This window comes from Roseovarius sp. MMSF_3350, from assembly GCF_030733425.1.
GTDB lineage: Bacteria > Pseudomonadota > Alphaproteobacteria > Rhodobacterales > Rhodobacteraceae > Roseovarius.
In genome coordinates, this window is the sequence record NZ_JASHIZ010000007.1 from 55325 (window position 1) to 169381 (window position 114057).

100 protein-coding genes (2 of these 100 only partly in view) are annotated in these 114057 nt (G+C 65.1%); 49 read left to right on the forward strand and 51 right to left on the reverse strand.

Features of this window, described 5'->3' with window-relative positions:
- The 5 genes from alr to RBB31_RS08545 all read right to left on the reverse strand — a co-directional run.
- Positions 1 to 62, reverse strand: partial view of an alanine racemase gene (gene alr, locus RBB31_RS08525; protein ID WP_306128857.1) — the beginning only. The gene continues 979 nt to the left of window position 1, outside the view; the window shows 62 of its 1041 coding nt (coding positions 1–62); the start codon lies at positions 60 to 62; its stop codon lies beyond the left edge, outside the window.
- Between the two features lie 62 nt (positions 63 to 124).
- On the reverse strand, positions 125 to 1627 hold the full coding sequence (locus RBB31_RS08530) for a replicative DNA helicase (RefSeq protein WP_306128858.1): 1503 nt from the start codon (positions 1625 to 1627) through the stop codon (positions 125 to 127).
- Positions 1628 to 1920: 293 nt separating this feature from the next.
- Complete coding sequence (locus RBB31_RS08535) at positions 1921 to 2595, reverse strand: orotate phosphoribosyltransferase (RefSeq protein ID WP_306128859.1); 675 nt, start codon at positions 2593 to 2595, stop codon at positions 1921 to 1923.
- A 64-nt stretch (positions 2596 to 2659) separates the two neighbouring features.
- Positions 2660 to 3697: a dihydroorotase gene (gene pyrC, locus RBB31_RS08540; protein WP_306128860.1), complete on the reverse strand. Its 1038-nt coding sequence runs from the start codon at positions 3695 to 3697 to the stop codon at positions 2660 to 2662.
- A 42-nt stretch (positions 3698 to 3739) separates the two neighbouring features.
- Entirely contained in the window at positions 3740 to 4705 is a 966-nt protein-coding gene (locus tag RBB31_RS08545) for a phosphoadenosine phosphosulfate reductase (protein WP_306128861.1), read from the reverse strand.
- A 191-nt stretch (positions 4706 to 4896) separates the two neighbouring features.
- Here RBB31_RS08545 and RBB31_RS08550 point away from each other — a divergent pair, with 191 nt between their 5' ends.
- The 5 genes from RBB31_RS08550 (at position 4897) to RBB31_RS08570 (ending at position 11651) form a co-directional block, all read left to right on the forward strand.
- Positions 4897 to 5805 carry a MoxR family ATPase gene (locus tag RBB31_RS08550; RefSeq protein WP_306128862.1) on the forward strand — a complete coding sequence of 303 codons (909 nt, stop codon included), beginning with the start codon at positions 4897 to 4899 and terminating at the stop codon, positions 5803 to 5805.
- A 61-nt stretch (positions 5806 to 5866) separates the two neighbouring features.
- Positions 5867 to 7120, forward strand: coding sequence for a VWA domain-containing protein (locus RBB31_RS08555; RefSeq protein ID WP_371931313.1), 1254 nt, complete (start codon positions 5867 to 5869; stop codon positions 7118 to 7120).
- Between the two features lie 125 nt (positions 7121 to 7245).
- Positions 7246 to 9534: an OmpA family protein gene (locus tag RBB31_RS08560; RefSeq protein WP_306128863.1), complete on the forward strand. Its 2289-nt coding sequence runs from the start codon at positions 7246 to 7248 to the stop codon at positions 9532 to 9534.
- Positions 9535 to 9690: 156 nt separating this feature from the next.
- Positions 9691 to 10659: an XdhC family protein gene (locus RBB31_RS08565; protein WP_306128864.1), complete on the forward strand. Its 969-nt coding sequence runs from the start codon at positions 9691 to 9693 to the stop codon at positions 10657 to 10659.
- Entirely contained in the window at positions 10656 to 11651 is a 996-nt protein-coding gene (locus tag RBB31_RS08570) for a molybdopterin-binding protein (protein ID WP_306128865.1), read from the forward strand. The genes RBB31_RS08565 and RBB31_RS08570 overlap by 4 nt, the downstream gene beginning before the upstream one ends.
- A gap of 41 nt (positions 11652 to 11692) precedes the next feature.
- Here the strand turns inward: RBB31_RS08570 and RBB31_RS08575 are convergent, their stop codons facing one another.
- Together RBB31_RS08575 and RBB31_RS08580 are read right to left on the reverse strand one after the other, a co-directional pair.
- Positions 11693 to 12124, reverse strand: a complete 432-nt coding sequence (locus RBB31_RS08575; RefSeq protein ID WP_306128866.1) for an SRPBCC domain-containing protein — start codon at positions 12122 to 12124, stop codon at positions 11693 to 11695.
- The gene (locus RBB31_RS08580) at positions 12121 to 12462 is read right to left on the reverse strand and encodes a helix-turn-helix transcriptional regulator (RefSeq protein ID WP_306128867.1); all 342 of its coding nucleotides are present in this window, start codon (positions 12460 to 12462) and stop codon (positions 12121 to 12123) included. The genes RBB31_RS08575 and RBB31_RS08580 overlap by 4 nt, the downstream gene beginning before the upstream one ends.
- A gap of 225 nt (positions 12463 to 12687) precedes the next feature.
- Here RBB31_RS08580 and RBB31_RS08585 point away from each other — a divergent pair, with 225 nt between their 5' ends.
- The 6 genes from RBB31_RS08585 (at position 12688) to RBB31_RS08610 (ending at position 18623) form a co-directional block, all read left to right on the forward strand.
- Complete coding sequence (locus RBB31_RS08585) at positions 12688 to 13173, forward strand: (2Fe-2S)-binding protein (RefSeq protein ID WP_306128868.1); 486 nt, start codon at positions 12688 to 12690, stop codon at positions 13171 to 13173.
- 6 nt (positions 13174 to 13179) lie between these two features.
- Positions 13180 to 13629, forward strand: a complete 450-nt coding sequence (locus RBB31_RS08590) for a VOC family protein (protein ID WP_306128869.1) — start codon at positions 13180 to 13182, stop codon at positions 13627 to 13629.
- Between the two features lie 47 nt (positions 13630 to 13676).
- Positions 13677 to 16040, forward strand: coding sequence for a xanthine dehydrogenase family protein molybdopterin-binding subunit (locus RBB31_RS08595; protein WP_306128870.1), 2364 nt, complete (start codon positions 13677 to 13679; stop codon positions 16038 to 16040).
- An 11-nt stretch (positions 16041 to 16051) separates the two neighbouring features.
- Positions 16052 to 16840 (forward strand): xanthine dehydrogenase family protein subunit M, encoded by a 789-nt coding sequence (locus RBB31_RS08600; RefSeq protein WP_306128871.1) that lies wholly within the window; start codon positions 16052 to 16054, stop codon positions 16838 to 16840.
- Positions 16841 to 17205: 365 nt separating this feature from the next.
- Entirely contained in the window at positions 17206 to 17790 is a 585-nt protein-coding gene (locus RBB31_RS08605) for an HNH endonuclease (RefSeq protein ID WP_306128872.1), read from the forward strand.
- Positions 17791 to 17864: 74 nt separating this feature from the next.
- Positions 17865 to 18623 (forward strand): nitrilase-related carbon-nitrogen hydrolase, encoded by a 759-nt coding sequence (locus RBB31_RS08610; protein WP_306128873.1) that lies wholly within the window; start codon positions 17865 to 17867, stop codon positions 18621 to 18623.
- Positions 18624 to 18711: 88 nt separating this feature from the next.
- Here the strand turns inward: RBB31_RS08610 and RBB31_RS08615 are convergent, their stop codons facing one another.
- Complete coding sequence (locus RBB31_RS08615; protein ID WP_306128874.1) at positions 18712 to 20007, reverse strand: DEAD/DEAH box helicase; 1296 nt, start codon at positions 20005 to 20007, stop codon at positions 18712 to 18714.
- A 432-nt stretch (positions 20008 to 20439) separates the two neighbouring features.
- Between RBB31_RS08615 and RBB31_RS08620 the strand changes: the two genes are divergently transcribed.
- Positions 20440 to 20838, forward strand: coding sequence for a nuclear transport factor 2 family protein (locus RBB31_RS08620; RefSeq protein ID WP_306128875.1), 399 nt, complete (start codon positions 20440 to 20442; stop codon positions 20836 to 20838).
- A 98-nt stretch (positions 20839 to 20936) separates the two neighbouring features.
- Positions 20937 to 21290, forward strand: a complete 354-nt coding sequence (locus tag RBB31_RS08625; protein ID WP_306128876.1) for a MerR family transcriptional regulator — start codon at positions 20937 to 20939, stop codon at positions 21288 to 21290.
- 119 nt (positions 21291 to 21409) lie between these two features.
- Here the strand turns inward: RBB31_RS08625 and RBB31_RS08630 are convergent, their stop codons facing one another.
- The 4 genes from RBB31_RS08630 to bcp all read right to left on the reverse strand — a co-directional run bounded on the left by RBB31_RS08630 (position 21410) and on the right by bcp (position 24784).
- A complete protein-coding gene (locus tag RBB31_RS08630; protein WP_306128877.1) occupies positions 21410 to 21949 on the reverse strand; it encodes a polymer-forming cytoskeletal protein in 540 nt (179 codons plus the stop codon).
- Positions 21939 to 23261, reverse strand: coding sequence for a M23 family metallopeptidase (locus tag RBB31_RS08635; protein WP_306128878.1), 1323 nt, complete (start codon positions 23259 to 23261; stop codon positions 21939 to 21941). The genes RBB31_RS08630 and RBB31_RS08635 overlap by 11 nt, the downstream gene beginning before the upstream one ends.
- A 240-nt stretch (positions 23262 to 23501) precedes the next feature.
- On the reverse strand, positions 23502 to 24302 hold the full coding sequence (locus RBB31_RS08640; protein WP_306128971.1) for a ferritin-like domain-containing protein: 801 nt from the start codon (positions 24300 to 24302) through the stop codon (positions 23502 to 23504).
- Positions 24303 to 24322: 20 nt separating this feature from the next.
- Positions 24323 to 24784: a thioredoxin-dependent thiol peroxidase gene (gene bcp, locus RBB31_RS08645; RefSeq protein ID WP_306128879.1), complete on the reverse strand. Its 462-nt coding sequence runs from the start codon at positions 24782 to 24784 to the stop codon at positions 24323 to 24325.
- A 107-nt stretch (positions 24785 to 24891) separates the two neighbouring features.
- Here bcp and RBB31_RS08650 point away from each other — a divergent pair, with 107 nt between their 5' ends.
- The 9 genes from RBB31_RS08650 (at position 24892) to RBB31_RS08690 (ending at position 37458) form a co-directional block, all read left to right on the forward strand.
- Positions 24892 to 28299 (forward strand): AsmA-like C-terminal region-containing protein, encoded by a 3408-nt coding sequence (locus RBB31_RS08650; RefSeq protein WP_306128880.1) that lies wholly within the window; start codon positions 24892 to 24894, stop codon positions 28297 to 28299.
- Positions 28296 to 29363 (forward strand): tRNA preQ1(34) S-adenosylmethionine ribosyltransferase-isomerase QueA, encoded by a 1068-nt coding sequence (gene queA / locus RBB31_RS08655; protein WP_306128881.1) that lies wholly within the window; start codon positions 28296 to 28298, stop codon positions 29361 to 29363. The genes RBB31_RS08650 and queA overlap by 4 nt, the downstream gene beginning before the upstream one ends.
- On the forward strand, positions 29360 to 29647 hold the full coding sequence (locus tag RBB31_RS08660) for a hypothetical protein (RefSeq protein ID WP_306128882.1): 288 nt from the start codon (positions 29360 to 29362) through the stop codon (positions 29645 to 29647). Before queA ends, RBB31_RS08660 begins: the two co-directional genes overlap by 4 nt.
- Before the next feature lie 180 nt (positions 29648 to 29827).
- On the forward strand, positions 29828 to 31093 hold the full coding sequence (locus RBB31_RS08665; protein WP_306128883.1) for an MFS transporter: 1266 nt from the start codon (positions 29828 to 29830) through the stop codon (positions 31091 to 31093).
- Positions 31094 to 31226: 133 nt separating this feature from the next.
- The gene (locus tag RBB31_RS08670; protein ID WP_306128884.1) at positions 31227 to 31814 is read left to right on the forward strand and encodes a DUF924 family protein; all 588 of its coding nucleotides are present in this window, start codon (positions 31227 to 31229) and stop codon (positions 31812 to 31814) included.
- Between the two features lie 148 nt (positions 31815 to 31962).
- Positions 31963 to 33357, forward strand: coding sequence for a dihydrolipoyl dehydrogenase (lpdA, locus tag RBB31_RS08675; RefSeq protein WP_306128885.1), 1395 nt, complete (start codon positions 31963 to 31965; stop codon positions 33355 to 33357).
- Between the two features lie 174 nt (positions 33358 to 33531).
- Complete coding sequence (locus RBB31_RS08680) at positions 33532 to 34089, forward strand: bifunctional 2-polyprenyl-6-hydroxyphenol methylase/3-demethylubiquinol 3-O-methyltransferase UbiG (protein ID WP_306128886.1); 558 nt, start codon at positions 33532 to 33534, stop codon at positions 34087 to 34089.
- Between the two features lie 133 nt (positions 34090 to 34222).
- On the forward strand, positions 34223 to 37093 hold the full coding sequence (uvrA, locus tag RBB31_RS08685) for an excinuclease ABC subunit UvrA (protein WP_306128887.1): 2871 nt from the start codon (positions 34223 to 34225) through the stop codon (positions 37091 to 37093).
- Positions 37090 to 37458, forward strand: coding sequence for a hypothetical protein (locus RBB31_RS08690; RefSeq protein ID WP_306128888.1), 369 nt, complete (start codon positions 37090 to 37092; stop codon positions 37456 to 37458). Before uvrA ends, RBB31_RS08690 begins: the two co-directional genes overlap by 4 nt.
- 33 nt (positions 37459 to 37491) lie before the next feature.
- Here the strand turns inward: RBB31_RS08690 and RBB31_RS08695 are convergent, their stop codons facing one another.
- From RBB31_RS08695 to RBB31_RS08735, 9 genes are all read right to left on the reverse strand, one after another.
- On the reverse strand, positions 37492 to 37830 hold the full coding sequence (locus tag RBB31_RS08695) for an excinuclease ABC subunit A (RefSeq protein ID WP_306128889.1): 339 nt from the start codon (positions 37828 to 37830) through the stop codon (positions 37492 to 37494).
- Positions 37831 to 38022: 192 nt separating this feature from the next.
- Entirely contained in the window at positions 38023 to 38898 is an 876-nt protein-coding gene (mmsB, locus tag RBB31_RS08700; RefSeq protein WP_306128890.1) for a 3-hydroxyisobutyrate dehydrogenase, read from the reverse strand.
- Between the two features lie 14 nt (positions 38899 to 38912).
- A complete protein-coding gene (locus RBB31_RS08705; protein ID WP_306128891.1) occupies positions 38913 to 39950 on the reverse strand; it encodes an enoyl-CoA hydratase/isomerase family protein in 1038 nt (345 codons plus the stop codon).
- A complete protein-coding gene (locus RBB31_RS08710) occupies positions 39943 to 40347 on the reverse strand; it encodes a hypothetical protein (RefSeq protein WP_306128892.1) in 405 nt (134 codons plus the stop codon). The genes RBB31_RS08705 and RBB31_RS08710 overlap by 8 nt, the downstream gene beginning before the upstream one ends.
- Positions 40344 to 41486 (reverse strand): acyl-CoA dehydrogenase family protein, encoded by a 1143-nt coding sequence (locus tag RBB31_RS08715; RefSeq protein ID WP_306128893.1) that lies wholly within the window; start codon positions 41484 to 41486, stop codon positions 40344 to 40346. Before RBB31_RS08715 ends, RBB31_RS08710 begins: the two co-directional genes overlap by 4 nt.
- 201 nt (positions 41487 to 41687) lie before the next feature.
- Entirely contained in the window at positions 41688 to 42257 is a 570-nt protein-coding gene (locus tag RBB31_RS08720; RefSeq protein WP_306128894.1) for a L,D-transpeptidase, read from the reverse strand.
- A 140-nt stretch (positions 42258 to 42397) separates the two neighbouring features.
- Entirely contained in the window at positions 42398 to 43531 is a 1134-nt protein-coding gene (locus RBB31_RS08725; protein ID WP_306128895.1) for a carboxylate-amine ligase, read from the reverse strand.
- A gap of 88 nt (positions 43532 to 43619) precedes the next feature.
- Positions 43620 to 44669: a nitronate monooxygenase family protein gene (locus RBB31_RS08730; RefSeq protein WP_306128896.1), complete on the reverse strand. Its 1050-nt coding sequence runs from the start codon at positions 44667 to 44669 to the stop codon at positions 43620 to 43622.
- A 77-nt stretch (positions 44670 to 44746) separates the two neighbouring features.
- Positions 44747 to 46246, reverse strand: a complete 1500-nt coding sequence (locus RBB31_RS08735) for a CoA-acylating methylmalonate-semialdehyde dehydrogenase (protein ID WP_306128897.1) — start codon at positions 46244 to 46246, stop codon at positions 44747 to 44749.
- 119 nt (positions 46247 to 46365) lie between these two features.
- Between RBB31_RS08735 and RBB31_RS08740 the strand changes: the two genes are divergently transcribed.
- From RBB31_RS08740 to coaD, 3 genes are all read left to right on the forward strand, one after another.
- Positions 46366 to 47262, forward strand: coding sequence for a LysR family transcriptional regulator (locus tag RBB31_RS08740; RefSeq protein ID WP_306128898.1), 897 nt, complete (start codon positions 46366 to 46368; stop codon positions 47260 to 47262).
- A 60-nt stretch (positions 47263 to 47322) separates the two neighbouring features.
- A complete protein-coding gene (locus tag RBB31_RS08745) occupies positions 47323 to 47760 on the forward strand; it encodes a CBS domain-containing protein (protein ID WP_306128899.1) in 438 nt (145 codons plus the stop codon).
- A gap of 159 nt (positions 47761 to 47919) precedes the next feature.
- Positions 47920 to 48414, forward strand: coding sequence for a pantetheine-phosphate adenylyltransferase (gene coaD, locus RBB31_RS08750; RefSeq protein ID WP_306128900.1), 495 nt, complete (start codon positions 47920 to 47922; stop codon positions 48412 to 48414).
- 10 nt (positions 48415 to 48424) lie between these two features.
- Here coaD and RBB31_RS08755 read toward each other — a convergent pair whose 3' ends face one another.
- Positions 48425 to 48568 carry a glyceraldehyde-3-phosphate dehydrogenase gene (locus RBB31_RS08755; protein WP_306128901.1) on the reverse strand — a complete coding sequence of 48 codons (144 nt, stop codon included), beginning with the start codon at positions 48566 to 48568 and terminating at the stop codon, positions 48425 to 48427.
- A gap of 133 nt (positions 48569 to 48701) precedes the next feature.
- A complete protein-coding gene (gene gap / locus RBB31_RS08760; RefSeq protein WP_306128902.1) occupies positions 48702 to 49703 on the reverse strand; it encodes a type I glyceraldehyde-3-phosphate dehydrogenase in 1002 nt (333 codons plus the stop codon).
- Positions 49704 to 49872: 169 nt separating this feature from the next.
- On the opposite strand from gap, the gene RBB31_RS08765 reads away from it, so the two are divergent.
- Complete coding sequence (locus RBB31_RS08765; protein WP_306128903.1) at positions 49873 to 50844, forward strand: DUF808 domain-containing protein; 972 nt, start codon at positions 49873 to 49875, stop codon at positions 50842 to 50844.
- Between the two features lie 71 nt (positions 50845 to 50915).
- Here the strand turns inward: RBB31_RS08765 and RBB31_RS08770 are convergent, their stop codons facing one another.
- Both RBB31_RS08770 and tkt read right to left on the reverse strand, forming a co-directional pair.
- A complete protein-coding gene (locus RBB31_RS08770) occupies positions 50916 to 52118 on the reverse strand; it encodes a PQQ-dependent sugar dehydrogenase (protein ID WP_306128904.1) in 1203 nt (400 codons plus the stop codon).
- A gap of 78 nt (positions 52119 to 52196) precedes the next feature.
- A complete protein-coding gene (gene tkt, locus RBB31_RS08775; protein WP_306128905.1) occupies positions 52197 to 54212 on the reverse strand; it encodes a transketolase in 2016 nt (671 codons plus the stop codon).
- Positions 54213 to 54461: 249 nt separating this feature from the next.
- On the opposite strand from tkt, the gene RBB31_RS08780 reads away from it, so the two are divergent.
- Positions 54462 to 54962, forward strand: coding sequence for a hypothetical protein (locus tag RBB31_RS08780; RefSeq protein WP_306128906.1), 501 nt, complete (start codon positions 54462 to 54464; stop codon positions 54960 to 54962).
- On the forward strand, positions 54962 to 55345 hold the full coding sequence (locus RBB31_RS08785) for a cell division protein ZapA (RefSeq protein ID WP_306128907.1): 384 nt from the start codon (positions 54962 to 54964) through the stop codon (positions 55343 to 55345). The genes RBB31_RS08780 and RBB31_RS08785 overlap by 1 nt, the downstream gene beginning before the upstream one ends.
- A gap of 124 nt (positions 55346 to 55469) precedes the next feature.
- Here RBB31_RS08785 and sucD read toward each other — a convergent pair whose 3' ends face one another.
- From sucD to RBB31_RS08810, 5 genes are all read right to left on the reverse strand, one after another.
- A complete protein-coding gene (gene sucD, locus RBB31_RS08790) occupies positions 55470 to 56351 on the reverse strand; it encodes a succinate--CoA ligase subunit alpha (RefSeq protein ID WP_306128908.1) in 882 nt (293 codons plus the stop codon).
- Entirely contained in the window at positions 56351 to 57541 is a 1191-nt protein-coding gene (locus RBB31_RS08795) for a malate--CoA ligase subunit beta (RefSeq protein ID WP_306128909.1), read from the reverse strand. The genes sucD and RBB31_RS08795 overlap by 1 nt, the downstream gene beginning before the upstream one ends.
- Before the next feature lie 298 nt (positions 57542 to 57839).
- Complete coding sequence (locus RBB31_RS08800; protein ID WP_306128910.1) at positions 57840 to 58067, reverse strand: N-(5'-phosphoribosyl)anthranilate isomerase; 228 nt, start codon at positions 58065 to 58067, stop codon at positions 57840 to 57842.
- 41 nt (positions 58068 to 58108) lie between these two features.
- Complete coding sequence (locus tag RBB31_RS08805) at positions 58109 to 59086, reverse strand: D-glycerate dehydrogenase (RefSeq protein ID WP_306128911.1); 978 nt, start codon at positions 59084 to 59086, stop codon at positions 58109 to 58111.
- A 79-nt stretch (positions 59087 to 59165) separates the two neighbouring features.
- Complete coding sequence (locus tag RBB31_RS08810) at positions 59166 to 60380, reverse strand: aminotransferase class V-fold PLP-dependent enzyme (protein ID WP_306128912.1); 1215 nt, start codon at positions 60378 to 60380, stop codon at positions 59166 to 59168.
- 270 nt (positions 60381 to 60650) lie between these two features.
- Here RBB31_RS08810 and RBB31_RS08815 point away from each other — a divergent pair, with 270 nt between their 5' ends.
- Both RBB31_RS08815 and RBB31_RS08820 read left to right on the forward strand, forming a co-directional pair.
- Positions 60651 to 61316 carry a response regulator transcription factor gene (locus RBB31_RS08815; protein ID WP_306128913.1) on the forward strand — a complete coding sequence of 222 codons (666 nt, stop codon included), beginning with the start codon at positions 60651 to 60653 and terminating at the stop codon, positions 61314 to 61316.
- A gap of 212 nt (positions 61317 to 61528) precedes the next feature.
- Positions 61529 to 63301, forward strand: a complete 1773-nt coding sequence (locus RBB31_RS08820; protein ID WP_306128914.1) for a sugar phosphorylase — start codon at positions 61529 to 61531, stop codon at positions 63299 to 63301.
- Here RBB31_RS08820 and RBB31_RS08825 read toward each other — a convergent pair.
- On the reverse strand, positions 63294 to 64514 hold the full coding sequence (locus RBB31_RS08825) for a glycosyl transferase (RefSeq protein ID WP_306128915.1): 1221 nt from the start codon (positions 64512 to 64514) through the stop codon (positions 63294 to 63296). The genes RBB31_RS08820 and RBB31_RS08825 overlap by 8 nt on opposite strands.
- Positions 64507 to 65316 (reverse strand): mannosyl-3-phosphoglycerate phosphatase, encoded by an 810-nt coding sequence (locus RBB31_RS08830; protein ID WP_306128916.1) that lies wholly within the window; start codon positions 65314 to 65316, stop codon positions 64507 to 64509. The genes RBB31_RS08825 and RBB31_RS08830 overlap by 8 nt, the downstream gene beginning before the upstream one ends.
- Positions 65317 to 65484: 168 nt before the next feature.
- Between RBB31_RS08830 and RBB31_RS08835 the strand changes: the two genes are divergently transcribed.
- Both RBB31_RS08835 and RBB31_RS08840 read left to right on the forward strand, forming a co-directional pair.
- Positions 65485 to 67119, forward strand: coding sequence for an FAD/NAD(P)-binding protein (locus tag RBB31_RS08835; protein WP_306128917.1), 1635 nt, complete (start codon positions 65485 to 65487; stop codon positions 67117 to 67119).
- Positions 67120 to 67266: 147 nt separating this feature from the next.
- Complete coding sequence (locus tag RBB31_RS08840; protein WP_306128918.1) at positions 67267 to 67599, forward strand: hypothetical protein; 333 nt, start codon at positions 67267 to 67269, stop codon at positions 67597 to 67599.
- A gap of 130 nt (positions 67600 to 67729) precedes the next feature.
- Here the strand turns inward: RBB31_RS08840 and RBB31_RS08845 are convergent, their stop codons facing one another.
- On the reverse strand, positions 67730 to 69244 hold the full coding sequence (locus tag RBB31_RS08845) for a catalase (RefSeq protein ID WP_306128919.1): 1515 nt from the start codon (positions 69242 to 69244) through the stop codon (positions 67730 to 67732).
- A gap of 43 nt (positions 69245 to 69287) precedes the next feature.
- Positions 69288 to 70661 carry an NAD-dependent succinate-semialdehyde dehydrogenase gene (locus RBB31_RS08850; RefSeq protein ID WP_306128920.1) on the reverse strand — a complete coding sequence of 458 codons (1374 nt, stop codon included), beginning with the start codon at positions 70659 to 70661 and terminating at the stop codon, positions 69288 to 69290.
- 169 nt (positions 70662 to 70830) lie between these two features.
- Here RBB31_RS08850 and RBB31_RS08855 point away from each other — a divergent pair, with 169 nt between their 5' ends.
- Both RBB31_RS08855 and RBB31_RS08860 read left to right on the forward strand, forming a co-directional pair.
- Positions 70831 to 72060 (forward strand): putative DNA modification/repair radical SAM protein, encoded by a 1230-nt coding sequence (locus RBB31_RS08855; protein WP_306128921.1) that lies wholly within the window; start codon positions 70831 to 70833, stop codon positions 72058 to 72060.
- Complete coding sequence (locus RBB31_RS08860; RefSeq protein WP_306128922.1) at positions 72060 to 73538, forward strand: UdgX family uracil-DNA binding protein; 1479 nt, start codon at positions 72060 to 72062, stop codon at positions 73536 to 73538. The genes RBB31_RS08855 and RBB31_RS08860 overlap by 1 nt, the downstream gene beginning before the upstream one ends.
- Positions 73539 to 73697: 159 nt before the next feature.
- Here the strand turns inward: RBB31_RS08860 and cysG are convergent, their stop codons facing one another.
- The 12 genes from cysG to RBB31_RS08920 all read right to left on the reverse strand — a co-directional run bounded on the left by cysG (position 73698) and on the right by RBB31_RS08920 (position 89883).
- The gene (cysG, locus tag RBB31_RS08865) at positions 73698 to 75125 is read right to left on the reverse strand and encodes a siroheme synthase CysG (protein WP_306128923.1); all 1428 of its coding nucleotides are present in this window, start codon (positions 75123 to 75125) and stop codon (positions 73698 to 73700) included.
- A 13-nt stretch (positions 75126 to 75138) separates the two neighbouring features.
- The gene (locus RBB31_RS08870) at positions 75139 to 76089 is read right to left on the reverse strand and encodes a glycosyl transferase family protein (RefSeq protein ID WP_306128924.1); all 951 of its coding nucleotides are present in this window, start codon (positions 76087 to 76089) and stop codon (positions 75139 to 75141) included.
- Positions 76086 to 78716, reverse strand: coding sequence for a nitrate reductase (locus RBB31_RS08875; RefSeq protein ID WP_306128972.1), 2631 nt, complete (start codon positions 78714 to 78716; stop codon positions 76086 to 76088). The genes RBB31_RS08870 and RBB31_RS08875 overlap by 4 nt, the downstream gene beginning before the upstream one ends.
- Positions 78716 to 79045 (reverse strand): nitrite reductase small subunit NirD, encoded by a 330-nt coding sequence (gene nirD, locus RBB31_RS08880; protein WP_306128925.1) that lies wholly within the window; start codon positions 79043 to 79045, stop codon positions 78716 to 78718. Before nirD ends, RBB31_RS08875 begins: the two co-directional genes overlap by 1 nt.
- 130 nt (positions 79046 to 79175) lie before the next feature.
- Complete coding sequence (gene nirB / locus RBB31_RS08885; protein WP_306128926.1) at positions 79176 to 81617, reverse strand: nitrite reductase large subunit NirB; 2442 nt, start codon at positions 81615 to 81617, stop codon at positions 79176 to 79178.
- Between the two features lie 13 nt (positions 81618 to 81630).
- A complete protein-coding gene (locus RBB31_RS08890) occupies positions 81631 to 82605 on the reverse strand; it encodes a GAF domain-containing protein (protein ID WP_306128927.1) in 975 nt (324 codons plus the stop codon).
- The gene (locus RBB31_RS08895; RefSeq protein ID WP_306128928.1) at positions 82602 to 84278 is read right to left on the reverse strand and encodes an ABC transporter ATP-binding protein; all 1677 of its coding nucleotides are present in this window, start codon (positions 84276 to 84278) and stop codon (positions 82602 to 82604) included. The genes RBB31_RS08890 and RBB31_RS08895 overlap by 4 nt, the downstream gene beginning before the upstream one ends.
- A gap of 43 nt (positions 84279 to 84321) precedes the next feature.
- Positions 84322 to 85398 (reverse strand): ABC transporter permease, encoded by a 1077-nt coding sequence (locus RBB31_RS08900; protein ID WP_306128929.1) that lies wholly within the window; start codon positions 85396 to 85398, stop codon positions 84322 to 84324.
- A gap of 89 nt (positions 85399 to 85487) precedes the next feature.
- A complete protein-coding gene (locus tag RBB31_RS08905) occupies positions 85488 to 86855 on the reverse strand; it encodes a CmpA/NrtA family ABC transporter substrate-binding protein (protein ID WP_306128930.1) in 1368 nt (455 codons plus the stop codon).
- A gap of 267 nt (positions 86856 to 87122) precedes the next feature.
- Entirely contained in the window at positions 87123 to 88292 is a 1170-nt protein-coding gene (locus RBB31_RS08910) for an ABC transporter substrate-binding protein (protein ID WP_306128931.1), read from the reverse strand.
- Entirely contained in the window at positions 88289 to 88873 is a 585-nt protein-coding gene (locus tag RBB31_RS08915; protein ID WP_306128932.1) for an ANTAR domain-containing response regulator, read from the reverse strand. Before RBB31_RS08915 ends, RBB31_RS08910 begins: the two co-directional genes overlap by 4 nt.
- Before the next feature lie 146 nt (positions 88874 to 89019).
- Positions 89020 to 89883: a MurR/RpiR family transcriptional regulator gene (locus RBB31_RS08920; RefSeq protein ID WP_306128933.1), complete on the reverse strand. Its 864-nt coding sequence runs from the start codon at positions 89881 to 89883 to the stop codon at positions 89020 to 89022.
- Between the two features lie 87 nt (positions 89884 to 89970).
- Between RBB31_RS08920 and RBB31_RS08925 the strand changes: the two genes are divergently transcribed.
- The 11 genes from RBB31_RS08925 (at position 89971) to RBB31_RS08975 (ending at position 101809) form a co-directional block, all read left to right on the forward strand.
- Complete coding sequence (locus RBB31_RS08925; RefSeq protein ID WP_306128934.1) at positions 89971 to 90780, forward strand: N-formylglutamate amidohydrolase; 810 nt, start codon at positions 89971 to 89973, stop codon at positions 90778 to 90780.
- Positions 90777 to 91355 carry a TRAP transporter small permease subunit gene (locus RBB31_RS08930; protein WP_306128935.1) on the forward strand — a complete coding sequence of 193 codons (579 nt, stop codon included), beginning with the start codon at positions 90777 to 90779 and terminating at the stop codon, positions 91353 to 91355. The genes RBB31_RS08925 and RBB31_RS08930 overlap by 4 nt, the downstream gene beginning before the upstream one ends.
- The gene (locus tag RBB31_RS08935) at positions 91355 to 92680 is read left to right on the forward strand and encodes a TRAP transporter large permease subunit (protein ID WP_306128936.1); all 1326 of its coding nucleotides are present in this window, start codon (positions 91355 to 91357) and stop codon (positions 92678 to 92680) included. Before RBB31_RS08930 ends, RBB31_RS08935 begins: the two co-directional genes overlap by 1 nt.
- A gap of 59 nt (positions 92681 to 92739) precedes the next feature.
- Positions 92740 to 93777 carry a TRAP transporter substrate-binding protein gene (locus RBB31_RS08940; RefSeq protein ID WP_306128937.1) on the forward strand — a complete coding sequence of 346 codons (1038 nt, stop codon included), beginning with the start codon at positions 92740 to 92742 and terminating at the stop codon, positions 93775 to 93777.
- A 63-nt stretch (positions 93778 to 93840) separates the two neighbouring features.
- Positions 93841 to 95205 carry a glutamine synthetase family protein gene (locus tag RBB31_RS08945; protein ID WP_306128938.1) on the forward strand — a complete coding sequence of 455 codons (1365 nt, stop codon included), beginning with the start codon at positions 93841 to 93843 and terminating at the stop codon, positions 95203 to 95205.
- 2 nt (positions 95206 to 95207) lie between these two features.
- On the forward strand, positions 95208 to 96587 hold the full coding sequence (locus RBB31_RS08950; RefSeq protein WP_306128939.1) for an aldehyde dehydrogenase family protein: 1380 nt from the start codon (positions 95208 to 95210) through the stop codon (positions 96585 to 96587).
- Between the two features lies 1 nt (position 96588).
- On the forward strand, positions 96589 to 97734 hold the full coding sequence (locus RBB31_RS08955; RefSeq protein ID WP_306128940.1) for an iron-containing alcohol dehydrogenase: 1146 nt from the start codon (positions 96589 to 96591) through the stop codon (positions 97732 to 97734).
- A gap of 149 nt (positions 97735 to 97883) precedes the next feature.
- Positions 97884 to 98948, forward strand: a complete 1065-nt coding sequence (locus RBB31_RS08960; protein ID WP_306128941.1) for an extracellular solute-binding protein — start codon at positions 97884 to 97886, stop codon at positions 98946 to 98948.
- A gap of 60 nt (positions 98949 to 99008) precedes the next feature.
- Complete coding sequence (locus RBB31_RS08965; RefSeq protein WP_306128942.1) at positions 99009 to 100100, forward strand: ABC transporter ATP-binding protein; 1092 nt, start codon at positions 99009 to 99011, stop codon at positions 100098 to 100100.
- Positions 100100 to 100957, forward strand: coding sequence for an ABC transporter permease (locus RBB31_RS08970; RefSeq protein ID WP_306128943.1), 858 nt, complete (start codon positions 100100 to 100102; stop codon positions 100955 to 100957). Before RBB31_RS08965 ends, RBB31_RS08970 begins: the two co-directional genes overlap by 1 nt.
- Positions 100958 to 100960: 3 nt before the next feature.
- Positions 100961 to 101809 (forward strand): ABC transporter permease, encoded by an 849-nt coding sequence (locus tag RBB31_RS08975; protein ID WP_306128944.1) that lies wholly within the window; start codon positions 100961 to 100963, stop codon positions 101807 to 101809.
- Between the two features lie 85 nt (positions 101810 to 101894).
- Here RBB31_RS08975 and RBB31_RS08980 read toward each other — a convergent pair whose 3' ends face one another.
- Together RBB31_RS08980 and RBB31_RS08985 are read right to left on the reverse strand one after the other, a co-directional pair.
- Positions 101895 to 104369 (reverse strand): vitamin K epoxide reductase family protein, encoded by a 2475-nt coding sequence (locus RBB31_RS08980; protein ID WP_306128945.1) that lies wholly within the window; start codon positions 104367 to 104369, stop codon positions 101895 to 101897.
- Between the two features lie 110 nt (positions 104370 to 104479).
- Positions 104480 to 104845, reverse strand: coding sequence for a hypothetical protein (locus RBB31_RS08985; RefSeq protein ID WP_306128946.1), 366 nt, complete (start codon positions 104843 to 104845; stop codon positions 104480 to 104482).
- A gap of 248 nt (positions 104846 to 105093) precedes the next feature.
- Between RBB31_RS08985 and RBB31_RS08990 the strand changes: the two genes are divergently transcribed.
- A complete protein-coding gene (locus RBB31_RS08990; protein ID WP_306128947.1) occupies positions 105094 to 105363 on the forward strand; it encodes a hypothetical protein in 270 nt (89 codons plus the stop codon).
- Positions 105360 to 106721 (forward strand): APC family permease, encoded by a 1362-nt coding sequence (locus tag RBB31_RS08995; protein ID WP_306128948.1) that lies wholly within the window; start codon positions 105360 to 105362, stop codon positions 106719 to 106721. The genes RBB31_RS08990 and RBB31_RS08995 overlap by 4 nt, the downstream gene beginning before the upstream one ends.
- 104 nt (positions 106722 to 106825) lie before the next feature.
- Here RBB31_RS08995 and RBB31_RS09000 read toward each other — a convergent pair whose 3' ends face one another.
- From RBB31_RS09000 to RBB31_RS09010, 3 genes are read right to left on the reverse strand one after another with little or no spacing between them, the layout of a single operon-like run.
- Complete coding sequence (locus RBB31_RS09000; protein ID WP_306128949.1) at positions 106826 to 109015, reverse strand: xanthine dehydrogenase family protein molybdopterin-binding subunit; 2190 nt, start codon at positions 109013 to 109015, stop codon at positions 106826 to 106828.
- Positions 109012 to 109983 (reverse strand): xanthine dehydrogenase family protein subunit M, encoded by a 972-nt coding sequence (locus tag RBB31_RS09005; protein WP_306128950.1) that lies wholly within the window; start codon positions 109981 to 109983, stop codon positions 109012 to 109014. The genes RBB31_RS09000 and RBB31_RS09005 overlap by 4 nt, the downstream gene beginning before the upstream one ends.
- A complete protein-coding gene (locus tag RBB31_RS09010) occupies positions 109980 to 110480 on the reverse strand; it encodes a 2Fe-2S iron-sulfur cluster-binding protein (RefSeq protein ID WP_306128951.1) in 501 nt (166 codons plus the stop codon). The genes RBB31_RS09005 and RBB31_RS09010 overlap by 4 nt, the downstream gene beginning before the upstream one ends.
- Before the next feature lie 319 nt (positions 110481 to 110799).
- Here RBB31_RS09010 and RBB31_RS09015 point away from each other — a divergent pair, with 319 nt between their 5' ends.
- Both RBB31_RS09015 and ligD read left to right on the forward strand, forming a co-directional pair.
- On the forward strand, positions 110800 to 111627 hold the full coding sequence (locus tag RBB31_RS09015) for a Ku protein (RefSeq protein ID WP_306128952.1): 828 nt from the start codon (positions 110800 to 110802) through the stop codon (positions 111625 to 111627).
- A protein-coding gene (gene ligD / locus RBB31_RS09020) for a DNA ligase D (RefSeq protein ID WP_306128953.1) crosses the window boundary here: on the forward strand, positions 111624 to 114057 show its 5' portion. Its footprint extends 17 nt past the window's final position; the window shows 2434 of its 2451 coding nt (coding positions 1–2434); the start codon lies at positions 111624 to 111626; its stop codon lies beyond the right edge, outside the window. Before RBB31_RS09015 ends, ligD begins: the two co-directional genes overlap by 4 nt.

Genomic DNA, 114057 nt, shown 5'->3' on the forward strand with positions numbered 1-114057 from the left:
AGCGCGCGCCAGTTGCCTGTCAGTGCGTCGAGGTCGATTGTTAGCTTGCCGGTACTACTCATGAGGCCGTGGTTTTGACCGGATGTTGCGGTGGGTCAAGAGGAAACGCGGGCCGGGCGCGGGTTCAGAACTCGCCGCCATCCTGCTGCCACGGTTTGGCGAGGTTGCCGAAGCGGGTGAACTGGCCTTCGAAGCTGAGTTCGACGGTGCCGATGGGGCCGTGACGCTGCTTGCCGATGATGACCTCGGCGCGGCCGTGCAGGCGTTCCATGCGTTCCTGCCAGGCGGCGATTTCCTCGAGCTTGTCGTCGGAGGGCTTCTCGCGCTCGGCGTAGTATTCCTCGCGGAAGACGAACATCACCACGTCGGCGTCCTGTTCGATCGAGCCGGATTCGCGCAGGTCGGAAAGCTGCGGACGCTTGTCCTCGCGGCTCTCGACCTGGCGGGAGAGCTGCGACAGGGCGATGACGGGGATATCCAGTTCCTTGGCGATGGCCTTGAGGCCCTGGGTGATCTCGGAGACCTCGTTGACGCGGCTGTCCTTTGCCGAGGCGGGGCGCACGAGCTGAAGGTAGTCGACGATCAGCACGTCCAGCCCATGCGTCCGCTTCAGCCGGCGGGCCCGCGCGGCCAGCTGGGAGATGGGCAGGGCGGGCGTGTCGTCGATGTAGAGCGGGCAGGATTCGAGGGTCTTGGCGGCCTCGACGAAGCGGCGGAACTCGGTTTCCGTCATGTCGCCGCGGCGGATCTGCTCGGAGGGCACCTCGGCGGCCTCGGACAGCACGCGGGCGGCCAGCTGTTCGGCGCTCATTTCGAGCGAGTAGAAGCCGACGACGCCGCCCTCGACCGCGCCTTCGGAGCCGTCGGGGAGCGTGCCGCGGTTGTAGGCCTTGGCGATGTTGAAGGCGATGTTGGTGGCCAGCGAGGTCTTGCCCATCGAGGGGCGTCCGGCGAGGATGAGAAGGTCGGACTTGTGCAGGCCGCCCAGCTTCTTGTCCATGTCGATGAGGCCGGTGGAGATGCCGGCGAGGCCGCCGTCGCGCTGATAGGCGGCGTTGGCCACGTTAACAGCGTCGGTTACAGCCCTGAGAAAGCTTTGAAATCCGGTCTCGGACTGGCCCTGTTCGGAAAGTTTGTAGAGCTTCTGTTCGGCCTCGACGATCTGGTCGCGGGGTTCCAGGTCGACCTCGGCGCGCTGGGCCTTGCCGGCGATGTCGTGGCCAAGCCCGATCAGCTCGCGGCGGATCGCCATGTCGTAGATCATCTGGGCGTAGTCGCGCGCCGCAAAAGCCGAGATCGCGGCGCCGGCGAGCCGGGCGAGATAGGCGGGTCCGCCCAGTTCCTTCAGCCCCTCGTCGTCTTCAAGAAAGGTCTTGAGCGTCACCGGCGAGGCGAGGTTGCCCTTGGCGATCCGCGCGGCGGCGGTCTCGTAGATGCGGGCGTGAACGGGATCGTAGAAATGCTGCGGCCCGATCAGGTTGGCGACGCGATCGTAGATGTCGTTGTTGGTCAGGATCGCGCCCAAGAGCTGCTGCTCGGCCTCGGTGGAGTGCGGCATCTGCTCGGGCGTGGCGGTATCATGTCCCTGGGCCGCGCCGGACGCGTTTATGGTGGCAACTTCGTTCATGTTCGTCCCCGTACTGCTCTGATCCCGGGTTGCGGTGCGCTGTCCCCTAGCGTGCCTTGTCCCGGTAGGCTGGTCTCTTAGCGAGCGGGCCTGCGCGGTGGCAACTGGTATGTTTTCTGTGGATACGCTGTGGATATCCTGAGCCTACAACATATTGCCCGCTGGCACCCCGTTCCGTCAAGATTTCGTGTGGCCAGCACGGCGCACCAGCGCGTACGTTGCGTCATCACAACGATAAAACTAATTCACCTCACGGGTTGCCATACGGGGGGGTGCCGCGACTCAGGCGTGGATCAGCTGCGGGCGGCCTGCCAGGCGCGCGGATCGTCGAGGAACGATTCGACCCCGTCGAGCGTGGCCGCGTCGAAGCTGCCCTGCGCGCGCGCCTCGGCCAGCACGTCGCGCCAGGTGCAGAGGTAATGCAGGGCGACACCGTGATCGCCGAGCGTCATTTCGGTTTCGGGGAAGATGCCGTAGTAGAAGATGACGGCGGTGTGCCCGCAGCTGGCGCCGGTGTCGCGGATGGCGTCGACGAAGCTGAGCTTGGAGCCGCCATCGGTCGTCAGATCCTCGACCAGGAGAACGCGGTCGGTGTCGGTCATCGCGCCCTCGATCCGGGCATTGCGGCCATAGCCCTTGGGCTTTTTGCGCACGTAGGTCATGGGCAGGGCCATGCGTTCGGCCACCAGCGCGGCGAAGGGGATGCCCGCGGTCTCGCCCCCGGCGATGTTGGTGAAGGCCTCGAAGCCTGCGTTGCGCATCACGGTGATGGTCAGGAAGTCCATCAGGGTGGACCGGATGCGGGGAAAGGAGATCAACTTGCGGCAGTCGATATAGGTCGGGCTGGGCAGGCCGGAGGCCAGCGTGAATGGCTCGTCCGCGTTGAAATGGACCGCTTCGATCTCCAGCAGCATCCGGGCGGTGAGGCGGGCGATTTCATCTTGGCTGGGGTAGGTCGAGGGGATCATGCGGTTGGTCCTTGGTGCAGAGCGCCGGAGCCTCCGGCGGGGATATTTGGGGCCAGAGGAAGACTCAAACGACGCGCCAGTGCAGCGGCATTTGCGGATCAAAGAGTGTGACGGGGCCGTCGCCGGTGTCGATCTTGGGCGGGTAGGTGACGGGGTCGCCCCTGGAAAGCGTGATGGTCTCGGCGCTGACGGGCAGGCCGTAGAAGCGGGCCCCGTGTTCCGAGGCGAACCCGGCGAGGCGGTCGAGCGCGTCTTCCTGCTCGAACACCTCGGCAAGGATCGAGATCGTGTTGGTGGCGGTGAAGCAGCCGGCGCAGCCGCAGGCCGATTCCTTGTTCGGGTCGGTGTGCGGGGCGCTGTCGGTGCCGAGGAAGAAGCGGGCGTCGCCCGAGGTGGCGGCGGCGCGGAGCGCAAGGCGGTGTTCCTCGCGCTTGGCCACGGGCAGGCAGTAGTAATGCGGTTTGATGCCGCCCACGAGGATGTGGTTGCGGTTGATGACGAGGTGGTGCGTGGTGATGGTGGCGCCGAGGTTTTCGGCGTTCGATTTGACATACTCCACGCCTTGCTGCGTGGTGATGTGTTCCATGACGATGCGCAGGCCGGGCGTGGCGCGGCGGAGCGGATCGAGCACGCGGTCGATGAACACCGCCTCGCGGTCGAAGATGTCGATCTCGGCGTCGGTGACCTCGCCGTGCACGCAAAGCGGCATTCCGATTTCGGCCATCTTTTCGAGCACCGGGCGCACGCGGTCGAAATCGCGCACGCCGGAGGCGGAGTTGGTGGTGGCGCCCGCCGGGTAGAGCTTGACCGCGGTCACAAGGCCCGAGCCATGCACGGCGGCAACGTCGGCGGGGTCGGTGTCCTCGGTCAGGTAGAGGGTCATCAGCGGGGTGAAATTCATGCCGTCGGGCAGCGCATCCATGATCCGGTCGCGGTAGGCGGCGGCCTGCGCGCCGGTTACCACGGGCGGCACGAGGTTGGGCATGATGATGGCGCGGCCGAAATATCGGGCGGTTTCGGGCAGAACGGCCCGCAGCACCGCGCCGTCACGCAGGTGCAGGTGCCAGTCGTCGGGGCGGGGGATGGTCAGGGTCCGGCTCATGGCCCGAGGGCTTACAACAGCCCGCGCGCCTGCGCCAGTGGATCAGTCGATTTCGCGCGGCGGCATCGGCAGGCCCTGTTCCCGGGCCTTGTCATAGGCGGTGCGGACCGCGCGGCGGAAGCGGGGCCCGGGGGTGGTGCGCATCACGTGCTGGGCCAGCCGGGCCGTGAGGTAGTGCCGGCCATCATCCTCGAGCCGGGCCACCACCGCCTTGAGATAGGGCACGTCCTTGCGCCGCGCCCGGTAGAGCCGCGCGAGGCTGGCGGTGTCGAGCTTGTCCGCGCTGAGCTGGGCGATGAGGCGCAGCAGGATGTGCATGCGCATCAGCGCGCGGTCGAGGCGCGGCCCCATGAAGCGCATCCGGTAGCGGAGGACGTTGCCGCGGGCAAAAAGCGCCGCGTGCATCGCGTCTTCCTCGACTTCGGGATCGTAGAGGATGACGGCGCGGTCGGCCGCATCCAGCATGTCGGGCGCGTAGCCGTAGCGGGTGGTGAAATCGAGCCGGCGGCGGCTGCGGAACCGCACGTCCCATTCCGTCATGCGGGGATCGAGCGTGGCCTGGGGCTGGATGGCCAGGACGCGGGCGCCGGGCGCGGCCACCGAGAAGGCGGCGGCGGCATAGCCCGCGGGCCCCGCGCCGTAGAAGATCACCTGGTCGAATTCCTCGAAGAAGCCGTCGTCGACCAGCCGGTCGAAATAGCCGTAAACGCGGCCTTCGCGGAACCAGCTGTCGGTCTGGCTGGCGAGGCAGAGATGCGACCAGCCCAGGGCGCGGCAGAGCTGCCAGCCCAGGGGCTGGGCGTCGGACGAGGTCACGCGCAAAGCGGGAAAGGACTCGAAGGTGACCAGCAGAGTCGGCTTGTGCTCGATGAAGATGGCGGCATGCGCATCGCCCAGACGCTCGACATAGCCGTCGGCATCAGCGGTGTCGTCCAGCTTGTCCAGCCAGTCCTCCCAGTCCAGCCCGGACAGGGATATATCCAGCGCCCCGGGATATTCTGCGCTCATGCTCGGACCTCAATGCTCGGGTTTGTCCCCGCTTTACACGGGTGATTGGCGTGCAAGCTATGAACCAATATAGGCGAAAATTTGGAAAATTGATGGGGTTTCTGCGGGGTGGTGGCGTGGCGCGCCGGGCGTCGCGGGCCTTGACGGCGGACGGAAGCCGTGCAGGTTTGCAGCGCAAGGGGGGGCCGTGCATGACGGAACTGACTTCGATCGATGACGTGGAGGCGATGCTGGCCGGGCAGGACTATGTCTGCGGGCGCAGCCTTGCGACGGTGGTGTTCCTGGGCCTGAAGCTGGGCCGGCCGCTGTTCCTGGAAGGCGAGGCGGGCGTCGGCAAGACCGAGATCGCCAAGGCGCTGGCGGCGGGGTTGGGGCGCAGGTTGATCCGCCTGCAATGCTACGAGGGGCTGGACGCGTCGAGCGCGGTCTATGAATGGAACTTCGCCGAGCAGATGATTGCCATCCGGGCCGCCGAGGCCACGGGGGGCGTGGATCGCGAGCGGTTGACCGACGAGTTGTTCACCGAGGATTTCCTGATCGAGCGTCCGCTGTTGCAGGCGATGCGCCCGCAGGAAGGGGGCGCGCCGGTGCTGCTGATCGACGAGCTGGACCGCACCGACGCGCCGTTCGAGGCGTTCCTGCTGGAGGCGCTGAGCGATTTCCAGGTGACGATCCCGGAACTGGGCACGATTGCGGCGCCCGAGCCGCCCATCGTGGTGCTGACCTCGAACCGCACGCGCGAGGTGCATGATGCGCTGAAGCGGCGCTGTCTTTATCACTGGGTGGATTACCCCGGTTTTGCCCGCGAGATCGAGATCTTGCAGGCCCGCGCGCCCGAGGCCGCCGAGGCGCTCAGCCGCGAGGTGGTGGCGTTCGTCCAGAAGCTGCGCACCGAGGACCTGTTCAAGAAACCCGGCGTGGCGGAGACCATCGACTGGGCCAAGTGCCTGCTGGCGCTCGATGTGATCAGCCTCAGCCCCGAGGTGATCGCCGACACGCTGGGCGCGATCCTGAAATACCAGGACGACATCCAGAAAATGCAGGGGTCCGAGGCCAAGCGTATCCTTGACGAAGCCAGGGCAGGGCTGGAGCCGGCATGAGTCTTCCTCTGGCCGGAAATATCCCGGGGGTTTGGGGGCTGGCCCCCAACTGGGACGGCTGATGGAATACCCCGACCTCGACCTGCCCGAGCACCCAAAGCTCGGCCACAACATCACCCATTTCGCCCGGGCGTTGCGCAAGGCCGGCGTGCCGGTGGGGCCGGGGCGGGTGATCAATGCCGTTCGCGCGGTCGAGGCGGCGGGGTTTACCTCGCGCACCGATTTCTTCTACACGCTGCGCGCCTGTTTCGTGTCGCGGCCCGAGCATCGCGCGGTCTTTGCGCAGGTATTCCGTCTTTACTGGCGCGACCCGCGCTACATGGAGCACATGATGGCGATGATGCTGCCCGCCATCCGCGGCGTGCAGGAGGACCGCAGCGCGCAGGCGGCCGAGAAACGCGCGGCCGAGGCGCTTTTGGACGGGATCGAGCCGGAGATGCCCGAGGCGGAAAGCCAAGAGGCCGACGAGGAAACGCAGATCGATATCGATGCGTCCCTGACCATGAGCCGCGAGGAGCGGCTGCGGACCCTGGATTTCGAACAGATGAGCACCGCCGAGATCGCGCGGGCCAAGCGGATGCTGGCCAGGCTGCGCCTGCCGGTGAAGCCTTTCGCGTCCCGCCGGGGGATGCCTGCAACGACCGGCACGCGGATCGACGCGCGCAAGACGTTGCGTGCGGCCATGCGGCAGGGGGGCGAGATGCGGCGCATCCACGTGCAAAAGCCGCGCCCGCGCTGGCCCAACCTGGTGGTGCTTTGCGATATTTCCGGCTCGATGAGCCAGTACAGCCGGATGGTCCTGCACTTCCTTCATGCCGTGGCGAACGAGAAAGGCGCGGGCTGGGCCGCCGTATATGCCTTCACCTTCGGCACGCGGTTGACCAACATCACGCGCCACCTGGCGTCGCGTGACGTGGATGCCGCGCTGGCCGCGGCCGGCGCCGAGGCGCAGGACTGGGAAGGCGGCACGCGGATCGCGGCCTGCCTGCACGCGTTCAACCGCGACTGGTCGCGGCGGGTGACGGGGCAGGGCGCTGTCGTCCTGCTGATCACCGACGGGCTGGACCGCGACGACAGCCATGACCTGGGCCGCGAGATGCAGCGGCTGCACCTGTCGTCGCGGCGCCTCATTTGGCTGAACCCGCTGTTGCGCTGGGACGGGTTCGCGCCGCGCGCCACCGGCATCCGGGCCATGCTGCCGCATGTGGACGCGTTTCGTGCCGGCCACTCCATCGCCACGCTGGAAGACCTCGCCGCCGCGATCAGCGCGCCGCAGGACACCGGCGAAAAGGCGCGGCTGATGGAACTTCTCTGACCCGTTCGTACCGGCAAGGTTCCGCCGAAGCTCTTTGCCCCGGTGCGGAACACTCCGCCGCGCCGGGCGTTAACACGTGACGCCGCGCGATTTCGCGGCAGACGTATTTAGGGAGAGAACCAGACATGCGCCGAACGACGTTGACATCCACGACGGCCGCGATCGCTCTTGCGATCGGCCAGACCGCCCCGCTGCCGCTCGCGGCACAAACCGCCGTGGGCGACATGCCCACCTGTTCGGGCGAGTCCCAGTTGCCCTGCGCTGTGCCGGGACTTGACGTGGTGGTCGAGAACGAGGTCGACCGCCAGACGCTCGCCATGTGCGGCCAGATCGAAACCAATGGCACGCAAGCCACTGAGGAATGCAGCGAGGCGCAGGTCGCCGAGGTGGTGGCGGACCTGTCGCCCATCGGCGATGCATCCGGCGCGACCACGCAGGCGCAGGATGTGGCGGAAGAGGCCAGCGACATGGCCGAAGGGACCATGCGCACCGCGCAGGCCGAAGTCGAGGAGGTCGAGCCCGAGGTAAATGCCGAAGCCGAAGCCCAGGCCGCCGCAGAGGCGGAAGCTGCCGAGCAACAGGCAGCCGAGGCCGAAGCCGAAGCGCAGGCCGCCGAACAGCAAGCGGCGGAAGCCGAAGCGCAAGCCGCGGCCGAAGCGGAAGCCCAGGCTGAACAGCAGGCCGCTGAAGAGCAGGCGGCTCAGGCAGAAGCGGAGGCAGCGGAAGCCGAGGCCGAAGCGGCCGAGCAAGAGGCGGCTGAGGCCGAAGCGCAGGCTGCGGACGAGCAAGCCGCGGAAGCCGAAGTGCAGTCTGACGAAAGCGAGGCTGGCGGGCAGGAGCAGCAGGAAGCCGAGGCTTCTGCAGAAGCCGAAGCTGAAGCCGAAACCGATGCGACCGCGTCAGATACCGCCGATCAGGAGGTTGACGAACTGGAGCAGGCGCTGGAAGCCGAGCAATCCGAAGCCGAGGCGACGACGGAGGCCGAAGCCGAAGCAGAGACGCAGGATGCGCCCGCTGAGGATACGGCCGAAACCGACACACCCGCCGATACGGCCGACAGCGAGACCGACGAACTGCAACAGGCGCTAGAGGCCGAACAGGCCGAAACCGAAGCCGAAGCCGAGAGCACGGCAAACTTCGGGCAGAGCGACCAGTCGACGGGCGCCGAGGCCGAAGCCGAAAGCACGGCGAACTTCGGGCAAAACGGCGAGGCGACTGACGTCGAGGCCGAGGAGCAGACGGAGACAACTGCCGATCTGCCGGAGCCCCAGATCGACGAAGACCCCGAAGCGCAGGCCCAGGCCCAGGCCGAAGCCGCCGCGCAGGTCGAGGAGCAGGCTGCCGCGGCCGCTGCCGCCAACGAAGACGCCGAAGCGGTCAGCAGCGAAGAGGTCACCCTGACCGAAGAGAACACGCGCTCGTCCGACGAGGAGTTCGAAACCGAGGTCGGCGGCAACGCACAGACCGAGGCCAATACAGAGACGGCCCCGGCCGCGGGTACGCCGCGTACCAGCGACGACCGCGACGAGAACCTGCGCGACATCCTGACCGCCGCCGCTGCGATCGGGCTTGGTGCCTATGCCATCGGTCAGGTGACCGATGATGGCGGCACGGTCGTGGCGAACACCGGCGACCGCGTCGTGGTCGAGAACAACGGGCGGTACCGGATCATCAAGGACGACGACGCCCTGCTGCGCCGTCCCGGAAGCGACGTGCGGGTTCAGACCTTCGAGGACGGCTCGACCCGCAGCACGGTCACCGCAGAGGACGGCACCCAGACCGTGACTGTGCGCGCCGCCGACGGCCGTGTGCTGCGCCGGACGCAGATCTATCCCAACGGGGACCAGGTGGTGCTGTTCGACGACACGCGCCAGGTCGAGGCCGTGAACGTGCAGCAATTGCGCGACACCCGGGCGCAGGAATACGAGTATGCCAACGCGTCGGAAGACGAGTTGCGTACCGCCATCCTTGCCACGCGGAACGCGCCTGACACCCGCCGCTACTCGCTGAACCAGGTTCGGTTCGTGGACGCGGTGCGCCACCAGGTGCCTGTGATCGCGCTGGACACGGTGAACTTCGAGACCGGCAGCGCGGTGATCCGCCCGGAAGAGGCCAGGGATCTTTCGGTTCTGGGCAATGCCATGCGGGACGCGATTGCCGAAGATCCGCGGCAGGTGTTCCTGATCGAAGGTCATACCGATACGGTCGGCCCGGCCAGCATGAACCTTGCCCTGTCCGACCGCCGTGCGGAGTCGGTGGCGCTGGCGCTGACCGAGTATTTCGACGTGCCCCCGGCGAACATGATCGTGCAGGGCTACGGCGAATCCGACCTCAAGGTCCGCGAGGCCGGTGACATCCGGGCGAACCGCCGCGCGGCGGTTCGCAACATCACCAGCCTGCTGAACGAAAGCTGAGCGCGTCCCCGGGGGACCGACAGGGCCGCCCTCCGCATATCGCGGGGGGCGGCTTTTCCATGTGCGATGCCCAAGATTCTTCGTACGAAGAATCTTGGGTTGGCCCGGGCCTAAATTGCGTTTGTGAAAGCGGTGGGACGGGCCCATATTGGCGCCATGACGGACCGTTTCGACACCATCCCCGAAACCGCACTCGCCTGGTTCGAGGCCGGCAAGGGCGCTGCGCTGGCCACTGTGGTCGAGACGTGGGGCAGTGCCCCCCGGCGCGTGGGCAGCCAACTGGCCATTTCCGGTGAGGGCGAGATCGAAGGCTCGGTCTCGGGCGGCTGCGTCGAAGGCGCGGTGGTGGCCGAGGCGTTGGACGCCATCGAGGGCGGCAAGCCGGTGATGCTGGAATACGGCGTCAGCGACGGAGACGCCTTTGCCGTGGGGCTGGCTTGTGGCGGCACGATCCGGATCCTGGTGGAGCCGGTAGGTTCGGTGATGCCGGTCGATATCCTGAAAGACCTTGTGCTGGCGCGCGAGGCGCGGGTGCCTGTGGCGTATATCACCGGCATGAAAGCCGAGCGCAGGCTGGAGCGCGAGGGTCATGCCGAGCGGTTCCGAGCTGATCGCTCGGGGTTCGAGGAAGACGGCACGACCTTTGTCGCGATCCATAACCCGCCCTTGCGGATGATCATCGTCGGCGCCGTGCATATCGCCCAGGCGCTGGTGCCGATGGCGCGGGTGGCTGGGTACGACCCGCTGCTGATCGATCCGCGCGAAAGCTTTGGCAGCGAGGCGCGGTTTCCGGGCGAAGTGATCCTGCACGATTGGCCCGACGAGGCGGTTGCAGCCTACGGGCTGGACAGCCGCACGGCCTTGGTACTGCTGACCCATGACCCCAAGCTGGACGATCCGGCGCTGGAGGCGGCGCTGAACTCGGATGTCTTCTATATCGGTGCGCTGGGCTCGACCCGGACCCACGCGAGCCGCGTGGCCCGGCTGGAGGAGAAAGGGTTCGGCGCCGATCAGATTGCACGCATTCATGGCCCGGTGGGGCTGAATATCGGCGCGGCGGGGCCGTCCGAGATCGCCGTGGCGATCCTGGCGGAAGTGACGCACGTGCTCAGGAAAGGCGGATGAGGTTCGGGCCGGTCGCGCTGGCGGAGGCGGAGGGCGCGATCCTGGCGCATAGTGAGCACCTGCCGGACGGTCGGCTGCGCAAGGGGCAGGTTCTGGCCGAGGCGGATATCGCGCGGCTGCGTGCGGCGGGGTTTGCCGAGGTCGTCGTCGCCATGCTGGAACCGGAGGACCTGCACGAGGATGCCGCCGCCGCGCGGCTGGCCGAGGCGGTGCTGGACGGGGCCGCGGGCCTGTCGCTGAGCCGTGCGTTCACGGGGCGGGTCAACCTTGTGGCGGAGGCGCCCGGCGTGGTGGCGGTGGACGCGAGCAAGGTCGCGGCGGCCAATATGCTGGACCCGATGATTACGCTCGCCACAGTCGCGCCGTGGTTCCAGACGCATCCCGGCGGCATGGTGGCGACGGTCAAGATCATCTCTTACGGGGTGGCGGCAGAGGCGCTGGACCGCGCGGCGGAGGCGGCGCGGGGCGCGATCCGGCTGCACCGGCCGTGCTATGCCACCGCGAGCCTGATCGTCAGCGACACGGCGGACGGGCCGGGCCTGCGCGGGGTCGAGGCGATCCGCACGCGGCTGGCGGGCCTGGGGATGCGGCTGCGCCAGACGCTGAGTTGCCCGCACGAGACGCCCGCGCTGGCCGAGGCGATCTCGGCGGCGACCGGAGAGGTGGTTCTGATCCTGACCGGATCGGCCACGTCGGACCTGCGCGACACCGGCCCCGAGGCCCTGCGGCGGGCCGGCGGGCGGGTCGAGCGGTTCGGGGTGCCGGTCGATCCCGGCAACCTGCTGTTCCTGGGGCGGCTTGGAGAGCGCCCGGTGATCGGCCTGCCCAACAGCGCGCGTTCGCCGGTTCTGCACGGGGCGGACTGGGTGCTGGCGCGGGTGGCCTGCGGGGTGCCTATCGGCGCGGCAGACTTTGCGGCGATGGGCGTGGGCGGCCTGCTGAAGGAGATCCCCACGCGCCCGCAGCCGCGACAGCGCAAACAGGCCGGTTAGTTGCGCCGGGCAGGGGGCAGGGGCCCGCCCGGCGTCTGGTTTCAGGCGTCCAGTTGCGACAGCTTTTCGAGGATGCCGGTCCAGCCCCAGCGATGGCCCTCGCGCTGATCCTCGCTGACGAAGCGGACCTGCGTGAGCTGCACGCGCGTGCCGCCGGAGCCGGGGGTGAAGGTGATCGTCACCTCGCTGTCGTCGCGTGAGGCATGACTTTCCCACGTAAAGACCAACCGGTTGGGCCGGTCGATAACCCTGTAGGTGCCGGTGTGGGGCAGGTCCTTGTCGCCGTTGCGCATGATGATCTCGAACCGTCCGCCCTCGACCGCGTCCGAGGACGCGCCGGGCACGATGGTTTCGCCGGGGCAGATGAAGCGTTTCATGGTGTCGGGGTCGAGCCAGGCGTCGAACAGGCGCTCGGGCGTGGCGTCGATCACGCGTTCGACGGTGAGCGTGAGGTCTTTTTCGGTGGCAGTCATGGGTCGGTCTCCTGTGTGAGCAGATGGTCGAGCGCCTCCAGCCGGAGGGCCCAGATCGAACGCAAGTCGCGGAACCAGCGGTCGACATGGGCCAGTTCCTCGACCTGCAGTTCGATCAGGTGCTCGCGCCATTCGGTGCGGCGCGTGACCAGCCCCGCGCCTTCGAGCACCTTGATGTGCTTGGACACGGAATTGAGGCTCATGTCGAAATGCGCGGCGATGTCGGTCACCCGGAGCGGGCCATGCTGCGCCAGGAGCGTCAGGATGGACCGGCGGGTGGGATCGCCTGCGGCCTTGAAAATATCGGTCAGTCGGTGCTGTGATTCTTGTTCAACCATAAGGGTGAATAACACGGCGCCGGCAGTCAATCAACCAATTAGGTGAATGATGGGGCGCGTCTGCGGCGGGCCGGGTCGATCCGCGAGCGCGGGAACCGCGCGCCGGCAGGACGCGCGCAAGTACGACGAAGGCAGGGGGGCGGCGCGACAGAAAGTGCCTTCTCAAGTGTGGGGCGGCGTGTTTAACTCCGGGCAGCCAATTAGAAAAGCCAATGGGAGGAGCCGATGGCACAGGTCAAGATGACCGTGAACGGCAAGCCTGCGTCCGGCGAGGTGGAAGGACGCACGCTACTTGTCGATTTTATCCGTGATACGCTGGGCCTGACCGGCACGCATGTGGGCTGTGACACCAGCCAGTGCGGCGCCTGCGTGGTGCATGTGGATGGCAAGGCGGTGAAGGCCTGCTCGATGTTCGCGGCCGAGGCCGAGGGCACGGAGGTGACCACGATCGAGGGAATGGCCGCGGAGGACGGCACCATGACGCCGGTCCAGCAGGCGTTCCAGGAGTTCCACGGGCTGCAATGCGGGTTCTGCACGCCGGGCATGGTGATGTCGGCGGAGGCCCTTCTGAAGGACAACCCGAACCCGACCGAGGCGGAGGTGCGCGAGTACCTGAAGGGCAATATCTGCCGCTGCACCGGGTATCACAACATCGTCAAGGCGATCCTGGCGGCGTCGGGACAGGATGTCAGCAAAATCGCGGCGGAGTAGGCGCGGATGCTGACCAGCCCGCCCAAGCTGCGCACATGCCTTTGGTTTCACGACCTCGCCAGGGAGGCGGCGGAGGTCTACGTGACCCTGTTGCCCGACAGCCGGATCGACGAGGTCAGCGAGGTCGACGGGGGCGTCGTGGTGGTGGAACTGACACTGGGACACGTGCCGTATCAGTTCTTGCAGGCGGGACCGCATTTCACCCTGACGCCCGCGGCGTCGATCAGTGTTCTGACCGAGGATCAGGCGGAGACCGACCGCCTTTGGCACAAGCTGAGCGACGGGGGCGAGGAAGGGATGTGCGGCTGGCTGACGGACCGGTTCGGCGTCAGCTGGCAGATCGTGCCGCGCCGGTTGCTGGAGTTGCAGGGCGGCCCCGGTGCCGAGGCGGTGCGGGCGGCCATGTTCAAGATGAAGAAGATCGAGATTGCGGCCCTGGAAGAGGCCGCGGCCTAAACAACAGGATCGGGCCAGTGCGCCCGCCAATATGGGAGGACTAACACATGCCCAAAGATGGTGGCATCGGCGCCAGTTCCAAGCGGCGCGAGGACGTACGGTTCCTGACGGGGGCCGGCAATTATACCGACGACATCAACCTGCGCGGACAGGCCTATGTGTATTTCCTGCGCTCGGACGTGGCACACGGCACGCTCAACAACGTGGACACCAGCGCCGCCGAGGGCATGCCCGGGGTACTCAAGGTTTTCACCGGCGCGGATTTCGCCGAGGTGGGGGGCATCCCCTGCGGCTGGCAGGTGACCGACCGGCACGGGCAGCCCATGCAGGAGCCGCCGCACCCGGTGCTGGCACAAGGCAAGGTGCGCCATGTGGGCGATCCTATCGCTGCCGTCGTGGCCGAAAGCCGCGAGCAGGCGCGGGACGCCGCCGAGGCGATCGAGGTGGACATCAGCGATCTGCCCGCCGTGATGGACATGAAGGAGGCGCTGAAAGAGGGCGCCACCAAGGTCCATGACGACCTGACGAGCAACCTCTGCTACGACTGGGGGTTCGTCGAGGAAAACAAGGGTGCGGTGGACGAGGCGATCAAGAACGCCGCGCATGTCACCACGCTGGAGCTGGTGAACAACCGCCTGGTGCCCAATGCGATGGAGCCGCGCGTGGCGGTGGGCGATTACAGCCGCGCGACCGATGACAGCACGCTTTACACCACATCGCAGAACCCGCACGTCATTCGCCTGTTGATGGGTGCCTTCGTGCTGGGCATCCCAGAGCACAAGCTGCGGGTCGTGGCGCCCGATGTGGGCGGCGGTTTCGGATCGAAGATCTATCATTATGCCGAGGAAGCGTTCTGCACATTTGCCGCGAAAAAGCTGAACCGGCCGGTGAAGTGGACCTGCTCGCGCTCGGAGGCGTTCATCAGTGACGCCCATGGCCGGGACCACGTGACCAAGATCGAACTGGCGCTGGATGCGGACAACAACTTTACCGCCGTCCGCACGGAAACTTATGCCAATATGGGGGCTTACCTGTCGACCTTCGCGCCGAGCATTCCCACGTGGCTGCACGGCACGCTGATGGCGGGCAATTACAAGACGCCCAATATCTATGTGAACGTGAAGGCGGTCTTTACCAACACCGTGCCGGTCGATGCCTATCGCGGGGCCGGGCGGCCGGAGGCGACGTACCAGTTGGAGCGCGTCATCGACAAGGCGGCGCGGGAATTGGGGGTGGACCCGATCGAGCTGCGGCGGCAGAACTTCATCACCGAGTTCCCCTATGCCACGCCGGTGGCGGTGGAATACGACACGGGCGATTACAACGCCACGATGGACAAGCTGCTGGAGATCATCGACAAGGACGGTTTCCAAAAGCGGCTGGAAGAGAGCAAGGCGAAGGGCAAGCTGCGCGGGCTTGGCATCAACTGCTATATCGAGGCTTGCGGCATCGCGCCGTCGAACCTAGTGGGTCAGTTGGGCGCGCGTGCCGGTTTGTATGAATCGGCCACCGTGCGAGTGAATGCCACCGGCGGGATCACCGTGATGACCGGCAGCCACAGCCACGGACAGGGGCACGAGACCTCGTTTGCCCAGGTGGTGGCCGACATGATCGGGATCGACGAGAGCATGATCGAGATCGAGCATGGGGATACGGCCAATACGCCGATGGGCATGGGCACCTACGGGTCGCGCTCGATCGCCGTGGGCGGCAGTGCCATGGTCAAGGCGACGGAAAAGATCATCGCCAAGGCCCGCAAGATCGCGGCGCACCTGATGGAGGCCTCGGAGGCGGATATCGAGCTGAAGGATGGCCAGTTCACCGTCGCGGGCACCGACAAATCGGTGGCCTGGGGCGACGTGACGTTGGCGGCCTACGTGCCGCACAACTACCCGCTGGAGGAGATCGAGCCGGGGCTGGAGGAGACCGCGTTCTACGACCCGGCGAACTTCACCTATCCCTCGGGCGCCTATGCCTGCGAGGTGGAGGTGGACCCCGAGACCGGCAAGGTCACCATCGAGCGCTTTGCCGCCGCCGACGATTTCGGCAATGTCATCAACCCGATGATCGTGTCGGGCCAGGTGCATGGCGGGCTGGCGCAGGGGATCGGGCAGGCGCTCTTGGAGCAGACATCCTACGATGCTGACGGCCAGCTCCTGAGCGCGTCCTACATGGACTATGCCATGCCGCGCGCCGATGACGTGCCGTTCTACAATGTCGACCATTCGTGCCAGACGCCCTGCACGCACAACCCGCTGGGGGTGAAGGGCTGTGGCGAGGCCGGGGCGATCGGCAGCCCGCCATCGGTGGTCAACGCCGTGGTGGATGCGCTACAACGCGCGGGTCATGACGTGACGCATATCGACATGCCGCTGACGCCGTCGCGCGTCTGGGCCGCGATGCAAGGGTAAGGAGAGAGACAATGTACGCATTTGAAATCGAACGCCCGAGCACCGTGGCCGACGCGGTGAAGCTCTTGAAGCAGAGCGACGAGAACCAGGCGCTGGGGGGCGGGCAGACCCTGATCCCCACGCTGAAGCAACGGCTGGCCGCGCCCGAGGTGCTGGTCTGCCTGAGCGGGATCGACGAGATCAAGGGCGTCTGCACGGACGACGAGGGCCGCATCTGCATCGGCGGGGGCACGACCCACGGCGATGTGGCGGCGGGATCGGGGGCCTATCCGGCGCTGGTCTGGCTGGCGCGGAATATCGGCGACCCGGCGGTGCGCAACCGGGGCACCATCGGCGGGAGCCTGGCCAACAACGACCCCTCGGCGTGCTATCCGGCGGCGGTGCTGGCCTCGGGCGCGACGGTGGTGACGAACGAGCGCGACATCGCGGCAGATGATTTCTTCGAGGGCATGTTTGCAACCGCGCTGAACGAGGGCGAGATCATCACCGAGGTGAAGTTCCCGGTGCCCGAAAAGGCCAACTACCAGAAGTTCGAACAGCCCGCCTCGCGCTTTGCCCTGGTGGGTGTCTTCGTGGCGAAGTTCGCCGATGGCGTGCGCGTGGCGGTCACCGGCGCGTCGGAAGAGGGCGTGTTCCGCTGGACGGAAGCCGAGGAGGCGCTGAGCGGCACTTTCTCGGCCTCTGCGCTGGAGGGGCTGTCGGTGCCGGCGGACGGGATGATCTCGGACCTGCATGGCTCCGGCGCTTATCGTGCGCATCTGGTGGGCGTGCTGACCCGGCGCGCGGTGGAGGCCGCCTGAGGCCAGAGCGGCTCGAGAACTGCGAAACCCGGCGTTCCGAGTCCGGGTTTCGCCTTGAGCAGCCCATTTTTCTGCGTAAAAAATGGGCCGTAGAATTGCAATTTTCCGATCCGATTTCTTGCAGGAAATCGGTCGGGGCATTGATCATGACGCGGCGATTGGGAGGCTTGCAGCGTGGTGCGGCCCGCCTTGTGGATAAGTGTCACATGCCCGTCACGGAATCGCGCTACCCAAACCGCAAGATGTACCGCCATATCCGGCGCTTGCCAGAGACGAAACACGATATATAGTGAACCCAACAACAGGGGCGGCTGCCACGCCCCGCACCAGAGCATGAGGCGATACGAGCGGGGGTAAGTAAGGTCATGGATGCAGATTTCAGAACGGAATTCGTAAGGGCGCCCTCGGCGCTGAAACATCATCCGGCGCTGGTTCTGAACGCCGACTATCGCCCGCTGTCCTATTACCCGCTGTCGCTCTGGCCCTGGCAGGATGCGGTAAAGGCGGTGTTCCTCGACCGGGTGGATATCGTGGCCGAGTACGAAGACACGGTGCGAAGTCCCTCGACCGAGATCAGGATACCGTCGGTCATCGTCCTCAAGGATTATGTCAAACCTCAAAAGCGCGTGGCCTTCACGCGCTTTAATTTGTTTTTGAGGGACGAATTCCGCTGCCAGTATTGCGGATCGAAGGGCGACCTGACCTTCGACCACGTAGTGCCGCGCGCCAAGGGCGGGATCACGTCTTGGGAGAACGTGGTGGCGGCGTGCAGCCCGTGCAACCTGCGCAAGGGGTCCAAGAGCCTGCGGCGCTCGGGGCTGAGCCTGCGCAAGCCGCCGCGCGCGCCGGCGGCGGAACAGCTGCGCAACCTCGGGCGGAAGTTTCCGCCCAACCACCTGCATGAAAGCTGGATCGACTTCCTTTACTGGGATGCCGAGCTGGAGGCCTAGGGCGATTTTGTAAAAGATTGACCTCAGACCGATCTGCGTGTTGGCTTTGCCGGGCAAACGCGCGGGAGGGTGGGATGCGTCTGGGAATATTTCAATGCGATGCGGGCGGTCTGTCGACCAGTGCACGGCTGCGCGCGCTGGAGCTGCGGCTGGCCGAGCGTGAAGTCGACCTGATGGTCTGCCCCGAACTTTTCGCCTCGGGCTATATGGGTGCGGATCACGCGGCGCTTGCCGAACCGGCCACGGGGCCGTTTTTCCAGGACGTGGCCGAAATGGCAAAGCGGCACGAAACGGCTGTCTGCTATGGCTATCCGGAAGCGGCGGATGGCGTGATCTACAATGCCGCGCGGCTGGTGGGGGCGGATGGCGCGGCGCTGGCCAACCACCGCAAGCGGTTGCCTTCGCCAGGGAGTTTCGAGGAAGAGAGTTTCGCCAATGGCGATACGCTTACGCTGGTGGATCATGGCGGGATGCGTGTCGCGATCATCATCTGCTACGAAGTCGAACTGCCGGAAAGCCTGCGGGCGGCGGCGTTGCACGGGGCCGAGCTGGCGCTGGTGCCGACGGCGCTGGTCGATGAGTGGGGCCTGGTGGCCGAGAAACTGGTGCCGACGCGGGCCTTCGAGAACGGGCTGTGGCTGGCCTATGCCAATCACGCGGGCGAGGAGGGCGGCGCGCGCTATCTCGGCGGCAGCCGGATCGTGGCGCCGGACGGGGTGGAAGAGGCCGTGGCGGGCGCGGAGGAGACGGTGATTGCCGCCGAAGCCGATGCCGAACGTGTGGCGGCGGCGCGGGATCGGCTGCCGTTCCTGCGCGATGCGGTCAGATTGTGAAGCGCTGACATGGCCGGTCCATTTGGACCAGACGCCGAGAACGTTGAATGAAACAGGCCGGGCAGGGGCCCGGCCCGTCATTTGTGGCTCAGGCCGCGGCGCGGTTGCGGCGGCGCTGGCGGCGGGGTTTGCCCGCGCCCTGGTTCTGACCACCGGCGTTCGCGTGGGCTTGTCCATTGCCGCCCTGCGAAGGCTTGCGGCGGCGGCGGTTCGGGCCGCCGTTGCGCTTTTTCGGGCCTTTAGTCTGCTCGTTGACCGGGGCGGTGCCACTGGCGACGGGAACGGTAATCTTCATCACCTTTTCGATATCGCGCAGAAGGTCCGCTTCTTCGGGCGCGCAGAGCGAGATCGCCTCGCCTTCGCGGCCCGCGCGGGCGGTGCGGCCGATGCGGTGGACGTAGTTGTCGGCCACCTCGGGCAGGTCGTAGTTGACCACGTAGGCAACGCCCGGAATGTCGATGCCGCGCGCGGCCACGTCGGTGGCGACGAGGATGTTGGTGGTGCCGTCGCGGAAGGCTTTGAGCGCGCGGTCACGCTGGCCCTGGCTCTTGTTGCCGTGGATCGAGGCGGCGTTGAAGCCATCGGCCACCAGCCCCTTCATCAGCCGTTCCGCGCCGTGCTTGGTGCGGGAGAAGACGAGGGTCAGCGCGTGCGGATCATCGGCCAGGATCTCGCGCAGCTTGGACGACTTGTCGTTCTTGGCGACGTGGTGCACCGATTGTGTGATCTTGTCGGCGGCCTTGCCCGGGGGCGAGACCTGCACCCGGCGCGGGTTGGTGAGGTAGGCGGCGGAGATCTCTTCCATCTGCTTGGGCATGGTGGCCGAGAACAGCATGGTCTGGCGCGGGCTGCCCAGGTGCGGCGCGATCTTGCGCAGGGCGTGGATGAAGCCCATGTCGAGCATCTGGTCGGCCTCGTCGAGCACCAGGTGGCGCGCGGTGGACAGATCGAGCGCGCGGCGTTCCATCAGGTCGATCAACCGGCCTGGCGTGGCGACGAGAATGTCGGTACCGCGCGACAGAAGGCTGATCTGCTTGCCGATGGATTGCCCGCCGACAACGGTGACGACGCGCAGCTTGGTGCCTTTGGTCAGGCCGCGCAGGCTGTCGGCGATCTGGTTCACCAGTTCGCGGGTGGGGGCGAGAATGAGGGCCTTGACGGTTTTTTCGGCGGGTTTGCCGGGCATGTCCAGCAGGTGCTGGATGAGCGGGAGGCCGAAGGCCAGCGTCTTGCCGGTGCCGGTCTGGGCGAGGCCCATGACGTCATGGCCTTCCAGCGCTAGCGGAATGGCCTTGTTTTGGATGGGCGTCGGTTCTGTCAGACCGGCGGTCTTGAGGGCGGTATTGAGTTCGGGCGCGAGGCCCAGCATGTCGAAATCGTACAAGTCGTATCCTTTGCGGGCCACAAGGCGAATGCCTGCGTGACCAAGAGGTATGGCCCGCACGGGATGCGCGGGCGCAAGGGTTGCGCGGACACTTTAAGATGTCGCGGGCGTATCCCGCGCCACCTGGCGCCGCATCAGAAACCCTGCGTGATGGGGGAACTGGAAAAATCGGGCTGGTTGCTGGTTCGGGCGGTTGGCCCGGCTCACGCGCAATCGCAGCGATGGGAGACAGATGGGGGATTGCGGGGTAAGTGTCAAGGGATAGTTGGGTCTCGCGCCCCATCGCCCGAAGCCGTGCACCGCAGGACCGGCAGTCTCCCCGGAAGTTGCAGTTTTTGCAGTGAGAAAACCTTTGACCCTGACGTTAGTGTCAGGGCGCTAAGCGTGGCTTTCATGCAATTCGAGAGATTCGCACACAGGAGATCATGCGACATGACGGAAAGAACCACGGAGGCACTGCGCGCCAAGGTCCAGGACCTTATGAAATACGGCACCAGCGCAAACATGGAAGAGTTGGACAAGATCTATCACGAAGATATCGTCGTGATGGATCTGAGCATCGACGGGCGGCTTGTCACTTTGCAGAAACAGGAGTTCATGGCCATGCTGAAGGACGCGTTCAAAGACAAGATCCCGGAAGATCACATGTGGTCGAGAATTCACAGCGTGACAGTGGATGGTGATCGCGGCCATGTCCTTATATCCCGAAAGATCCCGGTGGGGGGACCCAGCATGCACATCGAACTCAGCATCGATTTCATCTTTGAAGACGGACGCTGGCAGGTGATCCGCGAAGTCAACTTCAGCCGCCCGGACGCAGAGACGGCCTGATGCCCGGTGGGCCGGGTGGATGCGGTCATCCATCCGGCCCAACCTTGAACGACGCCGGCATGGTTTCCATCTGTGTCGGGCCAGACGGAGGATGCAACATGCAGGCGAAGGAAGCAGCGGAACGGCTGGGGCTCACGCAGCGCATGTTGCGCCATTACGAGAAGCAAGGCCTGCTGGAGGTTGGCCGCGCCGTCAACGGGTATCGCAGGTACACCGACGCCGATTTACGGCGCGCAGGCCGCATCCGCGATTTCATAGCCACGGGATTCTCGACGCGCGAAATCCGCGCGATGAGTGCCTGCCTGTCCGACGATGGTGCCGGGCCATGTGCCGGCGGCATAGAGAAATTGACCGAGAAGCTTGAACATATCGACCGACTTGGATCCGAGCTTGAAGAAAAGCGCAAAGCTATTCTGGAAAGGCTCGACGCCCTGAGAAAGGCCCTGCCGTAGGCACTCGGTCCGACGTTGGTCGCGCACAAGCCACCTCGATGCGGCTTGGATCCATGAGCGTCACAACAAAAAAGGCGCCGCGGTTTTCCCGGCGCCTTCCTATTGAGTATGCATCGCGGTCAGCTTTTGGCGGGCTCGTTCGCCGCGGCAGGCGCGGGGGAGGCCGATTGCTGTGCCGGTGTGGCAGGTTTCTTGCCACCGGCGTTGAGCGGGTCGTCCTGGCGTTGCACCGAGCCCTCGAAATGGGCGCCGGATTCGATGGCGATGGTCTTGTGGATGATGTCGCCTTCGACGCGGGCGGTTGAGGTCAGGCGCACCTTGAGGCCACGCACGCGGCCGACGATGCGGCCGTTGATGACCACGTCGTCGGCGATGACCTCGCCCTTGATCGTGGCGCTTTCGCCGATGGTCAGCAGGTGGGCGCGGATGTCGCCCTCGACGGTGCCTTCGACCTGGACGTCGCCGGTGGTCTTGAGGTTGCCGGTGACGTGCAGGTCGGTCGACAGGACCGAGGCGGGGGGCTTGGCCTTGGGGGCCGTGGCCTTGAATTCGCCGCTGCTGGCGGCGCTGGTGTCCTTGCGCGGTTCGGCCGGCGCGGCGGGTTTGGCCGCAGAATCCTGCTTCGGCGCGGGGTCGTTGATTTTGCTTTTAGAAAACATCTCTTGCAGCCTTGATGTAGATCATGGGATTGACGGCCTTGCCGCCGACACGGACCTCGTAGTGTAGATGGGTGCCGGTCGAACGTCCAGTGCTCCCCATATCACCAATTCGATCCCCGCGCGAGACCCTTTGGCCCTTTTTGACCCGGATCTGGGACATGTGGGCGTAGCGCGTCTCGATGCCGAACTCGTGCTGGATCTTGACCAGGCGGCCATAGCCCGACTGCCAGCCGGCGTGAACCACGACGCCATCGGCGGTGGAATAGATCGGTGTGCCGTGCGGGGCGGCGAAATCGGTACCCGAATGCATCCGGCCCCAGCGCATCCCGAAGCCCGAAGTGTAGCGGAAGGAGGACTTCACCGGCATGGCGAAGGGCGCCTTTTGCGCCGCGATGCGATAGAGGTTCAGCTTGTCCATGCCCCGAAGGATGCCGTTGGCGCGGCGGGCGTCCGCGGAAGGTTCCTCGCCGCGGGTGGAGAAGCTGAGCGGCATCAGCGGGCCGCCCTGGCCGGAATAGCCCGAGCGCACGGTGGCGATGAGGTTGTCGGGGTTCATGCCGGCGGCGCTGAACATCTTGTCCAGCGGCTCGACCGAGATCGCCATCGCCTCTTCGAGCTGTCGGAAGATCTGGTCGTTCTGGTCCTGCATCAGCTGGATCTGGCTGGCCATCTCGTCGGCGCGCAGCAGCGCATCCTGCGCGTCGGCGGTGATCTGGTCGCGTTCCTGCGCGGTCGCGGCCAGCTGGGAGGACAGGAAATCGACCATCGGATCCTCGCCCGTGCCGCCCGGCGTACCGGGCAGGGGTGTGTCGCCGGAATTCTCGATCGCCGCGGTCAGCTGTTCGGCCTCGTTGCGGGCGCTGTCGCGGTCTTTCATGGTGCGGCGCAGGGTCGACTGGATCACCTCGATCCCGGTTTCCAGTTCACGACGGCGGGTCTCGGAGGACAAAAGCTCGGTCTGCATGACCGAGATCTGTTCAAGCGCGGAGTTGAAGCGGTTCTGCGCGGCCAGTGCCTCTTCGGCGCGCTTGTCGCGCTCCTCTTCCAGGGCGTTGAGCCGGGCCTCGTAGGTGCGCTGATCGCGTTTGGCCTGTTCGCGGAAATTGCCGGAACCGATCGAGTCCATCACCAGAACGGCGGTGGCGATGATCGCCCAGGCCACGATGGCCGATGCGCCGAGAAAGGCGATGAGCTGGGTTGCAGGGCGTAGCCGGATGAAGCGTGTGTCTGTGTCGGACCGCAGGAAAACGCGGCGTTCCGGGAAGTGTTTTTCCAACAGGTGGTTCAGCTTGATCAAAAATCGACTGCGCACGATCGGATCCGTCCCTTTCAGCCTTTCCCAATGTCGATGCTCAAACCTTCGCCGCGTCTTGTGGATCGCGGAGCTGTCCATTCACTGCCGGATGGTCCGGTGGCATCGTCCGAGGTTGGGTACACAGAGGTTCACTTTTGGGCAAGGTTTTTGACCACCTTGATGGGAACAGACGGCAATTTGACGCGTAATTGGCAGAATATTGCCGATTTATAAGGGCTTGATGGCACGAATGCGCTTTCAGGACCCTGTTTTGCGCTCTGCCAGGGGCCAATAGAAGTCTGGCGGCAGGCCGGCCTCGGCGCGTTTTTCCTCGTTGAAGGGCGGTTTGAGACCCCCATGGAAATAGCGGCGGACAAGGTCGTGGAACGCGTCCTTGGGGTCCATCTCGTGCCGACCGCAGAGGAAGTGAAACCATTTGGAGCCATAGGCGACATGGCCCACTTCCTCCGCGTATATGACCTTGAGCGCCTCGACGGTCCGGTCCTCGCCGGCGTTCCGGAACAGGTCGATCATGCCGGGCGTCACGTCGAGGCCGCGGGCCTCTAGCACCATGGGCACGACGGCGAGACGGCCCATGAAATCGTCGGCCGTGTCCTCGGCGGCGCGCCACATGCCGGCATGGGCGTCGAGTGCGCCGTAATGGCTGTCCTTCGCTTCGAGGCAGTCGCATACGAGGTTGAAATGCTTGGATTCCTCATCGGCCGACTTCACCCAGTCGTCGTAGAAGCCGATGGGCATCTTCACGTCCGTGAAGCGCGCGATGATGTCCCAGTGCAGGTCCACCGCGTTAAGTTCGATATGCGCCACGGCGTGCAGAATCGCCAGCCGCCCGGGCGCGGTGCCGGGGCGGCGGCGCGGCACGTCGCGCGGGTCGAGCAGGCGCGGCAGGTCGGGGCGCGCCGGGCGCGGCGGCGGCGCCGCCTGGCCCACGGGCAGGTCCCGCCCGGCCGCGCGGGCGGCGAACCAGGTCTCGGCATGGCGCCGCGACAGGGCGGTCTTTGCGCGGCCGTCGGCCGTGGTCAGCACCTCGACGGCCATCTCGGCAAGGCTTTGGGCCGTCAAAGCGCGCGCACCGCGTCCAGCACCTCTTCGGCGTGGCCGTCGACCTTCACCTTGGGCCAGATCCGCGCGATCATGCCGTTCTGGTCGATCAGCACGGTGGTGCGTTCGATCCCCATGAAGGTCTTGCCGTACATCTTTTTCTCTTTCCAGACGCCGTAATCCTCGCACACATGCGTATCAGCGTCAGACAGAAGGGGAATGCCCAGCTGATGCTTGTCGCGGAACTTGTCGTGCTTGGCCACGGTATCCTTGGAAATGCCGAAGATTTTGGCGCCGACCGCGTCGAAGTTCTCGACGAGGCCGGTAAAGGCGATGGCCTCCCTGGTGCAGCCGGGCGTGTCGTCCTTCGGGTAGAAGTAAAGGACCACCGGCGCGGGGCGCTGGTCGGACAGGGTGACAAGGTCGCCGCCGTCGCGCGGCAAGGCGAAATCCGGGGCCGGTTGACCAGTCTCGATCATGCGGGATTCTCCCATGAGTAAAAAGTGAGTTCCAAATTAACGCTCAAGCGGCAAGAATAAAGCCGTGGGAGCAGACAAAAGCGCGGCCAACGCGCAGTAACGGGAAAATGAGCGACACAGCGCAGACAAGACCGCGTGGCAAACGCCTGAAACGGTTCGGCCTATGGAGCGCCGGTCTGATCCTCGTGCTGTGCTTGGGGCTGAGCGTGGCGGTGATGGCCCTGGTCGGGACGCGGATATCGGCGCCGGAATGGGTGCGCGAGCGCGTGACGCGCGAGGTCAATGCCGCGGTCGACGGCGTGTCACTGCATTTCGGGGACATGGCGGTGGTGGTCGAGGAAGGCTGGGTGCCGCGCCTCTGGCTGCGCGACGTGTTGGTCCGGGACGAGACCGGCCTGCCCATCGCCAGCCTGTCGGACGTGCAGGGCACGGTCGATATGGGGGCGCTTTTGCAGGGCAAGGTTCAGCCAAGCGCGATCCGGCTTTCGGGGGCGCAGCTGAGCTTTCGCCGCACCGGGGCGGGCGAGGTCGGCGTGACGCTGGGAGACGATCAGGCGGCCACGCGCGAGCCGGTGACGGTGGCCACGCTGGCCGAGCGGCTGGACGATATCCTGAACCGGCCGGCCTTTCAGGCGCTTTCCCGGATCGAGGCCACCAACGTCTCGCTGCGCTACGAGGACGAGCGCACCGAGCGCGCGTGGACCGCCGATGGCGGGCGGCTGGAGGTCACGCGCGAGGGCGACGATATCCGCCTGCGCGGGGATTTCGCGCTGATCGGCGCGCGCGATTTCGCCACAACGTTGGCGCTGAACTATACCGGGCGGCTGGGCACGGCGGAATCTGAACTTGGCCTGAGCTTCGAGGACATGCCGGCGCGCGACGTGGCGGGGCAATCGCCCGCGCTGGCCTGGCTCGATGCGATCGACGCGCCGATTTCGGGGGCCTTGCGGGCCTCGCTCGACGCGGCGGGCCAGCTGGGGCCGCTCAATGCTGCGCTGCAGATCGGCAAGGGCGCGGTCAGGCCCAACGACGCGACCGAGCCGATCGCCTTCGACTCGGTGCGCAGCTATTTCACCTACGATCCGTCCGAACACCGCATCAGCTTCAGCGAGCTGTCGATCGACAGCAAGTGGGTCAAGACCAGCGCTTCGGGGCATGCCTATCTGGTGGGGGTGGAGAACGGCTGGCCCAAGGAGATCCTGCTGCAGGTCGGCCTGTCGGAGGTGGTGGCCAACCCGATGGACCTTTATGCCGAGGCGATCACGCTTCAGGGCGCGCGGATGGACATGCGCCTGCGGCTGAAGCCTTTCGTGCTGAGCCTGGGTGAGCTGAGCCTGTCGGACCAGGACGAGGTGCTGCGGTTCAGCGGCGAGGCGCGGGCCGAGCCCGAAGGCTGGGACGTGACGCTGGACGGCCACATGGACCGGATCAACCCCGACCGGCTGATGCAGCTTTGGCCGGAACGGCTGGAGGTGAAGACCCGCGACTGGATCACGAAGAATATCCGCAGCGCGGACCTGCAGAATATCCAGCTTGCCCTGCGCAGCCTGCCGAAGCGCCGCCCGGATTTCTTTCTGGGGTTCGATTTCGAGAATTTCAGCACGCAGTTCATCCGCGACTTCCCGGTGATCGAGGACGCGCATGGGCACGCCTCGCTGATGGACAACCGCTTTGTGGTGTCGGCACTTGGCGGGCATGTGACGGCGCCGCAGGGTGGACGGGTGGACATCACCGGCACCAGCTTCGACATCCCCGACGTAACGGTGAAACGCACGCCGGCGCAAGTGAGGTTGCGCACGCGCAGCACGATCACCGCGGCGCTGTCGCTGCTGGACGAGCCGCCCTTGCAATTTCTGACCAAGGCCGGGCGCGAGGTGACGCTGGCCGACGGGATGGCGGAACTGGCCGGCGTGCTGGATCTGCGCCTTCTGGACAAGCTGACGGTGCAGGACGTGGACTTTGACGTAGGTGGTACACTGCGTGATGTGCGCAGCGAGATTCTGGTGCCCGGCAAGGTCCTGTCGGCGGCGACGCTGGACGTGGCGATTGCCGACGATGTGCTGAGCGTGGCGGGCGCGGGCAGGATCGGGCAGGTGCCTTTCGACGGGCGGTTCGAGACCGATATCAGCCCCGGCGGCAATACCAGCACGGTGCGCGGCTGGATCGAGCTGTCCGAGCGTTTTGCCGAAGAGTTCGGCATCGGCCTGCCGCCGGGCAGCGTGTCGGGCGCGGGTCGGGCCGACATGGAGATCGATTTCGAGAAAGGTGCGCCGGGGGTGTTCCGCCTCAGCTCCAACCTGGCCGGGGTGGGGTTGCGCGTGCCACAGCTGGATTGGGCGCTGTCGCAGGGCGGCACGGGGCGGCTGGAGGCGTCGGGGCGGCTGGGTGAGCCGCCCTCGATCGACCGGCTGGAGATTGCCGCCGCGGGGCTTAACGCCCGTGGGGCGGTCAGCCTGCGCGACAACGGACAGCTGGACCGGGCCTCGTTCTCGCAGGTGCAGGTCGGCAGCTGGCTGAGCGCGCCGGTGCAACTGGTCGGGCGCGGAGCGGGCGTGACGCCGGCGGTGCGCGTGCAGGGCGGGTCGGTGGATTTGCGCCAGACCTCGCTGGGCGGCGATGGTGGCGGCGCGGCGCAGCAGGGGGCGCGGCGCGGCGGGCCGGTGTCGCTGGCACTCGACCGATTGCAGATATCCGATGGCATCGCGCTGACCGATTTCCGCGCCGATCTGGACATGTCGCGCGGGGCTGACGGCAGCTTTACCGGCCGGGTCAACGGTCAGACGCCGATCACGGGCCGCGTGATCCCGCAAGGCGGGCGCAGCGCCTTTCGCATACAGGCCGAGGATGCCGCCGGGGTGCTGGTGTCGGCGGGGCTGATCAAGGGCGCCCGCAACGGCAAGCTGGACGTGACGCTGGTGCCGGGCAAGGGGCCCGGTGTCTACGAGGGCAAGCTGACCGCAAAGGGCGCGATGCGCCTGAAGGATGCGCCTTCGATGGCGGCGCTCCTGAACGCGCTGACCGTCGTGGGCCTTCTGGAGCAACTGGGCGGCGAGGGCATCCATTTCGAACTGCTCGAAGCGCGGTTCCAGCTTTCGCCCGAGCGCGTAACGCTTTATTCCAGCAGCGCGGTGGGCGCCGCGATGGGGATCACGATGGACGGGTACTACTATCTTGAAAGCGGGCAGATGGACATGCAGGGGGTGATTTCGCCGGTTTACCTGGTCAACGCCGTGGGCGGGCTGTTCACCCGACGGGGCGAGGGGCTGTTCGGGTTCAACTACACGCTCAAGGGTCCGGCGCGCAGTCCGCGGGTCAGCGTCAACCCGCTTTCGGCCTTCACGCCGGGCATGTTCCGCGAGTTGTTCCGCCGGCCGGCGCCGGAACTGCCGCAATCGACACGGCCCGCGCAGGGTGATCAGCAAGGCACGCAGGGCGGCACCGACAGGCCGCAGTCGCAGGCGCCGCAGTCCAGCCCGCGCGTGCGCGACTTCAACAATCGTGAAGCCGGCCGATGAAGCTGTCGGATTTCGATTTCGACCTGCCCGAGACGCTGATCGCGACCCGGCCCGCAAGGCCGAGACCGTCGGCGCGGCTGCTGGTGGCCCAGGGCGAGACCATCACCGACGCGCGGGTCTATGACCTGGGCCGGTACCTGCGCCCCGGCGACCGGCTGGTCCTGAACAACACCAAGGTCATCCCCGCGCGGCTGTCGGGGCTGCGGCGGCGCGACAGTGCACAGGGCGAGACCGAGGCGCGGATCGAGGCGACGCTGCTGGACGCCACACCGGAGGGCGACTGGCGGGCGATGATCAAGCCGCTGAAAAAGCTGCGCACCGGCGAAGTGGTGCGCTTTGGTGCGGGCCTGGAGGCGACGCTGCTGGACAAGGAGGACGGGCAGGGCGTGCTGCGTTTCAACCTGTCCGGGGAAGATTTCGACGCCGCGCTGAACGCGGCGGGTGCGATGCCTCTGCCGCCCTATATCGCCAGCAAGCGCGCCGCCGACGACCGCGACCGGGACGACTATCAGACCGTCTTTGCCAAGGAGACCGGCGCCGTCGCGGCCCCCACCGCCAGCTTGCATTTCGACGACGACCTGCTCGCGAAGCTGGCGGCGCAGGGCGTGGCCTTCACCGAAGTGACATTGCATGTCGGGGCGGGCACGTTTCTGCCGGTCAAGGTGGAGGACGTGACGACCCACCGGATGCATGCCGAATGGGGCGAGGTCGGCGAGGCCGCCGCTGCCGAGATCACCGCGACGAAGGCGGCGGGCGGGCGGATCATCCCGGTTGGAACGACCGCGCTGCGCCTGATCGAGAGTGCCGCGCGCGGTGGCGCGATCTCGGCGTGGCGGGGGGAGACGGACATCTTCATCTATCCCGGTTTCGAGTTCCGGGTGACGGATGCGCTGATGACCAATTTCCACCTGCCCAAAAGCACGTTAATGATGCTGGTCAGCGCCCTGATGGGGCCGGACCGCATTAAGGATATCTACACCCACGCGATCCAGAATGAGTACCGATTCTTCTCCTACGGGGATTCGTCTCTGCTGGTGCCGCATGACGGGAGGAGGACAGAATGAAACTCAGCAAGGTGCCCGGATTCGTCAACCGCGTCATGTGGGTGGGGCTGATCACCAGTGCGGCGCTGTTGATCCTGAACTACGTGATCGAGGGGCTTGTCTGTGCAGCTATCGTCTTTGCCGCCAACCTTGCCCTCAAGCGCGAGCCGGTCAAGCTGTGGGTCTTTCGTGTGCTCACGGGCCTGTCCAAGGAAGAGCTGGAACGCGCGACACTTGCCGATTTGCAGGCCGGCGCCACCGCGCCCGCCGGCACCGGGGGCGAGCGCGACGACACCGACCGCTGAGCGCCCGTGCAGGCCATCGCGCGGACGTCCGCCCATGCGCAGGCGGCGTGGACGCGGCGCGTGTTGAAAACTGGCCCAAACACTGGCAAGGCCTGCACCAGCGACGGAACGAGTCGCGTTTGAGCCAGACCCGCCATTCGCCGCCCGGCTAGACGGGCACAAAGTTATTGGAGCCTCCGCATGTTTTCCGTTCTTTCCAGCGCCTGGGCCCTGTTGCTGGGCATGATGCTCTTGCAGGTCGGCAACGGCATGCAGGGCACGCTCCTAGGTGTGCGCGGCCAGATGGAAGGCTTCTCGACGCTGGAAATGTCGCTGGTGATGTCGGGTTATTTCCTGGGCTTTCTCTTTGGCTCGCGCATGGCGCCGGAGATGATCCGGCGGGTGGGGCATGTGCGGGTCTTCGCGGCGCTGGCCTCGATGATCTCGGCGGTGATGATCCTGTACCCGGCCTTCGCCAACCCCTGGGCCTGGGGCGTGGGGCGCGTGTTGATCGGGTTCTGCTTTTCCGGCGTGTACGTGACGGCCGAAAGCTGGCTGAACAACGCTGCCACGAACGACAACCGCGGCAAGGCGCTGTCGCTTTACATGATCGTGCAGATGGTCGGCATCGTCAGCGCGCAGGCGCTGATGCTGACCGCCGATCCGGGCGGTTTCGTGCTGTTCATCATTCCGTCGGTTCTGATCTCGTTGTCCTTCGCGCCCATTCTGCTGTCGATCAGCCCGACGCCGGCCTTCGACACCACCAAGCCGATGACCCTGCGCGAGATCATGAAGATCTCGCCGCTGGGCTGTGTCGGCATGTTCCTGCTGGGTGGGGTCTTTGCGGCGCAGTTCGGCATGGCGGCGGTCTATGGCGCCGAGGCGGGGCTGTCCGTGGGGCAAATCTCGACCTTCGTGGCGACTTTCTATGTGGGGGCGATGCTGGTGCAGTACCCGCTGGGCTGGCTGTCGGACCGGATGGACCGGCGCCTTTTGATCCTGATCGCGGCGGCCATCTCTGCGCTTGGTGCGGTGATCGGCATGGCGCTGGGCAGCGTGTTCTGGCTGTTGCTGGTGGCGGCCTTCCTGGTTGGGGGCATGTCGAATCCGCTCTATTCGCTGCTGATCGCCTATACCAACGACTTTCTCGGGTCCGATGACATGGCCGCCGCCGCGGGGGGCATGGTGTTCATCAACGGGCTGGGCGCTGTCTTTGGCCCGATCATCACCGGCTGGATCATGGGCGTGGTGGGGCCGAGCGGGTACTTCCTGCATATCGCCACGCTGTGCACGATGATGGCGGCCTATGCCGCGTACCGGATGACACAGCGGGCCGCGCCCTCGGCGGAGGAGACCGAAAGATATACCGCCGTCATGCCGAACGCGTCGCCCATGGCCGTGACCTATGCGCAGGAAGTCGCCATGGAAGCGGCGGAGGAAAATGCCGAGGATGGACAGGCCGCATGAGATTGCACATATGCACGGCACAGGCAGGAGAATGTCACGAAAGATTGCCGTTGTTGCAATTCTTTACTGTCCATGCGGCGGTTCATGTCGTTAACCTGTTACATATGCGTGCTGCCCATTACGGGAGGATAGGATGACAGCGCCCGAAGATATATTGAGTTTCTGGCTCGACGAGGTCGGGCCGAAGGGTTGGTACGAGGCATCCGACGATCTGGACGAGACGGTGCGCGAAAGGTTTCTTGATGCCTATCGGCGCGCCTGTGACGGCACCAACGGCCTGTGGCTGACCTATCCGAGCGGCACACTCGCCTATATCATCCTGATGGATCAGTTTCCGCGCAACATGTTCCGGGACGACGCGCAAGCCTTTGCCACCGACAAGTTCGGGCTGGCAGCCGCGAAGGCCGCGATCAACAAGGGCTGGGACACGCGCATTGACGTGCCTGCGCGGCAATTCTTCTACCTGCCGTTGATGCATTCCGAGAACCTGTGCGACCAGGATCGCTGCGTGCGGCTGATCTGTGAGCGGATGCCCGAGGACGGCGAGGGCAACTTGCTGCATGCGCGCGCCCACCGCGAGGTGATCCGCAGCTTCGGCCGCTTTCCGTATCGCAACGAGGTGCTGGGGCGTACGAGTTCGGACGCCGAGAAGACCTTCATGAAGAAGGGCGGCTACGGCGGTGTCGTGCGCGAGCTTCAGGACGCCGACGCCGCCGCCTGACGCCTGGCGCGTGACACCTTGGAAAACATGGACAAACCGGGCCGGCCCGTGGCATCTTGTTGCGGGCAGGCTTTGCCGCGTTGTGGTCGTCTGCGAGATAGTTTAATATCAAACTATATTTTGGACACACCGGGAAACGGAGCATCGCATGGCCGCGCAATCCTATGACATGATCGTAATCGGGGCAGGACCGGGCGGCTATGTCGCCGCCATCCGGGGCGCGCAGCTGGGCCTGAAGGTGGCCGTGGTCGAGCGTGAGCACCTGGGCGGGATCTGTCTGAACTGGGGTTGCATCCCGACGAAGGCGATGCTGCGTTCGTCCGAGGTGTTTCATCTGATGCACCGGGCCAAGGAGTTCGGATTGAAGGCCGAGAAGATCGACTATGACCTTGACGCGGTGGTCAAGCGGTCGCGCGACGTGGCCAAGCAACTGACCTCGGGCGTCGGTCACCTGATGAAGAAAAACAAGATCACCACGATCATGGGCGAGGCCAAGCTGACGGCCAAGGACAAGGTTTCGGTCAAGACCGAGAAAGGCAGCGAGGAACTGACCGCCAAGACGATCGTTCTGGCCACCGGCGCGCGGGCGCGGGAACTGCCGGGGCTCGAGGCCGATGGCGACCTCGTCTGGACCTACAAGCACGCGCTGAAGCCGCCCCGGATGCCGAAGAAACTGCTGGTCATCGGCTCGGGCGCGATCGGGATCGAGTTCGCCAGCTTCTACAACACGCTGGGCGCCGAGACGACCGTGGTCGAGGTGATGGACCGCATCCTGCCGGTCGAGGATGCCGAGATCGCGAAATTCGCGAAGAAGGCGTTCGAGAAGCAGGGCATGAAGATCATGGAGAAATCCACGGTCAAGCAGCTGGACCGCGCCAAGGGCAAGGTGACCGCCCATATCGAGACCGGCGGCAAGACCGAGAAGCTGGAGTTCGACACGGTGATTTCCGCCGTGGGGATCGTCGGTAATACCGAGAACCTCGGCCTGGAGGACCTGGGCATCAAGGTGGACCGCACGCATGTGGTGGTGGATGAATACTGCCGCACCGGCGTGGACGGGATCTATGCCATCGGCGACCTGGCCGGCGCGCCCTGGCTGGCGCACAAGGCCAGCCACGAGGGCGTGATGGTGGCCGAGCTGGCCGCCGGCGGGCACCCGCACCCGGTGCGCCCGGACAGCATCGCCGGCTGTACCTATTGCCACCCGCAGGTGGCCAGCGTCGGCCTGACCGAGGCCAAGGCCAAGGAGGCGGGATACGAGGTGAAGATCGGCAACTTCCCCTTCATCGGCAACGGCAAGGCCATCGCCCTGGGCGAGGCGGAAGGCATGATCAAGACGGTGTTCGATGCCAAGACGGGCGAACTTCTGGGCGCGCACATGGTCGGCGCGGAAGTGACCGAGCTGATCCAGGGCTATGTCGTGGGCCGGCAGTTGGAGACCACGGAAGAGGACCTGATGCACACTGTCTTCCCGCACCCGACGCTGTCGGAGATGATGCATGAAAGCGTGCTGGATGCCTATGGGCGGGCGGTGCACTACTGAATCGAGCGCCTGCGGCGCGCAGGTTTGGTAAAAGCGGGGGCGCTGCCCCCACGTTGAAACGACGTTTCAACGTTCCCCCGGGATATTTCCGGCCAGAGGAAGCGGTGCGGGGCTTTTCGCATCGGGCCGCTTCTGAGATGGTGCGCTTGTCGATCACCTTGAAAGTGTAGCGGAATGGCGAGCCTCAATCGTATCGTGATGTACCAAAGTTCCCGGAAATGGTTCGAGGACATGAACCTTGCCGATATGGAGGCCGCCGAGGTGTCGGGCAAGCATGGCCGTCGTTACGAGTTCAAGAGCTATGAACGGTTCCGCTTTCCGGCCTATGATATTTGCGCCGGGCCCTATACCGACGAGGCGGGAACGGTGCGGCAATTCGATATCGTGCTGGCCAACCAGGTTTGGGAGCATCTGGACCGGCCCTATGCCGCGACGCGCCATGTGCTGGAGATGCTGCGCCCCGGCGGGTATTTCTGGGTCGCGGTGCCGTTCTTCATCCCGTATCACGGCGACCCGGTGGATTGCTCGCGCTGGACGGCACGTGGGCTGAAGAACCTGTTGATCGAGGCCGGGTTCGAGGAAGACAGGATCCGGTCCGAGCAATGGGGCAACCGGCTGGCCGGACTGCGGAACCTGGGTGAGGACTGGCCGCCGGAATATGACCCGGAGCGCGACAATCTGGACAATGACCCGGCCTTTCCGATCTGTTCCTGGGCGCTGGCGCGAAAGTGATGTGCAAATAAACTGTGGATAAAGCAGGCACTGCTGACAGCCGGTGACACGTGTTCCTGTTGTGTTCCGTTTTTCCCCTTGGAAGAGGGAGCGCCGTAAACTATCTGTCAACGAGTGAGACACCGGGGGCAGTATGGCCGAGCTGAAGAACATCGAAGTACGGGGCGCGCGCGAGCATAACCTCAAGAACATCGACGTGGACATTCCGCGCAACGAGCTTGTGGTGATCACCGGGCTGTCGGGCTCGGGCAAGTCGAGCCTGGCGTTCGACACGATCTATGCCGAGGGGCAGCGGCGCTATGTCGAAAGCCTGTCGGCCTATGCGCGGCAGTTCCTGGACATGATGGAAAAGCCGGACGTGGACCATATCAGCGGGCTGTCCCCGGCGATTTCCATCGAGCAGAAGACGACCAGCAAGAACCCGCGCTCGACCGTCGGCACGGTGACGGAGATTTACGATTACCTGCGGCTTCTGTTCGCACGGGTCGGCACGCCCTATAGCCCTGCCACCGGCAAGCCCATCGAGGCGCAGCAGGTGCAGGACATGGTCGACCGGGTGCTGGCGATGGAGGAGGGTACGCGGGCCTTCCTGCTGGCGCCCATCGTAAGAGACCGCAAGGGCGAGTATCGCAAGGAATTCCTGGAACTGCGCAAGCAGGGCTTTCAGCGTGTGAAGGTGGACGGCACGTTCTATGACCTCGACGAGCCGCCGACGCTGGACAAGAAGTTCCGCCATGACATCGATGTGGTGGTCGATCGGATCGTGGTGAAGGACGGGATCGGCACGCGGCTGGCGGACAGTTTCCGCACCGCGCTGGACCTTGCCGACGGGATCGCCATCTTCGAGACCGCGCCGAAGGAAGGCGAGCCGGAACGCACGACGTTTTCCGAGAATTTTGCTTGTCCCGTCAGCGGCTTCACCATCCCCGAGATCGAGCCGCGGCTGTTTTCGTTCAACGCGCCTTTCGGGGCCTGCCCGGATTGTGACGGTCTGGGGATGGAGCTGTTCTTTGATGAACAACTCGTGGTGCCTGATGCGGCGCTGAAGCTTTATGACGGTGCGCTGGCGCCGTGGCGGAAAGGCAAGTCGCCCTATTTCCTGCAAACCATCGAAGCCATCGCGCGACATTACGAATTTGATGCGAATACGCCGTGGCGTGACCTGCCGGCGCATGTGAAGCAGGTGTTCCTGCACGGTTCGGGCGACGAGGAGATCCAGTTCCGCTATGACGAGGGGGGCCGCGTCTATCAGGTGTCCCGCGTGTTCGAGGGGGTGATCCCCAACATGGAGCGGCGCTATCGCGAGACGGACAGCAGCTGGATTCGCGAGGAGTTCGAGCGGTATCAGAACAACCGGCCCTGCGGCACCTGCGGCGGCTATCGCCTGCGGGAAGAGGCGCTGGCGGTGAAGATCGGCAAGCCCGACGACCTGCGCCATATCGGGCAGGTGGTGCAGATGTCGATCCGCGAGGCGTTCGACTGGTGCGAGACCGTGCCGGAGGCGCTGACGCAACAGAAGAATGAGATCGCGCGGGCGATCCTGAAGGAGATCCGCGAGCGGCTGGGGTTCCTGAATAACGTCGGCCTCGAATACCTGACGCTGAGCCGGAATGCAGGGACGCTTTCGGGTGGCGAGAGCCAGCGTATCCGGTTGGCCAGCCAGATCGGGTCTGGCCTGACGGGCGTGCTCTATGTTCTGGACGAGCCGTCCATCGGGTTGCACCAACGGGACAACGGGCGGTTGCTGCAGACACTCCAGAACCTGCGCGACCAGGGCAATACCGTGATTGTGGTGGAGCATGACGAGGAGGCCATTCGCACCGCCGACTATGTCTTCGATATCGGTCCCGGTGCAGGGGTGCATGGCGGCGATGTGGTCAGCCATGGCAAGCCCGAGGCGGTCGCGGCGGACAAGAACTCGATTACCGGGCAGTACCTGTCGGGGCTACGCGAGATTTCCGTCCCGGCGGAGCGGCGCAAGGGCAATGGCAAGCAGATCAAGATCGTCAAGGCGACGGGCAACAACCTGAAGGGCGTGGATGCCGAATTTCCGCTGGGCAAGTTCGTCTGCGTGACGGGTGTGTCTGGGGGCGGCAAGTCCACCCTGACCATCGAGACCCTCTTCAAGACGGCCTCGATGCGCCTCAATGGCGCGCGGCAGACGCCCGCACCTTGCGAGACGATCAAGGGGCTGGAGCATCTGGACAAGGTCATCGACATCGACCAGCGTCCCATCGGACGCACGCCACGCTCGAACCCGGCCACCTACACGGGCGCCTTCACGCCGATCCGCGACTGGTTTGCCGGGCTGCCCGAGGCCAAGGCGCGCGGCTACAAGCCTGGGCGGTTTTCCTTCAACGTCAAGGGCGGGCGCTGCGAGGCGTGCCAGGGCGATGGGGTCATCAAGATCGAGATGCACTTTTTGCCGGATGTCTATGTCACCTGCGAGACCTGCAACGGTGCGCGTTACAACCGGGAGACGTTGGAAATCCAGTGGAAAGGCAAGAGCATAGCGGACGTTCTTGATATGACGGTCGAGGATGCGCAGGAGTTCTTCAAGGCGGTGCCGAGCATCCGCGAAAAGATGGATGCGCTGATTCGCGTCGGCCTGGGCTATATCAAGGTGGGCCAGCAGGCGACAACGCTGTCGGGCGGCGAGGCGCAGCGCGTGAAGCTGTCGAAGGAACTGGCCAAGCGGTCCACGGGCCGGACGCTCTATATTCTCGATGAGCCGACCACGGGCCTGCATTTCGAGGACGTGAAGAAGCTGCTGGAAGTGCTTCATGAGCTTGTGGAAAGTGGCAATACGGTCGTGGTGATCGAGCACAATCTGGACGTGGTCAAGACCGCCGACTGGATTGTGGATATCGGCCCCGAGGGCGGCGATGGCGGCGGGGAGATCGTGGCCGTGGGCACGCCCGAGGATGTGGCCGAGGTAGAGCGCAGCCATACCGGGCGCTATCTGAAAGACATGTTGGCGGCGCGGAAGGTCGCCGCGGAGTGAGGCGGTTTGCCTTTGTCCTGTTGGGGCTGATGCTGCCCTGCGGGGCGTGGGCGCAGGCCGGGCCGGATTGCGGATTTGCGGAAGAGCCCTGTTTCTGCGGTGGGCTATTTGCCGTGCTGGAGGTTGGCGACGGCGATGCCGCGTTCGAAACCGATTTGCGCGCCCGGGCCGCCGAGATGCGCGCGCGTGTGCAAGCGTTTCACGGGGAAACGGCGGGAAACAGGCTTTACGACGGCTGGGTGTCAGCGTGGCGCGACCTGCCTCGGGGCGCCGATGGCCAGGTCATGCTGGCTGAAGGGCTGGCGTGGTGTGAAGGCTATGTCACCGGCGCGGTTGGGCGACCGAGCGTATCGGTCAACCCTTGAAGGACAGAAATTTCAAGAAGTTGGTCGCCGTTCTTAATTCAGAACCCGTGCCGCCGCCCCGATGAGATCCAGCACTTCGCGGGTCTCGCGATCGACGCGCAAAACCTGATCGCCGACGCGGTAATAGGTGCCATAGGGGTCCAGCCCGTAGCGGCCCGGATCGCGGATGACGATATAATCGCCGTCGATGATGTCGCCCCGGCGATATCCGTCGTACCGGTCACGGTCATAGCCCGAATGTTTCTTCGCCTGGCCAGGTGGGACGCAGGGCACGGCCTTCTTTGCCAGCCCCGGAGGGCAGTTGGGTTTGGCGGCAACGGGGCCCGCAAGGGCCATGGCTACGACGGAGGCTGTCAGTATTGGCTTCCACATTGGCGTTCTCCTTTTGCTTTGTCACGTAACACGCGTGCAAAAGGAGCGTTCCGCACGATCGGGTATGCGAGCGGTTTCGTGCCGGTCTGGCCGGGTCGCGTGTGGCATGCCGTGGAACGGGGGCGCTGCCCCCGCGCCGAAACGAGGTTTCGGCGCTCCCCCGGGATATTTACGGCCAGAGGAAGAGGCGGCTCAGCCCTGGCGGCCGCGTTTCTCGAACCGGGGCAGCATCGCGCTGAAATCGCGGCCATTGCCGTCCTCGTCCTCGACGAAGCGGCGGTAGAGGTCGCGGGCGGCCTGGCCGATGGGGGTGTCCGCGTCGGCGGATTCGGCGGCCTGCATGGCCAGGGTCAGGTCCTTGAGCATCAGTTCGGCGGCGAAGCCCGGCTTGTAGTCATTGTCGGACGGCGATTGCGGGCCGATGCCCGGGGCGGGGCAGTAGGCGTTCATCGACCAGCTGTAGCCCGACGAGGTCGAGACAACGTCGAACATCGCCTGCCGGTCGAGCCCGAGCTTGTCGGCCAGCGCGAAAGCCTCGCAGGTGACGATCATGGTGGCGCCGAGGATCATGTTGTTGCAGATCTTGGCGGCCTGACCGTTGCCCGAGGGGCCGCAATGCACCGCCTTTTGGCCCATGATGTCGAAGAGCGGCTTGGCGGTCTCGAACGCGGTTTCGTCGCCGCCCACCATGAAGGTGAGCGTGCCGCCCTGCGCGCCGCCGATGCCGCCTGAAACCGGCGCGTCGAGCGCACCGAGGCCGGCCGCATTGGCCTGCTCGGCCACGGCGCGGGCGCTGTTGACGTCGACGGTGGAGCAATCGAGCAGCACGGCGCCCTTTTTCATGGCCGGGATCACGGCGTCGGCCACGCTTCGGAGGATCTGGCCGTTGGGCAGCATGGTGATGACCACGTCGGCGTCAGCCACTGCGGCTTCGGCGCTGGAGGCCTCGGCCACGCCTTCGGCGGTGGTGCCGGCGGTGTCGAAGCCTGTCACCTCGTGCCCGGCGGCGGCCAGGTTGGCGGCCATGGGCGCACCCATGTTGCCCAATCCGATGAAGCCGATTTTCATTGTCAGTCCCTTTCTCAGGTCTCGAATGTCATTTCGTTCTCGCCCAAGGGCGCGAGCATGTCGCGCGCCGCCTCGACGGGCGGATTGGCGAGGTCGTGCTGCCAGTTCGGGCTGCGGTCCTTGTCGATGACCGCGGCGCGGATACCTTCGAGGAAGTCTCCGTTTTCCATGGCGCGGAAGGTGAACCTGTATTCCAGCTCGAGCGCGCGGCGGATATCGGCCATCGGTCCGCGCAGGCGGTGCAGCATCTCGACAGCGCAGGCCATCGAGAGCGGCGAGTTGCGCCGCATCGCCTTGAGCGCATCGGCGGCAAAGTCGCTGTCCGAGGCCTCCAATCTGGCAAGGATGGATTGTAGGGTTTCGCCGTTGAAATGGGCGTCGATCTCGGACTGCCGGTCGCGCAGCACCCCATGCGGGGGCGCCTCTCTGTGCGGGTCGAGATCAGAGGGGTTGCCGCTTTGCTCCAGCGTTTCGATCAGGCCGGGCCATTTCTCCTGCGGGATGTAGCAATCGGCGAAACCGGCATGGATCGCGTCCTCGGGGCCCATGCGGGCGGTGGTCAGGCCGAGATATTCGCCCATATGGCCGGGCGCATTGGCAAGAAGAATCGACCCGCCCACATCGGGCACCAGCCCGATGCCGCATTCCGGCATGGCGATCTGGCTGCTGTCGCAGACGATCCGGTGCGAGCCGTGGCAGGAAATGCCGACGCCGCCGCCCATGGTGAAGCCCTGCATGAAGGCGATATAGGGTTTGGGGTATTCGGCGATCTTGGCGTTCAGGCGGTATTCGTCGCGCCAAAAAGTCTGCCCATAGGCGAAATCGCCCGCGCGGCCGGTGTCGTAAAGCTGCTGGATGTCGCCGCCCGCGCAGAAGGCCTTGTCGCCCTCGGCGTCGATGATGACCAGTGCCACGTCGTCGTCGGTGGCCCAATCGTCCAGCGCCGCCTCGATGGCAAGGCACATGTCGTAGGACATGGCGTTGAGCGCCTTGGGGCGGGTGAGGGTGATGCGGCCCGCGCGGCCGGTTTTGCGGATCGAGATGTCAGGCATGCGTTGCACTCCACTCCGCTAGGTCGCATTCAGCTTCGTTCCGAAACTCATTCGATGGATTGGCATTCCCCAAGACATTCGCGAAGCCTGCGAGATACCCCACGCAGAGATCGCTGATGACACGCAGGGAAATGGGGGCAGTCGCCAAGAGGAAGAAACCATATAAGGCCATGAGAAACGCAAGGCTTTGACCTGTTGAAAACACCGTGGCGAGCGCAGGCAGGCAAAGCCCCAAGCTAAGACCTGGGAGAAAAAACCAAACCAGGCCCAAGGCCCCGAGGGGAAAACAGAACAGCAAATGTGTCGATTGGATCGCGCTTGCTGTCCAGACGCGGTGTCGCAGGAACGCACCGTAGAGCCGTGAGGCTTTCAAGGCGGAGTACCAGTTGCCGATCATGCGTCCGCCAGCATATGCCGCGCCACGATCAGGCGCATGATCTCGTTGGTGCCTTCGAGGATCTCGTGCACGCGCAGGTCGCGGACCAGCTTTTCGATGCCGTAATCGGCGAGGTAGCCGTAGCCGCCATGCAGTTGCAGGCACTGGTTGACGATCCGGCTGCCGGCCTCGGTGACGAATTTCTTGGCCATGGCGCAGTATTTCGTCGCGTCGGGGGCCTTGGTGTCGAGCTTCCAAGCGGCCTGGCGCAGGAAGACGCGGGCGGCCTGCAGCTCGATTTCCAGGTCGGCCAGGCGGAACTGCAGGGCCTGGAACTGGTCGATGCTTTGCCCGAAGGCCTTGCGCTCGCGCATGTAGGCCTTGGTCATGTCGAGTGCCTGTTGCGCGGCACCCAGTGAACAGGCGGAGATGTTGAGGCGTCCGCCATCTAGACCGGCCATGGCATAGCTGAAACCCTTGCCCTCCTCGCCGACAAGGTTGTCGGCGGGGATGGTGCAATCGTCGAACTGCACCTGCGCCGTGGGTTGGCTGCGCCAGCCCATCTTGTCTTCCAGCCCGCCAAAGCTGAGCCCGGGCGTGCCGTCCTCGACATAGACGGTGGAGATGCCTTTGGGGCCATCCTCGCCGGTGCGGACCATGCAGACATAGGCGTCCGAATAGCCGCCGCCCGAGATGAACGCCTTGGTGCCGTTGAGCGTGTAGCCGTCGTTGGTGCGCGCGGCGCGGGTTTTCAGCGCGGCGGCGTCCGAGCCGGAGCCGGGTTCGGTCAGGCAGTAGGAGAGCACCGTCTTCATCGGGATCACGTCGGGCAGGACGCGGGCCTTGAAATCGTCGCTGGCGAAGTTGTCGATCATCCGGGCGCACATGTTGTGGATCGACAGGAAGGCCGCGACCGAGGGGCAGGCCATGGAGAGCGCCTCGAACACCAGTGTCGCGTCGAGGCGGGAAAGGCCGGCGCCGCCGGACTCCTCGCTGACGTAGAGACCACCGAAGCCCAGCTCGCCTACTTGCGGCCACAGCTCTTTCGGGATGGTGCCCTGCGCCTCCCAGTCGTGGGCATGAGGCGCGATGGCATCCTGCCCGAAGGCATGGGCCATGTCGAATATGGCGGTCTGTTCCTCGCTGAGCGCGAAATCCATCGCGGGGTCCTCCTCGTCTTACCCGGGTGAGTAATTGAACGTGTGTTTAATTAACCTGTTCATGGCGGCGTCGCAAGGTGTGATCCGAAGGTGACGCAGAACGCGGCGCGGAATCAAGGGCGGTCTGGCGTCACCCTTGCCAAAGAAAAAGGCGCCGCACCACCGTGCCGCGCCTTTTGCGATTTGGGATGTGGCCGGGGATCAGAGCACCAGCACCTGCGTGCCCACCTCGGTCTTGGCGAAAAGCTCGGCGATATGCTCGTTGTAGAGGCCGATGCAGCCCGAGGAGGAGCGGCGTCCGATCTTGCGGGTGTCGTGGGTGCCGTGGATCAGGTAGGCGGGCCAGCTGAGATACATGGCGTGCGTGCCCAGCGGGTTGCCGGGGCCGGCATCCATGAAATCGGGCAGGCTGGGGTCGCGGGCCTTCATGTTCTCGGTCGGCGTCCAGGTCGGGCCGACCTTCTTGCGCACGACCTCGGTATAGCCGCGGCGGGTCAGCTCATCGGTCATCGGCACCGAGGAGGGGTAGAGCGAGTAGACGCCATTCGCGTTCCAGTGATGTACCGCGCGGCTATTGATGTCGCACACGATACGGCCGTTGCCGAGGCTGTCGAAATAATCGTTCCAGTCGCGCGTCGTGAAGGAGGACGCGTTGCGCTTGACCGACGAAGACAGCGGCGCGTTGTCCTGCGCCAGCAGCACGGACGGGGCCGCAAGGCTGGCTGCGGCTCCGAGCAGAGTGGCGCGGCGTGTAAAACGTGTCTTGGACATGAGAATGCTCCGTGTACTTGTATTCTGGCTCTATTTAACCGGATCGGCGGAAAGGTTAAGGGAAAACCCGCGCCATTATGCCCGCTCACGCAGGTTTGAAGGCCGCGGCGGCGATAACGCGCCTATCGCGTGCCTCCGTGTTACAGGTCGGCGTGGAATTCCTCGACGAGGTGGCGCACCACGGCGCGCAGGGCCGCGTCCGGCGTGGCGCCATCGTCCTTTGCGGCGTCGAAGGCGCGGCGCTGCCGCGTGGAGGAGGTGCCGGTGCGCATCACCTCGCGCACGGTCTCGACCTCGGAGATGCAGGCAAAATAGCGGGCGTCCTCGTCGATCAGTTCCAGCAGCTCCTCGGCCAGTTCCGCCATGGGCACGATCGCACCGCGGCCGAAGTCGATCAGGCCCTCGCGGGTGCCATAGCGCTGCGCGCGCCAGCGGTTCTCGTTCACCAGGAAGGGGTCGTAGATGCGCCAGCGCTGGTTCTTGGTGGCCAGCCGCCACAGCATCCGGGTGATGCACTGCGTCAGCGCCGCCAGCATCAGAGTGTGTTCCAGCCGGGGCTGCACGTCGCAGATGCGCGATTCGATGGTGGGAAACTTGGACGAGGGGCGCAGGTCCCACCAGATCTTGCTGGCGTCCTCGATCACGCCCAGATCGGTCAGCGAGTTCACCGAGCGCTCGAATTCGGCAAAGCTTTCCATGCGCGGGGGCAGGCCGGTGCGCGGCAGGTTGTCGAACACCGTCAGCCGGTAACTGTCAAGCCCGGTGTCGTGCCCCTGCCAGTAGGGCGACGAGGTGGAGAGCGCCAGCAGGTGCGGCAGGAAGTAGGTCAGCTGGTTCATCAGGTCGACGCGGCGGTCCGTCTTTTCGATCCCGACATGGACATGCATCCCGCAGATCAGCATGCGCTGCACCACGCCCGCCAGATCGTCGCTGAGCGCGTTGTAACGGTCCTTGTCGGTGTGGTGCTGGTTGCGCCAGTCGGAAAACGGGTGGCAGGACGCGGCGATGGGCAGGAGGTTGTGCGCGGCGGCGTGCTTCGACACGCAGGCCCGCAGCCGCTTGAGGTCCTCGCGGGCCTCGGAGACGTCCTTGCAGACCTTGGTGCCGATCTCGATCTGGCATTTGAGGAACTCGGGCGCGACCTGGTCCTGCAATTCCTCGGCGCAGGCGTCCATCATGCCGGAGGGCGCCTCGGCCAGGTCGAGGCTGTCGCGGTCCACCAGCAGGTATTCTTCCTCGATGCCGATGGTGAAATCGGGGCCGTCGTGGGTCATGGCTGCCCTCCCTGTCGGACGATACCAGCAGGAAAGGGGCCTGTTTGGCAAGCGTTTGGTGCAGCGGCGGCGCGATGCGCGGTCGGCGTCAGCGGCCCATCGCCGCCATCGCCGCGGCGACCAGGGCGGTCAGCCTTTCCCCGGCATTGCCCGAGGGCGCAAGCGCCGCGCTCTGGCCGTAAAGCGAGAACTGGTGCGCGGGGCCGTCGGCCGCCAGGAGGGGGCGGCTGTAGTGATACATCAGCGGGAAGGGGGCGGCGTCCACCTGAGCCATCGCGTCGATCCATGGCGTGCGGTGCGCTCGCGCCGGGCGGCCCGACCCGGCCCGCGTGACCCGGGTGCTTTCGTCGGTGCCCAAGCCCACCGCCTCGGGGTGATGGGGTTTGCGATGGGCCTCGTCGGCGGTGATGAAGGCGGTGCCGATCTGCACGCCCGCCGCGCCGAGCGCGAAGGCGGCGGCGATGCCTCGCCCGTCGGCGATGCCGCCTGCGGCGATGACTGGCACATCGACCGCGTCGACCACCTGTGGCAACAGCGAAAAGAGCCCCACCTGCGCGTCGTTCTCCAGTTCCAGGAACAGGCCCCGGTGCCCGCCAGATTCCCACCCTTGCGCGATGATGGCATCCACGCCGCGCTCGGCCAGCCAGCGGGCTTCGGCCACGGTGGTGGCTGAACTCAGGATCTTGCAGCCCTTGTCCTTCAGCGCCCTTACGGCCGCATCCTCGGGCAGGCCGAAGTGAAAACTGACCACCGCCGGGGGGCGCGCCAGCAGGCAGTCGAGCTGCGCCTGTCTAAAGGGCTGAAACGACGGGGCCGGCATCTCATCGGGAAGGGGAGCGCCAGCCGCTTCGTAATGCGGGCGCATCGCTTCGATCAGTGCAGCATGATGATCCTCGGAAATCTCCTGCGGTTCGTGGCAGAAGAAGTTGAGGTTCACCGACCGGTTCGTGGCCCCCGCCAGCGCCTCCATATCCTCGGCCAGCTTTTCCGGTGACAGCGTCGCACAACCGTGCGAGCCCAGCCCGCCCGCGTTCGACACTGCCGCGACCATGGCCGGGGTCGTGGTACCCGCCATGGGGGCCTGGATGACGGGATGCTCGATCCCCAGAAGCTCGCAAAGCCGCGTGTCAGGCCACATCGTTCGATCCTTTCAAAACGACACCGGGCCGCGGCGGTGTCCCGCGCGGCCCGGTCAGTATCCTCATGGCACGGCGATCAGTCCATCGCCTTGAAGTTGAACTCGCCGCCTTCCTTGATGCCGCTGGGCCAGCGGGCCGTCACGGTCTTGGTGCGGGTGTAGAACTTGAAGGCATCGGGGCCGTGCTGGTTCAGGTCGCCGAAGGCCGACTTTTTCCAGCCGCCGAAGGTGTGGTACGCGAGCGGCACAGGGATCGGGACGTTCACGCCGATCATGCCGACATTCACCCGGTTTGCGAAGTCACGCGCGGCGTCGCCGTCACGGGTGAAGATCGCCGTGCCGTTGCCCATCTCGTGGTCCATCGCCAGCTTCAGCGCCTCGTCGTAGGAGCCGGCGCGGACGGTCGACAGGACCGGACCGAAGATTTCCTGCTGGTAGATGTCCATGTCCGGGGTCACCTTGTCGAAGAGGTGCGGACCGACGAAGAACCCGTCCTCGTAGCCTTGCAGTTTGAAGTCGCGGCCGTCGACGACCAGTTCCGCGCCTTGCTGCACGCCGGACTCGATCAGGCCCAGGATCTTTTCCTTGGCGGCGGCGGTCACGACGGGGCCGTAATCCACGTCGTCGCCGGCGGTGTAGGGGCCGACCTTCAGCTTCTCGATGCGCGGCACCAGCTTTTCGATCAGGCGATCCGCGGTCTCGTCGCCCACGGGGACGGCGACCGAGATGGCCATGCAGCGTTCACCGGCGGCACCGTAGCCCGCGCCAATGAGCGCGTCGGCGGCCTGGTCCATGTCGGCGTCGGGCATGACGATCATGTGGTTCTTGGCCCCGCCGAAGCACTGCACGCGCTTGCCGTTGGAGCAGCCGCGGCCATAGATGTACTCGGCGATCGGGGTCGAGCCGACGAAACCGATGGATTGCACCGTCTTGTTGTCGATCATCGCGTCGACGGCCTCCTTGTCGCCGTTCACGACCTGAAGCAGGCCCTTGGGCAGGCCGGCCTCTTCCATCAGTTCGGCCAGCATGATCGGCACCGAGGGGTCGCGCTCGGACGGCTTCAGGATGAAGGCGTTGCCGCAGGCCAGCGCCGGTGCGAACATCCACATCGGGATCATGGCGGGGAAGTTGAAGGGCGTGATGCCGCCCGTGACGCCCAGCGGCTGGCGCATGGAATACATGTCGATGCCGGGGCCGGCAGAGTCGGTGAACTCGCCCTTCAATAGTTGCGGCGCGCCGATGCAGTATTCCACCACTTCAAGGCCCCGCTGAACGTCGCCCTTGGCGTCGGGGAAGGTCTTGCCGTGCTCGGAGCTCAGCGTCTCGGCCAGCTTGTCCATGTCGCGGTTCAGAAGGCGCACAAATTCCATCATGACCCGCGCGCGGCGTTGCGGGTTGGTGGCGCCCCAGGCGGGCTGCGCCTTGGCGGCGATCTCGACCGCCTGGTCGAACTCTTCCTTGCTGGCCAGCGGGCAGCGGGCCTGAACCTCGCCGGTGGCCGGGTTGTAGACGTCGGAAAAACGGCCCGACTGGCCGGGCACGCGCGCGCCATCGATATAATGCGTCAGGTCTTTCATGTCGGTCCTCCTCGGGTTTGGGCGCAGGTTAGCGTTGCGTTTTTGGCGGGAAAAGAGGCAATATTCCAAAAAGGTCTTGCAGAAATGCAAAGCAAGGCGCGGCGCCGGAGGGTAGGGACATGGTATCGAACTGGGATGATCTGCGCGTGTTCCTTGCAGTGGCGCGCACCGAAAGCCTGTCTGCCGCGGGCCGTGCACTGAAGCTCGACCCCGCCACGGTGGGGCGCCGTATCGCGCGGCTGGAGGCCGATACCGGCGCGCCGCTTTTCGCCAAGTCCCCCACCGGCTATGCGCTGACCGATGCGGGCCAGCGCCTGATGGGGCATGTGGGCCGCGCCGAGACGGCGATGCGCGATGCCGACGAGGAGATGGCGGGGCAGGCGGGGGGCCTGTCGGGGCAGATCCGTATCGGGGCGCCGGATGGCTGCGCCAATTTCATCCTGCCGCAGGTCTGTGCGCAGATGGGCAAGGACAACCCGGACCTCGATTTGCAGATCGTGGCGCTGCCCCGCGTCTTCAACCTCAGCCGGCGCGAGGCGGACATGGTCATCGCGGTCAGCCCACCCTCGGCGGGGCGCTTGAGCGTGCAGAAAATCACCGATTACAAGCTGCATCTTGCGGCCGTGCGCTGGTACCTGCGCCAGGCGCCGCCGATCGAAAGGCTGGGCGATCTCGCGGCCCATCGCATGGTCGGCTACATCCCCGACATGATCTTCGACAAGGAACTCGACTATCTGGGCGAAACCGGGGCGGACCGGGTCGCGCTGGCGTCGAACTCGGTCTCGGTGCAGGCGCATTGCATCCAGCAGGGCGGCGGTGTCGGCATCATGCACGACTTCGCCATGCCATTCTTTCGACGGTTGCAAAAGCTGTTGCCGGACACGTTCAGCCTGACACGCAGTTTCTATCTCGTGCGGCACCAGGACGACCGCAGGCTTGACCGGATGAACCGCTTTGCCGCCGCCCTTTGCGAGGGAATCCGCGCCGAGGTGGCCCGGCTGGAAGCCGAAGCTTGACAGGACTCAGGTTCTGGGGAACGCTGTTCATCTGAAATCATTGAAGAAATGAGGGTCCGGATGATCGTTCAACAGATACTAAAGTCTAAGGAAAGCGACAAGGTGATCACCGTAACGCCCGAGACCCTGGTGTCCGAGGCAGCGCAAATTCTGGCCAAGCACCGGATCGGCGGTTTGGTCGTGTCTGTGGATGGCACCACCGCAGACGGCATCCTGTCGGAACGCGACATCGTGCGCGGCCTGGCCACGTCGGGCCCGGGTTGCCTCAATGACAAGGTGTCGGACCTGATGACGCCGAAACCCGTCTGCTGCACCCGGCAGGACAGCGCCGACACCGTTCTGGTGCGCATGACCGACGGCCGTTTCCGTCACATGCCCGTGGTCGATGACGAAGGCAAGCTTGTCGGCATGGTCACGATCGGTGACGTGGTGAAGGCCCGGCTGCAAGAGTTGTCGATGGAGAAGGCCGCGCTTGAAAGCATGGTGATGGGACACTGATCCCGACCGGCGCAAGACGAGCGCATGGGGAACAGTGGAACCACGGGGGTACGCCCGCCGGGTTTCATCGTTCGGGATATATTTAATTCGGCACTGTCGCTTGCAATTTTCCAACGCTTGTAGTTGCTTGCAGGGCGTCACGACACGAAGGAAACCCCCATGCGCATCGGTCTCTACCCCGGCACGTTCGATCCGATCACCCTGGGTCATACCGACATCATCGCCCGCGCCGCCACGCTGGTGGACCGGCTGGTCATCGGCGTGGCGATCAACCGCGACAAGGGCCCGCTTTTCACGCTGGAAGAACGCGTGGCGATGGTCGAGGCGGAGTGCATCGGCATCAGCGCCGCCACCGGTACCGAGATCGTGCCGCATCCGTTCGAGAACCTGCTGATCGACTGCGCCCGCGACGTGGGCGCCAGCGTGATCATCCGCGGCCTGCGCGCCGTGGCCGATTTCGAGTACGAGTTTCAGATGGTCGGGATGAACCGCGCCATGGACGACCGGATCGAGACGGTGTTCCTGATGGCCGACGCGCGCCGCCAAGCGATTGCCAGCAAGCTGGTCAAGGAAATCGCGCGGTTGCATGGCGACGTGACCCGCTTCGTCACGCCGGCCGTCAAGGAGGCGCTGGAAGACCGGTTCAGCGGCTGACCTGCACGGCCTAACGCCAGAAGGCGAGCCACTCGATCAGGTCGACCGTCTTGCGGGCCAGAAAGAACGACGCCTGCATGTCGTTGTATATATAGTCCCAGCCAAGCCCCGCGATGATCAGCAGGGCCAGGAAAAGCGCGATCTTGTTCGTCATGTGCCGCTACCGTTCTTCCGCCCCCCGGCACTCGTATGCCTTAGCCGGGGTACGTCATGCAAGAGGTATGAAAAAGCCCCCCGGCAGCGGCTCTGCCGGAGGGCTTGAATATGTCAACGCGGCCTGAGCGGCGTCAGGCGAGACGCGCCATCGCCACGGCCACGTCGGCCATGCGGCACGAAAAGCCCCACTCGTTGTCGTACCACGCCAGCACGCGCACCAGCCGCCCGCCGGTCACGCGGGTCTGGTCGGGCGCGAAGATCGAGCTTTCCTCGGTGTGATTGAAATCGACCGACACCTTGGGTTCGGGATCGTAGCCCAGAACGCCCTTCATCGGACCTGCCGCCGCCTCGGCCATAATGGCGTTCACGTCGTCCGCGGTCACGTCCTTCTTGGCGAGGAATGTGAGGTCCACCGCCGACACGTTCGGCGTGGGCACGCGGATGGCTGAGCCGTCAAGCTTGCCCTTAAGGTCGGGCAGCACCTCGCCCAACGCCTTGGCGGCGCCGGTGGAGGTGGGGATCATCGACATCGCTGCGGCGCGCGCGCGGTAGAGGTCCTTGTGGCGACGGTCCAGCGTCGGCTGATCGCCGGTATAGGCGTGGATCGTGGTCATGATGCCGCTCTCGATGCCGATTGCCTCGTGCAGGACCTTGGCCACGGGTGCAAGGCAGTTGGTGGTGCAGGAGCCGTTCGAGATCATGCGTTCGCCGGCCTGCAATTCGCCGTCGTTGACGCCGTAGACGACGGTGCGGTCCACGTTCTTGCCGGGCGCCGACAGCAGAACCTTGCCTGCGCCGCGCTCAAGGTGTTTCTTGGCCTTCTCGCCGTCGTTGAACTTGCCCGTGCATTCCAGCACCACGTCGACACCGGACCAGTCCAGATCGTCCATGTCGTAGGTCGAGAACATCTCCATCGGGCCGCGGCCCAGATCCATCGTGCCGTCGCCCAGCGTGATGTCGCCCGGAAAGCGGCCATGCACGCTGTCGTATTTCATCAGGTGCGCCGCGGTTTCCAGCGGGCCGGTGGCGTTGACCTTTGCGACCTTGATGTCGTTGCGGGTGCTGGCGGCGATATGGGCCAGGGTGCAGCGGCCGATCCGGCCGAATCCGTTGATGCCGACAGTGACGGTCATTTTGTTCTCCTATCCGGGTGTCGGGGGCGATATAGACCCAAGGATGCCGCGCTGAAACCCTTAAAGCGCAGGGGTTTGAGGTGTTAGCGTTAACCGTTTGCGCAAACCCTCTTTCGCAGGGCATGATTGCGCTAACTATACCGAACCAAGCGTAACGAGGGGCAAGAGCATGAGCGGATTTCTGGCACTGCTGGACGATGTGGCGAGCCTGGTCAAGGTGGCGGCCGCGTCGATCGACGATGTGGCGGGGCAGGCGGCCAAGGCGGGGGCCAAGGCAGCCGGGGCCGCGATCGACGATGCGGCGGTGACGCCCAAATACCTGACCGGTTTCGCGCCCGCCCGAGAATTGCCGATCGTGTGGAAAATCGCGCGGGGGTCGCTGTTCAACAAGATGGTCTTCCTGTTGCCGGCGGGGCTGGCCATGTCAAACTTCGCGCCGTGGCTGATCCCGCCCCTGCTGATGCTGGGCGGCGCGTATCTATGTTTCGAGGGGGCTGAAAAGGTGGCGCATGCGCTTGGCGTGAACAAGCACCATGGCGGGCCGGACGGCAGCCACCAGACCAAGGATCCCGCGCATCTGGAGGAACAGAGGGTTCAGGGGGCGATCAAGACCGATTTCATCCTGTCGGCCGAGATCATGACCATCGCACTGTCGAACATACCGCCCAGCAATTTCTGGATGGAGGCCGCGGTGTTGGCAATGGTCGCGGTGGGGATCACCGTGGCCGTCTATGGCGCGGTCGCGCTGATCGTAAAGGCGGATGATGCGGGGCTGTTCATGGCCCAGAACGGCAACCTTGGCGTGACACGCTGGGTCGGGCGCAAGATCGTCAAGGGGATGCCGTATTTCCTGAAGTTGCTGATGTTCGTCGGTACGGCGGCGATGCTGTGGGTCGGCGGTGCGATCATCCTGCACAGCATGGCCGAGATGGGATGGTCGATGCCCTATGACACGATCCACCACTGGGCCGAGGACGCCGCCCACGCAGTTGACCAATTCCGAGGTTTTGTCGCCTGGGCCGTGCAGGCGGCGGCGGACGGGGTGTTCGGGCTGGTTCTGGGCACGCTGCTCATCCCGATCGGCACCAAGCTGGTGGCGCCGGTCTGGGCATCGATGTTCGGAAAAGGCGCGGCCCATTGAGCCGCGCCTGATGCGTAGGAATATCGCCGGCAAGAGGTCCCGGAGCATGTCCGGGACGGGTGCGTTCACCCTCAGCTGTCGCTGCCGTCTGTCGTGATCCGCACGAGACGGCCGTCCTCGTAATCCGTGATTGCCAGGATCGAGCCGTCGCTGTCCATCTGGACATCGCGCACGCGGCCCAGGTCCATTGCCATGCGCTCTTCCGCCGCGACCTTGCCGTCTGCGTCGAGTTCCAGCCGGACGATGCCCCCGGGCTTGAGCGATCCGATCAGGAAATCGCCGTCCCAGTCGCTGAACATTCCGCCGTCATAGGCGATCATGTCCCCTGGCGCGATCACCGGGTCCCAAAAATAGACCGGCTGTTCCATGCCTTCCTGCTGTGCCTCGCCCGAGCCGATGGGCGAGCCGCCATAGGTCTCGCCATAGGAGATGACCGGCCAGCCATAATTCTTGCCCGGCTCCGGCCGGTTCAATTCGTCGCCGCCCTTGGGCCCGTGCTCGATGGTCCAGAGCGTGCCGTCGCGCATGGTTGCACCCTGGACGTTGCGGTGGCCATAGGACCAGATGCTGTCGATGGCGTTCTCGTTGCCGACAAAGGGATTGTCCTCGGGCACTTCGCCATCAAGCGTCAGGCGCACGATGACGCCGTATGTGTTCGACGTGTCCTGTGCATAATCCCGGTACTTCATCGATGAGTGTTCGCCGGTGGTGATGAACACGTGCCCGTCACCGTCAAACTCGATTACCGAGCCGAAATGCTTGGGCACGGTGGCGCCCGGTTCCTGCACGAAGATATCCGTCAGGTCGCTGACCTCGGTCATGTCCTCGCTGAGCGTCCCGTAGGCGACGGCGGTGGCCATCAGGCCATCCCCCACCGGCTTGGCGTAGCTGATGTAGATCCGGCGGCTCTCGTCGAAGTCGGGCGCCAGCACGACGTCGAGAAGCCCGCCCTGACCCTGTGCCGCGACTTCGGGCATGCCCGTGATCGGATCGGACATCGTGCCGTCCTCGGCCACGTGGCGCAGGCGGCCCGGGCGTTCGGTCACAAGAAACCCGGCGTCTTCGGGCAAGACCGCGATCCCCCAGGGATGAACCAGCCCGGTCGCGATATCGGTGACCTGAAGCGCGACGTCGCTGGATTCGAGCGGCGCGCGGAACTGGCCCTCAAAGGCCGGTTCGAGGTCGGTATTGCGGGGCGCACGCTCGAACTCCTGCCCGAAGGCGGGCAGGGCGACAAGAATGGCTGTTCCGGTCAGGATCGGACGAAAAGTCATGTGGGGTTTCTCCTCTGATGCATCTCAGGGAAAACCCGGGCGCGCGCGCGGGGTTCCGCGCGCGCAATCACGTAAACGTCAGAGCAGGGACTTGGCCTTCTCGGCCACGGCCTCGGCGGTGATGCCGAACTGCTCGTAGAGGACCTCGGCCGGGGCCGATGCGCCGAAGCCGTGCATCCCGACAAAGCCGGACTTTTCGCGCTTTCCTCGCTCGCCGAAAAGCCAGCGGTCCCAGCCGAAGCGGATGGCCGCCTCGACCGCCACGCGCACGGGACCGGCAGGCAGGACCTTGCGGCGATAGGCCTCGTCCTGTTCCTCGAAAAGTTCCCAGCAGGGCATCGAGACGACGCGCGTGCCGATGCCTTCGGCCTGCAACAGGTCGCGCGCGGCCATGGCAATCGCCACTTCAGAGCCCGTCGCCATCAATAGCGCCTGCCGCTTGCCTTCGGCATCGGCCAGAACGTAGGCGCCTTGCGCCGTCAGGTTCTTCTGCTTGTGCTCGGTGCGCAGGGTCGGCACGCCCTGACGGGTCAGCGACAGAACCGACGGAGTAGATTTCGAGGTCAGTGCCAGTTCCCATGCCTCGGCAGTCTCGACCGTGTCGCAGGGACGGAAGACGTTGGTGTTGGGCGTCGCGCGGCTGATTGCCAGATGCTCGATCGGCTGGTGGGTGGGGCCATCCTCGCCCAGGCCGATGCTGTCATGGGTCATGACGAAGACGCTGGGCACCTTCATCAGCGCGGCCAGCCGCATCGCAGGGCGTGCATAATCGGTGAAGCACATGAACGTGCCGCCGTATGGGCGGATGCCGCCATGCAGGGCCATGCCGTTCATCGCGGCGGCCATGCCGTGCTCGCGGATGCCGTAATGGATGTAGCGGCCCTTGCGATTGCCCTCGTCGAACACGGTCATGTCGCCCGACCTGGTGTTGTTCGAGCCGGAAAGGTCGGCCGAGCCGCCGATGGTCTCCGGCATGACGGGGTTCACCACCTCCAGCACCATCTCGCTGGATTTGCGGGTGGCGACCTTGGGACACTCCTCGGAAATCTGCTTTTTCAGCGCCCGGATCCGGGAGGCGAGCGATTTCGGCGCGTCGCCTGCCATCACGCGGGCGAATTCGGCCTGCCGACGGTCGCTGAGCTCGCCCATGCGGGTCTTCCACTCGGCATGGGCCTCGGCCCCGCGTTTGCCGATCGTCTCCCAGGCTTTCTTGATGTCGGCGGGCACCTCAAAGGGGCCGGTGGTCCAGCCATAGGCCTCTTTCGCGGCTGAAATCTGGTCGGCATCCGTGAGCGCGCCGTGACCTTTCGAGGTGTCCTGCGCGGCGTGGCCCAAAGCGATATGCGTCTTGCAGGCGATCATGGTCGGGCGGCGGCTGGTCTTGGCCTTTGTCAGCGCCGCGTCGATCTCCTCGGGGTTATGCCCGTCTATCTCTATCACCTGCCAGCCTTCGGCGCGGAAGCGTTTCACCTGATCGGTGCGGCTGGCCAGTTCCACCTTGCCGTCGATAGTGATGCTGTTGTTGTCCCACAGCACGATCAGCTTGCCCAGGCCCAGGCGCCCCGCAAGGCCAACGGCCTCGTGGCTCACGCCCTCCATCAGGCAGCCGTCGCCGGCGATGACGTAGGTGTGGTGATCCACCGCCTTCTTGCCGAACCGCGCGCGCAGCGCCTCCTCGGCAATGGCGAAACCAACGGCGTTCGAGATGCCCTGACCGAGCGGGCCGGTCGTGGTCTCGATCCCGTCATGCATGAAGTTTTCCGGGTGGCCCGCCGTGATCGCGCCCCACTGGCGGAAGTTCTTGATCTGGTCGAGCGTCATGCCCTCGTAGCCCGTGAGGTAGAGCAGCGAGTAAAGCAGCATCGAGCCGTGGCCGGCCGACAGGATGAACCGGTCTCGGTCGGGCCAGTTGGGGGCGCTCGCGTCGAATTTCAGGTGCTTTTCATACAGCACCGTCGCCACGTCGGCCATGCCCATGGGCATGCCGGAATGGCCCGAATTGGCCGCGTGCACCGCGTCGAGCGTCAGCGCGCGAATGGCGGCGGCCTTGTTCCAGTGATCGGGATGAGCAGAGCGCAGGGCAGCGATATCCACGGGGCAGCGTCCTTTGTTCAGGAATGGCGTTCGGGCCCGTGCATACCAGCCCCGAAGCAAAGATCAAGCGCCCCGGCGCCGCCGGGGTTGCAGTATCACCTTAAGGGGCGCAATTTGTGCAACCATTGGGTAGAGTTGCGGCACATGCTTAACGCAAGCGATTCGCGGGCCGCCCGGCACAGGGGCAGAGCAGGCCGGATCGGATCGCGCCAGGATAGAGACAGGCAAAGCGGTACGGGGACCGAGGACATGAGCGAAATCGACGAATTGCAGCGGCGCATCAACGCCGCGCTCGACCGGATCGGGCGGGGACTGGAGGCCGGGGCCGGCACCGCGGTGGACCCCGCGGAACTGGCCGAGGCCAAGCAGGCCCTGGCGGACGAGAAGCTGGCCAACGAACAGCTTGAAGAGCGGGTGAAAGCCTTGCGCGACAAGCGCAACGCGCTGGAAGAAGAGCTGGAGGCGCTGCGCGAGCAGAATGCGCAGTCCCTGTCGCGGCTGGATGGCGAATTGCAGTCGCTGCGCCGCGCAAACCAGCAGCTGCGCGACAACAATGCCGCCCTGCGCGAGGCCAATGCCGCCGGCGTGGGCGAGGCGCACCTGATCAACAAGTCGATGATGGCCGAACTGGAAAGCCTGCGCGCCAACCGTGCCGCCGACCGGGCCGAGACCAGCGCCATCCTGTCGGAGCTGACCGCCGTACTGGAAAGCGCCGAGACGCCTGACACCCCCACATCGGAGGACGCCTGATGCCCGAAGTCGAGATTGAGATCGGAGGCCGCACCTTCGAGGTCGCCTGCCAGGAGGGCGAGGAGCACTATCTGCACGCCGCGGCCAAGATGCTGGACGAAGAGGCCAGCGTGCTTTCGGCCCAGATCGGCCGGATCCCCGAGTCGCGGATGCTGCTGATGGCGGGGCTGATGCTGGCCGACAAGACCGCGGGCGTACAGGACAAGCTGCGCGAGGCCGCGGACAAGATGGCCGAGAAAGAGGCCGAACTGGATCAGTTGCGCAATGCGCCGCAGCCCCAGCCGGAGCGGGTCGAAGTGGCCGTGATCCCCGAACAGGTGACGGAATCGCTGGCCGAGATCGCCGCCCGCGCCGAGAGCCTCGCGGACCAGATCGAAAGCTGACGGGCATCAGCTTTGCGGCGTAAGTCTTTGTAAAAATTGAGCCCCGGCATGTAACATGCCGGGGCTTCTTGATGGCCCAGGTTCGACGCAACGCTTGGGAGAGTGCGCGCCGCCCTGACGTGGGTCAGGCCACCATTTTCTCGACCACTTCCCCGAAGGACGACGGCGTCGGCACGATGGTGACGCCGGCCTGCTTGAGGATGTCGACCTTTTCCTGTGCCGACTCGCCGAAGGCCGACACGATGGCGCCCGCGTGGCCCATGCGCCGGCCCTTCGGGGCCGACAGGCCCGCGATATAGGCCGCCACCGGCTTGGTCATGTGATCGCGGATATATTCCGCCGCCTCGGCCTCCTGCGGGCCGCCGATCTCGCCCACCAGCACCACCGCGTCGGTGTCGGGATCGGCCTCGAACAGCTCCAGGATGTCCTTGAAGCTCGACCCGTTGATCGGGTCGCCGCCGATCCCGATGGAGGAGCTGACACCGATGCCATGCGCGCTCATCTGGCTGGCGGCCTCGTAGCCCAGCGTGCCCGAGCGCCCGACGATGCCCACGCGCCCCGGCTTGTAGATCGAGGGCGGCATCAGCCCGGCAAAGGCCTGGCCCGGTGTGATGATCCCGGCGCAGTTGGGGCCGATCAGGCGCATCCGCTTCTCGGCCTTGTAGCGGCGCATGTAGCGTTTCACGTCGATCATGTCCTGCGCGGGAATGCCGTCAGCGATGCACACGCAGGTCTTTATTCCTGCATCCGCCGCTTCCATGATCGAATCCGCCGCAAAGGGCGGGGGGACGAAGCTGACCACCAGCTCGGCGCCGGTTTCGGCCACCGCGCCCTTCACGGTGTTGAACACCGGCAGGCCCAGATGCTTGGTGCCGCCCTTGCCGGGGGTGACGCCGCCCACCACGTTGGTGCCGTGGTCGATCATGTCCTGGGCGTGAAAGCTGCCGATCCGGCCGGTGATCCCGGTGACCAGAACGCGGGTATCCTTGTCGATGATGATGGCCATCAGCTTGCCTCCGCATAAGCGCTGTCGGTGGAACGCCACGCGGCCACCACCTTTTCCGCCGCTTCCGCAAGGGAAGAGGCCGTCTCGATCTTCAGCCCGCTGTCGGCCAGAAGTTTCATGCCTTCGTCGACATTGGTGCCCGACAGGCGCACCACCAGCGGAATTTCGAGATCCAGCTCCTTGACCGCCAGGATCACGCCTTCGGCGATCCAGTCGCAGCGGTTGATGCCGGCGAAGATATTGACCAGGATCGCCTCGACATTGGGGTCGTTGAGCACCGACTTGAAGGATTGCAAAACCCGCTCGGGGCTTGCGCCGCCGCCCACGTCGAGGAAGTTCGCGGGCTCGCCGCCGGCCATCTTGATCATGTCGAGCGTCGCCATGGCGAGGCCCGCGCCGTTGACGATACAGCCGATCTGGCCATCCAGCCCGATATAGCTGAGGCCACGGTCGCCCGCATATGTCTCGCGCGGGTCTTCCTGGCTCTTGTCGCGCAGTTCCGAGATGTGGGGGTGCCGGAACAGCGCGTTCTCGTCGAAGCTGACCTTGGCATCCAGCGCCACGATCTCGTTCGAGGCGGTCACCACGAGCGGGTTGATCTCGACCATGTTCGCGTCGGTCTCCCACATCATGCGGTAGCAGCCCATGATCGTCTTGGCCGCCTGGTTGATAAGTGCGGGGTCAAGCCCCAGCGAAAAGGCGATTTCGCGCGCCTGGAAGTTCTGCATGCCCACGGCGGGGTCGACGACCGAGCGGATGATCGAGTCCGGCTCGCTTTCCGAGATCTCCTCGATCTCCATCCCGCCCTGGGCCGAGGCCACGACCACGACGCGCTCCAGCTTGCGGTCCATCACGAAGCCCAGGTAGATTTCCTGCGCGATATCGGTGGCTTCCTCGACATAAAGCCGGCCGACGAGCTTGCCCTGGGGCCCGGTCTGATGGGTCACAAGCTTGCGGCCCAGCATCCACGAGGCCGCATCCCAGACTTCCTCCTCGGAGGTGCAGATGCGCACGCCGCCGGCCTTGCCACGGGCGCCGGAATGGATCTGCGCCTTGACGACCCAGCTTTTGCCCGACAGTTCAGAACAGCGATAGACCGCCTGTTCCGGGCTGTAGGCGATGCCGCCGCGCGGAATGTTGACGCCGAAGCCGCTCAGCAGCTCCTTGGCCTGGAATTCATGGATGTCCATGCACATGCCCTCCTCGCATCGTGTTGACCCATTCTGTCGCGTAAAGCGCCCGCGCGATACTTTCGCCCGGGTAGCAAAGCACACTCCGGGTTGGGAAGAGGGCCGGAACGGGTAGGGCGGGCTACCCGGTAAGGCCGTGACGGGATACCTTGGGATGCGCTCGCCGCGATGCGGAAAAGCCGATGCGAAACAGGTGTTTATGAAACGAAACAGATCATAGGTTGCGCGGATAGAATTTGCGCAAATTCTATCCCGGAAAATGCGTATTTTCCGGGCCAATTTCTGCGCAGAAATTGGCTCACAGAACTTTGTGAATGGGCTCTTGATTGCAGAATATCACGATCTGTCCCGCGTTCTCGACCGCGTGGTAGCCGCGGCGCGACAACTCGTGCTGAAGCCGGTCGCGACCGACATAGCGATCCACGTCGCTCAGTTTCCGTCGCACGATCCGGCCATCGCGCGCGGCCTTGGAGGAAAACAAGCTGTCGAACCATTGTTCGACGGAAATCGGGCCATTCTGCGTCATGGCCCGATTTTCACCCAGTCCTGGTTAAAGCGCAGTAAACGTCACTTCGGCGTCACGAGGTCGCCCGGCGTGTCGCCCTTCAGGAACGCCTCCAGATTGTCGATCGCACGGAACCCCATGGCCTCGCGCGTGCCATCGGTGGCGCTGCCGAGGTGCGGGGCCAGAACGATGTTGTCGTATTTCAGGAACCGCGGGTCGAGTGCGGGCTCGTTGTGATAGACATCGAGGCCCGCCGCGCTCAGCTGGCCGGAATCGAGCGCCTCGAAAAGCGCGTCCTCGTCCACCACGTCGCCCCGCGCGGAGTTCACCAGGATCGCGCCGGGTTTCAGGGCGCCGAAGATGATGGCGTTGATCATCTTGTAGGTGTCTGCGCCACCGGGGCAATGCAGCGAAAGGAAATCTGCCTCAGCCGCGACCTCGACCATGCTGGGCAGCTGTTCGGCGTTGCCGTTGGCGCTCTTGATGTCCTCGGGCACCTCCCAGGCGTCCTGAAACACGACCCGCATCCCGAAGCCGTTATGGGCCCGGCGTGCCATCGCCTGGCCGATACGGCCGAAGCCGATGATGCCCAGCGTCGCACCCGAGACTTTCTTGCCGATCATGTGGGTGGGCCGCCAGCCCTCCCAGCCGCCTGCGCGTGTCTCGCGTTCGCCTTCGCCGATGCGCCGGGCGGCGGCCAGCAAAAGGCCCATCGCAAGGTCGGCGGTACAGTCGGTCAGCACGTCCGGCGTATTCGTCACCGTGATGTCGTTCGCCGCCGCCGCGTCGATGTCGATATGGTTGAAGCCGACGCCGTAGTTGGCGAAGATCTTAACCTTGCCCTTGGCGGCCGGATAGAACTCTGCCGGGATCTTGTCGGAGACGGTAGGCATGATCACGTCATAGGTCCTGGCCGCGTCCATCCACTCGTCATGGCTCATCGGCGTGTCGGGGTGACGCAGCGTCACGTCGCCCAGCCCGGCATTGGTCAAACGGTCCTCGGTCGCCTTCGGCCAGGCGCGCGTTACCAGAATTTTCATGATGTCTCTTCCCTTGTCGTGATCTGCCCTCGGCGCACAATGCGGCAAGGGCAGGCCACTTGCAATCAACCCGTTGGGCTCAGGCCGCCTTGGCGGGGCTGGCCTTGGCGTTGTCCGGTGTCGTGTCGCGGTAATGCGCCTGCGCGGCGGCCACGCCCGAGCCGGGCTCGATCTTCGCGCCTGCATCCACCAGCGCCATTTCCGCGGCCGAGATCGCGCCGCACAGCATCACCGGATTCAGCGAGCCCAGGTGCCCGATGCGGAACGCCTTGCCGGCCAGCTTGTTGAGGCCCGTGCCCAGCGAGGTCTGGTACTTGTTGTAGGCCGTCGAGATCACATCGCGGGCATCCACGCCCTCGGGCGCATAGATGGCCGAGACCGTGTCGGATTCCCATTCCGGCCCGCGTGCGACCAGCTCGCACCCGTCCCACGCCTCGACCGCGGCGCGCACGCCTTGCGCCAGCCGCTTGTGCCGCGCCCAGATGCTTTCCATCCCGGCCTCCAGGATCATGTCCAGCGAACAGCGCAGCCCGCGCAGTAGCTGCGTGGCGGGGGTGTAGGGGAAATAGCCGGTGTCGTTCAGCTTGATCATGTCCTCGAAGCTGAAATAGCAGCGCGACATGCCGGAATTGGCCAGCCGCTTGTTGGCCTCCAATGCCTTGTCGCTGACACCGAGAAAGCCAAGGCCCGCGGGCAGCATGAAGCCTTTCTGCGAGCCCGACACGGCAAGGTCCACGCCCCATTTCTCCATCTCGAACTCGATCGACGCGATGGAGCTGACGCCGTCGACGAACAGCATCGCGGGGTGGCCCGCATCGTCCAGGATCTTGCGCACGCCCGCGATGTCCGAGGTCACGCCGGTCGCGGTTTCATTCTGCGTGGCGAAGACCGCCTTGATCTCGTGATTGGTGTCCGCCTCCAGGTGCTTGGCATATTCTTCCAGCGGCACGCCCTTGCCCCATTCGACCTCGCACAGCACCACGTCGAGGCCAAGACGCTCGGCCATATCCACCCACAGCAGCGAGAACTGCCCGAAACGCGACATCAGAACCTTGTCGCCGGGTTGCAGCGTGTTCTGGATGGCGCTTTCCCAAGCGCCCGTGCCCGAGGACGGGAAGATGAAGACCCGGCCATTCTCCAGCCTGTAGGCCTTTTTCATGTCGGTCAGCAGCCCGGTCACCAGGTCGGGGAAATCCGGCGCGCGCATGTCCTCCATGGGTACGTTCATGGCCTGCCGCACGGGTTCCGGCACATTGGTGGGGCCGGGGATGAAAAGATGCTGGTAACCGTTCATGATGTTCTCGCTCCCTGTCACATGACTTGACGCAGGGTCGTAGCACGCAATTCGGGTCTGTGAAGCCTTGTTCGCGGCAAAACCGGGGTGAAACCGCCCATTGGGTGGGTAATTCCTACCCGCCCGGGTGACATATCCGGCCGCAACCGCCTGCGGCATACAAGGGCATACCAAAATTTCTTTTGATTTCAGGCATTTCAACTGATGTTATGGCGGGACGAGATCCGTCTGTTGGGGAGCTGACGGAGAGGAGGAACAAGGAGCCGGCGCATGAAAGCTGCCCCCGGAACGATCATGGCATCAGCTGAAAAAACGAGTGGTACCACGGCTTTGCCGCAGGTCATCGTTGCCGACAGGCAGCTTATCGTCTGTCAGGGAATCGGCTCGCTCGTGACGCAGATTCCCGAGGTCGAGCTGGGGCATTACGCCACCGACAAGGCCAGCCTGCGCAAGCATCTGGCCCATGCCTCCGCCAAAACCATCCTGATCCTGGGCGTACGTCTGGCCGATGGCGATTTGACGCAGGTGCTGTCGATCGTGCGCAAGGACTATCCCGACGTGATGGTCGTGGTGGTGGCCGAGGAAACCGAGTTTGCCTTCATCCGCACGGCGATCAAGGCGGGGGCCAACTCGGTCTGCATGATGGGGCAGATCCTGACCAGCCTGCCGCGCATCCTGGGCAAGCTGATCGAGGGACACTCGATCGTGCCCACCGAAGTCCTGCGGCGTCTGACCTCCGAGAATGCCGATGCGCTGTCGCGGCGCGAGCACGAGATCCTGGCGCTTTTGGGCGACGGTCTGACCAATTTCCAGATTTCGGCGCGGCTGGGACTGAGCGAGAATACGGTGAAATATTACCTCAAGGCGATTTACCAGAAGCTCGAGGTCAATTCGCGCGGGGCGGCCATCGCCAAATATGTGGCGGGCAATTACTGAGGCGTGCGCGCTTGCGGCCAGGACCGGATCGAGCAGGGGCGCAAGTTTCCCGATACGGTGCGCCATCTGCCGAAAATCCGGGCTAACCGGACTTCCTGCTTGAACATTTCTTGCCCTGCGCCTTCCATCGGACGGGCTGATATGGTCAATACGGGGCGGATCGGGTCCGATAGCGCCGGACCCGCGGGACAAGGTCAGGGGAACATCCGGGCGTGCACCAGGAACACAAATTGCTGAACGCGCGGCTGCGCGAGCTGCTGTCCCGTATTTATCCCGACGAATCCGCGCCGGACCTTGCCCGCGCCATCATCGCCGCGTTCTGGCCCGAAGGCACCATGCCCCGCAAACGCGCCCGCACGCCCAGCAACCGGCTCTGGTCGGAGAAGGACGCCTTTCTGATCACCTATGGCGACACCATCCTGGACGGCGCGCACAAACCGCTCGACCTGCTGGAGGATTTCCTGTCGCGCTACATGGGCGGGGTGGTCGACGGTGTGCACATACTGCCGTTCTTTCCGTTCAGTTCGGATGACGGGTTTGCCGTGACCGACTATCGCGCGGTGAACCCGCAGCTTGGCGAATGGAGCGATATCACCCGCATCGCCTCGAACTTTCACCTGGTGTCTGACCTCGTGCTCAACCACGTCTCCAGCCAGGGCAACTGGTTCAACCAGTACCGGCAGGGCAACGCGCCGTACGACAAGTTTTTTTACGAGGCCGACCCCGAGCAGAACTTCAGCGCCGTTGTCCGCCCGCGCACCACGCCGCTCTTGCAGAAGATCGAGACACGGGGTGGCGACCGCCATGTCTGGTGTACGTTCAGCCACGACCAGATCGACCTGAATTTTTCCAACCCCGAGGTGCTGCTGGAGATGCTTCGCATCATCCGGATGCATATCGACAAGGGTGTGCGTACCCTGCGGCTGGATGCCGTGGCCTTCATCTGGAAGGAGCCGGGCACGCCTTGCATTCACCTGCCGCAGACCCACGCCATTGTGCAGCTGATCCGCCTGCTGGTGGACTACACGTTCGAGACCGTCGTGCTGCTGACCGAAACGAACGTGCCACGCACCGAGAACCTCAGCTATTTCGGCAACCGCAACGAGGCGCACGCGGTCTACAACTTTCCGCTGCCGCCGTTGATCCTGCACGCGATGCAGTCGGGCTCGGCGAAATACCTCAATCGCTGGCAGGCCACGATGCCACCCGCGCAGCTGGGCTGCGCCTACCTGAACTTCACCGCCAGCCACGACGGCATTGGAATGCGTCCCGCCGAGGGCGTGCTGCCGGTTGAAGAAAAGAACCGCATGATCGAGGCGGCCCAGCAGGCCGGCGCGCTGGTGTCGATGCGCACCATGCCCGACGGCACCGAGCAGGCCTATGAGCTGAACTGCTCGCTGTTCGATGTCATGCGCACGACCTTCAAGGGCGAGGATGACCACCATTTCGAGCGCTTCATCTGTTCGCAAACCATCCCGATGTCGCTCGAGGGCATTCCCGCCTTCTACATCCACTCCTTTCTAGCCACGCCCAGCGATAACGAGGCGGTGACGCGGCGCGGCATGAACCGCGCGATAAACCGCCACCGCTGGCATTACCCCGACCTTCTGAAGCGGATGGAGGACGAAGGTTCGGATCAGGCACGGGTGATGAAGGCCCTGTCGGAGCGTCTGCGCATCCGCGCGCGTCAGCCGGGCTTTCATCCCAATGCCACGCAGTTCACCCTTCGCCTCGATCCGCGGCTTTTCGGGGTCTGGCGGCAAAGCCTCGATCGTTACCAGTCGATCTTTGCGATTCACAACGTCAGCGACGAGACGGTGACCGTGGATCCTGCCGACCTCAACATGATCGAGGATGACGTCTGGCGCGACCTGCTGTCAGGCGACAACATAGATCCGGAAGCCGATAGCGTTTCGATGGCGCCTTATCAGTGCCGCTGGATTTCCAACCGAAGCGGCCCGGCAGAACGCGACGCCCTCAGCTGAACTCCTCGGCGTCCTGGACCGCCGCGGCCTTGAGGTTCGACAGAAACTCGGGGTCGGCGGCATGGACGCGGCTCCATGTCGGGATGAAGGGTGTGGCCTGCGGGTTTTCCAGGAAAACGGTGCCGGCGCGAATGATGTTCTCGGCGAAAAGCTCGACCGATTTTTCCTCCTTGTGCCGATCCACCGTCAGCCCGTTCATCTTGGCATCGGCGTAATAGCTTTCCAGCAGGTCCAGCGCGATGCGGTAATAGGTGGCCTTGAGCGTGCGGAAGAGGTTGGGGGTGAATACCGTGCCGTCCGAGGCGAGCTTGCGGAAGATCGCCTTGCAGATATCCGTCGACATCCGGCTGAGGCCTTTCGAGGCGTCCTCGGGCGACAGGTCCTGGTGCTTGTGGTCGTAGGCGTCCGAAATCTCGACCTGGCAGACCGATTGCGGCGCCAGGTTGCGCCATGCCTCGGACAGCACGCCGATCTCCAGCCCCCAGTCCGAGGGCACCCGCAGGTCGGGCAGCATCGCCGTGCGCATGGCGAACTCTCCCGACAGCGGATAGCGGAAGCTGCGCAGGTAATCGAGATAGTCGCGGTCGCCGATCACCTTCTTCAGCGCGATCAAGAGCGGGCTGACCAGCAGGCGCGTCACGCGGCCGTTCAGCTTGGTACCATCGACGCGCGGGTAGTATCCCTTCACCATCTGATAGCGAAAGCCCGGGTGTGCTGCCGGATAGACCAGCCGGGCCAGAAGCTCTCGGTCATAGGTCAGGATGTCGCAATCGTGCAGCGCCATCACGGAGGTGTCGGCACAGGCGATCAAGTAGCCCATGCAGGTCCAGACGTTCTTGCCCTTGCCCGGCTCCTCGGGCGCGATGCCCTTTTCCTCCAGCCGGGCGCCGAGGGCCTTCATCCGGGGGCTGTCGTTCCATAGGACCATGTGCTGCTGCGGCAGGCGGCCGAAGAATTCAATGGCGTGCCGGTATTGCGCCTCGTCGGCCTGGTCCAGCCCGATGATGATCCGGTGCAGGTAGGGCACCTGGGTCAACTCGTCGATGATATGCTCCAGCGCGGGGCCTTCCAGCTCGGAATACAGGCTGGGCAGGACCAGCGAAATCTTGCGGGTCTCGGCAAAGGCGGTCAGCTCGTAGGTCAGGTCATCAAGACTGCGGGTCCGCAGGTTGTGCAGGGTCGTGATGTTTCCGTTCTGGTGAAAATCAGCCATCTGGTCTGGGGTCTTTCGTGGTTGTTATCTCATCCATGATCGCGTTTACCGCTTCGGCCCATCCGGTTGGGCCCTCCGCCGTGGTTCGCAGGATACGCCGGCTCGTGCTGACTGCGTCGTCCTCGCCGGCAAGCGGCGGAACACCCGGCGAGGCGGAATTGGCCACCACCACGCAGATATCGGCCCGTTCCAGCATCGCCACGTCGTTCGGTGCATCCCCCAACGCCACCGTACGGGCAGGGCGGTAACGGTCGACCACCTCTGCCATGCGGTCCGCCTTGGTGCCGCCAAACGAGAGCGTCAGGAAACGCCCGCCCTGCTGTAGGGTCAGTCCGGCGTCCTGTGCGGCGGCGACGAATGCGTCGCGGTCGGCATCCGCTCCGGTCCAGAGACCGGGTTCGCTGAACTGCCGCGCCTGCGCGTGCGCCGCGGCCTCGGGCGACAGGTCGGTATGGTCCGCGATGTCCTGGGGCGTCATGTCGCCAAACCCGGTAAAACCTTGCGGCAAACGCGCAATCGCGGCGCGGAGTTCCCGGTATGTCTGCGCGCCCTCCGTGCCATCCGCCCCCGGTTCGAGGATTCCGCCGCCGTTTTCCACGATGGCGGGCCAGTCGCCCAGCCCCATCGCGTCGCGCAGGGGCACGATCTCGGCGGCGGTCTTGCTGCTGGCCAGGATCACGCCACAGCCCGCGAGCTTCAGCCGCTCCAGCGTCTGCGCGGCGGGTTGCCACGCATAGGTCCGGTGGTCCAGCAGCGTGCCGTCAAGATCGGAGAACACGAGAAGGCGGGGGCCTAGGGTCATTCCCCGACACTAGACCACAACTTCCGGCAAGGCGACTGCGGAACGCAACGCGCAGCCGCGAAATACCGGCGTCGCTCCTTTTCCGGGCGGAGCGTCACCGACATTCGCTTGAAGCGGGCGCGATTGCGCTACAACATGCCGGCAGCAAGAGGAAATCGCGGGGCGGCCATGGCGGGGAAACGCGCAACGAAAATCGCCGTCGTCGGCTTTGGCCCGCGCGGCCTCGGCGCGCTGGAGGCATTGGCCGAGCAGGCGGCGTCCGATGCGATGGCGCTCAATGTCGATCTGTTCGAGCCCGCGTTTCCGCCCGGTGCCGGCCCCAATTTCGACCCTGACGAAAGCCCGGTCTGCCAGTTGAACATACCCATGCGCGACATCGACATCCGCCCGCCGCGCGGCTCGCGCTGCGGTGCTTTCGCCGACTGGCTGACCCCCGCGCCGGGACCGGACATGTTTCCGCGCCGCCGCGATCTTGGGCGCTACCTTGCGGCGCGCTATGACGACCTGCGCCGCGACGGGGGGCTGGCGCTGCGCCATGACACCGCGGCGATCGACAGCGTAGAGCGTGGCGGGGACGGTTGGATGCTGCGCCGTGGCCCGCAAAGCTTTGGCCCCTATGACGAGGTTCTCCTGACCCTAGGTCAGCCTGCGGTCGCCCCGGACGAGCAGCTTGGCGAGTGGCAAACCCACGCCGCCGAAACGGGCGCCGTGTTGCGGCAGGCCTATCCGGCTTGGAAACTGCAACGCGACGCCGCCGGATGGACCGGACAGACAGTGGCGATCCGGGGCCTTGCCCTGTCGGCCTTCGACGTGATCCGGCTGCTGACACTGGGGCAGGGCGGGCGGTTCAAGAACGGACGCTACATAAATTCGGGTTCGGAGCCGGGTCTTCTGGTGCCGTTCTCGCTGGAAGGGCTGCCGCCGTTCCCCAAGCCCGAGACGGCGGCGCTCGATGCACGGTTCGAGCCGACCGAGGCGGAAACCGACGCCTTCGCCCGCGCCATCTCGTCCGCGTCCGAAGCCACGCCCGACGTCGCGCGGGCGCAGGTCTCCGGTGCGCTTCTGGCTGCTGTCCGCCGGGTGCTGGACGAAATCGGCGACGCCTCCGACGATGCCGCCGATTGGCTCGACCGCGAATGGGATGACCCCGGTTCGCAGGAAACCGGCCCTGCGACCCGCGCTCTCGACGCCGGGATCGCCATGGCCGAGGGCCGCGTTGCGCCGTCTGCCGGCTATGTCTTCGGACAGGTCTGGCGCAAGTGGCAGAACGCCCTGCGCCGAGGCTACAACCTCGCGAGCACACCGCCCGAGACCGCCCGCATGCTGGTGGCTTTCGACGAAGGACTGAAGCGATATTCCTACGGCCCGCCCGTCTCGGCCAGCCGCGAACTGGCGGCGCTGGTCGCGGCGGGCGTGGTGACGCTCGACTTTACCGCCGATCCCGTCATTTCGATGACCGGGACCGGCTGGACGCTTGCCGCCAATGGCGCTGGCGTCGAGGCCGATGTCATGGTGGACGGGGTGTTGCCCTCGCCCGATCTGTCGCAAGTCCGCACGCCGCTGATTACCGGGTTGATCGCGCAGGGTCGGCTGTGTGCGATATCCGACGGGTTGGCCGCGAATGTGGTCGCGGACGGGCAGTTACTGGATAGGGATGGCCATATCGTCCCCGGTCTGGGGTTTCTTGGCCGGCTGGCGCTGGGCAGTGTCATCGCGGCCGATTCGCTGCACGACTGTTTCGGCCAGGCCTCGGTGCGCTGGGCCCGGGGCGTGATCGCGCGTAACATGCAGCGCCGGAATTAGTGGCAGCACCCTTATATTGCCAGCGGATCGGCGCCCATTGCAGGGAAATGGGTTGATCATGGTTTCATCCGGTCTACAGTGGGAGTGTATGTGTGTGCTTGCGCAACGCTTGCGCATGCCGGTCGAACAAGTAACGAGGCGAATGAAATGAAGAAATTCCTAGCAACAACATGCGCAATCGCCTTTGGTGCGATGATGCCCATCCAGGCCACGGCGCAGGTCGCTCCGGTTCAGGACGGCCCGCCTATTGCCGCGGGCGAATCCGCCTTGGCGTATGCAGCACGCGTAAACGCCTGTGGCGGCGCCGAACTTCTTGGCGCGACCTTCGCACAGGGCGGCACCCTTGTGCAGGCGCGTTGTGCAAGTGCCGGTCTCGGCATGGGCCCAGGCCCGGCCGCAGCCGCCGCCGCAGCCGCTGGCGCGGGTGCACTGCTGATTATCGCCCTTGACGGCTCCAGCAGCACCACGACCTCGCAGTAAGGCGACTGAATCAACGAAAGAAGGCCGGCACTCCAATACGAAGTGCCGGCCTTTTTCATGTCTACGATGATAATCGCGCTTTCGGGAGAAGAGTGGGAGGCTGAGTTGCAGCCTGCCACCCCAGATTTGTCTACTCGGCGACCTTCACCGGCGTATCGTCGGTCACCGGCAGCGACGGCTCGCCGTGATTACCGGTCTCCAACGCCCTGCGGACGCCAGCCTCGTACTCGGGATGCACTTTCTTCAGGACTGACAGCCAGCGCTCCTTGACCGGCTCCGACACAGGCGCCATGCCGCCCGCCATGTTCTTGTGCAGGCGGTCTCGCTCTTCATCGCTCAGCACCTCGGCGTAGAGCTTGCGGGGTTGCACGTAATCGACCTCGCTTTCCACCTGCTTGAACCGGCCCACCACGGCTTCGGGGTCAATCCGCAAGGGCGGTTCCTCGGCGCTTTCGTCGGCGACGGGGCCGTCGTACTGGTTCGGCTCGTAATAGGCGTTCGGATTGCCGAAATCATTGGTGAAGAACCGCATAGCGCCGTCCTTGTGGTAATGGTTCACCTTGGCCTGTTTTGGCGCGTTGGCCGGCAGCATCTCGTAATGCGTGCCCAGCCGGTAGCGATGGGCGTCGGCATAGGCGAACAGCCGTGCCTGCAACATCTTGTCGGGTGAAAAGCCGATGCCGGGCACCACGTTGTTCGGGCTGTAGGCCGCATTCTCGACCAGTTGGAAATAGTTCTCCGGGAAAGTGTGCATTTCCAGCTCGCCCACCTCGATCAGCGGGAAGTCGCCATGGGGCCAGACCTTCGTCAGGTCGAACGGATTGAACTCCGTCTCCAGCGCTTGTTCCTCGGTCATCACCTGGATGAACAGCGTCCACTTGGGATGCTTGCCGTCCTCGATCATGTGCCACAGCTCTTCCTGATAGCTTTCGCGCGTGTGCCCGATGATCTCGGCAGCTTTGGCATCCGACAATGTTTCGTGACCCTGGTGGGTGCGGAAATGGAACTTCACCCAGTGCCGCTCGCCCATGTCGTTCCACATAGAGTAGGTGTGGCTGCCGTAGCCGTTCATGTGCGCCGGGCTGCGCGGAATGCCGCGATCTGACATCAGGATCGTCACCTGGTGGACACTTTCGGGCTGACCCGCCCAGAAGTCGAACATCGCCTCGGGCGAGCGCAGGTTGGTCTTGGGGTGGCGCTTCTGCGTGCGGATGAAGTCGGGAAACTTGAACGCGTCGCGGACAAAGAAGATGGGGGTATTGTTGCCCACCATGTCCCAGTTCCCGTCCTCGGTATAGAATTTCAGCGAGAACCCCCGCACGTCACGTTCGGCATCCGCCGCACCGCTTTCGCCGGCAACGGTGGACCAGCGAGACAGCACCTCGGTCTGCTTGCCGACCTCTGAAAAAAGTTTGGCGCACGTGTAGCGCGTGATGTCCTTCGTCACTGTGAAGGTGCCCTGCAGCCCCCAGCCCTTGGCGTGCACCACACGCTCGGGGATGCGCTCGCGGTTCTGGTGCGCGAGCTTTTCGATCAGCTGGTGGTCCTCCAGCATCACGGGACCCCGCGCACCGGCGGTGCGCGAGGTCTCGTTCGTGGTGTAGGGGCTGCCGGAGGTGGTGGTCAGTGTCGGTTTCTTTTTCATGGCTACGCTTTCTGTCTCGTATCGAATGGGCATGGGGGCTGGATCAATCCAGCCAGATGCCTTTGATGTTCACGAACTCCCGCACGCCGAAGCCGCCATGCTCTCGACCATACCCGGAGTCCTTGACGCCGCCGAAGGGCATGTTCGGGTGCGCGGCACCAAAGCTGTTGATCCGCACCATCCCGGTGTCGAAGTACTTCTTCGCCATCTCGGTGGCGCGCCCGGTATCCTTGGAAAAGATGCCGCCGCCCAGGCCATACCGGCTGTCATTGGCGATACGCATCGCGTCTTCGTCATCCTTGGCGCGGATGACCGAGGCCACGGGGCCGAAAATCTCGTCGTCATAGGCGGGCATTCCGGGCGTGACATCGCCCAACACGGTCGCGGGATAGTACGCCCCATCGCGGTCGAACGCCTTGCCGCCGCACAGGATCTTGGCGCCCTTCCTGACGCTGGCCTCGACCTGTTCGGCCACGGTATCCAATTGTTCCTGGCTGCTCATCGGGCCAAGCTCGGTGTCGTCGTCGCTTGGATCGCCCACCTTGATCTTCTTCATCGCCGCGACGTAGGCGTCGACGAACTGGTCATAGACCTTGTCGCTGACGATGAACCGCTTTGCGTTCACGCAGGTCTGGCCGTTGTTGTAGAGCCGTCCCTGAACCGACAGCTTCACCGCCAGTTCCACGTCGGCGTCTTCCAGGACGAGGTAAGCGTCGTTCGAACCCAGTTCCAGAACGGTCTTCTTCAGCGCCTTGCTGGCGACCGAGCCGATATGGCTGCCAGCCGAATCCGAGCCGGTCATGGTGACACCGCGCACCTTGTCATGCTCGATGATCTTGTCCGAGGTATCGTGATCGATCAGCAGAACGCGGAACAGGTTCTTGGGCAGACCCGCCTTGATGCAGATCTCACGCAGGCGCAACGCGCTGCCGGTGCAGATCGCGGCATGTTTCAGAACACAGCCATTGCCGGCCATCAAAGCTGCGGCCAGCACGCGCACGGGCTGATACATCGGGAAATTCCACGGCTGGATCGAATAAACCACGCCGATCGGCTGATACGTCACCAAGCCCTTGTCGCCATTACCCAGGTCGCGCGTCTCGTCCTTGAGGTCTTCGGGCCCCTGCGCGGCGGTGTACTCGAAGATCTGCGCGCACAATTCGACCTCGTCCTCGCCGTCTTTCAGCAGCTTGCCCATCTCGCGGGTCATCAGCTGCGACAGCTCGGTCGTGTGTTCGCGCAGTTCGCTGGCAATCGCGTTCAGCACCGCACCGCGTTCCTCATGGGTCTTCTCGCGCCAGTCGAGGAAGGCCACGTGACACGCTTCCACGGCCTCGAAGGCCTCGGTTTCGCTCATGGTCTGGTAATCTGCGATCTTTTCGGCGGTGGCTGGATTGATGGTCTCGATCCTGGACATAACGACCTCTCGGTAAATGAAGTGGATTTGTTCGACTAACCCGATCAGCCGTCACATGTTCCGGCAGGTGCGCGCGGATGCCGCGCCGACAGCAAACCTGCGCCAAATTGTCCGCACGCACGCGTTAACTGGTCTTGCAATCACGCGCATATGTTCTACTTTTGTTCGCATGCGCAAAACCTTGTCAGACAAGCTCGCCATCCTCGCCGACGCCGCGAAATACGACGCCTCCTGCGCGTCGTCCGGCACGACCCGCCGCGACAGCCGCAATGGCGGCATCGGCAGTGCGGGCGGCAGCGGGATCTGCCACGCCTACACGCCGGACGGGCGCTGCATCAGCCTGCTCAAGATCCTGATGACGAATTTCTGCATCTACGACTGCGCCTACTGCATCAACCGCGTCAGCAGCGGGGTGGAGCGGGCCCGCTTCACGCCCGAAGAGGTCGTCACCCTCACGCTGGAATTCTACCGCCGCAATTATATCGAGGGGCTTTTCCTCAGCTCCGGCATCATCAAGAGCCCGGACGACACCATGGCCGACATCACCCGCATCGCCCGGATGCTGCGCGAGGATCATGGCTTCAAGGGTTACATCCACCTCAAGACCATCCCCGAAGCCAGCCAGGAGTTGATCGACGAGGCCGGGCGCTATGCCGACCGCCTGTCGGTCAATATCGAGCTGCCCAAGGATGACAGCACCCGCACGCTGGCGCCGCAGAAACGCCCCGAGACGATCCGCGCGGCGATGGCCTCCGTCCGGCTGAAACAGCAGGCCAGCAAGGAGCGCTCTCACACGGGCAAGCGCGCGCCGAAATTCGCACCCGCCGGTCAGTCCACCCAGATGATCGTCGGCGCGGATGCCTCGAACGACAAGGCGATCCTGACGACCTCATCGCGGCTCTATACCGGCTACAAGCTGCGCCGTGTCTACTACTCGGCCTTCTCGCCCATTCCCGACAGCTCCGCCATGCTGCCGCTGATCAAGCCGCCCCTGGTGCGCGAACACCGGCTCTACCAGGCCGACTGGCTCTTGCGTTTCTACGGCTTCGACGTGGACGAGATCACCGATGTGGCGCCCTCGGGCAATCTCGACCTCGATATCGACCCGAAACTCGCCTGGGCGCTGGCGCATCGCGGGCAGTTTCCCGTCGACGTGAACCGCGCGGGGCGGGACGTGCTTTTGCGCGTACCGGGGTTCGGGACCAAGACCGTCAATCGCATCCTGACGGCCCGCCGCTCGGGCGTCCTGCGATATGGCGACCTTCTGCGCATGGGCGCACGGATGGGTATGGCGAAATCCTTCATTACCACGCCAGACTGGTCCCCAGCCGGCCTGACCGACAGCGTTGACCTGCGCGCCCGCTTCGCGCCCGCGCCGGAACAATTGAGCCTGTTCTGATGTATCGGGTCATCCTCCCGACGCTCGGCTTTTTCGAGGCGTGGCGCGACGCCGCCCGACGCCTTCTGACCCATGCCGTCCCGCCGGACGAGGTGGAGTGGAGCAGGGGAGAGGACAGCAGCCTCTTCCCTGCCGACCCGCTGCCCGCGGCCGATGGCTTCCATGCGGTAACCACGACCAAGGATTTCCTGTCGCTGGCTAGGACCACGCTGTGCCACTCCGGCACCGAGGCGCCGACTCTGCTCTACCAGGCGCTTCACCGTCACCAGACCAACCGCCGCGCGCTCGCCAATCCCGCCGATCCGATCGCCCGCAAGCTCTCGGTCCTGCAAAAGGCCGTGCGCCGGGACATTCACAAGATGCACGCTTTCGTCCGCTTCCGGGAACTGCCCTCCGACGGCCCTCGCCGCAGCTTCGGCGCGTGGTTCGAGCCCGATCACTACATCCTGGAAACCGGCACGCCCTTTTTCGCCAAGCGCTTCGCCGACATGGACTGGATGATCGCCACGCCGCAGGGGGTGACCCGCTTTGAGGATGGCATGCATACCTTCCATCCGCCCGCGGCGCGCCCCGACCTGCCCGAAGACGCGTCAGAGGCACTGTGGGGCACTTATTTCGCCAACATCTTCAATCCTGCGCGCCTGCATCTTCAGGCCATGCGCTCGGAAATGCCGCTGAAATACTGGAAGAACCTGCCCGAGACCGATCTCATCCCCGGCATGCTCGCCGACGCCGAGGCGCGGGTGGAAAGGATGCGCGCCGCCATGCCGACCGATACACCGGCCCGCGCGGAACGCATCCTGGGACGGCTGCCGCAGCCGAAGGTTCCCGACCTGCCGAAAAGCATGGAGGAAGCCCGCGCCGCTGCCATGCACTGCAAGCGTTGCGGCCTGTGCGAGGCCGCCACCCAGACCGTCTGGGGCAGGGGGCATGCGCAGGCCGACCTGATGATCGTGGGCGAACAGCCCGGCGATGCCGAGGATCTTGCCGGTAAACCCTTCGTGGGTCCCGCGGGACAATTGCTGACCACACTCATGGATGAGGCCGAGGTTGGCGACAGCTGGATGACCAACGCGGTCAAGCACTTCAAATTCCGCCCCACGGGCAAGCGCCGGATGCACCAGAACCCGGACCGGCACGAGATCGACCATTGCCGCTGGTGGCTCGACCTCGAACGCCGGTTCGTGCAACCGACGCTGACGGTCGCGCTTGGGGGCTCGGCGGCTTATGCCCTGACCGGCAACGATGCGCCAATGAAACCGCGCCGCGGCCAGATCGAAGCCGCACATGATGGCGGCGCGGTGCTGGTGACATGGCACCCCAGCTACATCCTGCGCCTCGAGGGCAGCGCCGGGCGCGCGGCGCGCCGGGAACTGCGCGACGACCTTGCCGCCGCTGCCGAAATTCTTCGCGCCGAAAGCGCACATGACGCGGCCCCGCCGGGCCTTCCCCCCAAGGCAGCAAGACACACGGCGTAGCGAGGCGTCCGTGTCAGGACTTGTCAGCTCCGCCCACAGCATGCTTCGATTGCTGGGAAAATGGGTGAGGTCGACGGCGAAAATGGCGGCGCGCCGGCGCAGATTATCCTGTCTCAGCGCCTCCTGCCCAGGTGCCTCACAGCCAGCCGACCCCGAAACTTACAGGCACATCGCGTCTTTCTTCGCCAGCGGCCCGACCTCGGCCAGACCCGGACCTTGGAGAGACCGTTCAGTACACGGCTTCGGCCAGGTGACCAGCATCACGGCGCATCCGGTCACGTCGTTCCTATCCAGGGTTTCGGCCAGGGCCCCAAGCGTGGTGGCTATGTGCCGCTCGCCGGGCTTGGAGATGTCGCAGGCGATATCGACCGGCGCATTTGCCGGCAACCCCTTCTGCATCAGGTCGCAGGCCAGGCGCCGGGCATGGCGTACCCCCATGTAGAAAGCCGTGGTCGTGCCAGGACCGGAATGGCGCGTGCTGTCGGGGGCAGGGTCGCTTGCGCATCCCGTGCCGGTGGTCAGGACGAGCGTGTCGGCCACGTTTCTTTCCGTCAGGCTCCGGCCCAGCATGGCGCCGGCGGCCGAGGCCGCGGTCACGCCGGGCACCAGTTCCACGGCCACCCCGGCGGCGCGCGCGGCGTCAAGTTCCTCGGTGGCACGTCCGAATATGCCGGGGTCGCCGGATTTCAGACGCACGACGCGCTGTCCCTTGCGGGCGGCGGCCACGATCATGTGGTTGATCCGGTCCTGCGGCCAGGCATGGGCGCCGACATGCTTGCCGACGAAAACCCGTTCCGCATCGCGGCGCGCCAGTTCCAGCACCTCCGCGTCGACAAGACGGTCGTAGAAGATCACATCCGCCTCCTGCAGCCGTTCCACCGCGCGCAGGGTCAGCAGATCGCGGGCCCCGGGACCGGCGCCGACAAGGCTGATCTGGCCGGCGGTGACCCGCTCGGGCGGCCCGCCCGCGGCGATGGCGGCCTTGAGGGTGCGCGCGGCGTCGCGTTCCTGGCCGCGCACCCAGGCCTGCCGCGGATCGCCCTTGAAGGCCCACGCCCAGAAGGCCCGGCGCCGTGCGCGGGGAACGCGGTGCTCCACCGCAGGGCGCAACCGCCCGGCCAGGGCCGCCAGCCCGCCAAGCGTCTGCGGCAGCATCTGTTCCAGCCGGGTCTTGATGTCGCGGGTCAGAACGGGCGCCGTGCCCTCGCTGCCGATGGCCACGACGATCGGGTCGCGGTCCACGATCGCGGGCGTGGTCATGTCGCAAAGGTCCGGCTGGTCGACGACGTTCACCGGACAGTGCGCCGCCCTGGCCAGCGCATGGGCGGCGGCGTCCAGCCCGGGACATCCCGTTCCGATGAATGCCATCGCGGCATCGGTGAACACTTGCGGCGTCAGCTTGGTGACAAGCGTGGCGCGGCCGTCCTGCACCAGCGCCTGCAACTCGTCTTCGAGCGCGGCCGCCACAAGCACCAGCACGGCATCGGTCTTGAGCAGCAGGCGGGCCTTCTGCGCGGCCTGCTCTCCGCCGCCGACGATCACGACGCGGCGGCCGGTGGTGCGGATGAACATCGGAAAGGCTTTCATGGGGTATCTCCTGTTATGCGGCGCGCCGGCCCGCACGGGTTTGCCAGAGCATCCGGGCGCGGGAGTCGGCCGCATCGACTCCCAGCGTATTGAGCGCCAGTGCCGCGGTCCCCGTGATCACGTCCGCCTCAAAGGCAGGCGCGTTCCGGTTCTGCCAAAGATCCGTGAGCGCAAGCGCGGCGCTCTCCGAGAGCCTGCGGGTTTCAGGCCGGCTGGCGGGCAGGGTGGTTTCCCACGGCTGCCCCGCACGAAGGCCGAAGACCGCGATGTCCTTGGCCGGATTGCGTTCGAACTCCCCGCCCGCGCCCTTGACCACGCTCATCGCCTCCCAGCCCAGATGCGTGGCTGCATCGGCCTGAAGCAGGCGGTAGGACGGGTGAAAAACCCCCTGCACGCTGGCCCGCGCATGGGCCGGGTTCAGCATCCGGCACACCGTATTGACGCAAGAGCGCAGGCCCAGGACTTCGCGCAGGTTCAGAAGCCGGAACAGCGCCGGATGAAAGCTTTCCAGCGGCAGATAGGCAATTCCGTCGCGGTCCAGCAGGCGGGCGGCCCCGTCTGCGTCGGTGGCGGTCCCGATGCCCGCCTCGGCCAGGCTTTCGCGCACCTTCCTGTCCGGCCCGTTCCAGCCATGCAGCAGCACGCGGTGCCCCGCATCCGCCACAAGGCGCGCCGACAGCAGGAACCAGGGTTGCCCGCGCGTGCGCCCCGCGGCGTAACTCGGCCAGTCGAGGTCTACCTGCGGCAATGCCGGCGCGCATCCGGCTGCGGCCTCGGCAAGGCCCGCGATTTCATCTGCCGTTTCGCCTTTCATCCGCAGCAGCATCAACAGCGCGCCCACCGCCTCGGGGGCCGCGTTGCCGGACAGCATCAGCCGCATGGCGTCCCGCGCCTCCTCCCGTGTCAGGCTGCGGGACCGGCCGGGGCCGCGCCCCAGCATGCGCACGTGATCGGCCAGGCTCATTCCGCCGCCTCCCTTGTGGTAAGCCCTTGAAGCAGATCGGCAATCTCGGGCCGGCAGGAGCCGCAATTGGTGCCCGCGCCGAGGATCTCGCCAATCGCCTCGACGCTGAGCGCCCCCTTGTTCTCGACGGCGTCGATGATGGTGTTCACCCCGACCCCGAAACAGGCACAGAGCACCGGGCCGGGGTTCGGCACGTCCGCCGGCGGTCGGCCGGTCAGCGCATCAGCGCCATCCGTGCCCGGCAGAGTGGCGATGTAGTCGCGCATCACCGCGACGGGCTTCGGAGCCACGAAGAGCGCGCCGATCACGACACCATCCTCGCGCAGCACGACCCGCGCGATGCCGCGCCGTGCGTCAGTGATCATCGCGGCGGTGGCGTTCGGCGCGTCAAACAACCTCCGCGCCTCGGCCTCCCAGTCGTCAACCCGGTCCAGCCCGGCCAGTTCGGCGCGATAGCCGGCCTGCGTGCGGGCCTGCGCCCAGTACTCACAGCGCAGGGCCATGGGCCCGTTCGAGACGGCAAAGCCATACCAGGCGGCATCCAAGCGCGAGACGGCCACGACACTCGCCTTGCTTTCGGGCTGGCCCGAGACGGGATCGGTGGCCGCGGCGACCAGCGCGTCGATCCGGGCCGAAGGCGCGGTCTCTGCCGTCCAGTGCATCGGCGCGAAAACCTGCCCCGGCGCGACCGCGTCGGTGATCCGCGCGCGCAGGATGGCGCTGCCCGACGGGCTGGACAGGCGAACAAGGTCCGCGGCGTCGATCCCAAGCCGCCCGGCATCGAACGGGTGAATTTCAAGGAATGGCTCGGCCAGGTGCGCCGACAGGCGCGGGCTGAGCGCGGTGCGGGTCATGGTGTGCCACTGGTCGCGCACCCGCCCGGTGTTGAGCCGGAAGGGAAACCGTGGCTCTGTGCGGGCCGCCGGGGGCCGCCATGTCACCGGCAGCAGGCGGGCCTTGCCACCAGGGTGATAGAACGCCCCGTCGCCGAAAAACCGTCCGCCCTGCCGAGTGGCGGTCACGGGCCAGCGCTGCGGCTTCAGCCGGTCATAGGCGCGGTCGTCGAGGTCGGCGAGCCCCGAGATGTCGAAATCGCGCCCGAACCGGCCGGCGATTCCCGACAGCGTGGCATACTCGCGGAAAATCTCGGCCGGGCTGCCATAGTCGAACGCGCGTGTGAACCCCATCCGCTGGCCCACCTGCGCGATGATCTGCCAGTCGGGCCGCGCCGCCCCCGGCGCGGGCAGGACACGGCGCTGGCGGCTTATGGTGCGGTCCGAGTTGGTGACGGTGCCGTCCTTCTCGGCCCATGCGGCGGCGGGCAGCAGGACGTGGGCCAGCCGCGCGGTGTCCGTGCGGTCGGTGATATCACTGACGACCGTAAAGTCGCAGCCGGCGATGGCGGCCTGCACGGCATCGGCCTCGGGCATGGACACGGCGGGGTTGGTGTGGATGATCCACAGCGCCTTGATGCGCCCGTCCGCCACCGCGCGGAACATGTCCACGGCTTTGAGCCCCGGCGCGTGCGCCATGCGCGGCGCATCCCAGAAGGTGCGCACGGCGCTGCGGTGGTCGGGGTTCTCGATATCCAGGTGACAGGCCAGCATGTTGGCCAGCCCGCCGACCTCGCGCCCGCCCATCGCGTTGGGCTGGCCGGTGACCGAGAACGGCCCGCATCCGGGTCTGCCGATCCGGCCTGTGGCCAGGTGACAGTTGAGGATGGCATTCACCTTGTCAGACCCCGAGGTCGACTGGTTCACCCCCTGCGAATAGATGGTGACAATGCGCTCGGTCCGCATCCAAAGGTCACAGAATGCCGCAACCTGCTCCGCATCCAGCCCGGTGACCGACAGATCCGACGCCCGCGCGGCCGCCAGCGTGGCGTCGACTCCCTCGGTCCGGTCAAGAAACGTGGTGTCGAATGCGCCTTTGTCGTGAAGCGTCCTGAAAAGCTGGTTGAACAGCGCCACGTCCGAGCCGGGCTGCAAAGCAAGGTGCATGTCCGCACCGTCACAACTGGCCGTGCGGCGCGGGTCGATGACGACGATCTTCGTACCGCGCGATTTTCGGGCCGCCAACAGGCGCTGATAGAGAACGGGGTGACACCACGCCAGGTTCGAGCCGACCAGCACGACAAGGTCAGCCTCGTCGATATCCTCGTAGGTGCCGGGCACGGTATCGGTGCCGAAGGCGCGCTTGTGCCCGGCCACCGAGGACGCCATGCAAAGCCGGGAGTTCGTGTCGATATTGGCCGACCCGATGAACCCCTTCATCAGCTTGTTTGCAACATAGTAATCTTCGGTCAGCAACTGTCCCGAGACGTAAAACGCCACGCTGTCCGGCCCGTGCCGGGCGGTGGTCTCGGTGAACCGGTCCGCCACCAGTTGCAGCGCCTCGTCCCAGCCCGCGTCCCGCCTGTTGATGCGCGGGTGCAGCAGGCGGTGATCCAGCCCCACCGTCTCGGCCAGCGCAGTACCCTTGGAACAGAGCCGCCCCAGGTTGGCCGGGTGCGCGTCGTCGCCCTGCACCTCTAGCCCGCCTGCGCCGTCGGGCCGCAGCAGCACCCCGCAGCCGACCCCGCAGTAAGGGCAAGTCGAACGGGTCCAGGGCTGGTCCGCGCCGTCCATCACGCGGCGGTCCGGTCCACGACGCCCGAGGCGTCGATCCATACCCGTCCCTCCTCGACCCTCAGTGGGTAGGTGGCGATCGCGGCGTCCTCGCCCCGGGCCTGGCCGGTTTCGAGGTCGAACACCCAGTTATGCAGCGGACAGGTCACCGACTGGCCATGCACGATGCCGTCCGCCAACGGCCCGCCCTTGTGAGGGCAGGTGTTCGAGGTGGCGAACACCTCGTTCTCGGCGGTGCGGAACACCGCGATGCAGCCCTGTGCCGTCTTCAGCTTGCGCGCGCCGCGCAGGGGAATGTCGTCAAGTGCACAGATGTCGATCCAGCTCATGTTGCGTCCTTTCGGGTGGCAATTGCGTGGTCCGCGTCCCGGGCCCGACCCGGGACCTCGGCGTCCGGGCATATGCGGGAGGCCCTGGCTCGGGGGTCGGGGCGGGCAACCGGGAGCGAAAGACGCCGCGTCATTCCGCGGCCTCCAGTGTCAGGTCCGCCAGTGACTGGTACCGCTCGGCCTGTTTCGCATGCTCGGCCCAGGGGTCCTTGCGATAGATCGACTGGCTGAGCTCGAAGGCCGCGACCAGCCGTGCGCGTTCGTCTGCGCTGGCCAGCGTTTCTTTCACCCAGTCCAGCCCGACCTTGGCGAGCCACTTGTAGGGGCGGTCGAGGTATTTGGCGTTTTCCCGGTAAAGCTGGATGAAAGCGGTGGTCCATTCGATCGCTTCGGCCTCGGTCGCAACGTCGACAAGGCGTTCGGTTTCCTTCACATCCATGCCCGCCGCGCCGCCCACACCGATCTGGTAGCCACTATCGACACAGACGATGCCCACGTCCTTGCAGGTCGCCTCGGCGCAGTTGCGCGGGCAGCCGGAGACCGCCAGCTTCACCTTGTGGGGTGTCCAGGACCCCCAGAGGATCTGTTCCAGCTTGATGCCAAGGCCGGTGCTGTCCTGCGTGCCGAACCGGCAGTGATCGGTGCCGACACAGGTCTTCACCGTGCGCAGCCCCTTTGAATAGGCATGCCCCGAGACGAGCCCCGCCTTGTTCAGATCATCCCATATGAAGGGCAGGTCCTCGCCCTTCACGCCCAGAAGGTCGATCCGCTGGCCGCCCGTGACCTTGACCGTGGGCACGTCATACTTGTCGGCCGCGTCGGCGATGGCGCGCAGCTCGGCGGCGTTGGTGATGCCGCCCCACATGCGCGGCACGACACTGAAGGTGCCGTCCTTCTGGATATTGGCGTGCTTGCGCTCGTTGACGAAACGGCTTTGCGGGTCGTCGCGGTATTCCAAAGGCCAGTCCGCCAGCAGGTAGAAATTGACCGCCGGACGGCAGACGTGACAGCCGTTGCGCGTCTTCCAACCCAGTTCCTGCCAGACGGCTTCCTGGCTTTTGAGTTCCCGGCCCTTGATCAGGCGGCGCACATCCTCATGCGTCAGGTCGCAGCAGCCGCAGATGGGCTGCGCCGCGGGCATCTGGAAGTCGTCGCCTAGCGTGACTTGCAAAACCTGTTCGACCAGCCCGGTGCAGGTGCCGCAGGAGGTACTGGCCTTGGTCTGCGCGCGGATCGCGCCCAGATCGGTCGCGCCGCCCGCGATGGCGTCTGTGATGGTGCCCTTGCAAATGCCGTTGCAGCCACAGATTTCCGCGTCAAGCGGCAATGCTGCAACGGCTGAGAGAGGGTCCGCGTCGGGCCCTCCCTGGTAGGCGGGACCGAATATAAGCGTCTCGCGCATCTCCGAGATGTCCTCGCCCGACTGGACGAGGCCGAAGAACCAGTTGCTGTCGGCGGTGTTCCCATACATGACCGCGCCGATCAGCCGGTCATCCTCTATCACCAGCCGCTTGTAGACCCCGCGCGCTGGGTCGCGATAGACGATATCCTCGCGGCCCTCTCCGTCGGCGAAATCGCCCGCACTGAACAGGTCGCAGCCGGTGACCTTGAGCTTGGTTGACAGCTCCTTGGGCCTGAAGGCGGCCTCGTCCCCGATCAGCGTCGCGGCGACCACCTTGGCCTGGTCGTAGAGCGGCGCGACGAGGCCGAAGACGGCGCCGTCATGCTCGATGCATTCACCGACGGCCAGAATATTCGCGTCCGACGTGATCATCTGGTCGTCCACATGAATGCCGCGTCCCACGGCCAGCCCCGCCTCGGCGGCTAGGGCGGTGTTGGGGCGGATGCCCACGGCCATCACCAGCAAGTCGCAGGGCAGCTCGGTGCCGTCCTCCAGCACCAGCGCCCGGACCTGGCCGTCCTGGCCCAGGATCTCCTTCGAGCTGGCCGAGACGCGCACGTCGATGCCGCGGCTTTCGAGATCCTTGCGCAACAGGTATCCCGCGGCCTCGTCCAGCTGGCGTTCCATCAGGTGCCCCATCAGGTGCACCACGGTCACCTCCATCCCCCGCAGGCGCAGGCCGGCGGCGGCTTCCAGCCCCAGAAGGCCGCCCCCGATGACCACGGCCCGCGCCCCCGGCCCGGCGGCGGCGGCGTCGATCATCCGATTGGTGTCGTCGAGGTCGCGATAGGCGATCACCCCGTCAAGGTCATGCCCCGGCAGCGGGATCATGAACGGGTTCGACCCGGTGGCGATCAACAGCTTGTCATAGTCCACCGTGCCGTTCTCGCCGGTCACGGTCCTGGCGGTCCGGTCGATTTCGGTCACCTTTTCGCCGAAGCGGCAGGTCACACCATGATCGGCGTACCAGGCGTCATCGTGAGTGACGATCTCCTCGTAGGATTTCTCACCCGACAGGACCGGCGACAGCATGATACGGTTGTAATTGCCGCGCGGCTCGGCGTTGAACAACGTCACGTCCCAGCCGTCGGGATCCGCGTCGAAGAGGTGTTCGAGCGCACGGCCCGAGGCCATCCCTGCGCCGATCACCACGAGTTTCTTGCGTGTCATGGCTTGGCTCCTCTCAATTGTACCAGGCGACGATGTGGGTGAGCGTCTCGCCGCGATAGACCGGCAGGCCGACGAAACTTGTGTAATCCGCCGGAAGGCCGGAGCCGCCTTGCGCCACGACCGGCAGGCCGGAGCCGAGCACCTGGCCCACCACGCCTTTCCATGCGGTGGCGGTCGGCGCCTCGGTGCGCGTGCCTTCACCGTCGTCGCGCCACAGCGGGCCATCGCGTTCGCAGACCCCGTCGGCCAGGATCGCGCGCCCGTCGCGCGTGGCCCGGGCATCCCAGATCTCGAACCGGCGCGCGATGGGCGCGCCCCGCGCGGAAAGAAGCGTCAGCACATAGGGTCGCTCCGCCGGTGTCGCCACCGGCAGGCCAAGCCCCGTGGTCAGCCCCGCCTTTCCTGCGGCAGAGGCACGGATGAACTTGTAGCCGGAGCCAAGGTCGCGCATCAGGATCGGCGCCTGAGCTGCCCAAACACCGCCCGGCAGGCCCTGCCCCTTGGGGAAATGCGTGTGCTGCGAGACGAACGCGAACTCTTCGGCGGCTCCGAAATACCCGTCATCGAGCATCAGCATCCCGCTGTGGTCCTCGGTCCAGACCTCGATGGCGCCGATGCGCGCCTCGTCGTCACCGCACAGGACGACCAGCACGGCCTTCAGCGTGGCGCCGGCGAAGACGGGCACGGCGACTGCGCTTGTCAGCCCAGCCTCCCTTGCCGCCTCGATCCGCTGGAAATACGACCCGTCGAACCGCTTGAGCACGACCGGCCGCGCCTCGTCCCAGGCCTTGCCGGGCAGCCCCTCGCCCCTGGCGAAGCTGGTCTTGCGCGAGGTTTCCTCGAACGCGGCGAGCCCGTTGTAATTGCCGCCTGCCAGCACGAGGCGGTCGCCCTCGGGCACCCAGACCTCGCAGACCTGGATGAATGTATCGGTGGCGGCTTGCACTACGGTATCCATGGTGGGTGTCTCCGTGACGGGCGCGGTCATGCCGCCGCCTTGCGCGATGCGCCGGCTTTGAGTGTCGCGCCGTGCTCGTACTCTTCGAGGAAATCCAGAACCTGCTGGCGATAGCGATAGTAGTCGGGGTGTTCGAGCAGCGCCTTGCGGCTGCGCGGGCGCGGCAGGTCGACCTTCGTGATGCGCCCGATGGTGGCCTGCGGGCCGTTGGTCATCATCACCACGCGGTCAGCCAGCAGGATCGCCTCGTCCACGTCATGTGTGACGCAGATCGCCGTGACCTTGGTGCGCGACCACACCTCCATCAGCACTTCCTGCAATTCCCAGCGTGTCAGGCTGTCGAGCATCCCGAAGGGCTCATCCAGCAACAGCAGCTTTGGCGAGAGGGCAAAGGCGCGGGCGATGCCGACCCGCTGCTGCATCCCGTTCGACATCTCGCTGGCGGGCTTGTCCATCGCATCGGCCAGCCCGACGCGTTCGAGGTAGTATTCCACCACATCCTGACGTTCCGACTGGCTGGCGCGGGGATAGACCTTGTCCACCCCGATGGCGCAGTTCTCCCGCGCCGAGAGCCACGGGAAGAGGTTCGGCGACTGGAAGACCACGGCGCGCTCGGGGTCGGCCCCCTCGACGTGGCGGCCATCCAGCTTGATCGCCCCCTGCGAGATACCGTTCAGCCCCGCCGCCATGGTCAACACGGTGGACTTGCCGCAGCCCGAGTGACCGATCAGCGAAATGAACTCGCCACGGTCGATCTTGAGGTCGAAATCCTCGACCACGGTCAGCGGCCCCTTGGGCGTGGGGTAGACCTTGTGCAACTGGCTGAAATCCAGGAACCGCTCGTCGATCAGCCCTTTCTGCGCGTCCTTGATGGCGGCGGGCAGGCCGTGGATCGGCGTCACGTCGGGCAGGTTGCGACTGCCCTCGACCTTGGCCTCGATGCCCACGTCCATCAGGTACTTGGTGACATCGGCGCGCAGGCGCTTGAACGTGTCGTCCGTGTTCATCTCCATCCGGTCGCGCGGGCGCGGGATGCTCACGGTGAACTCCTCGCCCAGCGTGCCGTCCGGGTTCAGCGCGATGATCCGGTCGGCAAGGATGATCGCCTCGTCCACGTCGTTGGTGATCAGCACGCAGGTCTTTTGGTCGGCCTGCCAGATCCGCTCGATCTCGTCGGCAAGGTTGGCGCGGGTCAGCGCGTCCAGCGCCGACAGCGGCTCGTCCAGCAGCAGCATCTCGGGGTTCATCGCCAGCGCGCGGGCGACGTTGACCCGCTGGCGCATCCCGCCCGACAACTCCGCCGGGCGGCGCGTCGCGGCATGGCCCAGGCCGACCATCTCGACGTAATGCGCCACCTTCTCCGCCTTCTCCGCGCGGGACAACCCGGGAAACACCGTGTCCACCGCAAGGCCCACATTGCCGTTCACCGTCAACCACGGCATCAGCGAATAGCTCTGGAAGATCACGCCACGCTCGGGGCCGGGCCCGGTGACGGGCGCGCCCTTGAAGCTGACGTTGCCCTTCGTCGGGTGTTCCAGCCCCGCCATCAGGTTGATCAGCGTTGTCTTTCCCGTGCCGGAAAAGCCCAGCAGCACGAGGAACTCGCCCTCCTGCACCTCCAGGTCTATATCCTTCAGCACGTGGGTGGCGTGCAGGCCGGTGCCGAAGCTCTGGCTGACATTATCGAGTTTGAGAAGGCTCATGACGTTTTCCTTTTGCGCTACCGCTTCGCTGCTCGAGCGCGGGTCACCGGTTGTTCGTGAAGGTGAAAAGGGACTGCAGCGCGTACATCACACGATCCAGCAGGAAGCCGATGATGCCGATCGTCAGGACGGCGACCATGATCCGGGCGAGGCTCGACGAAGACCCGTTCTGGAATTCGTCCCAGACGAATTTGCCCAGGCCGGGGTTCTGCGCCAGCATCTCGGCGGCGATCAGGACCATCCACCCCACGCCCAGCGACAGCCGCAGACCGGTGAAGATCAGCGGCAGGGCCGAGGGCAGGACCAGCTTCGTGATCTTGGTCCAGGTGTTCATCTTCAGCACCTTCGAGACGTTCACCAGGTCCTTGTCGATCGAGGCCACGCCAAGCGCCGTATTGATCAGCGTGGGCCAAAGCGAGCACAGCGTCACGGTGACCGCGGAAATGATGAAGCTCTTTGGAAACAGCCCCTCGTCGGTCGCCGCCAGCGCGGAAACGATCATCGTCACGATTGGCAGCCACGCCAGTGGCGAGACCGGCTTGAAGATCTGTATCAGCGGGTTGAGCCCCGCGTTGGCGGTCGGAGACAGCCCGGCCAGGATGCCCAGCGGCACGGCCACCAGCGTCGCCAGAAGGAAGCCGAAAAAGACCGTCTGGATCGAGGTCCAGATCTGCTGGTAATAACTGGGCGCCCCGGTATAGGCGCGTTCCTTGGGGTCCCGCCCGCTGGCGATCAGACGCTCGTTGAGCTGGTCGACCTTGGCCTGGAACTCCGTCCGCTTTTCGGCCTTGGCCACCGCGTCCTCGTGCAGGTTGACCGCCTCGGCCAAGACCTGTCCCGGGCCGGGCACGGTGCCAAGCGAGGTTTCGACCTTGGGGGCCAGCATACCCCACAGCAGCAGGAACGCGGCAATCGCCAGCAGCGGCACGGCCAGCAAGCGCCAGATCTCCTTGACCTGGGCGCGGGGATTGTCGCCCGCGGCAGCCCGGAGCACCGGCGTGGCCCAACTCAGCCCCAGCACCTGAAACCATTTGTCCGCGGTGTTGATGCGGGTGAAGAGCCGCGCGCGGCGCGCTTCGCGGTCTGCGCTTTCGGTGAAATTCGGATCAACGGTGGTCATAAAGGGGGTCCTTGCTGCGAAAATGGCAAATGGGCCGGGCATGTCTGGCCGGGCCGCCCGTCGCGTTGGACGAGCGGTCCGGCCTTTCGTCAGCCTTCGACCTCAGTGCCAACAACGATCTGCTCGCCCTTCAAGCCGATCGGCAGGCTGTCAAGATAGGCGTTGGGCGTGCGGCCATCGTAGGGGATACCGTCGATGATATCCTCTGACGGGGTCGGCGCCTTGTAGCCGTCGCTGTCCCAAGGAAAGTCCGCTTCATCAGCCAGGCCTTCGTCGACCAGCATCCGGGCGGCTTCGAGGTAGATCTCGGGCTTGTAGACCGACTTGGCGACCTCGTCATACCAGCTGTCGGGCTTGGGCTCGGCGATCTGGCCCCAGCGGCGCATCTGGGTCAGATACCAGATGGCATCCGAATAGAACGGATACGTCGCGTTATACCGGAAGAAGACGTTGAAATCCGGAATGTCGCGCTTGTCGCCGTTCTCGAACTCGAAAAAGCCGGTCATCGAGTTGGCGATCACCTCGGCATCCGCGCCCACGTACTCTGGACGGCTCAGGATCTCGACCGCCTCGGGGCGATTAGCGTTGTCGTTTTCATCCAGCCAGATCGCGGCACGGATAAGCGCCTTGGTCACCGCCAGCGTCGTGTTTGGGTTTTCCTCCGCGAACTCGGCAGTGATGCCGAATACCTTCTCGGGATTGTTCTTCCAAAGCTGGTAGTCGGTGATCACCGGTACGCCGATGCCTTTGAACACCGCCTGCTGGTTCCAGGGCTCGCCCACGCAGTAGCCATAGATCGTACCGGCCTCCAGCGTGGCGGGCATCTGCGGCGGCGGCGTGACCGAGAGCAGCACATCCGCACCGATCTGGCCCGAAATGTTCTCCTGGCTGTAATAGCCCGGATGCAGCCCACCGGCGGCCAGCCAGTAGCGCAGCTCGTAATTGTGGGTCGAGACCGGAAAGACCATGCCCATGTTGAAGGGCTTGCCCTGCGCCTTGTACTCCTCGACCACCGGCGCCAGCGCCTCGGCCGAGATCGGATGCTGCGGACGGCCGTCCTCCATCTTGGGAATATGCGGCAGCATCTGGTCCCAGACCTCGTTCGAGACCGTGATCGCGTTGCCGTTCAGGTCCATCGAGAAGGGCGTGATGATATGCGCCTCGGTGCCGAAGCCGATCGTGGCCGCCAGCGGCTGACCGGCCAGCATGTGCGCGCCGTCAAGCTGCCCGTCGATCACGCCGTCCAGCAGGACCTTCCAGTTCGCCTGCGCCTCGAGTGTGACGAAGAGACCCTCGTCGAGGAAATACCCCTGTTCATAGGCCACGGCCAGCGGGGCCATGTCCGTCAGCTTGATGAAGCCGAAGGTCAGTTCGTCCTTTTCCAGGTCCAGAAGTTCGGCCATGGCCGGGCTGGCAAGTGCGGTCGTGGCGGCGATGCCGCAAAGAAGCTTTTTCATCATTCGTCCTGTCGATGCGCCCGGGCTGGCTCGAGGAGTGGCCGGGCTGGAAACGCAAAAAAAGGCCGTTCACCATCCCCCGACATGCGTCGGCGGAAAGCGAGCGACCTTGCTCAGACTGTCCCTGTCATTGGGAAGAATTCTGTCCGATCCACCCCGTTGCGGATCGACGACCCCTTTTTGGCGCGTCCGAGAGCTGCAAGCCAGAAAAATCCCGGCAATCCGGCTGAAAAGGACGCAACACGCGGCCGGGTGATTAAAAAGTGATCACCCGGGATCGTCCGGGTCGAAAACCGCGCCATCAAAAAAACGGTCGGGGAGCAGATTCAACTGCCCGCGAGAGGACGCTACCGCCGTCGGATGCAGAATCGCCCCCTCTACCTTGGCCGAGGCGCCGGGCAGGTCCGCATCGGTCTGTGCCATGTGCTGACGATAAAGATCGGAGCGAAAGACCGCCGCCGCCGTGTCCTTGTCCGCCCCCGTTCCATGCGCGGCGTCAAGGCGATGGGCCAGCCATTTCGACTGGCTGCGCCATGGGAACGTCGCGGCGGATCCCTGAAAGCGCAGGAAACCGTCGCAGTCGCGCTGCTCGCCCTTGCGCGACAGGATCATCCGGCCCGAGAGGGCCCTGTCGATCAGCTCCAGCGGCAGGTCGAGATATTCCTCGCGCGACAGGATCTGGGCGGCGGTGATGCGGCTGTCCGGCTTGGCCAGCCAGCGGCTCGCCTGCCAGACCGCCCGGATCAGACGGCCCAGCAGGTCCGGCTCGGTCTCGGCCCAGTCGCTGCGCGTGGCCAGCACCTTTTCCGGCGCCCCCTGCCAGATCGCGCGACCGGGCAACAACAGCGCGCCCACACCCCTGTCCACCGCGACCGATCCCCAGGGCTCGCCCACGCAAAAGGCATCGATGTCGCCGGCCTCCAGCGCGTCGGCCATCAGCGGCGGCGGGACGGTGCGGATCTCGATACTGTCGAGACCCAGATCGGTCCGTTCGGCCCAGTAGCGCAAAAGCTCCACATGCATCGAGAACGGGAACGGCACGCCGAAGACCAGCCTGCCGGTGCCGGCCCGTTTCAGCGCGGCGGCAGCGGCCCGCGCATCGTCGAAGTCAAAGCCGTAGCCCGCCGCGCGCAGCCTGTCCTCCAACGGGCGCCCGATGCCGATCACGTTGCCGTTGACCGACAGGACGCAGACAGCGGCCAGCGAAGCACCCATCCCGCCAAGGCCCATTTTCATGGCGACCGGCACCGCAGACAGCATGTGCGCCGCATCGACCCGGCCAAACCCCAGCATGTCCCGCAGCGAGGACCATGACGGCGCGGGCACGAGCTCCAGCCCGATCGCCTCGGCCTCGGCAAAGCCCAGTTCGTGGGCCACGATCAGCGGCGCCGCGTCCACCAGCGGCATATAGGCGACGGGAATGGTGACGCGCCTCATCCCAGAAGTCCCGCCGCCGTGACCAACGCCTCGGCCACGTCGGCCACCTTACGCCCCTGGTCCATGGCCGTCTTGCGCAGCAGGGCATAGGCCGCGTCCTCGTCGATCCCCTTGGCCTTCATCAACAGGCCCTTGGCGCGGTCGATCACCTTGCGCTCTTCCAACGCACGCCGGGTTTCGGCCAGTTCGTTGCGCATCTGGCGGACCATGCTGAACCGGGCGATGGCGGTGTCCATCACCGGCTTGACCCGTTCGGGCGCCAGCCCATCGACCACATAGGCCGACACCCCGGCCTCGATCGCGTCGCGGGCCAACCCGCCTGCCGCGCCCGAGACGAACATGGCGACGGGCCGGTCCAGCGGGCCCGAGGCCAGGGTCAGTTCCTCCATCGTGTCACGGGTCGGGTTGTCGATGTCGATCAGCACGATATCGGGGGAATGCTCTGCGATCTTGCGGGCCAGGCTGGAATAGTTGCCGATCACGTAGACGTCGCAATCGCCCGTCTGCGCAAGCGCATCGACGATCCCGGTGGCCCGGTCCCGATCCTCTTCCACCACGACAACTGTCAGCCGGTTCTGCATGGCCCCTTAGTGCAATGCTGCAACGCGGCACTCAATAGATCCATCCGCTTTTCCGGCGGCCCGTTTCGTTTTGCAGGGATGCGCCGCTTCTTGCGTCCAAATTTTGAGCAGTTTGGGCCGCGGTCGATTTGCCGGTCTTCAGATACCTACTTTCGGAATATCCGCGTGGAGCGGAACATGTCCTCCAGTTCTTCTATCCGGTCGCGCGCCTTTTCCAGGCGCCGTGTCTGGATCGCGGCGATAAGCGCTTCGACGATCAGGTTGATCGCAAGGGTCGAATCCCAGCTGGAGGGCACCTCGACCAACGAGTTGATGACGTGATCGGCCGTCTGCGAGATCGGCGAGCCCCATTGGTCGGTGAAAAGCACGATGACCACGCCGCGGTCCCTGGCCAGGCTCGCAAGCCGCGCGAGGTCCGCCTCGTAGCGGCGAATGTCGAAGATCACGAGAACCGAACGCGGCCCCATATCGATAAGGTATTGCGGCCAGACGTTGGGGGATTGCGACAACAGCGTCACGCCGGGGCGGACGATCTGAAGGTGGTTGAAGAAATAATCCGCGTTCGACCGCGTGATACGCCCGCCCAGCAGAAAGATGCTGCGGCGCGTATCGGCAAGCACCGTGGCCAGCGCGTCGAAGGTGGCGGGGTCAAGCCGCTCGATCGTCTGGTTCAAATTGTCGAACACCGCTTCGGCGAAATTCCGGAACGCGGGCGAATCCTTGCGCCCCTGCGGCCAGCCCTCGCGCTTGAGAATCGGTTTCTTGATCTGGGCAGAGGCTTCTTCACGCAGGGCGGCCTGCATCTCGGGAAAGCCGTCAAAGCCCAGTTTCCTCGCCAGACGGATCACGGTTGGGGTCGATACGCCCGACGCCTCGGCCAGCTTGGTGATGGATTGCAGCCCGGCCATGGGATAGTCGCGCAGCAGCGTGTCGGACAACAGCCGCTCCGCCGGGGTCAGCGCGCCGGCCTTGTCCTTGAGCGTGTCCTTGACGATAACTGTCCGTGCCACCAGTGCCCTCTTTCAAAGCAGCTGCCAGAAGTTTGAAGCAATTGTTACAAGCTATCCCAGTGGCGTAATTTCGTCTACGGAAATTTCTTGACAGTTTTCCGGCCGCTGACACTAATGGCCGGTGTGAATGGATCGACAACATACCAGATTCTGGGCGCCGGCGACGGGCCCGTCGCCGAGGTGGTCAACCCCGGCGGGCAGGCGCCACTGTGTCTTGTGTGCGAACATGCCAGCGCCGTCATTCCGCCCGCGATTGGTACGCTTGGACTGGCGCCCGAAGATCGGTTTTCGCACGCGGTATGGGACATAGGAGGCGAGGCGCTGTCGCGTGCGCTTTCCTTGCGGTTGGACGCGCCGCTGGTTCTCGCGACGGTCTCGCGTCTGGTCTACGACCTGAACCGCCCGCCAGAGGCACCGGATGCAATGCCGTACCAGAGCGGCGAGATCGAGGTGCCAGGAAATCGCGACCTCAGCGACGCCGAGAAAGCCGCGCGCACGGCACAGGTCTATGATCCGTTTCATGAGACGCTATCCGACGTACTTGATGGATTTGAGGCGCCGCCCGCGCTCGTCACGATACACAGCTTTGCACCGGTATGGCACGGCACGCCCCGCAGGACGCAGCTGGGCTTGCTGCATGATGCCGACGCGGGGCTTGCGACGGCGATGCTGACGGCCGCTGACGACACGCTGGTCACCCATCTGAACGAGCCTTACTCGGCCCGTGACGGGGTCACTCACACGCTTGCGCGCCATGCCACCGCGCGCGGGCTGAGGAACGTCATGCTCGAGGTGCGCAACGATCTGCTGGGCGAGACTTCGGACGTGGACCGGATCGCGACCTATTTGGCGAATCTGCTGACCATCGCGCTTGCCCGAAAGGCCGCGACCGCATGACCGGGATCATGCTGACATATGTCGCGGTCGTCGACCGCATGAACCGCTGGATCGGGCGGATCGTGATGTACGGGATATTCGCGATGATGGCGATCCTGCTGTGGTCGTCCTTCACCAAGCTGGGCAGCGATATCGGGCTCGATATCAACCCCTCGCTCTGGACGCTGGAAATGGCGCAGTTCGCGATGGTCGCCTATTTCATTCTCGGCGGGCCGTACTCGATCCAGATGGGCTCGAACGTGCGGATGGACCTGCTCTATGGCGAGTGGAGCGACCGGCGCAAGGCGCAGGTCGACGCCATTACCGTGCTTTTCCTGATCGTCTACCTGGCCTTCCTGCTGTGGGGCGGCTGGGACAGCCTGATGTATTCCTTCCAGTATGGCGGTGAGCGCAGCAACAGCGTCTGGCGGCCTTACCTGTGGCCGATCAAGCTGATCATGGTCGTGGGCATCTTCCTGATGCTGCTTCAGGCCGTCAGCGAATTCTTCAAGGATATCCTGCGGCTGAAGGGGCATGATATGGGCCCCAAGGACGAAGACAGCTCTGACGCCCGGCCCGAGGGGACCCGCACCTGATGCCCTACGAAGCCATCGCCGCGCTGATGTTCGCATCCATGATGCTGATGCTGCTGACCGGCCAGCGGGTCTTCGGCGCCATCGGTTTCGTCGCCGTCATCGCGGCCTTCTTCCTGTGGGGGGACCGGGGCGGGTACGACCTTGGCTTTGCCGCTGCGATCAAGGTGATGAAATGGTATCCGCTGCTGACGCTGCCGATGTTCATCTTCATGGGGTACATCCTGTCCGAAAGCCGCATTGCCGACGACCTCTACCGGATGTTCCACGTCTGGATGGGCGGGCTGTCCGGTGGTTTGGCCGTGGGGACAATCGGCCTGATGGTGCTGATCTCGGCCATGAACGGGCTGTCGGTGGCGGGCATGGCCATTGGCGCCACCATCGCGCTGCCGGAACTGCTCAAACGAGGCTACGACAAGCGGATGGTCACCGGTGTGATACAGGCGGGCTCATCGCTGGGCATCCTCGTGCCACCCTCCGTCGTTCTGGTGCTGTATGCCATGATCGCCCGCCAGCCCGTTGGGCAGCTCTGGCTCGCCGGTGTGCTGCCGGGGCTGATGATGGCCGGGATGTTCATCCTTTACATCGTGATCCGCTGCCGCCTGAACCCGACGCTCGGCCCGATCCTGCCCAAGGAGGAGCGCGACATTCCGATGGGCGAAAAGATCCGCCTGCTGGGCGCGGGCCTGCTGCCGCTCTTCATCTTCTTCACCATGATGGTGCCCTTCGTGAACGGCTGGACATCCCTGGTGGAATCCTCGGCCATCGGCGCCATCGCCGCCTTCCTGGCCGCCGTGGTGAAGGGACGCATGACGCGGCAGGTGTTCGAGACGTCGGTGCGCAAGACGCTAGGCATCTCCTGCATGTTCATGTGGATCATCCTGGCGGCCCTGGCCTTCGGCGCGGTCTTCGACGGGCTGGGCGCGGTCAAGGCGATCGAGAGCCTCTTCACCGAACAGCTGGGCCTCAGCCCCTGGATGATCCTGATCCTGATGCAGCTGTCGTTCATCCTGATGGGCACGTTTCTGGACGACACCGCGATGCTGGTGATCGTGGCACCGCTCTACGTGCCTCTAGTGGGCGCGCTCGGCTTCGACCTGATCTGGTACGGCGTGCTTTACACCATCACCACGCAAATCGCCTACATGACGCCGCCCTTCGGCTATAACCTCTTTCTGATGCGCGCCATGGCGCCGCCCGAAATCACGCTGAAGGACATCTACACCTCGATCCTGCCCTTCGTGCTGGTCATGGTGGTGGCGCTGGCGACGATCATGACCTTCCCCGAAATCGCGCTTTGGCTGCCGGGGTATGTCTATGGAAATTAAACAAAAGACCTTGGTCACAAGGCGTTCGAGCAACTGAACCTAACAGAGAGGGTATAACAATGACGACAAGACGTAATTTCCTGAGAGCGGCCGGTGCGGCCGTACCGGCGACGCTTGCAACCCCTGCGATCGTCAAGGCGCAATCCGCGATCAAGTGGCGCTTCCAGACCTATGCCGGCAGCGCGCTTGGCGAACAGGTGACCAAACCGGCCATCGACTACATCAACGCCAATTCCAATGGCGAGCTGGAGATCGAGCTGTTCTACGCCGACCAGATCGTACCCACCGGCGAGCTGTTCCAGGCGCTTCAGCGCGGAACGATCGACGGCGTCCATTCGGACGACGACTCGATGGCCTCGCCCACGCCGCTGCGCATGTTCGGCGGGTATTTCCCGTTTGCGACCAAGCACATCCTCGACGTGCCGGTGCTCTTCAACCAGTACGGCCTCGCCGATATCTGGCGCGAGGAATACGGCAAGGTCGGCGTAGAGTGGCTGTCGGCGGCGGGGCAGGACCCGTGCAACTTCAACACCAAGAAGGAAATCACCTCGGTCGACGACCTCGACGGGCTGAAGCTCTACACCTTCCCCACGGCGGGCCGGTTCCTGGCCAAGTTCGGCGTCGTGCCGGTGAACATTCCTTACGAGGACGCCGAGGTCGCCGTGCAGACCGGCGAGCTTGACGGCATGGCCTGGTCGGGCATCACCGAGGATTACACCGTGGGCTGGGCCGACGTGACCGACTACTTCCTGACCAACAACATCTCGGGTGCATGGATCGGCTCGTGGTTCGCTAACCAGGAACGCTGGGCCGAACTGCCCGATCACCTGAAATCGGTCGTCATGGCCGGGGTCGAGGCCGGTCACACCTACCGCAACCAGTGGTACTGGGGCGGCGAGGCCGCGCTGCGCGCCAACGGCGACAAGCTGGAACTGCGCTCGGTGCCCGCGTCCGAATGGGCCGAGGTCGAGAACGCCGCCAAGGAATTCTGGGACGAGGTCGCCCAGGAAGGCGAGGTTCACGAGAAGATCGTCGGCATCTTCCGCGAGTACAACTCGGTCATCAACCAGGCCGGCGTGCCCTACAACTTCGAGTAAGCCAGCCCAAAGACCCGGAGCGCCTTCCCGCAAGGCGCTCCGTTCATTTCAAGGAGAACACACATGACCGCCAATCTCAGCTTCGACGCTCTCAAGAAGCTTGCCTCCAAAGGCGAGATCGACACGGTGCTCGTCTGCCTCGTGGACATGCAGGGCCGGCTTGCGGGCAAGCGGTTCCACGTGTCGAACTTCCTTGAAAGCGCGCACGTGGAAACTCATTGCTGCAACTACCTTCTGGCGACGGACCTGGAAATGGCGACGCCGGACGGATATGCCGCGACCTCGTGGGAAAAGGGCTATGGCGACTACGTGATGAAGCCGGACCTTGGCACGCTGCGCCTCGTGCCGTGGCTCGAAGGCACGGCGATGGTGCTGTGCGATATCCTGGACCACCACACCCACAAGCCGGTACCCCACAGCCCGCGCCAGATCCTCAAGGCCCAGATCGAACGGGCCGAGGCGATGGGCTTTACCGCGATGATGGCGACCGAACTGGAGTTCTTCCTGTTCGAGAAATCCTTCGACGAGATCCGCCGCGAGGGCTTTCGCAGCCTGACGCCCTTCAGCGGCTACAACGAGGATTACAACATCCTTCAGACCACCAAGGAAGAGCATGTCATGCGCCCAATCCGCAACCTGCTCTATGCGGCGGGCGTGCCGGTCGAGAACACCAAGGGCGAGGCGGAAACCGGGCAGGAGGAGCTGAACATCCGCTATGCCGAGGCCATGCTTTGCGCCGATCACCACACGATCGCCAAGCAGGCGGTGAAGGAGATCGCGAACCAGCATGGCCATGCCGCCAGCTTCCTGCCCAAGTGGCACGCCGACAAGGTCGGCTCCGCCGCGCATATTCACCAGTCGCTGTTCAAGGGCGACACCCCCGCGTTTTACGATGCGGACGCCGACCTGACCATGTCCGACACGCTGAAAAGCTATGTCGCGGGCCTGCTGAAATACACCACCGACATCACCTATTTCCTCGCGCCCTACATCAACAGCTACAAGCGCCTGATGCCGGGCACCTTTGCCCCCACCAAGATCGCATGGAGCATCGACAACCGCACCGCCTGCTACCGGCTGGTGGGGGATGGCACCAAGGGCGTGCGCATCGAATGCCGGACGCCGGGTTCGGACATCAACCCGTATCTCGCCTGTGCCGCGCAACTGGCCGCCGGGCTCTGCGGCATCGAGGAGGGGCTGGAGCTGTCGCCCCCCGTCACCGGCGATGTCTACCAGATGGACGATGTGCCGATGCTGCCCCACACCCTGCGCGCGGCCACCGACCTTTTGCGCAATTCCGACATGTTGCGCCGGGTGATGGGAGACGCCGTGGTCGATCACTACACCCGCGCCGCCGAGGTGGAGCAGGAGACGTTCGACGCGGTCGTGACCGACTGGGAAATCGCGCGCGGATTTGAAAGGGCATGAGCATGAGCAAGACGGTTGACCTGATCTCGCCGATCGACGGATCGGTTTATATCACGCGGGATGTGCTGCACCTCGACGCGGCGGTGGCTGCGACCGACAAGGCCCGGACGGCACAGGCGGACTGGGCCGCAAAGCCACTGGCCGAGCGTGTCGCCACCCTGCGCAAAGCCAATGAGATCATCGGGGCTGACACCGACCGCATGGCGCTTGAACTGGCGCACCAGATGGGCCGCCCCGTGCGCTATGGCGGCGAATATGGCGGCTTCAGCGAACGTCTGTCCTACATGGCCGACGTGGCCGCCGAAGGTCTGGCCGAGGATATCATCGAGGACAGCGACACCGCCCGCCGCGTCATCAAGCGCGTGCCCTGGGGGGTCGTCCTGGTCGTGGCGCCGTGGAACTATCCCTACATGACGGCGATCAACACGGTCGCGCCCGCGCTCATCGCGGGCAACTCCGTCATCCTCAAACATGCCAGCCAGACCTTGCAGGTGGGCGAGCATCTGGCCGAGGCGCTGCACGCGGCGGGCGTGCCCCGGGACGTGTTCCAGAACGTGGTGATCGACCACGACACGACCGACGCGCTGATCGCGGGCCGCCACGTGGATTTCGTGAACTTCACCGGCTCGGTCGGGGGCGGGCAGGCGATGGAACGCGCCGCAGCCGGGACGTTCACGCCGGTCTCGACGGAACTGGGCGGCAAGGACCCCGGCTACGTTCGCGCCGACGCGGACGTCGAGGCCGCCGTCGATGGCCTGATGGACGGCGCGATCTTCAACGCGGGCCAATGCTGCTGCGGGATCGAGCGGATCTACGTGGCCGAACCCCTGTTCGACGCCTTCGTCGAAAAGGCCGTCGCCTGGGTCAAGGCGCAGAAACTGGGCAACCCGCTCGACCCCGAAACCACCCTCGGCCCGATGGCCAATATCCGCTTTGCCCGCGAAGTCCGCGCGCAGATATCCGAGGCGCTGGAGGATGGCGCGACGGCCCATATCGACCGGATGCAGGCCGATGACGGCGACAACACCTATGTCACCCCGCAGGTCCTGACCAACGTCACCCACGGCATGCGGGTGATGCGGGACGAAACCTTCGGCCCCGTGGTCGGCATCATGTCCGTGCCCGATGACGACACCGCGATCCGCCTGATGAACGACAGCCGCTTCGGCCTGACCGCCTCGGTCTGGACACGCGACAGCGCGGCGGCGGAACGCATCGGCGACCGGATCGAGACCGGCACCGTCTTCATGAACCGCTGCGATTACCTCGACCCCGCCTTGTGCTGGACCGGATGCAAGGACACCGGCCACGGCGCGGGGCTGTCGAAACTCGCCTACCAGGCCCTCACGCGGCCCAAATCCTATCACTTGAGAAAGATCTGACATGGCTCTTACCGGAAACTGGTCCTATCCCACGAACATGCGCTTTGGCGCAGGACGTATTGCCGAGATCGGCGAGGCCTGCCGCGCCGCGGGCATCGCGAAACCGCTTCTGGTCACCGACCGGGGGCTGAAATCCATGCATATCACGGCCAAGACGCTCGACCTGATGGAAGCCGCCGGGCTGGGCCGCGCGATCTTTGCCGAGGTCGATCCCAACCCCTCGGACGCCAATGTCGAGGAAGGCCTGAAATTCTACCGCGACGGCGGCTTCGACGGCGTCATCGCGTTCGGCGGCGGCTCTGGGCTTGATCTGGCCAAGACGCTGGCCTTCATGGCCGGACAAACGCGCCCGGTCTGGGATTTCGAGGATATCGGCGACTGGTGGACACGCGCCGACCCCGATGGCATTCACCCCATCGTCGCCGTGCCCACCACCGCCGGCACCGGCTCGGAAGTGGGCCGCGCGTCGGTCATCACCAATTCGGCCACCCACGAGAAAAAGATCATCTTCCACCCCAAGATGCTGCCCGCAATCGTCATCTGCGACCCCGAACTGACGGTGGGCATGCCCAAGCACATCACGGCGGGCACGGGCCTCGACGCCTTCGCTCATTGCGTCGAGGCCTATTCCAGCCCGCAGTACCACCCCATGAGCCAGGGCATCGCGCTGGAGGGGATGCGGCTGGTCAAGGACTACCTGCCGCGCGCCTATGCCGACGGCACCGATATCGAGGCACGCGCCAACATGATGAGCGCCGCCGCCATGGGCGCCACGGCCTTTCAGAAGGGACTGGGGGCGATTCACGCGCTCAGCCATCCCATCGGCGCGCATCACCACACTCACCACGGCACCACCAACGCGGTCTGCATGCCCGCCGTCCTGCAATTCAACGCCCCCGCCATCCGCGACCGTTTCGGCCCGGCGGCGGCCTATCTGGGCATCGAGGGCGGTTTCGACGGGTTCTGTGCCTTCGTGGATCAGCTGAACGACAGCCTCGGCATCCCCAGGACGCTGACCGACCTGGGCGTGATCGACCCCGACCTCGACACGCTTGTGGATGCGGCGCTGCGGGATCCGTCGACCGGGGGCAACCCGATCGAGATGACGCCCGAGAATACGCGTAAACTTTTCGAGGCTTGTCTTTGACGCAAAAGAAGAAAGCGACCGGGCAGGGGGCCTGACAAGAAACTGTCAAGAAACTCGGGCAAAAGGCAACGACTCGTCAAAGAGTTTGACCAAATGGTCAATGCTGACCATCCTGCACGCAAACAATCATCCACCAGAGGGGGACACCCATGAAAAAGACTTTGCTCACCACAACCTGCCTGGCCGTTTTCGGCCTGTCGCAGGCCGCCACTGCCGACACGCTGCGCCTGCTGACCTGGGGCGGCTACGCCCCTGACGAGGTCGTCGAGATGTTCGAGGAACAGACCGGCCACACCGTCGAGGTGACGAAATCCAACAACGAGGAAATGATCGCCAAGCTGCGCGCCACGGGCGGCGGCGGCTTCGACCTTGCCCAGCCCTCGCAAGACCGCATCATGGGCCCGCAGATGGAATTCGGCATCTACAAGCCCATGGATATGTCGAAAATCGACGAGTCGCTCTTCATCCCCTCGATGCTGGAAGCCACCAAGGGCAACACCACCGTCAACGGCGAGGTCTACGGCGTGCCGCATGTCTGGGGCACCTCCGGCCTGGTGCTGAACACCGCCGAGGCGGGCGACGTGGTCAAGGACTACACCGACCTCTGCGACCCGGCGCTGGAAGGCAAGGTGTCCTATCGCCTGAAGCGCCCGACCCTGATCGGCTTTGCCTTCGCCATGGGCGAAGACCCGTTCGCCGCCTATGACGACGAGGCCAAGTACAAAGAGATCATGGAAAAGGTCGAAGCCAAGCTGACCGAGTGCAAATCCAACGTCAAAGCCTACTGGAGCGGCGGCGACGAGCTGATGAACCTCCTGCGCTCGGGCGAGGTCACCGCGTCGATGGCGTGGGACACCGGCGGCTGGAAGCTGAACGAGGACAATTCCGACATCACCTTCGTCGCCCCGGCCTCTGGCGCTTTGGGCTGGATCGACACGTTCGTTCTGCCCGCCAAGGGCCAGGCCGACGACGTGGCCTACGAGTGGATCAACTTCGTGATGCAGCCCGAGGTATCGGCCAAGATCACCGCGGCGGCGGGCAACTTCACCGCCTCTGCCGGTGCGGACGAGTATGCCGAGGATGCGCTCAAGGCCAAGTACCAGGACAGCTTCCCGCCTGAAGCGGTCGACAATATCAAGTGGTACCCGCCGGTTCCCGCCGGCCTGGAGGCCATCGAAGGCGAGGTTCTGGACCGCGTCCAGGCCGCCAACTGATCGCCCATGAAAACGCGGCACCCTCACACCGGGGGTGCCGCCCTGTGAACGGCCCCCTGCATGACCCCTGATCTTGAATGCGTCGACCTGGTAAAGCGTTTCGGCGACACGACCGCCGTTAACGACGTCTCGTTCTCCGTACCGCCGGGCAGTTTCTTTTCAATTCTCGGACCCTCGGGCTGTGGCAAGACCACGATCATGCGGATGATCGCGGGGTTTCTGGAACCGACCTCGGGCGACATCCGCATCAAGGGCGGCACGGTTCTGGACACGCCCCCCAACAAGCGCCCGGTGAACATGGTGTTCCAGCACCTCGCGCTCTTTCCGATGATGACCATCGCCGACAATATCGGCTACGGGCTGCGGCGGCAGTGCATGGCCAAGGCCCAGATCGCCCGCAAGGTGGACGAGGCGCTGGACCGGATCGGCCTGCCCGGCATCGGCGCGCGCAAGGTGGACGAACTGTCTGGCGGGCAAAAGCAACGCGTGGCCATCGCCCGCTGCATGGTGTTGGAACCCGATGTGCTGCTCTTGGATGAACCCCTGGGCGCGCTCGACCTCAAGCTGCGCGAGCACATGAAGATCGAATTGAAGGCGCTTCAGGCTGCGTTCGACACCACCTTCGTCTACATCACCCACGACCAGTCCGAGGCGTTGGTCATGTCCGACCAGATCGCCGTCATGAATGCCGGACGGTTCGAGCAGGTCGGCACCGGCCAGGACCTCTATTACAGGCCCGACACACCCTTCGTTGCCGGCTTCATCGGCGAGGCGAACCGCTGGACGGGGCGCATCGACCGCGTCGAAGGCGCGACGCTGGAAATGCGCACCGACACGGGCCTCGCCATGCGCGCCACCGCCGCCCAACCGCTGTCCAAGGGCGACGCCGCGGAGATTTTTGTGCGGCCGGAGGCCGTCCACCTCGCCGCCAATGCCGAGGCGCTGGCGCAGTTCGAGAACCGGATGCGGGGCAGGGTGACCAGCCTCCTGTTCAACGGCGCCGCCTCGCGCGTTCTGGTGCAGGACGACGCCGGCGAAACGCTCGAAGTCACGCTGCCCCAGACCGGTGAATTCGCCAGCCTGAAACGCGGTGACAGAGTGCATATCGGCTGGGGCGCGGCACAGGCGATGTGCTTTGCCGGGGCCGCCTGATGCGCGCCGAGGCCCGGATCGGGTTCATCCTGCTGCTGACGCCGCTGGTGCTGTGGCTGGGGCTGCTGATCGTCATCCCGCATATCGACATGTTGATGATCTCGCTGCGCGAACGCATCAGTTTCGGCGTCTACGAGCCCAGCCTGATGCAATACGACAAGGCCCTGACCGAGCCACTCTACCTGCGCACCTTCTGGCGCACGGCGGTGATGTCGGTGCTGGCCACCGCCATCACACTGCTGATCGCCTTTCCAGTTTCCTATTACATCGCCAAGATGGCACGCGGCCGGTTGCAACAGGTGCTGTTCATGCTCTGCCTGATCCCGTTCTACGTCTCGGAACTGGTGCGCACCTTCGGCTGGATGATCCTCTTGCGCGAAACCGGCCTCATCTCCAACCTGCTGCAATGGGCGGGGCTGGCCGATCAACCGGTCGAGATGCTTTACAACGATGCGGCCATGATGGTGGGGCTGGTCTATACCTCGATGCTCTTCATGGTGGTCCCGCTGGTCACGACGCTGGAAAGCCTCGACGATAGCGTGGTTGAGGCGGGCTACGACCTTGGCGGCAACGGCCTGTCGGTCCTGCGCGAGATCATCATCCCGCACGCCATGCCAGGGATCGTCTCGGGCTGCATCGTGGTCTTCATGCTGTCCCTGGGCAATTACCTGACGCCGACCATGCTCGGCGGCAAGGACAGCCTGTGGTTCACCGAGATGATCTACAACCAGTTCATCGTCCGCTCCAACTGGGAACTGGGCGCGGCCTTCGGCTTCATGCTGCTGGTGCTGTCCTCGGTGATCGTCTGGGGGATGCTGCGCCTGACGGGCCGCACCCTGCAGGAAACAATGGGGTAGGCCATGATCCCGACCATCCCCCGCTCCCGCAGCTTTCGCGTCCTCTACGGCGGCTATGTCCTGCTGTTTTTCCTCTACCTCGCGCTTCCCCTCACGGTCGTCGCGGTCTTTGCCTTCAACGACAGCCAGTTTCCGTCGCTGCCGTGGGAAGGCTTCACCTGGAATTGGTTCTTCGGAGAGGACCGCCCCCAGATCGGCGTCTTCCACGAACGCGGCATCCTGCGCGCGGTGGGCACCTCGGCCTTTGTGGCGGTCTGCGTCGCATTCCTGTCGGTGAGCGTCGGGACCACGAACGCCTTCCTGTTCAACCGCTACGAATTCCGCGGCAAGGGCGCGCTTTATGTGCTGATGCTGCTACCGCTGGTCATTCCCGGGATCGTGCTGGGTATCTCGATCCTGGTTTTCTCCTCGACGCTGGCGAACGGGATCTGGAACGCGGCGGAGGTGGATATTCAGGCCCTGCGCCCCGGCTTGCTGCTGGTGATCCTCGGGCAGTTCTCCTTTATCACCACCATCGCGACGCTGGTCATCACCGCCCGCCTGCAAAAGTTTGACCGCACACTGGAAGAGGCCGCGCTGAACCTCGGGGCCACGCGCCTGACGGCCGTGCGCACGATCACCATTCCGTTCCTGATGCCCGCCATGGTCGGCGCGCTGGTCGTGGCCTTCCTGATGAGCTTCGAGAACTTCAACACGACGCTCATGCTGGTCGGCTCCGACGCGCCTCTGACCATCGCCATGTTCGACCGGCTGAAAGAAGGCTCGACGCCTCTTCTCAACGCGGTTTCCCTGTTGTTGATGCTGGGCTCATCGCTGCTGGCGCTTATCGTGATCCTGTTCCAGCGACGGTAGTGGTATCGATCGCAAGGACGCGGCGCATCAGTGGGCGCTGAACGTCCGAAGGGTCTTGCGGGTTTCTGCCGATGTTTCCATTCGCTTATACCACCACGCGCGACCAGTCGCCGTAGGTGTGGCGGACCGGCCCGCGTGGCAGGCTGGCGACAATGAGCGCGACACCCGCCGCGATATCGGCCCCGCTTTGCAGCCAGCTCGCCTCCATCACCAGCGCGCAGATGACCAGCGCCGCGCCGAGGCAGACGTTGAGCAGGCGCACGGCGCGGATGCTCTCGGCCGTGGCGCTGACGGCGATGGTGACGGCCAGCGCGCCGATCAGGTGGTCGGTGTTGGCCAGCGTGCCGTCTGTCCCCAGCGTCAGCCGGGTGAACATCAGCCAGGTGCCGATCGCCACGCTTGCGGTCAGCCCCCAGGTCACGCTCACACCGCCGCCCAGCATGTCGCGCACGATTGCACCCGTGGGCCGCTCGAAGCTCTCGTCGCGTCGTTCGTCCGGGCCATCATCGGTGTCGCCGGTCAGGAACACCCGCAGGATCGGTGCGCCGGCCTTTTGGCGACGGCGCAGGAACTGACAGGTCGCGATCAGCTCGTCCACCGCATAGGGGATCTGAAGCAGCATGGCCGCAGCGGTAATCAGGCAAAGCGTGCACCACGTGCCCAGCAACAGAGGCTGGATGATGATGAAGGTGATCGAGACCACGCCTAGCGGCACGATCATGATGCCGAAGATCAGCACCAGCCAGGGCATCGTCCTCCATCGCCGCGCCGAGCCGATGAAGCCGATAAGTATTTCCAGAAGGTAGGTCAGCGCGCCAAGGCCCGCATCCGGCACCGGCCAGGCCTCGGAGATATCGGAGGTGATGATCTCCTCGGTGCCGTTCTGCGGATTGTCGGGGCTGCCCGCGAAGAACGGCTCCCATACTGCGTCGACATGGCCCAATTGGTAAGCGGCGAGATAGCGCGAGACGAAAAGCCCGATGAACGCCAGCCCGATGACGGGCAGCCGCTGGGTCCAATCGGAAGGAGAGTAATCCCAGCCGGGCGGCACGGTCGGGCCCGTGGTGGCGGCCATTGTACCCACCCCCGGCGCGGGTCGGGTGCAAACCGCGAGGCCAAAGATCGCCGCACCGGCCAGCGTGCCGTTGAGGTAGGCCGCCGCGCTTTCGGTCCAGAACACCAGCGGCGCGGTCATGATCCAGGCGGCCACCGCCGCCACGCCCCAGCGCACCAGAGCAGCGCGCCAGGAGAGGGCGAGGAAACTGCCGATCATCACCAGAAAGCCGGCGGCGATGTCGCTCACCAGCATCCCGGTCAGGCCGGTGTAGCCCAGGATCACCGGCGCGGTGATCATCCACGCTCCCAGCCCGATATTGAGAAATTGCGCCCAGATATTGCGGGCATGCGCATTTCGGAATTCCTTCTCGCGCCGCTTTCGCAGCGCCTCGGGATTGTCGCGATCCCCGGCCGCCTGAAGCCAATGTGGTTTGGTCAGTCCGTTGGCGTCGTACCAGCCTGCCGGATCTTCCTTCAGCGCGGCGATCATCGCGGGCAGCTCCTCGCGGAGCGAATGTTTCGGCGTCCACCCCAGCAGGTCCTCGGCGCGGGTGATGTCCAGTTCGTAATGGTCGTCAGCCATGCGGATCATGAACGGCTTGATGAAGGGCTTCTCGCCCTGGTCGAAGTCATCCGGCACCACCGGCTCGGCCTTGACCTGCGCCCAGGCCCCCGCGGCGGCAATGGGCTTGGGGACCGAGAGCGTCTGCCAATTCTCGGTGCCGTGGATCAGCTGCGCGATCCGCCGTTGCAGCGCGTCATAGCCCATGGCCTCGCGCTCGCCGATCAGGATCGTCACCTCCTCTGGTAGGTCGCCGCGGCGGTCGACGGTGCGGGCAAAGGCTTCGAGCATGTCGTCCTTGTGCAGGAAAGCCTGCCCGGTGGAGAGGTCGCCGGAATAGGCGTGGGATTTCGGATCGCGCTCGTAAATACGGCGGATTTGCTCGGCCAGAGTCGGCACGGCCGTGTGCTCGTCATAGAGCCCGGCGAGGTGCAACAGAGCATACGGCATTCCGCCATGCGCATCGCGAATTACTTCCTCGGTGCGCGCCTTCGAGGCGGGATAGGCCCAGCCCGGCTCCACCGGGGTATCCTCGGTGATCGGGATGCCTGGCGAAGAGGGGCGGTGCAGCAGCATGGTGCCCGAGTAGACAAAGCGCTCGACGTGAAATTCCTGCAATGCGCGTAAGAGGTTGCGGGTGCCTTTTTCGTTGACCTGCTCGTAGAGCGGGCTGTCCTCGCCCGAGAAATCGAAATAGGCGGCGAGGTGGATGACCGCAGCAATCTGGTCGCCATGCTGCGTACGCACCTGTTCCATCGCGCCGTGAACCGAGTCGGCATCCGTGATATCGAAGGCGAAGATGTCCTCGCCGTCTTCGAGGTCCAGGCCGACCACCCGGTAATCGTCGGCCAGCCGCCGTGTCAAAGCGCCGCCGAGGTTGCCGGCCGCACCAGTGATCAGAACCAGCGGTTTTTCCGATGCGCGCTCTGTCCTTTCGCTCATTTCGTTCCTCTTGCTGCACCATACGGCAGAAACCTCGACTGCGCCGGATCAGGTGCGCCCACTGTGATCGGTTCCAGGAATCCAACGCGGGGCCGTCCGCCGCGTTCCGATCACGCGGCAATGACCGCGGCCGTCACAGCCGCAAGTGCAAGAATTGCCGTGACGATCAGCCAGGCGCGCGGTGGCGACCCGGCGCCCTGCAGGTCCGCTGGCCCGCGCTTGCGGTCGGCTTTCGCGGAGCGGCTCGCTTCCTGCTGCATGGCGGTGGAAACCTGCACCGCACTCGGCGGTGTTCCCGCCGCTTCATCATCGGTGCCCAGTGGCGCGGCGGCGGGGTCCTGGAAGGCGACCTTGTCGCCACTCGCGCCTCTGTCGATCCGATCGCGCAGTCGTGCCGCGCCTGCCGCGCCAGAGTGCTCCTCGGCCACGGCTTTCTCGCCGGGGTCTCGGTCTTTTTGATCACGTTCGGCGCTCATCAGAACCTCATTCAATCGCGCTAATGCGTTGATTCAGGAAACAGACCTATGCCGACAATGTTCCGATGCCCTGTCGCGCCACAGGCGCGGTTTTGCGCCGGGCCAGGAGCCGATCATCCCCATTCCGGCCTCGCTTTGGCCGCGGATCGTGGCGACTGAGCGGAAAGCTGCCGCCGCGCGTTCGCCTCGCACGCACCGCCGGGAACTGCCGGCATGACCGGCGGTTTTCCTTGCAGGAGGTCTCGGCCATGTCGCAGGAAATCACCCGTCGGTTGCGTACGCGATCCGGAGGCTGGATCGGGCCCCAGGAATTGCACGAGGTGCTCGCCGAAGAAGCATACTCCGGCGCCGACAGGGAGAGCTTCCTGAACTCCGTGCTGACCGAATTGGCGGCGGAAAGTGCGGGCCACGGCGCTCCCGGTGATAGCGGTGCGGCATTGCTGGCGGAAGTGCGCGCCATTCTCGAACAGGAGCAGGATAAACATGGGCGGCGACCGATTGCGGAGGACCTTCCGTGACCGGCGACGCCGTAAAGGTCGGCGCGGCAGAGCCGGCGGCCGAAAGCGGCAAGCTCAAACGTGCAATCGGCCCCGGTCTCCTGCTCCTGTTCATCGTGGGCGACGTGCTTGGCACCGGCATTTATGCCCTGACCGGAAAGGTCGCCGAAGAAGTTGGTGGCATTGTCTGGATGCCCTTCCTCGTGGCCTTCGTCGTGGCCACGTTGACGGCCTGCAGTTACCTGGAACTCGTCACGAAGTATCCCAAAGCCGCCGGGGCGGCGCTCTACACGGAAAAAGCCTTCGGTATCCATTTCGTCACCTTCCTCGTCGCCTTCGCCGTCATGTCCTCCGGTCTGACATCCTCCTCCACCGCCGCCCGTGCGTTTGCCGAGAATTTTTCGACCGGCTTCGGGCTGGAGCTGGGGGCCTTTGCCGTCACTTTGATTGGACTGGCCTTTGTCGGGGCGATTGCCCTGATCAACCTGCGCGGCGTCGGCGAAAGCGTGATGGTCAACGCGGTGTTCACGTGCATCGAACTCACGGGGCTGATTATCATCGTGGTGATCGGCATGATGGTCTTCGGCGCCGGGGAAGCCGATATCGGCAAGGCCTTCGAATTCGGCGAGAACGAGGACGGGGTCTTCTGGCCGGTGGTCGCGGGGACCACGCTGGCGTTCTTCGCCATGGTCGGTTTCGAGGATTCCGTGAACATGGCCGAGGAAACCAAGGATCCCAGCCGCATCTTTCCCAAGATACTTTTCTGCGGGCTGGCCATCGCGGCGCTTCTCTATCTGGTAGTGTCGATCGTGGCGATCTCGATCGTCCCGATCGAAGACCTGGCCGAGGGCGACACGCCGCTTCTGAAGGTCGTCGAGGCGGGCGCTCCGGGCTTCCCGCCGTGGGTCTTCGGCCTGATCACGATGATCGCAGTGGGGAATTCCGCGCTGATCAACCTGCTCATGGCCAGTCGCCTGGTCTACGGCATGAGCGAAGAGGGGGTTCTCCCTCCTGTCCTTGGAAAGGTGAACCGGGTGCGGCAGACGCCGGTGACGGCGATCATTTTCACGACACTCCTGGCGGCGGGGCTCATCACATTCGTCGGCGCAGTGCCGGAACTGGGCGGTACGACGGCGCTTCTGCTGCTCGGCGTCTTCACGGTCGTCAACATAGCGGTGCTGGTGCTGAAGCGCGACAAGGTCGAACATGACCATTTCCGTACCCCGGTCTGGGTGGCCGTAACCGGCGCCGCGACCTGCGCCTTTCTCGTCGGACCATGGACGGGCCGCGATCCGTCCCAATACCTGATCGCGGCCGTACTGATCGGGATCGGCGTGGTGCTGTGGGTCATAACGCGGCTGTGGATGCGCAAGTCTTAGCCCCTGCGCATTGACTCCGGTGCATCATGTCAGACGGTCTGGGTCTCCGTTGCGCCGCGCAAGGCGGCGACGTCCACAGTGCTACCTGGCGCGGACCCCGGCTGTCATGTCAGCCCTGCCAGGAGCCGATCAGGCGTGGCGGGCAGATCGCGGACCCTGACGCCACACGCGTGGTGGATGGCGTTCAGGATTGCAGAGCCCGAGCCGCAGATCCCCAGCTCGCCGATGCCCTTGGCCGCGAGCGGGCCGGCCCAGGGGTCGGCATCCTCCAGCAACTGCACGTCCAGGTGCGGCACATCCGCATGGACCGGCACGTGATATTCTGCCAGATCGCGGTTCACGATGTGGCCGTCGCGCCGGTCGTGCGTCATGTTTTCCGTGAGCGCCAGGCCCAGACCCCAGGCCATGCCGCCCTGTGCCTGCGACCGCGCCGTGCGCTGGTTCAGCACACGGCCCACCGCAAAGGTGCCATGCATCCGGCGCACCCGCACCTCGCCGGTAATGTCGTTGACGGCGACCTCCGAGAAGACTGCGCCCCAAGTGGCCTGGCGCACCTTTTCCAGCGCTTCACCGGGCTCGAGCTTGCCACGACCGCTTACGGCTTCGCCCGCAAGCAGCTCGACAAGTGATCGCCTGCTGTTGCCGCAGATCGCAAAACCATCGACCAGCGTCAGATCCGAAGCATCGCAACCCATGAGGCCGGCGATGTGCCGCCGGATTTCCTCGCACGCGAGCCAGACGGCGGTGCCTGTGGAGGCCGCACCGACAGAACCACCGGACCCCGAGCCGGGGGGCAGGTCGGTGTCGCCAAGCGTCACATCCACATCCTGCACGGCGAGCCCCAGCCCTTCGGCGGCGATCTGGCCCAGGATCGAGTAGGAGCCGGTGCCGATATCGGTCATGTCCGTCTCCACCACGGCGCGACCTTCCGGCGTAAGCCGCACTTGCGCCTCGGCGTCCATCACCATGTTGACCCGGACGGCCGCGGCCATGCCGGTGCCGATCCACCATTCGCCTTCGCGGTGCTGGCGCGGCTGGGTGGGGCGATCCTGCCAGCCAAAGCTGTCACGCCCCCGTGTCAGGCAGTCCGCAAGCCGGTGCGAGGAGAAAGGGGTGTCGCTAACGGGGTCCGTCTCGGGAAGGTTGCGCAGGCGAAGCTCGACCGGGTCGAGCCCGGTTTTCTGGGCAAGCTCGTCCATCGCAACCTCGAAGGCGGTCACCCCGACCGCCTCGCCCGGCGCACGGACCGAGCCGGCGGCAGGGCGGTTCAGGCGAACGAGTTCGGAACGCAGCAGCCGGTGAGGCGCCGCATAGGTGAAGTAGCTGCCTTGCAGCACCGGCTCGGCGAAGGCCTCTCCCGGCAGGTTGGAGAGCCGCGCCTCGTGACCGATGCCGGTCAGTTTTCCATCCTGGCCGGCAGCGAGGCGAATGCGCTGCCGGGTCTCGGTACGGCGGGTGTTGACCTCGAAGACCTGCCGACGATGCTGCACCACGCGCACCGGCTTGCCCAGTTCGCGCGCGGCGAGCGCTGCGGCGACGCATTCCGCCGAGATCCCCAGCTTGGAACCGAAGCCACCGCCGACGAAGGGCGCGCGCAGGCGGACCTTGTCGGATGCAATCCCAAGGCTGTCGGCCAGTTCGTCGCGATTGTAGCGCAGCATCTGTAGGGAAGCGTGAAGGGTGATGTGATCGCCATCCCATTCCGCGACGGCGGCGTGCGGCTCCATGGCGGCCGAAGTGAGGGCAGGGGTGGTGTAGGTTTCATCGACCAGCACCTCGGCCTCGGCAAAGGCGGCCTCGGGCTCGCCGGTGACGGACTCCTCCTGCATGTCGTCATCCGCCTCGCCATTCTCCGGCAGGACGGGCAGGCTCGCTCCGTTGCAGGAAACCTTGAGACGGTTGGCGGCGTGCCAGGCGGTCTCGAAACTTTCAGCGACGACAAGGGCGACCGGCTGCCCCACGTAGTCTGCCGTTTCAACACCTTGGACCGGCGCTTCGCCCGCGGTGCCCTGGGCGGCGTTGCGGATCATGCGCGCGTCCCGCAGGACCAGCTTGACGCCGGGCATCGCCCGAACCTCCTCCGCATTCTCGATCCGCACGGCACCGAGCCCGGGCGCGCGCTTCAGAAAGCCGTGCAACAGACCCTCCGGCAGATGCTCGGCGGCGTAGCGTGCGGCGCCAGTCACCTTGCTGCGCCCGTCGCGCCGCTCCATATCGGCGCCGATAACGCCGTCTTGCGACGGTTTCGCAAGGTCATCGTTCTCTGGGCCGTCTATCTGATAGTCGAGCGTCATCGTGTCACCTCCGTCAGCACCGCTTTCAGCACCCGCTGTGCCAGTGGCTTCTTGAATTCGAGCCCCTCGCGCAGCTCTGCGTTCCGCATCAGCACCTCACCTGCCTTGTCAAAGAGCGCGTTCGAAGGCCGCTCGTCCCTCAGCAGCGTGTCCACCTCGGCATCGCGCCACGGCTGCGTGCCGACGCCGCCAAAGGCAAGCGCGGCACTGGCGATCTTACCGTTCTCCATTCGCAGCACCGCCGCGGTGGAAACCAGGGCGAAGGCGTATGAGGCGCGTTCGCGTACCTTGCGGTAGGCCTGCCTATCACCCGGAGGCGCGGGTAGGCGGATGGCGGTGATAAGCTCGCCGGGCTCCAGGGTCGTCTCGATATGCGGGGTCTCTCCGGGAAGCCGGTAGAAGTCGGGCAGGCCTGTCGTACGCGTGCTGCCGCCCGAACCGCGGATGACCACCTCGGCGTCCAGCGCCCGCATGGCCACGGCCATGTCGCTGGGATGCAGCGCGATGCAATGTTCCGAGGTGCCGAGCACGGCGTGGTTACGCAATTCGCCCCCGACGGCCGCGCACCCAGAACCGGGGTCACGCTTGTTGCAGGCGGCGTCGATGTCCTGGAAATAGGGGCAGCGGGTGCGTTGCAACAGATTGCCGGCGGTGGTCGCCGTGTTGCGGAGCTGCGGCGAGGCACCGGCCAGAAGCGCGCGGGAGAGCACGGGCCAACGGCGACGGATGCGCGCATCGTCGGCAAGGTCGGAGTTGCGCACCGTGGCGCCGATCTCTATCCCGTCGTCGGTCTCCTCGATCCGGTTTAGGCCGAGATGATTGACGTCGACCAGCCTGTCGGGGGTCATGACCTCCAGCTTCATCAGGTCGAGCAGGTTGGTCCCGCCGCCGATGAAGGCAGTGCCGTCGCTGGCGTCGTTCAGGGCGGCCTCGGCGGTGTCCGGGCGGTGATAGTCAAACGGTCTCATTTCGTCGCGGCCTCCTCGATGGCAGCCACGATGCCCGAGTAGCACGCGCAGCGGCACAGGTTTCCGCTCATACGCTCGGTGATCTCCTCACGGGTCAGACGCATTTCGCCCTCCAACTCGCCGGTGACATGGCTGGCGCGCCCCGCGCGCACTTCCTCCAGCATGGCCGTGGCCGAGCACAACTGCCCGGGGGTGCAATAGCCGCATTGCATCCCGTCGTGGTCAAGGAAGGCCTGTTGCAGCGGCGAGAGGCTTTCACCATCCGCCAGCCCTTCCACGGTCACGAGTTCAGCACCATCGTGCATGACCGCGAGGGTGAGGCAGGCGTTGATCCGCCGGCCATCGGCAATGACGGTGCAGGCCCCGCACTGGCCATGGTCGCATCCCTTCTTCGAACCCGTCAGGCAAAGGTGATCGCGCAGGGCGTCGAGAAGTGTCACCCGTGGGTCCAGATCTAGCTGATGACGGGTGCCGTTTACGGTGAGGGTGGTTTGCATCCTGATGTCCTTGCTGTCGGGGCCGCCGGCGCGGGGCGCGGGGCAGGGATGGCGCGGAGCGCTGCCGCAGAGGCGGTCGGTCCCGCGCCGAGACGCAGGACATTGACGAAAGGGAAACAGGCGCGTGGGCGAATTGTTCCGCCGGGGCCGCAGACGGTCGGAATGGCGCAGTTCGGTGCCGCAGGTGAGCGATGAAATCGGCCGGCGCAATTCTGAGGTCTTTTATCCTGCTTTGCGCTTTTTTGAAGTTGAACCCGTGTAAGGGTTCGGGCGTTAAGCCTCGGACGAAGGACGCTTGACTGCAGGAAAGACACAAAACATGGCATCGCGCGCATTGTGGAAAGGACAGCTTCGCCTGTCGCTGGTCTCAATTCCGGTGGAGATTCACTCGGCGCGAAACTCCTCTTCGCGCGTGTCGTTCCGGCAAATTCACGGCCCGTCCGGCAAGCCGGTGCGCTACCAGAAAACCGTGCAGGGTGTCGGTCCGGTCGAGAACGATGACATCATGAAGGGCTACGAGACCGAGGGCGGCGATTACATCCTGCTCGACAAGGACGAGATCGACGCCATCAAGCTCGAGACGAAAAAGACGCTGGAACTGGTCCAGTTCGTCGAAACCTCGGAAATCGCGCCTATCTGGTTCGACCGGCCCTATTATGTCGTGCCGTCCGACGAACTGGCAGAGGATGCCTACCGCGTGGTCCGGGACGCGCTGCGACAGACGAAAAAGGCGGGCCTGGGCCAACTGACCATGCGCGGCAAGGAATATCTGTGCGCCATCCGCCCCTGCGGCGACGGCCTGCTGATGGAGACCCTGCACTACGAGGAGGATATCCGCGACGCCGACCCGCTGTTCTCGGGGATCGAGGACGACGCTCCGGACAAGGAACTCCTGGAGGTCGCCACCCAGCTTATCGACAAGAAGACCGCGCCGTTTGATGCCTCGGCCTTCGAGGATCACTATGCGGCGGCCCTCAAGGACCTGATCGCGGCCAAGATGAAATCCAGGAAGACACCCCGCGCCAAGGCCGCGGATGACGGCGGCGGCGCCGATGCCGAGAATGTCGTCGACCTGATGGATGCGCTGAAGAAAAGCCTTAAGCAGAGCAAGGGCGGCAAGACCACCCGCCGCAAGAAGGCCTCATGAGATCGCTCGACGCATACGAGAAGAAACGGGATTTCGACATCACGCCCGAGCCCCGCGCCGAGCTTGTCGACGCCGGGGGAGACAGGCTTTCCTTCGTGGTCCAGAAACATGATGCCAGCCGACTGCATTATGATTTCCGGCTTGAGTGGGGCGGTGTGCTGCTCTCATGGGCGGTCACCAAGGGCCCCTCCGCTGATCCCTCGCAAAAACGACTTGCGGTGCGAACCGAGGATCACCCCGTTTCCTACGGCGACTTCGAGGGCACCATTCCAAAGGACGAATATGGCGGTGGCACCGTCATGCTGTGGGACAACGGCTGGTGGGAGCCGATGCACGACCCCGAGGAGGGACTGAAGGCCGGCAAGCTGCATTTCCGCCTGCATGGTGCCCGGATGAAAGGTGGCTGGGCGCTGGTGCGGATGCGCGGAAAGAAGAGCGAGAAGCGCGAAAACTGGCTTCTGATCAAGGAACGCGATGATTTCGCCGGGCGCACGGCCGACGCGCTGATCAACAAGCACCGAACGTCCGTGACCACCGGCCGTGCGATGCGCGCGATCGCCTCCGACAAACCCGCCGCCACACCTGCGAAACATGACAAGCCGCTGCCCCGGTTTCACAAGGTGCAGCTGGCCACCCTGCGCGACGCCCCGCCCGAAGGCGCGGGCTGGCAGCACGAGGCCAAGTTCGATGGCTACCGCTGCGTGATCGCGGTCGGCAAGGGCGGGGTGCGGCTTTTCTCGCGCAATGGTAAGGACTGGTCGGATCGGTTCGGAACCCTTTGCGAGCCGGCAGCAGCGCTGGAGTGTGGTTCGGCCCTGATCGACGGCGAGGTGATCGCAGGGGCCGGGGGAGGCGACTTCTCGACCCTCCAGAAGGCATTGAAGACCGGGGATCCGCTGACCTGTTACCTCTTCGACATCCTCGCCCTCGATGGCAAGGACCTCACCGGCAAGCCGCTTTCGGATCGGCGCAAGGCGCTGGAAGGGCTCATGGAGGGTCAACCGCCCCGCGGCCCCCTGCGCCTCAGCCCGGTCATCGAAGGCGACGGTGCCGCCGCACTGGCCGCCATGTGCGAGGCCGGGGGCGAAGGTATTATTTCCAAGCGTACCGACGCGCCCTATCGCAGCGGTCGCAGCAAGGGCTGGATCAAGTCCAAGTGCATCCGCCGCGCCGAGTTCGTGGTCGCCGGCTGGTCTCCCTCCGACAAGAGAGGCCGGCCGTTTTCCTCGCTGATCCTGGGAAGCTACGAAAAGGGCGCGCTGGTCTACCGGGGCCGGGTGGGCACAGGCTTTGACGGTGACGACATGACGGCGCTGATGGCCGAGCTTAAGCCGCTAGCCCGCAAGACAACGCCGTTCGACGAAGACTTGCCGGACGAGGCCCGGGACGCCCGCTGGGTGACTCCAAAGTTGGTGGTCGAAGCGGAATATACCGAGTTTACCAGCGAAGGCCGGATACGCCACGGTGTCTACAAGGGGCTTCGCGAAGACAAGGAGGCCACCACCGTGAGTGCCAGCGCCGAAGCAAAATCCGGCAGCGGCGACGACGAAAAGACCATTGCCGGTGTTCGCATTTCCAGTACCTCCCGAACCGTTTACCCCGATGCGGGGCTGACCAAGGGCGACGTGGCCGGGCACTATGCCCGCGTGGCGGAACGGATGCTCGAGCAGACGGCCGACCGCCCGGTGGCGTTACTGCGCTGTCCCGATGGCATATCGGGCGACTGTTTCTTTCAGAAACACGCCGGCAAGGGCTTCCCCGATGGAGTCAAATCCTTGCCCATCGAGGAAAAGGACGGGGATACGGCGGATTACATGTATGTTTCGGGGGCCGAGGGTCTCCTCGGAGCAGCACAGATGGGCACGCTGGAGTTCCACGTCTGGGGCGCCCGCCGCGACCGGATCGAGCGTCCCGAGAGGATGGTCTTCGATCTCGATCCCGATGAAGGCCTTGCCTTCGACGTGGTCAAGGCGGCGGCACAAGAAGTGCGCGAAGGCCTCGAAGCGTGTGGCCTGGACGCCGCGCCAATGGTGACGGGCGGCAAGGGTGTGCACGTCATCGTTCCGCTGCGTCGCATCAGTGAATGGGAAACGGTGAAATTCTTCGCCAAGACGTTCGCCACCGTGCTTTCCGAACGATATCCCGATCGCTACACCGCCACCATGTCCAAGGCGAAGCGCAAGGGACGTGTGTTCATCGATTGGCTGCGCAACGAGCGCGGCGCCACCGCCATCGCTCCGTACTCGCTGCGCGCCCGTCCCGGCGCCGCGATCGCGGTGCCGGTCACCTGGGCCGAGCTGAAGGACCTGAACCGGCCCGACGGCTTTCATGTTGACGACATGAGTACGCGTTTGAAACGGCCGTGCCCGCTGCAATCGGCAACGGCGCGCGGCATCGGAACCGAGGCGGTGGAAGCGCTGGAAGCCTGGT

What these genes read in the sequence shown, in the direction of transcription:
- RBB31_RS08530 (WP_306128858.1), bottom strand. Translation starts at nt 1,627, where the DNA reads ATGAACGAAGTTGCCACCATAAACGCGTCCGGCGCGGCCCAGGGACAT.
- RBB31_RS08535 (WP_306128859.1), bottom strand. Translation starts at nt 2,595, where the DNA reads ATGATCCCCTCGACCTACCCCAGCCAAGATGAAATCGCCCGCCTCACC.
- pyrC (WP_306128860.1), bottom strand. Translation starts at nt 3,697, where the DNA reads ATGAGCCGGACCCTGACCATCCCCCGCCCCGACGACTGGCACCTGCAC.
- RBB31_RS08545 (WP_306128861.1), bottom strand. Translation starts at nt 4,705, where the DNA reads ATGAGCGCAGAATATCCCGGGGCGCTGGATATATCCCTGTCCGGGCTG.
- RBB31_RS08550 (WP_306128862.1), top strand. Translation starts at nt 4,897, where the DNA reads ATGACGGAACTGACTTCGATCGATGACGTGGAGGCGATGCTGGCCGGG.
- RBB31_RS08555 (WP_371931313.1), top strand. Translation starts at nt 5,867, where the DNA reads ATGGAATACCCCGACCTCGACCTGCCCGAGCACCCAAAGCTCGGCCAC.
- RBB31_RS08560 (WP_306128863.1), top strand. Translation starts at nt 7,246, where the DNA reads ATGCGCCGAACGACGTTGACATCCACGACGGCCGCGATCGCTCTTGCG.
- RBB31_RS08565 (WP_306128864.1), top strand. Translation starts at nt 9,691, where the DNA reads ATGACGGACCGTTTCGACACCATCCCCGAAACCGCACTCGCCTGGTTC.
- RBB31_RS08570 (WP_306128865.1), top strand. Translation starts at nt 10,656, where the DNA reads ATGAGGTTCGGGCCGGTCGCGCTGGCGGAGGCGGAGGGCGCGATCCTG.
- RBB31_RS08575 (WP_306128866.1), bottom strand. Translation starts at nt 12,124, where the DNA reads ATGACTGCCACCGAAAAAGACCTCACGCTCACCGTCGAACGCGTGATC.
- RBB31_RS08580 (WP_306128867.1), bottom strand. Translation starts at nt 12,462, where the DNA reads ATGGTTGAACAAGAATCACAGCACCGACTGACCGATATTTTCAAGGCC.
- RBB31_RS08585 (WP_306128868.1), top strand. Translation starts at nt 12,688, where the DNA reads ATGGCACAGGTCAAGATGACCGTGAACGGCAAGCCTGCGTCCGGCGAG.
- RBB31_RS08590 (WP_306128869.1), top strand. Translation starts at nt 13,180, where the DNA reads ATGCTGACCAGCCCGCCCAAGCTGCGCACATGCCTTTGGTTTCACGAC.
- RBB31_RS08595 (WP_306128870.1), top strand. Translation starts at nt 13,677, where the DNA reads ATGCCCAAAGATGGTGGCATCGGCGCCAGTTCCAAGCGGCGCGAGGAC.
- RBB31_RS08600 (WP_306128871.1), top strand. Translation starts at nt 16,052, where the DNA reads ATGTACGCATTTGAAATCGAACGCCCGAGCACCGTGGCCGACGCGGTG.
- RBB31_RS08605 (WP_306128872.1), top strand. Translation starts at nt 17,206, where the DNA reads ATGGATGCAGATTTCAGAACGGAATTCGTAAGGGCGCCCTCGGCGCTG.
- RBB31_RS08610 (WP_306128873.1), top strand. Translation starts at nt 17,865, where the DNA reads ATGCGTCTGGGAATATTTCAATGCGATGCGGGCGGTCTGTCGACCAGT.
- RBB31_RS08620 (WP_306128875.1), top strand. Translation starts at nt 20,440, where the DNA reads ATGACGGAAAGAACCACGGAGGCACTGCGCGCCAAGGTCCAGGACCTT.
- RBB31_RS08625 (WP_306128876.1), top strand. Translation starts at nt 20,937, where the DNA reads ATGCAGGCGAAGGAAGCAGCGGAACGGCTGGGGCTCACGCAGCGCATG.
- RBB31_RS08630 (WP_306128877.1), bottom strand. Translation starts at nt 21,949, where the DNA reads ATGTTTTCTAAAAGCAAAATCAACGACCCCGCGCCGAAGCAGGATTCT.
- RBB31_RS08640 (WP_306128971.1), bottom strand. Translation starts at nt 24,302, where the DNA reads ATGGCCGTCGAGGTGCTGACCACGGCCGACGGCCGCGCAAAGACCGCC.
- bcp (WP_306128879.1), bottom strand. Translation starts at nt 24,784, where the DNA reads ATGATCGAGACTGGTCAACCGGCCCCGGATTTCGCCTTGCCGCGCGAC.
- RBB31_RS08650 (WP_306128880.1), top strand. Translation starts at nt 24,892, where the DNA reads ATGAGCGACACAGCGCAGACAAGACCGCGTGGCAAACGCCTGAAACGG.
- queA (WP_306128881.1), top strand. Translation starts at nt 28,296, where the DNA reads ATGAAGCTGTCGGATTTCGATTTCGACCTGCCCGAGACGCTGATCGCG.
- RBB31_RS08660 (WP_306128882.1), top strand. Translation starts at nt 29,360, where the DNA reads ATGAAACTCAGCAAGGTGCCCGGATTCGTCAACCGCGTCATGTGGGTG.
- RBB31_RS08665 (WP_306128883.1), top strand. Translation starts at nt 29,828, where the DNA reads ATGTTTTCCGTTCTTTCCAGCGCCTGGGCCCTGTTGCTGGGCATGATG.
- RBB31_RS08670 (WP_306128884.1), top strand. Translation starts at nt 31,227, where the DNA reads ATGACAGCGCCCGAAGATATATTGAGTTTCTGGCTCGACGAGGTCGGG.
- lpdA (WP_306128885.1), top strand. Translation starts at nt 31,963, where the DNA reads ATGGCCGCGCAATCCTATGACATGATCGTAATCGGGGCAGGACCGGGC.
- RBB31_RS08680 (WP_306128886.1), top strand. Translation starts at nt 33,532, where the DNA reads ATGGCGAGCCTCAATCGTATCGTGATGTACCAAAGTTCCCGGAAATGG.
- uvrA (WP_306128887.1), top strand. Translation starts at nt 34,223, where the DNA reads ATGGCCGAGCTGAAGAACATCGAAGTACGGGGCGCGCGCGAGCATAAC.
- RBB31_RS08695 (WP_306128889.1), bottom strand. Translation starts at nt 37,830, where the DNA reads ATGTGGAAGCCAATACTGACAGCCTCCGTCGTAGCCATGGCCCTTGCG.
- mmsB (WP_306128890.1), bottom strand. Translation starts at nt 38,898, where the DNA reads ATGAAAATCGGCTTCATCGGATTGGGCAACATGGGTGCGCCCATGGCC.
- RBB31_RS08705 (WP_306128891.1), bottom strand. Translation starts at nt 39,950, where the DNA reads ATGCCTGACATCTCGATCCGCAAAACCGGCCGCGCGGGCCGCATCACC.
- RBB31_RS08710 (WP_306128892.1), bottom strand. Translation starts at nt 40,347, where the DNA reads ATGATCGGCAACTGGTACTCCGCCTTGAAAGCCTCACGGCTCTACGGT.
- RBB31_RS08715 (WP_306128893.1), bottom strand. Translation starts at nt 41,486, where the DNA reads ATGGATTTCGCGCTCAGCGAGGAACAGACCGCCATATTCGACATGGCC.
- RBB31_RS08720 (WP_306128894.1), bottom strand. Translation starts at nt 42,257, where the DNA reads ATGTCCAAGACACGTTTTACACGCCGCGCCACTCTGCTCGGAGCCGCA.
- RBB31_RS08725 (WP_306128895.1), bottom strand. Translation starts at nt 43,531, where the DNA reads ATGACCCACGACGGCCCCGATTTCACCATCGGCATCGAGGAAGAATAC.
- RBB31_RS08730 (WP_306128896.1), bottom strand. Translation starts at nt 44,669, where the DNA reads ATGTGGCCTGACACGCGGCTTTGCGAGCTTCTGGGGATCGAGCATCCC.
- RBB31_RS08735 (WP_306128897.1), bottom strand. Translation starts at nt 46,246, where the DNA reads ATGAAAGACCTGACGCATTATATCGATGGCGCGCGCGTGCCCGGCCAG.
- RBB31_RS08740 (WP_306128898.1), top strand. Translation starts at nt 46,366, where the DNA reads ATGGTATCGAACTGGGATGATCTGCGCGTGTTCCTTGCAGTGGCGCGC.
- RBB31_RS08745 (WP_306128899.1), top strand. Translation starts at nt 47,323, where the DNA reads ATGATCGTTCAACAGATACTAAAGTCTAAGGAAAGCGACAAGGTGATC.
- coaD (WP_306128900.1), top strand. Translation starts at nt 47,920, where the DNA reads ATGCGCATCGGTCTCTACCCCGGCACGTTCGATCCGATCACCCTGGGT.
- RBB31_RS08755 (WP_306128901.1), bottom strand. Translation starts at nt 48,568, where the DNA reads ATGACGAACAAGATCGCGCTTTTCCTGGCCCTGCTGATCATCGCGGGG.
- gap (WP_306128902.1), bottom strand. Translation starts at nt 49,703, where the DNA reads ATGACCGTCACTGTCGGCATCAACGGATTCGGCCGGATCGGCCGCTGC.
- RBB31_RS08765 (WP_306128903.1), top strand. Translation starts at nt 49,873, where the DNA reads ATGAGCGGATTTCTGGCACTGCTGGACGATGTGGCGAGCCTGGTCAAG.
- RBB31_RS08770 (WP_306128904.1), bottom strand. Translation starts at nt 52,118, where the DNA reads ATGACTTTTCGTCCGATCCTGACCGGAACAGCCATTCTTGTCGCCCTG.
- RBB31_RS08780 (WP_306128906.1), top strand. Translation starts at nt 54,462, where the DNA reads ATGAGCGAAATCGACGAATTGCAGCGGCGCATCAACGCCGCGCTCGAC.
- RBB31_RS08785 (WP_306128907.1), top strand. Translation starts at nt 54,962, where the DNA reads ATGCCCGAAGTCGAGATTGAGATCGGAGGCCGCACCTTCGAGGTCGCC.
- sucD (WP_306128908.1), bottom strand. Translation starts at nt 56,351, where the DNA reads ATGGCCATCATCATCGACAAGGATACCCGCGTTCTGGTCACCGGGATC.
- RBB31_RS08795 (WP_306128909.1), bottom strand. Translation starts at nt 57,541, where the DNA reads ATGGACATCCATGAATTCCAGGCCAAGGAGCTGCTGAGCGGCTTCGGC.
- RBB31_RS08800 (WP_306128910.1), bottom strand. Translation starts at nt 58,067, where the DNA reads ATGACGCAGAATGGCCCGATTTCCGTCGAACAATGGTTCGACAGCTTG.
- RBB31_RS08805 (WP_306128911.1), bottom strand. Translation starts at nt 59,086, where the DNA reads ATGAAAATTCTGGTAACGCGCGCCTGGCCGAAGGCGACCGAGGACCGT.
- RBB31_RS08810 (WP_306128912.1), bottom strand. Translation starts at nt 60,380, where the DNA reads ATGAACGGTTACCAGCATCTTTTCATCCCCGGCCCCACCAATGTGCCG.
- RBB31_RS08815 (WP_306128913.1), top strand. Translation starts at nt 60,651, where the DNA reads ATGAAAGCTGCCCCCGGAACGATCATGGCATCAGCTGAAAAAACGAGT.
- RBB31_RS08825 (WP_306128915.1), bottom strand. Translation starts at nt 64,514, where the DNA reads ATGGCTGATTTTCACCAGAACGGAAACATCACGACCCTGCACAACCTG.
- RBB31_RS08830 (WP_306128916.1), bottom strand. Translation starts at nt 65,316, where the DNA reads ATGACCCTAGGCCCCCGCCTTCTCGTGTTCTCCGATCTTGACGGCACG.
- RBB31_RS08835 (WP_306128917.1), top strand. Translation starts at nt 65,485, where the DNA reads ATGGCGGGGAAACGCGCAACGAAAATCGCCGTCGTCGGCTTTGGCCCG.
- RBB31_RS08840 (WP_306128918.1), top strand. Translation starts at nt 67,267, where the DNA reads ATGAAGAAATTCCTAGCAACAACATGCGCAATCGCCTTTGGTGCGATG.
- RBB31_RS08845 (WP_306128919.1), bottom strand. Translation starts at nt 69,244, where the DNA reads ATGAAAAAGAAACCGACACTGACCACCACCTCCGGCAGCCCCTACACC.
- RBB31_RS08850 (WP_306128920.1), bottom strand. Translation starts at nt 70,661, where the DNA reads ATGTCCAGGATCGAGACCATCAATCCAGCCACCGCCGAAAAGATCGCA.
- RBB31_RS08855 (WP_306128921.1), top strand. Translation starts at nt 70,831, where the DNA reads ATGCGCAAAACCTTGTCAGACAAGCTCGCCATCCTCGCCGACGCCGCG.
- RBB31_RS08860 (WP_306128922.1), top strand. Translation starts at nt 72,060, where the DNA reads ATGTATCGGGTCATCCTCCCGACGCTCGGCTTTTTCGAGGCGTGGCGC.
- cysG (WP_306128923.1), bottom strand. Translation starts at nt 75,125, where the DNA reads ATGAAAGCCTTTCCGATGTTCATCCGCACCACCGGCCGCCGCGTCGTG.
- RBB31_RS08870 (WP_306128924.1), bottom strand. Translation starts at nt 76,089, where the DNA reads ATGAGCCTGGCCGATCACGTGCGCATGCTGGGGCGCGGCCCCGGCCGG.
- RBB31_RS08875 (WP_306128972.1), bottom strand. Translation starts at nt 78,716, where the DNA reads ATGGACGGCGCGGACCAGCCCTGGACCCGTTCGACTTGCCCTTACTGC.
- nirD (WP_306128925.1), bottom strand. Translation starts at nt 79,045, where the DNA reads ATGAGCTGGATCGACATCTGTGCACTTGACGACATTCCCCTGCGCGGC.
- nirB (WP_306128926.1), bottom strand. Translation starts at nt 81,617, where the DNA reads ATGACACGCAAGAAACTCGTGGTGATCGGCGCAGGGATGGCCTCGGGC.
- RBB31_RS08890 (WP_306128927.1), bottom strand. Translation starts at nt 82,605, where the DNA reads ATGACCGCGCCCGTCACGGAGACACCCACCATGGATACCGTAGTGCAA.
- RBB31_RS08895 (WP_306128928.1), bottom strand. Translation starts at nt 84,278, where the DNA reads ATGAGCCTTCTCAAACTCGATAATGTCAGCCAGAGCTTCGGCACCGGC.
- RBB31_RS08900 (WP_306128929.1), bottom strand. Translation starts at nt 85,398, where the DNA reads ATGACCACCGTTGATCCGAATTTCACCGAAAGCGCAGACCGCGAAGCG.
- RBB31_RS08905 (WP_306128930.1), bottom strand. Translation starts at nt 86,855, where the DNA reads ATGAAAAAGCTTCTTTGCGGCATCGCCGCCACGACCGCACTTGCCAGC.
- RBB31_RS08910 (WP_306128931.1), bottom strand. Translation starts at nt 88,292, where the DNA reads ATGAGGCGCGTCACCATTCCCGTCGCCTATATGCCGCTGGTGGACGCG.
- RBB31_RS08915 (WP_306128932.1), bottom strand. Translation starts at nt 88,873, where the DNA reads ATGCAGAACCGGCTGACAGTTGTCGTGGTGGAAGAGGATCGGGACCGG.
- RBB31_RS08930 (WP_306128935.1), top strand. Translation starts at nt 90,777, where the DNA reads ATGACCGGGATCATGCTGACATATGTCGCGGTCGTCGACCGCATGAAC.
- RBB31_RS08935 (WP_306128936.1), top strand. Translation starts at nt 91,355, where the DNA reads ATGCCCTACGAAGCCATCGCCGCGCTGATGTTCGCATCCATGATGCTG.
- RBB31_RS08940 (WP_306128937.1), top strand. Translation starts at nt 92,740, where the DNA reads ATGACGACAAGACGTAATTTCCTGAGAGCGGCCGGTGCGGCCGTACCG.
- RBB31_RS08945 (WP_306128938.1), top strand. Translation starts at nt 93,841, where the DNA reads ATGACCGCCAATCTCAGCTTCGACGCTCTCAAGAAGCTTGCCTCCAAA.
- RBB31_RS08950 (WP_306128939.1), top strand. Translation starts at nt 95,208, where the DNA reads ATGAGCAAGACGGTTGACCTGATCTCGCCGATCGACGGATCGGTTTAT.
- RBB31_RS08955 (WP_306128940.1), top strand. Translation starts at nt 96,589, where the DNA reads ATGGCTCTTACCGGAAACTGGTCCTATCCCACGAACATGCGCTTTGGC.
- RBB31_RS08960 (WP_306128941.1), top strand. Translation starts at nt 97,884, where the DNA reads ATGAAAAAGACTTTGCTCACCACAACCTGCCTGGCCGTTTTCGGCCTG.
- RBB31_RS08965 (WP_306128942.1), top strand. Translation starts at nt 99,009, where the DNA reads ATGACCCCTGATCTTGAATGCGTCGACCTGGTAAAGCGTTTCGGCGAC.
- RBB31_RS08970 (WP_306128943.1), top strand. Translation starts at nt 100,100, where the DNA reads ATGCGCGCCGAGGCCCGGATCGGGTTCATCCTGCTGCTGACGCCGCTG.
- RBB31_RS08975 (WP_306128944.1), top strand. Translation starts at nt 100,961, where the DNA reads ATGATCCCGACCATCCCCCGCTCCCGCAGCTTTCGCGTCCTCTACGGC.
- RBB31_RS08980 (WP_306128945.1), bottom strand. Translation starts at nt 104,369, where the DNA reads ATGAGCGAAAGGACAGAGCGCGCATCGGAAAAACCGCTGGTTCTGATC.
- RBB31_RS08985 (WP_306128946.1), bottom strand. Translation starts at nt 104,845, where the DNA reads ATGAGCGCCGAACGTGATCAAAAAGACCGAGACCCCGGCGAGAAAGCC.
- RBB31_RS08990 (WP_306128947.1), top strand. Translation starts at nt 105,094, where the DNA reads ATGTCGCAGGAAATCACCCGTCGGTTGCGTACGCGATCCGGAGGCTGG.
- RBB31_RS09000 (WP_306128949.1), bottom strand. Translation starts at nt 109,015, where the DNA reads ATGACGCTCGACTATCAGATAGACGGCCCAGAGAACGATGACCTTGCG.
- RBB31_RS09005 (WP_306128950.1), bottom strand. Translation starts at nt 109,983, where the DNA reads ATGAGACCGTTTGACTATCACCGCCCGGACACCGCCGAGGCCGCCCTG.
- RBB31_RS09010 (WP_306128951.1), bottom strand. Translation starts at nt 110,480, where the DNA reads ATGCAAACCACCCTCACCGTAAACGGCACCCGTCATCAGCTAGATCTG.
- RBB31_RS09015 (WP_306128952.1), top strand. Translation starts at nt 110,800, where the DNA reads ATGGCATCGCGCGCATTGTGGAAAGGACAGCTTCGCCTGTCGCTGGTC.